Below are 112,107 nucleotides of genomic sequence, written 5' to 3'. Positions count from 1 at the left end.
CGAACACAGAAGTTAAGCCCTAGAACGCCGGAAGTAGTTGGGGGTTGCCCCCTGTGAGATATGGAAGTCGCTTAGCTGTTATCCGCCATAGCTCAGTTGGTAGTAGCGCATGACTGTTAATCATGATGTCGTAGGTTCGAGTCCTACTGGCGGAGTCAAATAAAAAAGAACACCAATGGTGTTCTTTTTTGTCTCTAGTTTGAATCTCCTAACATTTTCATAAGAAAGTCTGTTATTTCTTGCGGGCTTTCTTTTTTTCCATGAGCAATCCAAGTTTGGCATACACCAAATAGTGCATTTGTTAGATAGACACTACTATACTCTAACTCAATCTCGTTTAAATTTAATTGCATAAATCGTTTCTGGAGATCAGTACTGAGCAGAATGTGCAGTTTATTTCTCAGGAAATTTTGTATTTCTTTTGTACCATTTTCAGATAGAAGAGCAGCTAGTAGCGGTTCAGATTCTAAGTATTCAAATACTTCTAGGATAGCATCTCTTTTATGATTTGCGTGTTTTTGGAAAATGTACTCAAAAGTATGAAATAGCTTACTTTGGTAGTGTTCAATCATATCATACTTATCTTTATAGTGGGTATAAAAGCTAGAACGACTAATTCCGGCTTTTTCTGCTAGTTTAACAGTGCTAATTTGATCAAATGGCTGTTCAGTTAATAATTGAACCATGGCGTTCTCAATAGTACGTTTGGTTTTTAAGCGTTTGTTGCTCTCTTTCATATTTCCTCCTTATGAACAAAAATAGACAATGTGTCCAAATATAATTATTTTGACTTGTAAATCAGATTTTTTAATGTATAATCTATTATATCAAAATTTTAGACAATATGTGTAAAAAAGGAGACAATATGTTTAAAGAATGGAAAGCAATTTTTAAAAAACCAACCTTTATCATTGTAATGATAGGGATTTCTCTTATTCCTGCTTTATACAACATCATATTTTTATCATCTATGTGGGATCCATATGGGCAATTATCTGAGTTGCCTGTAGCGGTTGTTAATAATGATAAGGAAGCTTCTTACAATGGAACTACAATGACCATTGGAGAAGACATGGTGTCCAATTTAAAGGAAAATAAATCATTAGATTTTCATTTTGTCAATGAAGAAGAAGGTCAGAAAGGTCTAGAAGACGGTGCTTACTATATGGTAGTAACTTTGCCAAGTGACTTATCTGAAAAAGCAGCTTCTGTTCTAACAGACCACCCGGAACAAATGACCATTAACTATCAAACTTCTAGTGGGCATAGCTTCATCGCAAGTAAGATGAGTGACTCTGCCATGACACAGTTAAAACAGACTGTTTCTGCTAATGTAACCGAAACCTATATGAAAGCTTTATTTCAAAAGATGGGTGATTTAAAATCCGGTTTAACCAAAGCTGCAGATGGAAGTGAACAATTAGCCAACGGAGCTGGTCAATTGGCTGTAGGAAGTCAAACATTGTCTTCAAATCTTAATACTTTAGCTAACTCAAGTTTAACTTTTTCTGATGGAAGTGAACAATTTACAAGAGGGTTGACAACATATGTCACTGGAGTAAAGCAACTAAATAGTGGCTTAGGAACATTTAATGATGGTTTACAGAACTATACAAGTGCGGTTTCACAGGTTGACACAGGACTTAATCAATTATCTTCCAAGACTCCAGAATTAGTTGCAGGTGTCAACCAGTTAAATACAGGGATGAAGTCATATGCAGGAGGAGTTTCGCAACTGAATACAGGTCTCAATCAATTTTCAGTTGGTGTCAATGCTTACACAAGCGGTGTTGGCAAGCTATCTATTGGGGCAAATCAATTATCTAGTCAATCAGATACATTGAGAGATGGTATTACCCAATTAAATAAAGGGATTAAAGAAATTTCTACTCAATTGAATACTTCATCTCAACAAAAAGAGGAAATCACTCAATTAGCAACTAGTTTAGATGAATTGAATAAAGCACTTCAAACTGTAACTATTTCAGATAATACTGAACTTAAAAATACAATATCTAATGACTTAACAACTATAACTACTCTTGCTCAAACTATTGTGACTAATAGTCAAACAGAGCAAGAAAAAATTCTTACTAATCTTCAAGCAACAGCAACTTATCAATCTCTTACTGATACTCAGAAACAAGAACTGACTGCAGCTGTTTCAAATAATTCTAATTCTACGATAGAGTCAGCAAAAGCAATTTTAACGACGGTAGGAGATTTAAAAGAAAATTTGGGAAGTATAAACCAACCAGTCTCTAATCTTTCTACTTTACAGACTAAAGCAAATCAACTTTTACCTATAGCGTCTAGTTCCTTGACATCTATGTCAAGTGGATTTACACAGTTGCAAAATGCTGTAGATAATCAGTTAGTTCCTGGAAGTCAATCAATTGAAAATGGAGTTAATGCGTATACTAAAGGATTGGATACTATTTCTTTAGGTGTAAATCAACTAAGTGAAAAAAATACAACTTTAACAACAAGTTTGGATCAATTGGTTTCTGGATCAAGTAAGTTGACAGAAAACTCTTCAAAATTGACAACTGGTTTGGATACTCTAGCTGGTAAAACACCAGAATTAGTAACAGGTATTGAAAAACTATCATCTGGTTCTAGCCAATTAAATAGTAAGAGTTCAGACTTAATTGCAGGACTTGATAAAATACAGCTTGGTTCAAGTCAATTAACAGATAAATCAAGTCAATTGCTTTCAGCTAACTCTCAGTTAGGAAATGGAGCAGCAAAAATTGCAGATGGTGCTGGAAAATTAGCTGAAGGTGGAGCAACTTTAACTGCTGGTATTGAAAGTTTACAAGTAGGAACTACTGATCTAGGACAAGGCTTAAGAAGTGCTAGCAATCAACTAAAATCAGCATCAACAGAGTCTAATAATGCAGAAATATTATCTGAGCCTTTGAGTCTTTCAAAAAAAGATAATGATCAAGTTCCTGTAAATGGGATTGCTATGGCTCCTTATATGATATCAGTCGCTCTCTTTGTCGCTGCATTATCAACAAATATGATTTTTGCTAAATTACCTTCAGGTCGTCATCCTGAAACTCGCTGGGCTTGGTTCAAATCTCGCTTTGAGATAAATGGAGTTATAGCTGTTTTAGCCGCTGTCTTAGTCTATGGAGGAGTTCATCTTATTGGATTAACAGCAAATCATGAAATGAGGACTTTACTCTTAATCATCATCGCAAGTCTGACCTTTATGTCTATGGTAACCGCATTAACGACATGGAATAGTCGCTTAGGTGCTTTCTTCTCTCTTATTTTATTATTATTACAATTAGCATCAAGTGCAGGAACTTATCCACTTGCTCTGACAAATAGTTTCTTTAAGGCTGTCAATCCTTGGTTGCCAATGAGTTATTCAGTTTCAGGTTTGAGACAAACAATTTCAATGACAGGGAATATTCATCATCAGGTAATTTTCCTTCTTGTAACTTTAATTCTATTCATAGGATTAGGTATGCTTGCTTATCAACCTAAAAAACTGGAAGAAGATTAAAAAAAAATCGACCAATTTGGTCGATTTTTTGTGAGTATGAATCATGTTAAGAATTTATCAATCTAATAATAGAATGTTTCACGTGAAACAATGAATATGTTGAATAGAATCAGATTGACAGAACTATCAACTAAAAATTCATAAGAAATAAAAAAACTCAGTTGGGCTCCCAACTGAGTTTTTTAAAGTTATACTTAATCTTTCCAAAGTTCTTTTACTTTTGCTTGTACTTCAGCATTTTCTAAGAATTCATCATAGGTTTCATCAATACGATCGATGACGCCGTTTTTAGATAAGACAATAATGTGGTTAGCCAAAGTTTGGATGAATTCATGGTCGTGACTGGCGAAGATGATAGATTCTTTGAAATTTTTCAATCCATCGTTCAAACTTGAAATAGATTCCAAATCTAAGTGATTAGTAGGATCGTCAAGTACAAGAACGTTTGATTTCAAAAGCATGAGTTTCGAAAGCATCACGCGCACTTTTTCTCCCCCTGACAAGACGTTTACAGGCTTGTTAACCTCGTCTCCAGAAAAGAGCATGCGACCAAGGAAACCACGTAGGAAGGTATTGTCATCTTCTTCTTTACTTGCAAATTGACGCAGCCAGTCAAGGATTGATTCACTGCCAGCAAAATAAGCTGAATTATCTTTTGGTAAGTAAGAGCGACTAGTTGTAACTCCCCATTTGACAGTTCCCTCATATTCAATTTCACCCATGATTGCACGAATCAAGGCAGTTGTTTGGATGTCATTTTGTCCAATAAGAGCTGTCTTGTCACCTGGACGCAAGATGAAGCTGATGTTGTCAAGAATAGTTTCACCATCAATCTTTACAGATAAGTTTTCTACTGTCAAGAGGTCGTTCCCAATTTCTCGTTCAGCTTTAAAGCTGATGAATGGGTATTTACGACTAGAAGGGACAATTTCCTCAAGTTCAATCTTGTCAAGCATTTTTTTACGTGAAGTTGCTTGTCTTGATTTTGAAGCATTGGCAGAGAAACGAGCAACGAATTCTTGCAATTGTTTAATTTTTTCTTCTGCTTTAGCATTACGGTCTGCTAGCAATTTAGCAGCAAGTTCAGAAGACTCTTTCCAGAAGTCGTAGTTTCCGACATAGAGTTTGATTTTTCCAAAGTCAAGGTCGGCCATGTGAGTACATACTTTATTCAAGAAGTGACGGTCGTGGGATACGACAATGACAGTATTATCAAAGTCGATTAGGAAATCCTCTAGCCAAGTGATGGATTGAATATCCAGACCATTGGTTGGCTCGTCCAAAAGAAGGACATCTGGTTTACCGAAGAGGGCTTTAGCAAGGAGAACCTTTACTTTGTCGCCATTTGCTAGTTCACTCATATTTTGGTAATGAAGTTCTTCTGGAATATTCAAATTTTGTAAGAGTTGTGAAGCTTCACTCTCAGCTTCCCAACCACCTAGTTCAGCGAATTCTCCTTCAAGTTCAGCTGCGCGAACACCATCTTCTTCTGAAAAATCTTCTTTCATATAAATGGCGTCTTTTTCTTTCATGATGTTGTATAGTTTTTCATTACCCATGATAACAACATCAATAGCACGCTCATCTTCGTAGTCAAAGTGATTTTGACGAAGTACTGAAAGACGTTCGTCTGGTCCAAGAGAGATATGCCCAGTTGTCGGTTCAATATCCCCAGCTAAGATTTTTAAAAAGGTTGATTTTCCAGCACCGTTGGCACCAATCAAACCATAGGTATTTCCTTCTGTAAATTTGATGTTTACATCATCAAAAAGTTTACGATCACTAAAACGTAGTGAAACATCAGATACTGTTAGCAAAGTTTTTCTCCTATTATATGTAATACTCTAATTCTACTAGAAAATCACTAAATATTCAAATTTTTATTTGTCAATTCTTTGTAAAGAAAGTTTACAAATGATTTACAGTTGAAAGGGGTAACAAGTCTATTGTTTGAATAAAAAAATTATCTGTCTTTTTATTAAAAAAATGCTATAATTGAAAGGACCATATCAAAGGAGAATCAAATGAATAAACCCATTATTTTAACAGGAGATCGTCCAACGGGGAAATTACATATTGGGCACTACGTTGGAAGCTTAAAAAATCGTGTCTTACTACAGGAAGAAAATAAATATGACATGTTTGTCTTTTTAGCTGATCAACAAGCCTTAACTGACCATGCAAAAGATCCTCAAACAATAGTAGAGTCTATTGGGAATGTCGCTTTGGACTATCTTGCAGTGGGGTTAGATCCTAATAAATCAACGATTTTCATCCAAAGTCAAATACCAGAATTGGCAGAACTTTCCATGTATTACATGAATTTGGTTTCTTTGGCCCGTTTGGAACGAAACCCAACCGTCAAAACAGAAATTGCTCAGAAAGGATTTGGGGAAAGTATTCCAACTGGATTTTTGGTTTATCCAGTTGCGCAAGCCGCTGACATTACAGCATTTAAAGCTAACTTGGTTCCAGTAGGGAATGACCAAAAGCCGATGATTGAACAAACACGTGAAATTGTTCGTTCTTTTAACCATGCCTACAATTGTGATGTTTTAGTGGAGCCAGAAGGAATTTATCCTGAGCATGAAGGTGCAGGACGTTTGCCAGGTTTAGATGGTAATGCCAAAATGTCGAAATCACTTAATAATGGTATTTACCTAGCTGACGATGCGGATACTTTACGCAAAAAAGTGATGAGTATGTATACTGATCCAGATCATATTCGTGTTGAAGATCCAGGTAAGATTGAAGGTAATATGGTTTTCCATTACTTAGATGTTTTTGGTCGCCCAGAGGATGCACAAGAAATTGCTGAAATGAAAGAGCATTACCAACGTGGAGGTCTTGGTGATGTTAAGACCAAGCGTTATCTCCTTGAAATCCTAGAACGTGAACTTGGTCCATTTCGTGAACGTCGTATTGAATTTGCTAAAGATATGGGTGAAGTCTATAACATGCTTCAAAAAGGCAGTGAAAAAGCTCGAGAAGTTGCTGGTCAAACACTCTCTGAGGTCAAAACAGCAATGGGTCTAAATTACTTTCATTAATAGATAAAAGGTGAGCTATAAAACTATCTCTTTCTTAAAATTAGAGGGATAGTTTTTTTATTTGTTCTCTTATAAATTTAATTGACAAATTTTCATAGAATGGTATGATAGATACAATACAAAAATCGTTAAGCTCAATAAAGAAAGAAATGAGGAAACTTCAATGTCTAATTGGGACACTAAATTTTTAAAAAAAGGTTTTACCTTTGATGATGTATTACTTATTCCAGCAGAGAGTCATGTGTTGCCTAATGATGCGGATTTAACAACAAAATTAGCAGATAATTTGACTTTAAATATCCCAATTATTACAGCTGCAATGGATACTGTAACAGAAAGCCAAATGGCAATTGCAATCGCGCGTGCAGGTGGGCTTGGAGTTATCCATAAAAACATGTCTATTGAGCAACAAGCTGACGAAGTTCGCAAGGTAAAACGTTCTGAGAATGGTGTTATTATCGATCCATTCTTCTTGACTCCAGAACATACAATCGCTGAAGCAGATGAGCTAATGGGTCGCTATCGTATCAGTGGTGTGCCTGTAGTTGAAACTCTTGAAAACCGCAAGTTAATTGGTATTTTGACTAACCGAGACCTTCGTTTTATTTCCGACTATAACCAACCAATTTCAAAACACATGACTAGTGAAAACCTAGTTACTGCTCCGGTTGGTACAGATTTAAAAACTGCTGAGAGTATTCTTCAAGAACACCGTATTGAAAAACTACCTCTAGTTGACGAAGAGGGTCGTCTTTCTGGTTTAATCACCATTAAAGATATTGAAAAAGTGATTGAGTTCCCAAATGCGGCAAAAGATGAATTCGGTCGTCTTCTAGTTGCTGGTGCGGTAGGAGTTACTTCTGACACATTTGAACGTGCAGAAGCCCTCTTTGAAGCAGGAGCTGATGCTATTGTTATCGATACTGCCCATGGTCACTCAGCGGGTGTACTTCGTAAAATCGCTGAAATTCGTGCTCATTTCCCAGACCGTACACTGATTGCTGGGAACATCGCTACTGCTGAAGGTGCGCGTGCTCTTTATGATGCAGGTGTTGACGTTGTTAAAGTCGGTATTGGGCCAGGTTCAATCTGTACAACTCGTGTTATTGCTGGTGTAGGAGTTCCCCAGGTAACAGCAATTTACGATGCAGCAGCAGTTGCGCGTGAATATGGTAAAACAATTATCGCTGATGGTGGAATCAAATATTCTGGAGATATTGTAAAAGCTCTTGCTGCTGGAGGAAACGCAGTGATGCTCGGATCAATGTTTGCAGGAACAGATGAAGCTCCAGGTGAAACTGAAATCTTCCAAGGGCGGAAGTTCAAGACATATCGCGGTATGGGTTCAATCGCTGCTATGAAGAAGGGTTCAAGCGACCGTTACTTCCAAGGTTCTGTCAATGAAGCAAACAAACTGGTTCCAGAAGGAATCGAAGGTCGTGTTGCTTATAAAGGTGCAGCGGCTGACATCGTCTTCCAAATGATTGGTGGTATTCGTTCTGGTATGGGTTACTGTGGTGCTGCGAATCTTAAAGAATTGCATGATAATGCTCAGTTTATCGAAATGTCTGGTGCAGGTCTAAAAGAAAGTCATCCGCATGATGTGCAAATTACTAACGAAGCACCAAATTACTCAATGTAATTAAAAAAAGCTCCTGTTTAACAGGAGCTTTTTTGTTTTAACATGCATGTAAAGTTTAGTTTACAGATAGTTGACCATCATTTACTGTAAAGACGCTTAGGTTATCAGGCAAGTTTTGAAGGTGGTCTAAACTTGTAGTTGTTATAAAGGTTTGAATGTTATGAGAGATAGTCTCTAATAATTTAAGTTGACGATTATTGTCAAGTTCACTCATAACATCGTCAAGTAAAAGAATGGGAGATTCCTTGGTAATGCTTTCCATCAACTCGATTTCAGCTAGTTTGACAGACAGAACTAGGCTACGATGCTGTCCTTGACTGCCAAAACTTGCTTCTATACCGTTGATTAAGAAAACCATATCATCTCGATGAGGACCAACTCCTGTGTTCTTTTTAAATAAATCTCTAGGTTTACTCTTTTGAAGTGCTATATAAAAAGAATCAGCTAAATGTTCTTTGTCAACAAAGTTTACAGAAGGTTGATAGCGTATTGACAGTTCTTCTAATTGGTCTGAAATGTCAAAATGTTTCTTTTGACCAAAGAAATCCATTTTCTGGATAAAATCAGCCCTGTGAATCATTACACGACATCCATATTCTACAAGTTGATCATCAAGAACGGATAAAAATGTTTCATCAATATTTTGTGTAGTTTTTAGATAGGTATTTCTCTGTTTAAGAATATGGTTATAGCTTGACAAGTCTGACAAGTAAATCGGTTTGATCTGTCCCAACTCCATGTCAATGAATTTACGTCGAATGGCTGGCGCACCTTTGACAAGTTGTAAATCTTCTGGAGCAAATAAGACAACATTCATATGTCCAATATAATCAGAAAGACGAGCTTGTTTTAAATGATTCACTTTAGTAATCCGACCTTTTTGTGTTAAGTCGATTTCAAGTGGTATAGTTGCTGTTTTCTTCTGCAACAGACCGGAAACTTGTAGTTGTTCTTCTTCAAACTGAATTAAATTTTTGTCTGTCTTTGTTCGATGACTTCTTGTTAAGGCTAAAAAGTAAATACTTTCAAGAAGATTCGTTTTCCCTTGGGCGTTTCGGCCAACAAATACATTTAATTTTGGATTAAAATCAACTTTGATATTATGATAGTTACGAAACTGTTTAATGGATAAGTTTTTCAACCACATGATTATCTACCTGGAAAACGTGGTGCAGATTTTGTATTTGTTGGTTGAGCTTTTTTTGTAGATTTTTTTTGAACTTTCTTATTCATTTCCTTTACAAGCTTAGCTACACGTTCTTTCTCAAGTTTTTCTAGATGAAACTCCTCTAGTTCTTCTGGGGTTGGTTGAACTAGAACAATCTGGGTTTTTAAATCAGGGATTTCAATAGAATCCCCGATTCTAATTTTCTTGCCTCGACGATTTTCTAATTCTCCATTAAAATAAACAAGGTGGTCAGATAAAAAAGATTTAATAGCACCGCCACTTTGTATGATTCCAAGATCTTTCAAAAGAGATTGGAGAGTAATAAATTCTTCAAATAATTTGTATTCCATAGTTCACCTCAATCTTTGGTATTATACCATAATTTGCTTAAAATAGTGGAGAAGAAACCCGTTGAATGAAAACGATTTTAATTTCAAAAGAGTCAAAGAGAACAAGAAAAATTTTCATTTTCATGGTATAATAGAACTCTATGTAAAAGGAGGTAAAAGATGGAGTTATTCCCTGGAATTGCAGTGCATTTTATCCAATCTAAAAAGTTTAAGACAAATAAAATAACCATGCGTTTCACAGCTCCATTATCTCTGGATTTAATTTCTGGTCGCATGCTAAGTGCCAGTATGCTTGAAACTTCTAATAAAGGCTATCCAACTGCTCAGGTTCTTAGAAAACATCTGGCAGCATTGTATGGAGCAGATTTGTCAACTCATGCTTATAGAAGGGGGCAAAGTCACTTAGTAGACGTGAGTTTGACTTATGTTCGAGATGAATTTTTAAGTAAGAAAAACGTATTAACAGCTCAGATTTTAGAATTATTGTATCAAGTCATATTTAATCCATTGTCAAATGAAGATGAATTTGAGAACAATGCCTTTGAAATTGAAAAAAAACAATTGTTGGCGAGACTAGAATCAGAATTAGAGGATCCTTTCTTCTTTGCCCATAAAGAATTGGATCAGTTGTTTTTCCAAGAAGAATCCATGCAGTTAGTTCCTAGAGATTTAATTGCCAGAATTTCTGAAGAGACTTCTAAATCTTGCTATTTAAGTTTTCAAAAAATGCTGAAAGAAGATAGAATTGATTTATTCTTTTTAGGTGATTTTAATGAAATTGAAGTCTTCGAAAACTTGAAGAAGTTTGACTTGACAGGTCGTAAAGAAACTGTAAACATTCAATATCAGCAAAGTTATTCAAATGTTCTTAGAGAAGGAATTGCTAGGAAAAACCTAGGTCAGTCTATTCTAGAAATGGGTTATCATAGCACAATTGGTTATGGAGATGACCAAAAGATGGCCTTGCTTCTTGTGAATGGTTTGCTTGGAGCTTTCCCGCACTCTAGATTGTTTACCCAAGTTAGGGAAAAGGAAGGGTTGGCCTACACTGTTTCTAGTCACTTAGATCTCTTTAGTGGATTTTTAAGATTGTTTGCTGGGATAAATCGTCAAAATCGAAACAAGGTAAGAAAATTGATGAATGATCAATTGTTAGCTATCAAAAATGGTAGATTTACAGATTCTGAAGTTAATCAAACTAAGAAAATGATTCGTAGGACGATGTTGTTGAGTCAGGATAATCAAGATTCGATTATAGATAGAGAATACTTAAGCCTCTTTTTTGGTAAATCGGTTTTAGACCTGGATACTTTGATAGAGAGACTAGAGCAAGTTGACAAGGATGAAATCTGTAGGGCAGCATCTAGTTTGAAATTGCAGGCTATCTATTTTATGGAAGGAGCAGAATGACTAGAGTTACTTTTCAAGAGAAATATTATCCTGCTGTAAAGGAAACTCTTTATCAAGCGAAATTAGAAAACGGACTGACAGTTTCTTTGCTTCCTAAAAATGATTTTAACGAAGTTTATGGTGTAGTAACTGTCTATGTTGGTTCAGTTGACACTGAGTTTACAGCTAGAGATAGTAAAAAGAAAACATATCCTAAGGGGATTGCTCATTTTTTAGAACATAAACTTTTTGAAAGAGAAAATTCTGAAGATATCATGGCTGCATTTACCAAATTAGGTGCAGATAGTAACGCCTTTACAAGCTTTACAAATACAAGTTATCTTTTTTCAACCTCTGACAATGTCGCTGAGTGTTTGGACTTGCTTGACGAGCTTGTTACTAGCTTTAACATTACTGAAGAATCTGTTGAACGAGAAAAGGATATTATTCAACAAGAACGCGAAATGTATCAGGATGACCCTGATTCTTGCTTGTTCTTTAAAACACTTGCAAATCTATATCCAGAAACTCCACTAGCTTCAGATATTGTTGGGACTGAAGATTCGATAGAAGATATTAGTTTAGAGGATCTACGGGACAATTTTGATGAATTTTACACTCCTGTCAATAGCCAAATTTTCCTCGTTGGAAATTTTGATTTAGAGTGGATACAGAATTATTTCTCGCAAAAGGATGTTGGAGGTTGTATAGTTCAAAATCCAAAAGAACCAATCGCTTTACACCCTGTAAAGAAGGTTGAGAGTATTCGTATGGATGTTGCATCACCTAAATTAGCAATAGGGGTTCGAACGAATTCTGATATGGGTCATCAGGACTGCTATCGATATAGCGTTCTATTAAGAGCGTTATTTACGATGATGTTTGGTTGGACTTCTAAAAGATTTCAGAGTTTGTATGAAACTGGGAAATTAGATTCTTCATTATCTTTAGAAGTTGAAATCAATCGACGTTTTAACTTTTTGATGCTGACAATGGACACAAAGGAACCTGTTGCTATTTCGCATCAATTCCGAAAGGCAATTCAGAGCTTTGTTACTGATGCAGATATTTCGGAAGAACATCTTGATTTAATCAAAAGTGAAATTTATGGAGAATTTATCCATAGTATGAACTCTTTAGAATTTATTGCGACCCAATATCAGTCACATTCTGACGAAACAACCCTGTTTGATTTACCAAAGATTATACAGGAAATGACCTTGGATGATGTTCTTGAGGTAGGACATCATTTTATCGACAATAGTGAAATGGTTGAATTTACAATTTTTCCACTATAGCCATCGAAATATAAAATAAACTAGAAAGAAGGCATGGTAAGTATGAGAAAAAAAACAATTGGTGAAGTGTTACGTTTAGCAAGAATCAATCAAGGTTTGAGTTTAGAGGAATTGCAGCGCAAGACAGACATTCAACTGAATCTGCTTGAGGCTTTAGAATCAGATGATTTCGACCAATTACCAAGCCCTTTTTATACACGTTCTTTTTTGAGGAAGTATGCTTGGGCAGTTGAGTTGGATGAAAACCTTGTTTTAGACGCATATGATTCAGGGAGTATGATTACCTATGAGGAAGTTGATGTTGATGAGATAGAACTATCAGGTCGTAGACGTTCTAATCGTAAGAAACGTTCCTTGCTCCCTCTGTTTTACTTTATTCTCTTCTCCTTATCAATTATAATTTTTGTTTCTTATTATGTTTGGAATTACATTCAAACACAACCGACAGCAACAACTTCAGCCAACTATAATGTTGTGACTACGACAACAAGTGCAACAAGTAGTGAAACAACAACTAGCAATCAAACCACTAGCCCATCAAGTTCGAGCGACACATCAACTGTGACGGTTTCTGGCCAGGGAGATGTTATATCGGTAGAATATAAAACTGATAAAGATACTGCCGAACTTCAACTGTCTGTGACGGATGCAACAAGCTGGATTAGTGTTTCAGATACTGAATTGGCTGGAGGAACTACTCTTGAGCCTAATAATAAGATGGCCAAAACAACAGTTTCTAAAGGCTCTCCAGTAACTATCACATTAGGCGTTGTCAAAGGCGTGAAAATCAAAATCGATAATCATGAAATTGATACTTCGAAATTAACTGGTCAAACTGGCTGGATTACATTGAAATTAAGTTCAAATTAAGGAAGGATAACATGAAAAAAGAGAATATTCCTAACATACTTACGCTTGGTAGAATTTTATTTATTCCGATTTTTGTTCTCCTTCTATCATTTGGACAGTCTCCTGTGTTACATAAAATAGCAGCAATTATTTTTGCCATTGCCAGTATCACTGACTATCTAGATGGCTATTTAGCTAGAAAATGGCAAGTAGTTAGCAATTTTGGGAAATTCGCAGATCCAATGGCAGATAAGTTGTTAGTTATGTCGGCCTTTATCATGCTAGTAGGTCTAAATATGGCTCCTGCTTGGGTAGTAGCTGTAATCATTTGCCGAGAACTTGCAGTTACTGGGTTGCGCTTGCTTTTAGTTGAAACGGGTGGAACCGTTCTGGCTGCTGCTATGCCTGGAAAAATCAAGACATTCAGTCAGATGTTTGCGATTATCTTCTTGTTATTTCATTGGAATTTAATCGGTCAGATAACTCTTTATATCGCTTTGTTCTTTACAGTTTATTCTGGTTATGATTACTTCAAGGGAAGCGCGTATTTGTTTAAAGGAACCTTTCGCTAAATATGGAATCGATTATTGGAATTAAGAATCTGTCATTTCAATATCAGACAGATCAAGAACACTATGATGTTCATAACATTTCGTTTCACGTGAAACGTGGAGAATGGTTGTCTATCGTTGGTCATAATGGTAGTGGAAAATCAACAACTGTTCGCTTGATTGACGGTTTGCTAGAAGCGGAATCTGGAGAAATTTGGATAGACGGTGATTGCCTAACTCCGGAAAACGTCTGGGAAAAAAGACGTAAGATTGGTATGGTATTTCAAAATCCTGATAACCAATTCGTGGGGGCAACCGTAGAAGATGACGTTGCTTTTGGACTAGAAAACCAAGGGATTCCACTTGAAGAGATGGAGGTTCGAGTTACTGAAGCTTTATCATTGGTTGGCATGGCAGAATTTTCTAAAAAGGAACCATCTCGTTTATCAGGCGGTCAAAAACAAAGGGTGGCTATCGCAGGAGTTGTCGCTCTGCGACCAGACATTTTAATTTTGGATGAGGCTACAAGCATGTTGGATCCAGAGGGGCGTCTAGAGTTGATTAAGATCGTCCAAAAGATTCGCCAAGATCACCATATGACAGTCATATCCATTACACATGACTTAGATGAGGTTGCTATGAGCGACCGTGTTTTGGTGATGAAAAAAGGAGAGGTCGAGTCAACAAGCACTCCTAGAGAATTATTCTCTAGGTCAGATTTAGATCAAATTGGTTTAGATCAACCCTTTGTCAACCAATTAAAAGAATCGCTACGTACTAGTGGCTTGAAATTACCAGAGCACTACCTGACCGAAGAGGAGCTCGAGGAGGCTTTATGGGAATTATTCTAGACAATGTGAGTTATACGTATCAGGAAGGAACACCCTTTGCCTCAGCTGCCTTGTCCGATGTTAATTTGTCAATAGAGGATGGATCTTATACAGCAATTATTGGGCATACAGGAAGCGGGAAATCTACAATTCTTCAACTTTTGAATGGTTTGTTGGTTCCCACAAAGGGAAGTGTTCGTATCTTTGATACATTAATTACATCAACATCCGTCAATAAGCAAATTCGTCAAATTCGCAAACAAGTGGGCTTAGTCTTTCAGTTTGCAGAAAATCAAATCTTTGAGGAGACTGTCTTAAAAGATGTGGCTTTTGGACCTCAAAATTTTGGAGTCTCTGTAGAAGAGGCAGAAGCTATTGCGCGTGAAAAACTAGCTTTAGTAGGAATTGATGAGTCACTCTTTGGACGTAGTCCCTTTGAGCTTTCAGGCGGACAAATGAGAAGGGTTGCGATTGCTGGTATTTTGGCGATGGAGCCTAGCATTTTGGTCTTAGATGAGCCAACAGCTGGTTTGGATCCAATTGGTCGAAAAGAGTTAATGGCCTTGTTTAAAAAACTTCATCAGGATGGTATCACGATTGTTTTAGTGACCCATCTGATGGATGACGTGGCCGAATTTGCTGACCAAGTTTATGTGATGGAAAAAGGAAAGTTGGTCAAGAGTGGGAAGCCAAGTCTTGTTTTTCAAAATGTCGAATTCATGGAAAAAATCCAATTAGGTGTTCCAAAAATCACAAGATTTGCTCAAAGGCTAGCTGAACGAGGAGTTTCTTTTAAACAATTGCCGATAACGATAGAGGAGTTTAAGGAGTTCATCAATGGATAACATGATTTTAGGTCGTTACATACCAGGAAATTCGATTGTTCATCGTTTGGATCCTCGTAGTAAGTTAGTGGCAATGATTTTATTGATTATGATCGTTTTTTGGGCCAATAATCCAATAACTAATGTAATCCTTTTCGTTGTAACAGGTATATTTGTAGCCTTATCTGAGGTTCCCTTATCCTTTTTCATAAAAGGTTTGCGATCTATGTTTTTTCTGATTGCTTTTACAACTCTTTTTCAACTTTTCTTTATCTCTGGTGGAGATGTCTTGTTCGAGATGGGGTTTATTAAAATCACGAGTCATGGCATTGAGCAGGCGGGAATTATTTTTTGCCGCTTTGTGTTGATTATCTTTTTCTCAACTTTGCTTACCTTGACAACCATGCCATTAAGCTTGGCTACAGCAGTTGAGTCCTTGCTTGGACCCTTGAAAAGATTTAAGGTTCCTGTTCATGAAATCGGGCTCATGTTGTCTATGAGTTTACGTTTTGTACCAACCTTAATGGATGATACGATTCGAATTATGAACGCTCAAAAGGCGCGTGGTGTTGATTTTGGAGAAGGAAATATAATCCAAAAAGTTAAGGCTATGATTCCTATTTTGATTCCATTATTCGCTACGAGTTTGAAACGAGCAGATTCTCTTGCTACAGCCATGGAGGCTAGAGGATATCAAGGTGGGAACGGACGCAGTCAGTACCGGCAGTTGAATTGGATGAATAAAGATAGTGTGGCCTTACTCCTGGTATGTGTGTTGGGTTTGATTCTATTTTTGTTGAAATCCTAAAGTGAAGTATAGAATGAGATAGGGTAGAGGTATGAACCGTTTTAAAAAATCAAAATATATCATTGTTCTATTTGTCGTTATACTAGTAGTTTCTGTTTTTTTAGTGACGACACAGTCAAGTACAGTTGTGACAAAAGCTGGAGATGGCATTTCTCTGATAGACAGAATTGTGCAAAAACCATTTCAATGGTTAGAATCTACAAAGTCAGATTTAGGAAATTTGACGAGAGCTTATAATGAGAATGAAACTCTCAAAAAAGAATTCTATCAAATGGAAAAGGAAAAGAATGAAGCAGATCGCTTAAAAGAAGAAAATGAACAACTGCGTCAATTACTAGATATGAAGTCAAAATCAAATGCGACTAAGCTAATTGCTGCGGATGTTATCATGAGAACTCCGGCGACTTGGAAACAAGAGTTAACAGTTAATGTTGGTTCGCAACAAGGTGTAACAACTAGTATGCTTGTTGTTTCTGGTGGAGGATTGGTTGGAAGCGTTGAAAACGTAGAAGACAACTCAACTGTGGTCAATTTATTAACAAACGCTGAGAATACAGAGAAGATTTCTGTTAAAATCCAGCATGGTTCTAGTAGCATTTATGGTATCATTATTGGTTATGATAAGGAAAAAGAACTACTGAAAATTAGTCAGCTAAATAATAGTGGAGATATTAGTCAAGGTGATAAAGTAGTAACTGGAGGTTTGGGGAACTTCAATGCTACAGACATTCCTGTAGGAGAAGTCGTATCTGTGACCCCTACTAATGATTATCTGGCAAGAGAAGTTATGGTCAAAATGCATGCTGATCCAATGAATCTTAAAGTCGTAGAGTTAGTGGGGAATCCATCATGAGACTTTTTAAGCAAATAGGTATGTTTTTGCTCTTGCCCGTAATCATTTTAATAGATAGCCATTTAGGACAATTTGTAAATAGCTTTTTCCCACATTTTCAAATTATAAGCCACTTCATCTTCATCTTCTTATTATTCGAGACAATCGAAGTATCAGAATATCTGTTTTTGGCCTATTGCTTGGTTCTAGGACTTATATACGATATCTATTTCTTCCATCTGATAGGGATAGCCAGTCTTCTTTTTGTGATTATTGGAGCAATCGTATATAAAAGCAACTCAGTTATTTTGTCAAATAGATGGACTCGATTGCTAGCAGTTTTAATGATGACTTTTATATTTGAATTTGGTAGCTTTATCCTAGCACATGTGGTAGGATTGACTGCAGAAAATCTACCTGTTTTTATAGTTTATAGTCTGGGTCCTACTATGATATTGAATTTTATATGGATGTTAGTTTTCCAATATATTTTTGAAAAAATATATCTATAAGAAAGAAACAAAACTGTAATAAAGGCGTAATATTTATTAGGCCTTTTTTTGATATACTAGTATTGTCTTTTTAAAGAAGGAGTATTTACACTATGAAGAAAAAAATTCTAGCATCACTCTTATTAAGTACAGTATTGGTTTCACAAGGAACTGTGCTTTCAAGTGTCCAAGCCAATACAACAAATGAAAAAATTGCTGCTCAAGATAGCAAAATTAGTGAATTGACAACACAACAAAAGGAAGCTCAAAAACAAGTTGATGAGATTCAAACTAAAGTAACAGCTATTCAAACGGAACAAGAAAAGTTGCAAGCTGAGAATGAAAAACTTCAAGAAGAGTCTAAAAAACTTGAAGGTGAAATCACAGAGCTTTCAAAAAACATCGTAGCTCGAAATGAATCGCTTGAAAACCAAGCTCGAAGTGCACAAACTAACGGAACTGCTACAAGCTACATTAATACAATTATTAACTCTAACTCAATCACAGAAGCTATTTCTCGTGTAGCAGCTATGAGTGAAATTGTTTCAGCAAACAATAAAATGTTGCAACAACAAAAAGAAGATAAAAAAGCTATCTCTGAAAAACAAGTTGCAAACAATAATGCAATCAACACAGTTATTGCCAATCAACAAACACTTGCTGATGACGCTCAAGCCTTGACAACAAAACAGGCAGAATTGAAAGCCGCTGAGTTGAATCTTGCAGCAGAAAAAGCTACCGCAGAAAGTGACAAAGCTACTTTGTTAGAGCAAAAAGCAGCAGCTGAAGCAGAAGCTAAGGCTGCAGCTGAAGCAGAAGCAGCATACAAAGCGAAACAAACAAGTCAACAACAAACAGTTGCTGCTTCAGCAAATACAACCTTTGCAGCACAAGTACAAGCAACTTCAAGCTCATCATCAGACGATGATTCAAGCTACACACCTGCAGTAACTACTGTAAGTCAGCGCCCAACCTATAGTTCAAATGCATCAAGTTATCCTGTAGGTCAATGTACATGGGGTGCAAAAACTTTAGCACCATGGGCTGGCGATTACTGGGGAAATGGTGGCCAATGGGCTGCAAGTGCAGCGGCTGCAGGTTTCCGTACAGGTTCTACACCACAAGTTGGTGCAATTGCTTCATGGGATGATGGAGGATATGGTCACGTAGCAGTTGTTACGGCTGTTGAATCATCAACTCGTATTCAAGTTTCTGAATGTAACTATGATGGTAGTGGAACTCAACCAATTGGAAATTATCGTGGATGGTTTAATCCGACAGCATCAAGAGGTACTGTAAGATACATTTATCCAAACTAATATACTGATTATTACTAAATTTAGGGTGAGGTTTTATAAATCTCACCCTTTGTATAGTGCTGAAAAATAAATTTCATTATATAATTACTTGAACTTATTTTATATTCTTTTCTTATAATTATTTAGTTAAAGTTAGATGAAATTTTGAGATTTAGTACGAGTGTAGCACGTTAATAAAAAAGGTTTCTAAAGGGAGTCGGTGTTGGAGTTATGTTTACGTATAAAATAAATGTTGATGTGAAAGAGTGGGATTTGTTTTTAGGAAATCATCCTCAAGGAAATTTATTGCAGAGTAGTGATTGGTCCAAGATAAAGGATACTTGGGGAAATGAGAGAGTTGGCTTTTATAAAGAGGATCAACTAGTTGGAGTAGCGAATATCTTAATTCAGCCACTACCATTAGGACTTTCTATGTTCTATATTCCACGAGGTCCAGTAATTGACTATGAAGATAAAGAACTTCTGAAATTTGTACTTTTGACGTTGAAAAAACTTGCTAAAAAAAGCCATGCAATAATGGTTAAATTTGATCCAAGTTTATTTATCAGTAGAGGTCTTATTGGGCAAGAAACTATTCAAAACTCTAAAACTTTTGAAATTATTGAAGAACTGAAAAAAAATAAAGTTTATTGGACAGGCTTAACAAAGGATATGGCAGAAAATATACAACCACGTTTTCAAGCCAATATTCATAAAGAAAACTTCTCACTAGATCAATTATCCAAGTCTACTAAGCAGGCTATCCGAACTGCAAGAAATAAAGGATTGGAAGTAAAATTCGGTGGACTCGACTTATTAGATGAATTTTCATTTTTAATGAAGAAAACAGAGTCTCGTAAGAACATTAGTTTACGAGGCAAAGATTATTATCAAAAGTTACTGAACACTTATCCTGATCACTCCTTTATCACACTGAGCTATTTAGATTTACCTAATAGATTGAAAGAAGTTGAGAATCAACTCGAAAAGAATCTAAAAACAGCACAGAAATTTACAGATAAAACGAAAGAAGGCAAAGTAAAAGAGAATCAGCAAGAGAGAAAACGATTAGAGGAAGAGGTTTCTTTTCTTAAGAACCATATTGATATAGGGGACAGTATCGTCCCATTGTCTGGAACTTTGACCATCGAATTTGGAAAAACCTCAGAAAACTTATATGCTGGAATGAATGAAGAGTTTAGACACTATCAACCTGCTATTCCTACATGGTTTGAGACAGCTCAACATTCATTTGAACGTGGGGCAGAGACTCATAATATGGGTGGAATTGAAAACAACTTAGAAGGCGGGTTATTTAATTTTAAATCTAAATTTAATCCCACAATTGAGGAGTTTGCTGGTGAGTTTAACTATCCAACTAGCTCATTGTATTTCTTGTTTAATATCGCCTATAAAATCCGCAAGAAACTTCGAAGTAGATAGGATGAACTAATTATTTTGCTACTACATTAAATTTTTAAAAATTAGCTATTAGAACATCTCAGCAGTATATGTTGAGATGTTTTAAATTTAGAGTGCTTACGAGTAATTTAATAAGGAGAAAATAACAAAATCACTTGAAATAAAGCTCCAATTATGATAAAATGAAACTTGTCGTGTGAACGATAATACTCATTCTTGATGAATTGTGAAACTGTTGCCTTTGGGTTGTTTTGCAAGTTGAAATCAAGAAGAGGAAAAAACAAAAAAGGAGAAATACTCATGGCAGTAATTTCAATGAAACAACTTCTTGAGGCTGGTGTACACTTTGGTCACCAAACTCGTCGCTGGAACCCTAAGATGGCTAAGTACATCTTCACTGAGCGTAACGGAATACACGTTATCGACTTGCAACAAACTGTAAAATACGCTGACCAAGCATATGACTTTATGCGTGATGCAGCAGCTAACGATGCAGTTGTATTGTTTGTTGGTACTAAGAAACAAGCTGCTGACGCTGTTAAAGAAGAAGCAGAACGTTCAGGTCAATACTACATCAACCACCGTTGGTTGGGTGGTACCCTTACTAACTGGGGAACAATCCAAAAACGTATCGCTCGTTTGAAAGAAATCAAACGCATGGAAGAAGAAGGAATCTTCGACGTTCTTCCTAAGAAAGAAGTTGCACTTCTTAACAAACAACGCGCTCGTCTTGAAAAATTCTTGGGTGGTATCGAAGACATGCCTCGCATCCCAGATGTAATGTACGTAGTTGACCCACATAAAGAGCAAATCGCAGTTAAAGAAGCTAAAAAATTGGGTATCCCAGTTGTAGCGATGGTTGACACAAACACTGATCCAGATGATATCGATGTAATCATCCCAGCTAACGATGACGCTATCCGCGCAGTTAAGTTGATCACAGCTAAATTGGCAGACGCTATCATCGAAGGTCGCCAAGGTGAAGATGCTGTAGCAGCAGTTGAAGCAGAATTTGCAGCTTCAGAAGCTCAAGCAGACTCAATCGAAGAAATCGTTGAAGTTGTAGAAGGCGACAACGCTTAATTCAAATAAGTAATCATTACCTAGGAGGGCGGGGCTTAGCCCGGCTCTCCTATTTTTAAAAAATATAGGAGAATCAAAATGGCAGAAATTACAGCTAAACTTGTTAAAGAGTTGCGTGAAAAATCTGGTGCTGGTGTCATGGACGCTAAGAAAGCATTGGTCGAAGTTGAAGGTGATATCGAAAAAGCGATTGAATTGCTTCGCGAAAAAGGTATGGCTAAGGCAGCTAAAAAAGCTGACCGTGTTGCTGCTGAAGGTTTGACTGGTGTTTATGTGAACGGTAACGTTGCAGCAGTAGTTGAAGTAAATGCTGAAACAGACTTCGTTGCGAAAAACGCTCAATTCGTTGAATTGGTAAATGCAACTGCGAAAGTCATCGCTGAAGGTAAACCAGCTAACAACGAAGAAGCTCTTGCTTTGACAATGCCTTCAGGTGAAACTCTTGAAGCAGCATACGTATCTGCAACTGCTACAATCGGAGAAAAAATCTCATTCCGTCGTTTTGCTCTGCTTGAAAAAACAGACGCACAACACTTCGGTGCCTACCAACACAATGGTGGACGTATCGGTGTTATCTCTGTTATTGAAGGTGGAGATGAAGCACTTGCTAAACAAATCTCAATGCATATTGCTGCGATGAAACCAACAGTTCTTTCATACAAAGAATTGGATGAGCAATTTGTTAAAGATGAGTTGGCTCAATTGAACCACGTAATCGACCAAGATAACGAAAGCCGTGCAATGGTTAACAAACCAGCACTTCCACACTTGAAGTATGGATCAAAAGCACAATTGACTGATGAAGTTATCGCTCAAGCTGAAGCTGACATTAAAGCAGAGTTGGCTGCAGAAGGTAAACCAGAAAAAATCTGGGATAAAATCATTCCAGGTAAAATGGATCGCTTCATGCTTGACAACACTAAAGTTGACCAAGCTTACACACTTCTTGCACAAGTCTACATCATGGATGACAGCAAGACAGTTGAAGCATTCCTTGAATCAGTTAACGCTTCAGTAGTTGAGTTCGCTCGCTTTGAAGTTGGTGAAGGTATTGAGAAAGCTGCAAATGACTTTGAAGCTGAAGTTGCAGCTACAATGGCAGCAGCTTTGAATAACTAATAATAAAAAGAGGAAGCAGCTTTGCTTCCTTTTTCATATAGAAAAATTTTATAAAAAAAATTAAAAAGCCCTTGTTAAAGGGCTTTGTGTATTTAGGAGACTAGACTTCGAACTCATAGAGCGCTGTAGATAGGTAACGTTCTCCGTTATCTGGTGCAAGTGCAAGGACTTTTTTACCTGCCCCAAGTTTTTTAGCAACTTCGATTGCTGCATAGATAGCTGCGGCAGAAGAAATACCTACCAAGAAGCCTTCTTTTCCACCAATTTCGCGACCAAGTGCAAGAGCATTGTCTGATGTCACGCGAACGATACCATTATAAGCTTCTGTATCCAGTGTTTCTGGGATGAATCCTGCAGAGATACCTTGAATTTTGTGAGGTCCTGGTTTTTCACCTGATAAGATTGCTGACTCGTCTGCCTCAACTGCAAAAATTTGTATGTCTGAATTAGCCGATTTAAGAGCGTGAGAGACACCAGAAATAGTTCCTCCAGTACCAACACCTGCAACAAAGGCATCTAGACCATCAGCTCCGAAATCAGCTAGAATTTCAGCTCCTGTTGTTCTTTCGTGAACTTCTGGGTTAGCTTGGTTATTAAACTGTAATGGTAGGAAACCATCGCGTTCAGCAGCAATTTCTTGCGCTTTAGCAATCGCACCTTTCATACCTTCGCTACCAGGAGTAAGGACTAGTTCAGCACCATAAGCTTGGATGATCTTGCGGCGTTCAACACTCATTGTTTCAGGCATAACGATGACAACTTTATAACCTTTAGCAGCGCCAACCCATGAAAGACCGATACCAGTGTTCCCGCTTGTTGCTTCTACAATAGTAGAGCCTGGTTTTAGTTTACCCTCTTGTTCTGCTTTTTCAATCATACTAAGAGCGATGCGGTCTTTAACGGATGAACCTGGGTTAAAAGCTTCTAGTTTTACGTAAACGTCTGCTGCACCTTCTGGTACAATGTTATTCAATTTAACAATCGGTGTTTTTCCGATAAGTTCTGTGATATTGTTATAAATAGCCATGTTAGCACCTCTTTATATAAGATGCTTCTAGTATAACGCTATCTTAAACTTTTGTAAAATATAGAAATCCTATCGAAGTGATAGGATTTTTTTATATCAATAATCAAAACTGTTAATTCTCAGACGGTTTTGTTCGCTAAAATTTCCAGCGACTCCATTGCTTCATTTCCGAAAACTATATTTTTTTTCCTGTTTAAGCTAAGTCAACAGGAACTTCAACTTCTCGTAAACCTTGGTCTATTAAGGTGACTTTCCCATTGAAAAATTCGATAAGGGCTGCTTTGATACCTTCTTTATCCTCTTTATCAACAAAGATCATCGTTTCAACTTGATCTGTAAAGTTGCTTTCAAGTTCTATAAGATGATGTTCTTTAAGAAAGTTCCCATATTCTTGATATTGAGCATAGGTCATGTGAATCTGAATGCCTGCTTGTTCTTTAATTTCAACAATTCCAATTTCTTTGACAGCTAAGGCAACACTACCTGCATAAGCGCGAATAAGACCTCCTGATCCCAGTTTGATACCACCAAAATATCTGGTAACAACTACACAGACATTGGTTAAATTGTGATTTTCTAGAACTCCTAGCATAGGTACACCAGCAGTTCCACTTGGCTCCCCATCATCACTGGTTCGCTTGATTTCACTGCGCTCACCGATAATAAAAGCAGAGCAGTTGTGGGTAGCCTTATAGTGTTCCTTTTTGATAGCAGTGATAAAGGCACGAGCTTCTTCTTCACTATAGACACGTTTTGCATGACAAATAAATCGTGATTTTTTGATTTCTTCTTGGACTTGTCCGTCCTCTTTTATCGTTCTAAATTCCATATTTTTATTGTACTAAAAAATAGTCTAAAGTTCTAGATTTTACGAATAAAGAAGTATGAAAATAAATCCAAACTATTTAGGCCGACTTTTTACAGAACAAGAATTAAGCCCTGAAGAACGACAACTGGCGGAGAAGCTGCCAAGCATGAGAAAAGAGAAGGGGAAACTCTTCTGTCAACGATGTGATAGTATGATTCAAGATGAATGGTCTCTACCTATTAATGCTCATTACTGCCGAGAATGTTTGTTGATGAAGCGAGTTAGGAGTGATCAGGCCTTATATTATTTCCCTCAAGAAGATTTTCCTAAACAAGATGTTCTTAAATGGAAGGGACAATTGACTCCATTTCAAGAGAAAGTATCAGAAGGATTACTTCAGGCAGTAGAGAACCAGCAACCGACTTTAGTTCATGCAGTGACTGGCGCTGGGAAGACAGAGATGATTTATAAAGTTGTTGCGAAAGTTATTAATGATGGTGGCGCAGTTTGTCTAGCAAGTCCACGGATAGATGTTTGTTTGGAATTGTATAAGCGATTGCAGAATGACTTTGCTTGCGAAATAGCTTTACTGCATGGTGAGTCTGAACCATACTTTCGGACACCACTAGTTGTTGCAACAACTCATCAATTATTAAAGTTTTACCACGCTTTTGATTTACTAATAGTAGATGAAGTAGATGCTTTTCCTTATGTTGACAACAAGATGCTTTACAAAGCTGTAAAGAATTGTGTAAAGGAAAATGGACTCAGAATTTTTCTCACTGCAACTTCTACAGATGAGTTGGATAAGAAGGTTCGCTTAGGGGAGCTAAAACGACTAAGCCTGCCAAGGCGATTCCATGGAAATCCTTTAATTATTCCAAAACCCGTTTGGCTATCTGATCTGGATAAATGTTTGGATAAGTTTCGCCTACCACCAGAGCTAAGAAGATATGTTGAAAATCAGAGAAGAACTGGCTACCCCTTACTAATATTTGCATCAGAAATTACAAAGGGAGAGAAGTTGAAGGAAATCTTACAAGAAAAATTTCCAAATGAGAAAATTGGTTTCGTATCCTCAGTTACTGAAGATAGATTAGAGCAAGTTCAAGCTTTTAGGGATAGGGAATTGACCATATTGATAAGCACAACAATATTGGAGCGCGGAGTTACCTTCCCTTGTGTTGATGTCTGTGTCGTAGAAGCAAACCATCGTCTTTTTACAAAATCAAGCCTCATTCAAATTGGAGGACGTGTAGGTCGCAGCATGGATAGACCTACAGGAGATCTAATTTTCTTTCATAATGGATTAAATCGTTCGATTAAGAATGCTATAAAGGAAATTAAATTGATGAACAAGGAGGCAGGGCTATGATTTGTTTACTATGTGCCCAACATTTGAAGAAAAATCTAACCTTTGGAGAGCTTCTTTTTTTGAAAAAGGAGGAGAGCACACTTTGTTTAGCTTGTTACTCAAGTTTTGAAATGATTGAGGAAGAACATTGCCCAAATTGTTATAAAAAAGGAGTGTCAAGTTCGTGTCAAGACTGTCAACTTTGGTGTAAAGAAGGGATTGAAGTAAGCCATGAAGCGATTTTTAGTTATAATCAAGCCATGAAAGACTTCTTTAATCGTTACAAATTTGATGGCGATTATATTCTCCGAAAAGTTTTTGCTATGATTTTAAAAGAGAATTTAAAAAAATACAAGGATTATCATTTTGTTTTAATACCATTAAGCCCTGAGAGGTATGCAAAAAGAGGTTTTAATCAGGTTGTAGGCCTAATAGAAGCGGCAGGACTTTCCCATCTGGATGTATTAGGGAAAAGAGAAGAGAAAGCCAGTTCTTCTAAAAATCGTTCAGAGCGTTTGGCCACAGAACTTCCGTTTTTTATTAAAGAAGACAGTAGGATTCCAAAGAAAATTCTATTGATTGATGATATTTATACGACAGGAGCGACTATTAACCGTGTCAAGAGTATGTTAGAGAATGCAGGAGCAAAAGATGTTAAAACATTTTCCCTCGTAAGATGAGGAAAAAGATTGCAATAATTTTTTGAAAGCGTTATAATAAATATAGAAAAACAAATATGTTTAGAAAGAAGGTACTTATATGATTAAATATAGTATCCGTGGTGAAAACCTAGAAGTAACAGAAGCAATTCGTGATTATGTAGTTTCTAAACTCGAAAAGATCGAAAAATACTTCCAAGCAGATCAAGAACTAGATGCACGTGTAAATTTGAAAGTGTATCGTGAAAAGACTGCTAAGGTAGAAGTAACAATTCCACTTGGATCTATTACTCTTCGTGCAGAAGACGTTTCTCAAGATATGTATGGATCTATTGATTTGGTGACAGATAAGATTGAACGTCAAATCCGTAAAAATAAAACTAAAATTGAACGTAAGAACAGAAATAAAGTTTCTACTAGCCAACTATTTACAGATGCCTTAGTAGAAGAGACAGATGCTGCTCAACCTAAAGTTGTTCGTTCAAAACAAATTGATTTAAAACCAATGGACCTTGAAGAAGCACTTCTTCAGATGGACTTATTGGGCCATGATTTCTTCATTTATATCGATGTTGAAGATGAAACTACAAATGTTATTTATCGACGCGAAGATGGAGATATTGGTCTTCTTGAAGTGAAAGAATCTTAATACTTAATATGCTTAGATTAAAAAGGTGGTTTACACTAGTGTAAACCACCTTTTGTGTTCATGAATACTACATGAACATAAGTGCTTTCCTTCTTTAAAGGTCGCTTTTTCAGTGCAAATATGGTATAATATTGCGCAAGAGGTTTGTAATGAAAAAAAATGAAATGAATCCCTTTTTTATATTCTTATTTGTTGGGATTTCCTTTATAATCATGACTGTATTGGTTATTTTTCTTCAAAATAACCTAGTCACAATAGCATGCTTATTTTTATTAATGGTGGCATTTCTTTTGATATTTTATTTTCAGAAGAAATCTTATCAAAAAACAGAAATTGAACAAATCCAGTACGTAAACCATCAAGCGGAAGATAGTTTGAGTTCGCTCTTAGAACAGATGCCGGTTGGAGTTGTCAAACTAAACATGGAAAGTAGTGAGATTGAGTGGTTCAATCCCTATGCAGAGTTAATGCTGACAACGGAAGATGGAGAAATTGACCATTCTCAAGTTCAAGAAATTATAAAAACAGCCATATCTTCGCCTGGAATTTATGCCAATGTGGGAGAAAAACGTTATGCAGTGCATCTAGATAAAAACTCGGGTGTGCTCTACTTTTTTGACGTTTCTGGAGAATACGAAGCCACAGTGGAATTGGTTACGAGCCGCCCTGTTATTGGTGTTATTTCGGTAGATAATTATGATGATTTAGAGAATGAAACATCTGAATCAGACATCAGCCATATTAATAGTTTTGTTGCGAATTATGTCGCAGAGTTTACTGGAAAACATCAGATGTTTTCTCGTAGAGTGACCATGGATCGTTTTTACTTGTTTACCGACTATACGGTATTGGAGCAATTGATGCAGGATAAATTTTCTGTAATAGATACCTTCCGTGAAGAAGCCAAACAGAGAGAACTACCATTGACAATGAGTATGGGCTTATCATACGGCGATGGTGATCACGAGGGCATTGGTAAAGTTGCTTTATCGAATCTCAATCTTGCAGAAGTTCGTGGTGGAGACCAAGTTGTTGTCAAAGAAAATGACGAAACGAAGAATCCAATTTATTTTGGTGGTGGGACGGCGGCTTCTATTAAACGAACAAGAACACGTACTAGAGCTATGATGACGGCAATCTCTGAGAAATTGAAGAGTGTTGATCATGTTTTCGTTGTTGGTCATAAAAACTTAGACATGGATGCTTTGGGCTCTGCGGTCGGAATGCAATTGTTCTCGAGTAATGTCTTGGATGAAAGTTATGTAGTCTATGACGCTGAACAAATGTCTCCTGATATTCATCGCGCAATTCAATTTTTAGAGAATGAGGGAGTAACAAAACTCCTTACTCTAAATCAGGCTATGGAAATAGTCACTAATCGTTCTTTGCTTATAATGGTGGACCACTCTAAGACAGCCTTGACCTTGTCAAAAGAGTTTTATGATTTATTCACGCAAACGATTGTTATTGACCATCATAGACGAGATCAAGATTTCCCAGATAATGCAGTGATTACCTATATCGAGAGTGGCGCAAGTAGCGCAAGTGAACTTGTGACAGAGTTGATTCAATTCCAGAATTCTAAGAAAGCACGCTTAAGTCGTATCCAAGCTAGTGTTCTTATGGGCGGTATGATGCTGGATACTAAGAATTTCACCTCTCGTGTAACTAGCCGAACCTTTGACGTGGCAAGTTATCTAAGAACACGTGGTAGTGATAGTATTGTAATTCAAGAACTTGCGGCGACTGACTTTGAAGAGTATCGATTGGTTAATGAGCTAATCTTGCAAGGACAGGCCGTACAACCTTCTATTCTTGTAGCTCAGGCCAAGGATGCTAAGGAGTATGATATTGTAGTGATTAGTAAAGCAGCTGATACTATGTTAGCTATGTCAGGTATTGAAGCTAGTTTTGTCATTGCAAAAAACCGCCAAGGGGATATTTCTATTTCTGCGCGAAGTCGCAGTAAGATTAATGTGCAACGGATTATGGAAGAATTGGGTGGCGGAGGGCACTTCAACTTGGCAGCTGCTCGACTTACAGATATGAGTCTGCAAGAAGCCGGTGATAAACTAAAAACCGTTATTTCTAATGAAATTAGAGAAAAGGAGACAGAAGAATGAAAGTAATCTTTTTAGCAGATGTAAAAGGAAAAGGGAAAAAAGGCGAAATCAAGGAAGTGCCAACAGGTTATGCGCAAAACTTTTTGATTAAGAAAAACCTTGCTAAAGAAGCGACTTCACAAGCAATTGGTGAGTTGCGCGGGAAGCAAAAATCTGAAGAAAAAGCACATGCTCAACTTCTTGCAGAAGCACAAGAAATTAAGGCGAAACTTGAAGCAGAAGAAACAATTGTTGAGTTTGTTGAAAAAGTTGGTCCAGATGGAAGAACTTTTGGTTCAATTACTAGCAAGAAAATTGCTGAAGAACTCCAAAAACAATTTGGAATTAAAATTGATAAACGTCATATTCAAGTTCAATCTCCAATTCGAGCAGTTGGCTTGATTGATGTTCCGGTAAAAATTTATCAGGATGTAACTAGCGTCATCAATCTTCGTGTAAAAGAAGGCTAAGCTAGATTTGAGTAATGATTTTGTAAAAGGAAGGAAAGTCTGATGGCAGAAGTAGAAGAACTACGAGTTCAACCCCAGGATATTTTGGCAGAACAATCGGTATTGGGAGCTATATTTATCGATGAGAGTAAACTCGTATTTGTTCGAGAATATATTGACTCTCGAGACTTCTTTAAGTATGCTCACCGTTTGATTTTTCAGGCCATGGTTGATTTGTCAGATCGAGGCGAAGCCATTGATGCAACGACTGTTCGTACGATATTAGATGATCAAGGTGATTTGCAAAATATTGGTGGCTTGTCCTACCTTGTTGAGATTATCAACTCTGTACCAACCTCTGCAAATGCTGAATACTATGCAAAAATTGTAGCAGAGAAAGCCACGCTTCGTCGTTTGATTGCTAAGTTGACAGAGTCTGTAAACCAAGCTTACGAAGCCTCTAGTCCAGCAGATGAAATCATTGCTAGAGCAGAAAAAGGTTTGATCGATGTCAGTGAGAATGCAAATCGTAGTGGTTTTAGAAACATTCGTGACATTTTAAATCTTAATTTTGGGAATCTTGAAGTTCGATCACAACAAACGTCGGATATTACGGGGATTGCTACTGGTTATCAAGATTTGGATCATATGACAACTGGTTTGCACGAGGAGGAGTTAATCATTCTTGCTGCTCGTCCTGCGGTTGGTAAGACTGCTTTTGCCTTGAATATTGCTCAAAATATTGGAACCAAGCTAGACAAGACCGTTGCAATTTTCTCACTCGAGATGGGTGCTGAGAGTCTGGTCGATCGTATGTTGGCTGCCGAAGGACTAGTAGAGTCTCACTCTATCCGTACAGGGCAATTGACTGAGGAAGAGTGGCGCAAATATACGATTGCTCAAGGCAATCTTGCAAAAGCAAGTATCTATATTGACGATACCCCTGGAATTCGAATTACGGAGATTCGTTCACGCGCCAGAAAATTGTCTCAGGAAACAGGCAATCTTGGATTGATCTTGATTGACTACCTGCAGCTAATTACAGGGACTGGTCGTGAAAATCGTCAACAAGAGGTTTCAGAGATTTCACGTCAGTTGAAAATTCTGGCCAAGGAATTGAAGGTTCCCGTTATCGCGCTAAGTCAGTTGTCACGTAGTGTTGAACAACGTCAAGATAAAAGACCGGTGCTATCAGATATTCGTGAGTCGGGATCTATCGAGCAGGATGCGGATATCGTAGCCTTTCTTTATCGTGATGACTATTACGAGCGTGGTGGGGAAGAAGAGGAAGGTCTTCCTAATAACAAGGTAGAAGTGATTATCGAGAAAAACCGTAGCGGTGCACGTGGAACGGTAGAATTGATTTTCCAAAAAGAATATAACAAATTCTCAAGCATTTCGAAGAGAGAGGAACAAAGATGACAGATGCATTTACAGATGTAGCCAAGATGAAAAAAATCAAGGAAGAAATCAAGGCGCATGAAGGACAAGTAGTGGAAATGACCTTAGAAAATGGTCGTAAACGCCAAAAGAATCGCTTAGGAAGACTCATTGAAGTTTATCCATCGCTCTTTATCGTTGAATTTGGAAATGTTGAAGGGGACAAACAGGCCAATGTCTATGTTGAATCCTTCACCTATTCAGATATTTTAACGGAAAAGAATTTGATTCACTATTTGGATTAAGGTTGAAAGTGAGAGTATTCTCACTTTTTTCTTTTTCTTTCGAATGATATAAATGAGGTTAACCTCAAAAATTTATCTATTCGAAGGAGAATGAATGACATATAGTAAAAAGGAAACTTTTCTAAAGAGAACGACGGTGGGTACAGCATCATTATTGCTAGCAGGTGCTTTTTTGTTTGGTGGAGGAACTGTTCATGCCAATCAGGTAAACAATGGCTCACTGGCGCGTGGAGATGATTATCCCTATTATTATAAAAATGGAAATCAAAATATTGATAAATGGCGCCTATACTCAAGACAGTGCACATCTTTTGCAGCTTTTCGATTAAGTAGTGTTAATGGATTTGAACTACCAGCTGCTTATGGGCATGCGAAAGAATGGGGCTATCGAGCTCAAAAAGAAGGATATCGTGTAGATCAGAGACCAGCGATTGGGGCTATTGCTTGGAGCACGAGGGGAACGCATGGTCATGTAGCTTGGGTTTCTAACGTGATTGGAGACATGATTGAAATCGAGGAGTACAATTACGACTATACAGAAACGTATCATCGTAGGACAGTAAAAGCAAGTTCTATGACTGGATTCATTCATTTTAAAGATGTAGGGAATGCTAGTGTAGGAAATTATCAATCTGTACTAGCCTCTAGTGGAACACATTATTTTACAGAAAAAGCAGCTATTATGAATCAGCCATCATTGACATCTACTATCATCGACTACTACGAACCTGGAATGAGTGTTCATTATGATCAAACTCTTGAAAAGGATGGTTATAGATGGATTAGTTATATGTCACGAAGTGGGAATAGACGTTATATCCCGTTAATTAAAACGGCAACCTCTAAGAATGGATGGGAAAAACAGGGGACAATCTGGTACTACTATGAAAATGACAAAGTGGCTCTTGGTTGGAAAAAAATAGACGGAAGTTGGTACTATTTCCAAACAAGTGGTGCCATGAGAACAGGATGGCTAAAAGACGGATCTAAGTGGTACTACTTGAAATCATCTGGGGAAATGCAGACAGGATGGTTGAAGGATAAGGGCATTTGGTATTATCTCGAAAGCTCAGGTGCAATGAAGGCTAGTCAGTGGTTCCAGGTTTCAGGGAAATATTATTACGTGAACGCATCTGGAGAATTGGCAGTAGATACGACTATCGATGGTTTCCAAGTTGATAGCAATGGTGCGCGAGTTGAAAAAAATCCCAATAAGCCTTGACCGATAATCTAACTCTTAGCAATGGTATTTTTCCCTGCTTTCCTTTATAATGGGTGTATGGACAAGAAAAAATTATTATTGATTGATGGTTCTTCAGTTGCTTTCAGAGCATTTTTTGCACTTTACCAGCAACTGGATCGTTTTAAAAATGACAATGGACTACATACCAATGCAATCTATGGATTTCATCTGATGCTAAATCACCTGTTGGAACGTGTCCAACCGAGTCATATCTTGGTTGCTTTTGATGCAGGAAAGACAACTTTCCGTACAGAGATGTATGCTGATTATAAGGGCGGTCGCGCTAAGACTCCAGATGAGTTTCGTGAGCAATTCCCCTTCATTCGTGAGTTGCTAGACCATCTTGGGATTCGCCACTATGAATTAGCCCAGTATGAGGCTGATGATATCATTGGTACCTTGGGACGCTTGGCTGAAAAGGAATCTTTTGATGTAACGATTGTCAGCGGAGACAAGGACTTGATTCAGTTGACGGATGAGCATACCGTGGTTGAGATTTCTAAGAAAGGTGTTGCTGAGTTTGAGGCTTTTACTCCAGAATACCTCATGGAAAAGATGGGAATCACACCAGCTCAGTTTATCGATCTTAAGGCTCTCATGGGTGATAAGTCTGACAATATCCCTGGGGTAACCAAGATTGGTGAAAAGACTGGTATCAAACTCTTGTTAGAACATGGCTCGCTTGAAGGTATTTATGAAAATATTGACAGCATGAAGGCTTCAAAGATGAAGGAAAATCTTATCAATGACAAGGAACAAGCCTTTCTGTCTAAAACACTAGCTACCATCGACACGAAAGCGCCAATCGAGATAGGCCTGGATGATTTGGTCTATAGTGGGCCAAATGTGGAAAACCTTGGGAAATTCTACGATGAGATGGGCTTTAAGCAGCTCAAGCAAGCCTTGAATGCTTCTCAGGCTAACCAAGCTGAGACTTTGAATTTCACTATGGTAGATAAAGTGAGTCAAGATATGCTGAGTGCCGACTCTATCTTTCTCTTTGAACTTTTTGGTGAAAATTACCATACAGATGACTTGGTTGGTTTGGCCTGGTCATGCGGAGACAAACTCTATGCTACAGATAAGCTGGAACTTCTGCAGGATCCGATTCTTAAGGATTTTCTAGAAAAAACATCTCTGAAAGTGTATGACTTTAAGAAAGCTAAAGTTCTCTTAAATCGCTTTGGTTTGGACTTGCAGGCTCCTGCTTTTGACAGTCGCTTGGCCAAATACCTTCTCTCTACTGTAGAGAATAATGAAATTTCAACCATTGCTAGTCTCTACGGCCAAACTTATTTGGTTGATGATGAAACCTTCTATGGTAAGGGTGTCAAGAAAGCTATCCCTGAGAGAGAAACCTTCTTGGAGCACTTGGCTCGTAAGGTTGCTGTGCTGGTTGAGACAGAGCCTGTATTGCTTGAAAAATTAAGTGAAAACGGACAATTAGACCTTCTCTATGACATGGAGCAACCTCTGGCCCTTGTTCTTGCTAAGATGGAAATCGCTGGGATCAAGGTAAAAAAAGAAACTCTACTCGAGATGCAAGCTGAAAATGAGCTTGTCATTGAAAAGCTAACTCAAGAGATTTATGAATTGGCTGGTGAGGAGTTCAACATCAACTCGCCTAAGCAGTTGGGCGAACTACTTTTTGAAAAGCTAGGTCTCCCTATAGAATACACCAAGAAAACCAAGACAGGTTACTCAACAGCAGTGGATGTGCTAGAACGCTTAGCTCCTATTGCCCCAATCGTCAAGAAAATTTTAGATTATCGTCAGATTGCTAAGATTCAATCGACTTATGTGATTGGTTTGCAGGATTGGATTTTAGCGGATGGCAAGATTCACACGCGCTATGTGCAGGATTTGACTCAGACAGGGCGTCTGTCTAGTGTGGATCCAAACTTGCAAAATATTCCTGTTCGCTTGGAACAAGGTCGCCTCATTCGTAAGGCTTTCGTTCCAGAGTGGGAGGATAGTGTCCTTCTCAGCTCTGACTACTCACAGATTGAATTGCGAGTTTTGGCGCATATCTCTAAAGATGAGCACTTAATCAAGGCTTTCCAAGAGGGAGCTGATATCCATACCTCGACAGCCATGCGTGTCTTTGGAATTGAGCGTCCCGAGGATGTGACTCCAAACGACCGTCGTAATGCCAAGGCTGTCAATTTTGGAGTGGTTTACGGAATTTCAGACTTTGGTTTATCCAATAACCTAGGTATCAGCCGTAAAGAGGCTAAAGCATATATCGACACTTACTTTGAACGCTTCCCTGGTATCAAAAATTACATGGATGAAGTCGTTCGTGAGGCGCGTGATAAGGGTTATGTGGAGACTCTCTTCAAACGTCGTCGTGAGTTGCCAGATATCAATTCGCGTAACTTTAACATTCGTGGTTTTGCAGAGCGTACAGCTATCAACTCACCGATTCAAGGATCGGCTGCAGATATTCTCAAAATCGCTATGATTCAGCTAGATAAAGCCTTGGTGGCAGGTGGTTATCAAACTAAGATGCTGTTACAAGTACACGATGAAATTGTTCTTGAAGTGCCTAAGTCAGAATTAGCTGCCATTAAAAAAATCGTCAAACAAACCATGGAAGAAGCCATTCAACTCAGTGTGCCCCTGATTGCTGATGAAAATGAAGGCGTAACTTGGTACGAAGCTAAGTAGAAATAGCCTATCAGACAAAAAAGAAATCCCCTTGAACATTATGGTTCAAAGGGGATTTTTCTTTCAGGAAAAGACAAAAGTGAAACTATCTAGATAATAGTAGGATTTATTTGATTTGTTTCTTTTGTTGTTTTTTTGCAAGGATTGGTAGAATAACACCTAAACCAATCAGAATAATTGGGGTCAAGATGTTTGTAAGAAGAGAGAATTGCCAAGCAGTTGGATTTTCAGTATAGCTAATTTTTGGAACCATACCTAGGATACAAGCAAAGGCAGTGAAGAGGAAGCACCAAGTACCAATCACAAAGCCAAGTTTAGGATTGTTAACAAACTTGTATTCGGCATTTTTGTATGTTTTCCAAGCGCGATTGAGCATCATATAGGCAAGGAATACCCAGAGATAACGCATTGGCATTACGATAGAATTGAGGTTGGTCATCCATTTTACAAGTCCGTCAATTTCTTGGATACCAAAAATTGGAAGGATGATGATAAGGCTAACGAGGACGCCTGTAAGGAGGTAGCCGTTAATGAGGACACCTTTTTCAGTACGTTTACGAAGCCAGCTTGGGATGTAGTTTTCGTCAGCGTTATTGAGTAGGATTTGTAATGGTGCGTCAATAGAGAAGGCAAGCGCAGCGATTTGTCCGATCATATTTGTAAGAGCGTAAATCACAACGAAAAGATTTCCAACTCCCCAAGAATTTCCTAATATTTGGAAGGCTTGATAAGCACCATTACGCATAAGGTCTTCAGGGATGTTATTACCATCAAACAGCATTCCCATGGCAACTGAACCAAGGATAGCAGAGAGTCCTACCATGATGGCCATGACAATCATACCTTTTGGAAATTCTTTTGCAGGATTACGAGTTTGATTCACATAAGGGGAAATTTTTTCACAACCACCAACGGCAAAGACCAGTAGTGAGATGGTTGTAAAATAAGAAAAATCAAAGTTTGGAATGTAGGTGCTCAGTTGATCCATGTGTGGTGTCGCAAACTGGATGTCTGGTTTGATGAAAGGCAGACCGACAGCCAAAAGCACAAAGAGTAAAGACATAATCAACATGGCACTTCCTGCCAAGCTACCGATGACTTTCAGTGTTGTCAATCCTTTTGTAGAAAGGTAGAGGAAAAGTCCAAAGATTAGCAAGCAGAGAATAACAATCCAGTGGAAGTCGATTTGTTTTAGAAATTGTCCGTTACCCTGCAAGGCCCATCCAAGCGGAATCAGGATTCCTTGAGGTTTTTGTGCAAGATAAGGGATATGCACAACCCAGTAGGTCCAAGCGGCAAAGTAGGCGAGGCGTTTGGTTGATGTTTTTTCAACCCAGTCGCTAACACCGCTTCCGCTTTCCTTGAAGGTAGAACCTAGTTGTCCGACGATGAGTGAATATGGGATAAAGTAGAGTGCGAGGATTAAAACCCAAGATACGACTACTGAAATCCCCTGTTGAGAATAGTTGTTGACGACGTTTCCTAGCCCCCAAACCATGTTGAAAGCAATCAGAGAAACCATCAGCCAATTAAGTTGGTGTTGATCTTTTTTCATAATGTCTCCTTTTCTGATAAATTCAGTATATCATGATTTTTTGAAAGCGCCTAACAAACTTTGAAATTTACTATAAAAAGTAAAAGCTAGCTAACAGATAGGGAATAGGGCTTGTTGGTTTAGAAAAAGATTATCCACATCCTGTGGATAACTCAAGGTGTCAACAACAACTGTCTCTTTCTAGTTTTGATGTGAGAAGTGGAGATAAAATTGATAGAATGGAAAATAATGAAGTCTTTGTAAACCTTGGTATAACAAGATTTACAGACTGTGTTCGGTTGTAAATCCTATAGACTTGGATTGGAAAACATTTTGGAAAAACTTGAAACTATTTTCCAAAGAAAAGTTGAAAGTTATTCACAGCTTGTGGAAAACTTTATATGGATAAGAAAACCCCTTTGCGCCTGACAAAGGGGTTGAGTTATTACTGCTTTGGTAACCAGCCGAGATTAAATTCAAGAGTCTTGGCATTGAGCAGTTCCTGATGGCTGATGCTTTGTTTTTCTTTCCCGTCCAGTAGACAGTTTTGGACAAAGTGGAAGTGTTCATGATTCTGTTGAGTACGAATATCAAGCCATTTATCTTCTTGGGCTAGATAGACACGAAGGTGGTCAAAGTACGGAATTCCAAGGTCATAACTTGCTTTTCCTGGGCAAGTTGGGTAAAGTCCGAGAGCAGACCACACATACCAAGCCGATAGACTGCCATTATCCTCATCTCCTGGATAAGCATCCCAGCCAGCTCGAAAGGCCTTTTGACGGAGAGTCTTGATCAAAAGACTGGTATATTGGGGAACATTACTATAGCGGAAAAGATAAGGGATGTGGAAACTTGGTTGGTTTGAAATGGCTAGTTGACCAAATGGCGCTGTTGCCATCTCACTCATCTCATGGATTTCATAGCCATAGCCCGTCGTTTCAAAGAGTGGGAGACTTTGACAAGCTTTCAAAAGATAGTTGCTAAAAGCTTCTTTTCCACCCATTAGTTGGCTAAGTCCAGAAATGTCATGCAAGACACCCAGACTGGCTTGAACGGCTGAACACTCAGCGTAGTCACGGCCCCAACTATAAGGAGAAAAGTCAGGACGGAAGTTTCCATCTACATCACGCGCCCTCATATAGCCTGTCTCAGGGTCAAATAGATTTTGATAATTCTTAGAATAGTGGGCATAGGTTTGGGCTAGCTCTTCTTGCCCTAATTTTGCTGCACAAGTAGAGATACAAAAGTCACTGTATGCATAGTCTAGTGTGTGACTGACACTTTCATGATAATCTGTGGATAAGTAGCCGATTTCTTGGTATTGAGAAAGGCCATGGCGTCCGTTGATGGCTTTTGGATCTGACTTGGTCGCAGTTTCGATCATGGCTTTGAGAAATTCTTCTTCAAGCTCAGGCGCCATGTCTTTGCAAGCACTATCTGCTAGTACACCATCAATCAAAGTACCAGGCATCATTCCTCTTTCGTCAGGAGCTAGCCACTTAGGCAGATATCCTGTGTCGTGATAGCTATTGAGGAAGCCCTCAAGAAACTGACGATAGTGCTCTGGAATAATCAAGGCAAAGAGTGGGAATGAAGTGCGGAATGTGTCCCAGAAGCCATTGTTGGTAAAGAGCAGACCTGGTTTGCTAGTTCCTGAAGCCAGGTCCATATGGATGTTTTCACCTTGCTCATTTACCTCATAAAAGGTTTGCGGGAAGAGGAAAAGCCTGTAGAGGCAGTGGTCAAAAAATGTTCGTTCTACTGAGCCGGTTTCTACGACATCAAAACGGCCTAGAAGGTCTTCCCAACTTGCTTTAGCCTCTGATTTCGTTTCTTCAAAGTCTTTTCTAGGCAGATTAAAGAGGGCCTGTTCTTTAGAAATAAAAGAAGTAGCTAGTTGAACCAGAGCTTCTGCTCCAGCCAAGTCGATACACCAGTTTTGCCCCACTTGATTGATAGATAGAATATCCGTAGAGAATACGAGAGCAGTAAACATGACGAGGGGACTTTTGTTGGTTTCGGTTAATCCGCTTTGACCAAGGCTGACAGTACGCTCATCTATTTGCTCTAATGATAAATCATCAGCTGCATGCAGATAGAGTGAGATCTTCTTGCCTTGTATCTGTCTTAGTTGAATAGAAGCCCCATAGCAAGTCGGTGTGAGTTGAGTTTCAATCTGGTAACGTTCAGAAAAAATTCTGAGATAATGGGGATTGAAAATGGCACGCTCCAAGTTATAGGAAGACTGACGATAGAAGAGCGTATCACCGCTGATTTTTCCTGTAACTGGAGTCAGTAGTAACCAAGAATAATCACCAATCCAAGGGCTAGGCTGATGGGTTAATCGAATACCCTGAAATATGGGAAGATGGGGATCAAAAAACCAAGATCCTTCCTGATCACTAGTTTGTGGAACAAAGTAATTCATCCCAAAAGGCACTCCAGTGTAGGGTAGGGTGTTGCCTCGTGAAAATGCATGTTTACTAGCTGTTCCAAAACGCGTATCAATGGTTTCAAGTATAGGTTTCATAGAATATCCTTTAGTCGTTTTCTACATTATATCAGAAAATTTAGCCTTTAGAAAAGGAGTTTTAAATATAACAATTTTGTAGAAAAATGACTATCATTTGTGTATATATTTTCTGGGCTAAAAGCTATATACTGAAAATGAAAATTTGTTTGAAAGAGGCAAAATAGTTTATGGTTTATTCAAAAGAAATTGTTAGAGAGTGGCTAGATGAGGTAGCGGAGCGTGCTAAAGATCATCCGGAATGGGTGGATGTCTTTGAACGTTGCTACACAGACACTTTAGACAATACAGTTGAAATCTTAGAAGACGGCTCGACCTTTGTGCTAACCGGGGATATTCCAGCTATGTGGCTCCGTGATTCAACTGCTCAGCTTAGACCATACTTTCATGTGGCAAAAAGAGATTCTCGTTTGCGCCAGACCATTGCTGGTTTGGTTAAACGCCAGATGACTTTGATTCTCAAGGATCCCTATGCCAACTCTTTCAATATTGAGGAGAACTGGAAGGGTCATCACGAGACAGACCATACAGACCTCAATGGCTGGATTTGGGAACGTAAGTATGAAGTGGATTCGCTTTGCTATCCCTTGCAATTGGCTTATCTTCTTTGGAAGGAAACTGGTGAGACTAGCCAGTTTGATGAAACTTTTGTTACGGCGACTAAGGAGATTCTCCATCTCTGGACGGTGGAACAAGACCACAAGAACTCACCATACCGTTTCGTTCGTGATACTGATCGTAAGGAAGATACCTTGGTAAATGATGGTTTTGGTCCTGATTTTGCCGTGACAGGGATGACATGGTCAGCCTTTCGTCCGAGTGATGACTGCTGTCAGTATAGCTACTTGATTCCATCAAATATGTTTGCAGTGGTTGTTTTGGGTTATGTCCAGGAAATCTTTGCTACATTGAATCTAGCTGATAGTGAAGGCATCATTGCTGATGCCAAACGTCTGCAAGCTGAAATTCAAGAAGGAATCGAAAATTACGCCTACACGACTAACAGCAAGGGCGAGAAGATCTATGCCTTTGAAGTAGACGGTTTAGGAAATGCTAGCATCATGGACGACCCTAACGTACCAAGTTTGTTAGCTGCTCCATATCTTGGTTACTGTGATGTCAATGACGAAGTGTATCAAGCAACTCGTCGCACCATTCTCAGCCCTGAAAATCCTTACTTCTACCAAGGAGAATACGCTAGCGGTCTCGGAAGCTCTCATACCTTCTATCGTTATATCTGGCCGATTTCCCTATCAATTCAAGGCTTAACAGCTACAGATAAAGCTGAGAAAAAATACTTGCTAGACCAACTAGTTGCATGTGATGGCGGAACAGGGGTTATGCACGAAAGCTTCCACGTAGATGATCCGACTCTCTACTCTCGTGAATGGTTCTCATGGGCCAACATGATGTTCTGCGAATTGGTCTTGGATTACCTAGATATTCGCTAATGAGCCTTAGCTCAATAGGTTCTTGCAAAGAATCACAAATATATTTTTAAATTTAAGTTAGAATGAGGTTTTACTCATGGAAAATGTTGTTGTACATATCATCTCTCACAGTCACTGGGATCGTGAGTGGTATCTACCTTTTGAAAGTCACCGCATGCAATTGGTGGAACTTTTTGATGATCTTTTTGATCTTTTCGAAAATGATCCTGAGTTCAAGAGCTTCCATCTAGATGGACAAACCATTGTCCTCGATGACTATTTAGAAATTCGCCCTGAAAACCGTGACAAGGTGCAGCGTTATATCGATGAAGGCAAATTGAAGATTGGGCCTTTCTATATCTTGCAGGATGATTACTTGATTTCCAGTGAAGCTAACGTCCGCAATACCTTGATTGGACAAGCGGAATGTGCCAAATGGGGCAAATCTACCCAAATTGGTTACTTCCCAGACACCTTTGGAAATATGGGGCAGGCTCCTCAAATCCTTCAAAAATCAGGTATTCACGTAGCAGCCTTTGGTCGCGGTGTCAAGCCAATCGGATTTGACAATCAAGTCCTTGAAGATGAACAGTTTACCTCTCAATTTTCTGAGATGTACTGGCAAGGGGCTGATGGTAGCCGTGTACTCGGTATTCTTTTTGCTAACTGGTACAGTAACGGGAATGAAATTCCAGTGGATAAAGACGAGGCTTTGACTTTCTGGAAGCAAAAATTAGCAGACGTCCGTGATTATGCATCGACCAACCAATGGTTGATGATGAACGGCTGTGACCACCAGCCTGTTCAGAGAAATCTGAGCGAAGCCATTCGCGTGGCAAACGAACTCTTCCCTGACGTGACCTTTATTCATAGCTCATTTGACGAATATGTCCAAGCACTGGAAAGTGCTCTTCCTGAACAATTATCAACGGTCACAGGTGAGTTGACCAGTCAGGAAACGGATGGTTGGTATACTCTTGCTAACACATCTTCTTCCCGTATTTACCTCAAACAAGCCTTCCAAGAAAACAGCAACTTGTTAGAGCAGGTCGTGGAACCATTAACCATTATCACTGGTGGACATAACCACAAGGATCAATTGACCTATGCTTGGAAAGTACTTCTGCAAAATGCACCGCACGATAGTATCTGTGGCTGTAGTATTGACGAAGTTCACCGTGAAATGGAAACTCGTTTTGCAAAGGTTAATCAAGTCGGGAATTTTGTTAAGAGTAATCTTCTTAACGAATGGAAGGATAAATTAGCTACTCAAAATGCGCAAAGTGATCACCTCTTTACCGTTGTCAACACAGCTTTACATGACAAGGTTGATACAGTCAGTGTTGTAGTGGATGTTGTGACTTGTGATTTTAAAGAATTACATCCGACTGAAGGTTACAAGAAGATGGCAGCCGTGACCTTGGCAGATTACCATGTTGAAGATTTGGATGGCCATGTCCTTGAAGCTAAGATTGAAGACTTGGGAGCAAGTTTTGGCTATACTTTGCCTAAAGATAAATTCCGCCAACCATATATTGCACGCCAAGTGCGCGTGACAATCCCAGTCCACCTTGCACCGCTTTCTTGGGCAAGCTTCCAATTGGTCGAAGGTCAAGTAGATTACCGTGATGGTATTTACCAAAATGGAGTCATTGATACCCCATTCGTAACAGTGAGTGTAGATGAAGGAATCACAGTCTATGACAAGACTACAAACGAAGCCTACGAAGATTTCATCCAATTCGAGGATCGTGGAGATATTGGTAACGAGTACATTTACTTCCAACCCAAAGGAACTGATCCAATCTATGCTCAATTGAAGGGATACGATGTCCTAGAAAACAATGCTCGCTATGCTAAGGTATTGCTCAAACATGACTTGACTATTCCAGTTAGCGCAGATGAAAAATTGGATGCAGAACAAAGAGGTATCATCGAGTTCATGAAACGAGATGCAGGTCGTTCAGAAGAGTTGACAACCATTCCTCTTGAAACAGAAATGACTGTCTTTGTGGACAATCCACAGATTCGCTTCAAGACTCGCTTTACTAATACAGCCAAAGACCACCGCATTCGTCTCTTGGTGAAAACTCATAACACTCGTCCAAGCAATGATTCTGAAAGCATCTATGAAGTTGTGACAAGACCAAATAAACCAGCAGCTTCTTGGGAAAATCCTGAAAATCCACAACACCAACAAGCCTTTGTCAGCTTGTATGATGATGTAAAAGGAGTGACAGTATCCAATAAAGGATTGCACGAGTATGAAATTCTTGGAGATGACACCATGGCTGTAACCCTTCTCCGTGCTTCAGGCGAACTCGGTGACTGGGGTTACTTCCCAACGCCGGAAGCTCAGTGCTTGCGTGATATCGAAGTTGAATTTGCAGTAGAATGTCACCAAGCAGGGGAACGCTTCTCAGCTTTCCGTCGTGCCAAAGCCTTCCAGGTGCCATTTACAGCTCTTCAAGTTGCAAAACAAGAGGGTAGCGTTGCAGCAACGGGTAGCCTCTTTAACCATCCGGCACTGAACTTGCCACAAGTCTGCCCAACAGCCTTTAAGGTGGCTGAGAATGAAGAAGGTTATGTCCTTCGTTACTACAACATGAGTCAAGAAAATATCCGTGTGTCTGAAAAACAACAAACTATTCTTGACTTGCTGGAACGCCCATACCCAGTCCATTCAGGACTATTGGCACCACAGGAAATTCGTACAGAACTCATTCAAAAAGAAGAAATTTAATTTCAAAAAGTAAACATAAAAAGAAAGGAGGAGCGAAAAAGTAAGAACCAACTGCTGATTCGCTCCTTTTTGCAGGTGAAAGCAATGACCATTGCAACGATTGATATCGGAGGGACTGGCATTAAGTTTGCTAGTCTAACTCCTGATGGAAAGATTTTAGATAAGACCAGCACCCCAACTCCAGAAACTCTAGAAGATTTGTTGGCTTGGTTGGACCAACGCTTGTCAGAACAGGACTATCGTGGGATTGCTATGAGTGTGCCAGGTGCAGTTAACCAAGAAACAGGAGTGATTGAGGGAATTAGCGCCATTCCTTACATCCATGGTTTTTCTTGGTATGAGGCCCTTGCTCATCACAAACTACCTGTTCATTTAGAAAATGATGCCAACTGTGTTGGACTCAGTGAACTGTTAGCTCACCCTGAGATTGAAAATGCAGCCTGTGTCGTGATTGGTACAGGGATTGGTGGCGCCATGATTATCAATGGAAAACTTCACCGAGGTCGTCATGGTTTGGGTGGAGAGTTTGGCTATATGACAACTATCGAGCCTGCAGAAAAACTCAACAACTGGTCATTACTAGCTTCTACGGGAAACATGGTTCGTTATGTGATTGAGAAATCAGGTCAGTCTGACTGGGATGGCCGTAAGATTTACCAAGAGGCGGCAGCCGGCAATGCCCTTTGCCAAGAAGCTATTGAACGCATGAATCGTAACCTAGCTCAAGGCCTGCTCAATATCCAGTACCTGATTGATCCAGATGTGATTAGCCTAGGTGGCTCTATCAGTCAGAACCCTGATTTTATCAAAGGGGTGCAAAAAGCAGTAGACACTTTTGTCGAAACCTATGAAGAATATACAATTGCTCCAGTGATTCAAGCTTGCACCTATCACGCAGATGCTAATCTCTACGGTGCCCTTGTCAACTGGTTACAGGAGGAAAACCAATGGTAAGTTTTACAGGACTTAGTCCCAAACAAGCCCAATCTATCGAAGTATTAAAAAATCACATTTCTCTACCAGATGTAGAGGTGGGAGTCTCTCAGTCTGACCAAGCTTCTATCTCTATCAAGGGTGAGAATGGGCAGTATCAACTGACCTACAGCAAACCTCATCAACTCTACCGTGCCTTGTCTGTCCTCGCAACAGCTTTAGCAGAAGGGGACAAGGTAGAGATTGAAGAGCAGGCGGCCTATGAAGATTTAGCCTATATGGCGGACTGTTCGCGAAATGCAGTACTCAATGTCGCATCCGCTAAGCAAATGATTGAACTTCTAGCTCTGATGGGTTACTCAACCTTTGAGCTCTATATGGAAGACACCTATCAGATTGAGGGGCAACCTTACTTTGGTTATTTCCGTGGAGCGTATTCAGCTGAAGAGTTACAGGAAATTGAAGCATACGCCCAGCAGTTTGACATGACCTTTGTCCCATGTATCCAGACCTTAGCTCACTTATCTGCCTTTGTCAAATGGGGTGTCAAAGAAGTTCAGCAACTTCGTGATGTAGAAGACATTCTTCTCATCGGTGAAGAAAAAGTCTACGACCTGATTGACGGTATGTTTGCGACGTTATCTAAACTACAAACTCGCAAGGTCAATATCGGAATGGACGAAGCTCACCTAGTTGGTTTGGGACGTTACCTTATCCTGAACGGTGTGGTTGATCGTAGTCTCCTCATGTGCCAACACTTGGAGCGCGTGCTGGATATTGCAGACAAATACGGTTTCCACTGCCAGATGTGGAGCGATATGTTCTTCAAACTCATGTCAGCAGACGGCCAGTACGACCGTGATGTGGAAATTCCAGAGGAAACACGAGTTTATCTAGACCGTCTCAAAGACCGTGTGACCTTGGTTTACTGGGATTATTATCAGGATAGCGAAGAAAAATACAATCGTAACTTCAGTAACCACCATAAGATTAGCCAGGATATCGCCTTTGCTGGTGGTGCTTGGAAGTGGATTGGTTTTACACCACACAATCATTTCAGTCGTCTTATCGCTCTTGAAGCAAATAAAGCCTGCCGTGACAACCAGATCAAGGAAGTCATTGTGACTGGCTGGGGGGACAATGGTGGGGAAACAGCCCAGTTCTCTATCTTTCCAAGCTTGCAAATCTGGGCAGAACTTAGCTATCGTAATGATTTAGAGCGTCTATCAGCTCACTTCAAGACCAACACAGGCTTATCGGTTGAGGACTTTATGCAACTTGATCTTGCCAACCTCTTGCCAGACCTACCAGATAATCTCAGTGGTATCAACCCTAATCGCTATGTCTTTTATCAGGATGTTCTTTGCCCAATCCTTGACAAGCACATGACTCCTGAGCAGGACAAACCACACTTTACCCAAGCAGCTGAGACTCTTGTTGCTATTAAAGAAAAAGCAGGAAACTATGCTTATCTCTTTGAAACTCAGGCTCAGTTGAACCAGATTTTAAGCAGTAAAGTGGATGTGGGCCGACGCATTCGTCAAGCCTATCAAAAAGGTGATAAAGAGAGCTTGCAACAAATCGCTAGAGGAGAATTGCCAAAACTCAGAAGCCAGATTGAAATCTTCCATGCTCTCTTTAGTCAACAATGGTTGAAAGAAAACAAGGTCTTTGGCTTGGATACAGTGGACATCCGTATGGGTGGCCTATTGCAACGAATCAAGCGAGCAGAAAGTCGCATTGAAAACTACCTAGCAGGCGAAATCTCTCGTATCGACGAACTAGAAGTAGACATCTTGCCATTCAACGATTTCTACGGGGATAAGGACTTCGCAGCAACGACAGCCAACCAGTGGCATACTATTGCGACAGCTTCGACCATTTATACAACCTAGGAAATTCTATTCCAGAAGAAAGTTTCTCGTGAAACCTCTCCTCATATAAAAAGTTCTCCACATAAAATAATTTGTGGAGTTTTTTCTATAATTTGTAGTTTAAACTGTCCTAAAAATAAGAGTATACTATTTTTGTAAACGTTATCAAGTCTAAAAAATGTGAGATTATGAAGTTTTAGAAAATAAAAAGGGAGGAAATTATGAAGAAGTTTTCAAAAACTTTAAGAGATAATTGGATTTTTCTCTTAATGGTTCTACCAGGAACAATTTGGTTGATTTTATTCTTCTACATTCCAGTTTTTGGGAATGTGGTTGCCTTCAAAGACTACCATATGACTGGTGAAGGATTCGTCCACAGTATTATAAATAGTAAATGGGTTGGACTAGATAACTTTAAATTCTTGTTTAGTTCAAAAGATGCCTTTGTCATCACTCGAAACACTGTACTTTACAACCTTGGATTTATCTTTATCGGTTTAATTGTATCAGTTGGTATTGCCATTATCCTTAGTGAACTTCGCTCTAAGCAAATGGTTAAAATCTACCAAACATCTATGTTGTTCCCTTACTTCCTATCTTGGGTTATCATCAGTTTCTTTACAGATGCTTTCCTAAACATCGATAAAGGGCTTATCAACCACACCTTAGAAGCTCTTGGAATGAAGGGTATTAACTTCTACGCTGATGTAAGCATCTGGCCTTACCTCCTCCTCTTCCTGGGTATCTGGAAAGGCTTTGGATATAGTAGTGTGATGTACTACGCAACGATCATGGGTATTGACCCAACTTACTACGAAGCAGCGACAGTGGATGGTGCCAGCAAATGGCAACGTATCCGTAACGTAACCATCCCTCAGTTGACACCGCTTGTGACAGTATTGACTATCCTTGCAGTCGGAAATATCTTCCGTGCAGACTTCGGTCTTTTCTACCAAATCCCTCACAACGCTGGTCAGCTCTATAGTGTAACAAACGTATTGGACGTTTATGTCTTTAACGGATTGACTCAGACAGCAGATATCGGTATGGCATCAGCAGCCGGTCTCTATCAGTCAGTCGTCGGTTTGATTCTCGTTATCCTATCAAACTTACTTGCAAGACGTGTTGATCCTAACTCAGCACTATTCTAGAAAGGAGGAGCATATGGCAAAAAAAATTCAAAAAGAAAAAATTGATAATGTTGGCATACACTCCTTCAGCAAAAAGGCAGATATCTTCTTTAGTATCATATCTGGTTTGCTGGCCTTCTCTTGTATCTTGCCTTTCATCTTTGTAATCATTATCTCAATTACAGACGAAAAAAGTATTGTTCAATATGGATATAGTTTCTTCCCATCGAAGTTTGGTGTAGATGGATTCCAGTTCTTGGCTCAATTTAAAGACAAAATTTTGCAAGCACTCTTTATCTCAACCTTTGTGACAGTTGTCGGTACCTTGACAAACGTATTCATCACAACAACATACGCTTATGCCATCTCACGTTCAACATTTAAGTATCGCAAATTCTTTACAATCTTTGCTCTTCTTAGTATGTTGTTCAATGCTGGTTTGGTACCAGGCTATATCGTGGTAACTCAGCTACTTCACTTGGGTGATACTATTTGGGCCTTGATTGTTCCGATGCTTCTATCACCATTCAACATCATGTTGATGCGGTCTTTCTTCAAGAAAACCATTCCAGAAGCAATCCTCGAATCAGCTCGTATCGATGGTGCTAGCGAGGCGCGGATCTTCTTCCAAATCTGTTTACCACTCTCTCTTCCAGGGATTGCGACTATCACACTTTTGACAGCACTTGGATTCTGGAACGATTGGTTCAATGCCCTTCTTTACATCAAGAGTGACAACTTGTATCCATTGCAATATTTGCTCATGCAAATTCAAAACAACATGGATTACATTGCTAAGTCAGTTGGGATGTCAGGACAACTTGCAGTTGCCCTACCAAAAGAAACAGGTCGTATGGCCATGGTCGTAGTTGCGACTGTTCCAATTGCGATTCTCTATCCATTCTTCCAACGCTACTTTGTAAAAGGTTTAACTATCGGTGGTGTTAAAGAATAAGAGGCACTGAGAAACAAGCTTTCTCTACCCTATCTAACTTTTCTTTGTTGAAAAGTAGATCACTAAAATTGTTTTAAATTTAAAAATAAAAAAAGGAGTTTTTATCATGAAAAACTGGAAAAAATATGCTTTTGCATCTGCTAGCCTTGTAGCTTTAGCTGCTAGCCTCGCTGCTTGTGGAAACCTTAAAGGTAACAACCAAAAAGCTGCTGACTCAGCTTCAGGTGACAAAACTGTTATCAAAATGTACCAAATCGGTGACAAACCAGATAACTTGGATGAATTGCTAGAAAATGCAAACAAAATCATCGGAGAAAAAGTTGGTGCTAAATTAGATATCCAATACCTTGGATGGGGTGACTACAGCAAGAAAATGTCAGTTATCACTTCATCAGGTGAAAACTATGATATCGCATTTGCAGATAACTACGTTGTAAACGCTCAAAAAGGTGCTTATGCTGACTTGACAGAATTGTACAAGAAAGAAGGAGCTGAACTTTACAAAGCGCTTGACCCAGCTTACATCAAAGGTAACACTGTAAACGGTAAAATCTATGCAGTTCCAGTTGCAGCCAACGTTGCATCTTCACAAAACTTTGCTTTCAACGGCCCACTTCTTGAAAAATATGGAATCGATATCTCAGGTGTAACTTCATACGAAACACTTGAACCAGTATTGAAACAAATCAAAGAAAAAGCTCCAGACGTAATGCCATTTGCTGTTGGTAAAAACTTTATCCCATCAGAAAACTTTGACTACCCAGTTGCAAATGGTCTTCCATTCGTTATTGACCTCGAAGGTGACACTACTAAGATCGTAAACCGTTACGAAGTTCCTCGTTTCGTAGAACACTTGAAGACTCTTCACAAATTCTATGAAGAAGGATACATTCCAAAAGACGTAGCAACTAGCGAAACTTCATATGACCTTACTCAAGATACTTGGTTTGTTCGTGAAGAAACAGTAGGACCAGCTGACTACGGTAGCAGCTTGCTTTCTCGTGTTGCTAACAGAGACATCCAAATCAAACCATTTACTAACTTCATCAAGAAAAACCAAACAACTCAAGTTGCAAACTTTGTAATCTCAAACAACTCTAAGAACAAAGAAAAAGCAATGGAAGTGTTGAATCTCTTGAACACTAACCCAGAACTCTTGAACGGACTTGTTTATGGACCAGAAGGCAAGAACTGGGAAAAAGTTCCAGGTAAAGAAAACCGTGTTAAAGTCCTTGATGGATACAAAGGAAACACTCACATGTCAGGATGGAACACTGGTAACAACTGGATCCTTTACATTAACGAAAACGTTACAGATGAACAAATTGCACAATCTAAGAAAGACTTGGAAACTGCAAAAGAATCTCCAGCGCTTGGATTCATCTTTAACACTGACAACGTGAAATCTGAAATCTCAGCTATCACTAACACTATGCAACAATTCGATACAGCTATCAACACTGGTACTGTAGACCCAGAAAAAGCTATTCCAGAATTGATGGAAAAACTTAAATCTGAAGGTGCTTACCAAAAAGTATTGGATGAAATGCAAAAACAATACGACGAATTCTTGAAAAACAAAAAATCTTAAGAACAATTGATTTCGTGTATTCATTCCTAAAAGATGCAATCACTGCCTTGTCTGGAGTTTTCCAGACGGGGTGGTGATTCTTTTTAGAGTAAATACATATAATTATATGTATTTGAAAACCAGGCATTTGCCTTATAAGTAGTGTTGGTAATAGCTACATGAAAAAATACAATCTACTCCTAAAAATCAGTGCAATCTTATCCCACTTACTTATTTTTTGTATATGGACTTTTTCAGCCAACACTTATAATCCAAAACTATTGGCAATTTCTTCTCAAATTGGCAATTTTTTCTGGATTTGAAATCTTATCAGTCTTGTCTTTATTGGCATCATGATTAGTATTTTATTAAAGACAGGCCATGGATATCTTTTTGTTAACTTTTCTTCATCGAATATTTAATTAAAACAAGATCTGAAAATGAGTCTTGTTTTTTATTTTTCGGTCAAATAAATTGCATTCGCTTTCTTGGGAGAGTATACTGGTATAGTTGAATGAAAAATTCTGATAATTTAATCTTAGAAAAGAGAAGCAAATGTCAAAAGATATTCGAGTTTTACTTTACTATAAATATGTTCCCATCGAAAACGCGGAACAATTTGCTGCAGACCACTTGGCTTTCTGTAAGTCTATTGGCCTCAAGGGACGTATCCTAGTGGCTGACGAAGGGATCAACGGAACCGTTTCTGGTGACTACGAAACAACGCAAAAATACATGGACTACGTTCACAGCCTTCCAGGTATGGAAGACCTCTGGTTCAAGATTGACGAAGAAAGTGAGCAAGCCTTCAAGAAGATGTTTGTTCGCTACAAAAAGGAAATCGTTCACCTTGGTTTAGAGGATGATAACTTTGATAACGACATCAATCCTCTTGAAACAACAGGTGCTTACTTGTCTCCAAAAGAATTTAAAGAAGCCCTTCTTGACGAAGATACAGTAGTCCTTGATACTCGTAATGACTATGAGTATGAACTTGGACACTTCCGTGGGGCTATCCGTCCAGACATTCGTAACTTCCGTGAGTTACCACAATGGGTTCGTGATAACAAGGAAAAATTCATGGATAAACGTGTCGTTGTTTACTGTACAGGTGGAGTCCGCTGTGAGAAATTCTCAGGTTGGATGGTACGTGAAGGCTATAAAGATGTCGGTCAATTGCATGGAGGAATTGCGACTTACGGGAAAGATCCAGAAGTTCAAGGGGAACTTTGGGATGGGAAAATGTATGTCTTTGACGAACGTATTGCAGTCGATGTTAACCATGTCAATCCAACCATTGTAGGGAAAGATTGGTTTGATGGAACACCATGTGAACGCTATGTCAACTGTGGAAATCCATTCTGTAACCGCCGTATCTTGGCATCAGAAGACAACGAAGACAAATATCTCCGTGGTTGCTCGCACGAGTGCCGTGTTCACCCACGTAATCGTTATGTTTTAGAACATGAATTGACACAAGATCAAGTCATCGAGCGTCTAGCAGCAATTGGTGAGAGCCTAGACCATTCTGAAGTTGTATAATAAACATTAACAGTCCTAAAGGGCTGTTTTTCTATGCTTTTGACTAAAAAATCTTAAATTTGTTTCTGCATCTTTCAGGAAAATGGTGTATACTATATGTAAACGATTTCAAAGGAGACCATTATGGTGAAGACATTTTTTATTCCAAATAAACAAAGTATTTTAGGACAACAGGAGATTCTTACAGCTAAATCAATTTTAGGCTTAGTAGAAGGCCTAGAGTCACATAGTTATGATGCTGTCTACCTCCGTCAACCTCTCAATCGCCTTGAGTATATCGAGTGTGGTATCGTAGGTAAGTCTCAATTTCTCTTTAAAGTTCGATATCTAGATGCTCAAAAAGGCTATCAAGTCATCATTCCTGACTTGATTACAAGAGCTGACTGGGAGATTGTAGAAGGGCTCTTGCGGGCTTTGTCTAGCAAGGTTGGTGAAGCAGTTGAAGGCTTGGCAGACTTTGATTTGGAAAACTATTTCCAAGAAACGGTTGAGAACTATCTAGCTGATAAGGCTGCTCGTTTAGGTTTCTGTCAGGGTATTCTATCAACTATTTACTTTGATAAGAATGATTTGGAAAGTTTCTTGGAAGAAGATGGCTTGGCACTTTTTGAAGAGCTAGTTAAGAGGGTTCAAGGGTCAGATGCTTTTCCTTCCAGCGCTAAATTTTATCCAGATGGTGAAGGTAAGATTCATGGGGTCTATCACCTAGCTCAGGGAGTAAAAACCATTTTGCCAAAAGAACCGGTGATTCCTGCTCCTTACGTTGAGCAATTGGTAGGCAAGGAACTTGTTTGGGAGATTGATTTGGTAAAAATCTCTGGAGATGGTTCAAAACCAGAAGACTATGAAGCAGTAGCTAGAGTGGATTATCAAGCGTTTTTAGGAGCTTTGCCAAAAGAACTTTATCAGAACTTGGATGCCAACCAAATAGTGGTAGGACCAATCTTAGGGGAAGATTTTGAGAACTTAGTAAAAGGTAACTAGAGGCATAAATGAAAGATATTGGTTTTAAATAATGTGAAAAGGCAGATCGTTTGATCTGCTTTTTGTGTACACAAAAAAATCCTGTCACTCTGACAGGATTTTATCTTACATAAAAGCAAGGATTCGAAGATAGTCAAAAACAAGAGCCATTTCTGCTAGGAAAAAGAGAAATAGAACACCACCGTTGACTAGGAAAGCTAAGAGAAGGCGATAGAAGGGATCAGTTTGACTATCCTTGCTAGGTCTTGAAATGATGTAGAGATTGGCCAAGAGAGTCAGACCAATGCTAATCAAGCAAAGCAGTACTGCAAATCGTAGACCATTAAAAAGAGCGAAGAAACTAGCAATACCTGTCAAGAAAATTGGGATAGCCAAGAGTCTGCTATGTGCTTGAAAGGCTCTTTCTAATGTCCAATCACTGTCCTGGTCGACAAAACGTTTGACTACAAATCCACCCATGAGAATTGAAAAGAAGAAGAGACTTGTCGCTACTAGGATGGAGAAGACCGAGAAGAGATTGAGAGACGGGAGTTGTTCCATGAAGTGAGCATCGATGCTTGCCATACGACCATAGTAGCCTTGTTTGGCGTGATAAACTATAAAGAGAAAACTTGTAGCAGAAAAGATAGTTAGTAGCGCAAAGGCATTATAACTATGTTTTTTATCTGAATCAATACTTGCTGTTGGCTCTTTGAGAGCACCTTGTAACCAGACCCAAAAATCAGCCAATTCTTCTTTGAAGATCGCAGTTTTTGTAGGGACAGGATCTGGGACAAATGGACTTTCCAAAGATTTGCTAGGCTGAGGTGCTTCCTTAACTGGTTTTTCTGCTTGGTCTGTCTTTGTTGCCAGTTCTTCTTGTTCTTCAGTCTCTACAGGTTCTTCTGACTTGTCTGTATTTGCTACAATTTCTTCGTGTTCGCCATTCTCTACTTTTTCTAGGTCAGCTTCTTGTTCTTCAGGATTGACTTGAAGGCTTTCTTCAACCACCGGCAACTCTTCTTTTTCTTTTAACTCTTCTTGGGGAATGACTGGGTCAGATGGGTTATCTTTTTTCTCATTGTTGGCTGTTTTCTCGAAATCAGCACTTTCGAACCATTCTTGAGTCATAATAGACCTCCTTTTTTTGATTAATTTTTGAGTAGTAACTACTAGTTGTCTTTATTCATGATTTCTATAAGAAAGCAAGCGATCTTATTATGGGAAATAGATACTTTGATTCGATTTTGCGACGAGGAGATCTTGCGTATCTTTTTTTTCTGTTTTGTAAGGGTTCGCTAATGCTTCACCTTTACTACCTCCCGTAGGTATGTCACGTCTGTCTCGATGCCAACGATAGATATCACCATGTTCAGCAGAAAACTCAACATTGATTCGGTCAAGTTCCTTTTGGGATAACTCGAGTGAGATATCTTTTCTTGCCTCAAATTCCACTCTACCATGCACTTGGATATCGTCTGCAGTGATATGTGCATGGTCTGCTTGGATACGACTATCTGTTAGACTTGTTTCAAATACATTGACAATTCCAGTTGTGGTCAGTTGGCTATTTTTAATCTCGCTATTAGTGATACGAAGAAGATAACCATTTGACAGAATCTTGGCATTGCTGACTTTTGCATTGGCAATTGAAAGGATATGATGGTTTACCTGGGCAGTTAGGTTTTTTAACTCTCTTCCTCTTGGTAATGAGAGAACAACTTCATCATTGCGGCTAGAAATTCCGCTTGCGATAAAGAGGATACCTTCGATACTAGAACCTATAGAGCGACGTGTAGTTGATTTGGTATCAGTTATTTCAAGACTTTTCTCTTTGATAGAGTGTTGAAGATTTTCTTTTTCAGAGATGGTTGGATGATACTGGATGTGAATCTTGTCATCGCTTGATTCAGTGATAACGAGCGAATGTTCTTTCAGAGAGATGTTTAGATTTTCAATATCTTGGTCAAAAACAAGCTCTTCCATTCGACTTTCAAATACTGGATTTTGAGACATTGCAAGGAGGCTTCTGACACCATCTGTTTGGATGCCGATGATCATCATTGAAAAACCGATGATACTGGTAACAACACCAAAGATAAGAAATCCTTTTGTCCATTTACGCATGTCTTTCACCTCTCTTTCCTCTATTAAGAATCCATTGGATGAGTCGAAGGACCAGTAATCCAAAGAAACGTGTTACGTAAGAAGTGGCTACTAAGACTAGAGACGAAGCTCCAATCGCCAGTAAACCACCACCAAAAATCAGCACAAAGGCAGATGTAGATTCAACCAGAACGTAGAAGCTTTCAAATAGGAGAACAGCTCCGAGAACTATTCCAGCTACTGATACAGCAAAGAAGGCTATAAGTATACTGACAGCAGCGATAAAAATCCCGATGATAGCCATGAGAAGACCAATTCCGACCGGAATTCCGATAGGAGCTGCAAGAAGGGCCAGTAGAGCAATCCATAAAATCTGTCGGTTGTTCTTAGCGGACTTTTCCTCATTGATTTTTTTATCAAGAAGTGTAGTCAGGACATCATGGGCAGCTTCTTTAGGACTACCCAGACTAGCCATTAGGTCTTCCTCTCCTTCTGGGCCAGCATCATCAAAGAGTTCTTTGAAGTAGTCCATGGCTTCGATGCGATCAGATTGAGGCAGCTTCATCAGATAGGCTTCAAGCTGATTCAAATATTCAGTTCTTGTCATGGCGAACGCTCCCTTCTATGATGCCGTTGATAGTGTCAGTGTAGAGTGTCCACTCTTCTCTGAGTACAAATAGTTGTTCCTCTCCAATTTCTGTTAAGGAATAGTATTTCCGCATCCGACCTTGGTATTCGCGAGAGTATGTAGTCAGATAGCGGTTGGTTTCCAGTTTTTTCAAGATGGGGTAGAGGGTAGATTCCTTGATTTTGGCAATGAGTTTAATTGTTTGACTAATTTCATAACCATAGGAATCCCCTTGTTCTAGGATGGCCAAGATGAGAAATTCAATCAAGGCCGCTGATGTCGGAAAATACATGAGGCACCTCCTTTTTAGTATATAAAAATTTTATATATAATTATTCTACACATACATCATACATCTAAATGTAAGCCCTGTCAAGCAATATGTATAAAATTTTTACATATAAAAAACCTTCTAGTGAAAACTAGAAGATTAGAGGATTTTATCTGCTCGATCCACCATAAAGAGGGCGACCGTCATAATGATATCAATAACTAGAAGAGCCAGTACAGCTGGGATCCACGAATGGAAAAAGTTAAAACTATAACCAAAGAGAGTTGGACCGACAGCTGCCAAAATGTAGCCGCCGGTCTGGGCAAGTCCAGACAATTGGGCCGTCTTTTCAGGCGAGCTAGTTTTGATGGAGAAGCAAACCATGAGATAAGGGAAAAGAGCGCTACAGGCAGTACCAATCAAGAGATGCGCTACTAACCAGTAGAGGAAACTCTTGTTCGGGTATAAGAGCATGGCAATTCCAAGCAATCCAGCGATAGAGATGACTGTCAGCATGATTTGACGGTGACGATTGGACAAACGAGTCGTTAAACTTGGAATAGTCATCGAGAAGGGGATACTAGTCAGAGAAAAGATAGAAGCTAAAAGACCGGCATCTGTGTGAGATAAGCCAGCACTGATTGCCATGGTAGGTAACCAGGTCATACTGGTATAGAAGAGTAAGGACTGAAGTCCACCGAATACAATAATAGCCCAAACTTCCTTGTTTTTTAAGATATTCTCTTTCTTTTGTTTTTTCTCACTTCCTTTTAGAAAATGATTGTGACGATGATTGGGGAGCCAGGCAACTAAAGTTAGTAGGCAGGCCAAGGATAAACAGAGAATCAAGCCTTTCCAAGAGCTTGCTTGAGTAATGGGTACAGAGAGATAGGAGGCAAGAGCCGTTGTAATCCCCATAGAGGTCACATAGATGGTTGTCAGAAAGCCAATCTTTTGTGGGTGATTGGCCTGAATGGCGCTAGGAAGGAGCACGTTAAAGATCGCAATACTTACTCCGATAAGTAAAGTCCCTAGATAGAGTAGAGGAAGATTAAAGATACGAATCACTGAACCGATGGTCAATACGATAAGACTATAGGTGAAAAGGTGCTCGAGTCCAATTTTTTGAGCCAAACGGGTCGCAAAAGAGGAGAAGAGGGCAAACATCAAGAGAGGGAGACTGGTCAAAACACCAAGTGAACTAACTTCCACGCCTAAACCTTGGGCAATATCTCCCAAAACAGTTGGTAAAGCTGTGAAAGGAGCTCTTAAGACCGCTCCGATTAAGATAATTCCTAGAATAAAAAAGAGTGATCGTTTTTTCATGTAAACCTCAATAAGCTGATTTTGATAACAGCTTATTTTAATTTTTTTTCCTAAAGATGTCAAGTTGACCTGGCGTGATTCGCTACGTAGCCGATAGAAATCATAGTAAAGAAGGACAATATATTTACTAGTTTTTTTCTGGGATTCAAATAAAAATAGGAAAGTCTGAAAAATTGTGATAAAATAGTGAAAGAAAATATTTAGGAGACTGTAAGTGATTCAACAAATCGATAATTTAATCGTCTCTATTGTGATTAGTGCTTATAATGAAGAAAAATATTTACCGGGCTTAATTGAAGATTTAAAAAGACAGACATATAATAAAGAAGATATTGAAATTCTATTTATTAATGCAATGTCCACAGATAAGACAACCGATATTATTCAGCGATTTATCTCTGAGGATACTGAATTTAGGTCAATTAGATTGTATGATAACCCTAAAAAGAATCAAGCAAGTGGCTTTAATTTAGGGATTAAGAATTCTAACGGAGACCTTATTTTGAAGATTGATGCGCACTCCAAAGTCACAGAGAATTTTGTGAGGAATAATGTTGGGCTAATCAATCAGGGAGAATATATCTGTGGTGGCCCTAGACCGACGGTTGTTGAAGGCGAAGGGAAATGGTCAGAAGCTTTACATATCGTTGAAGAAAATATGTTTGGAAGTAGCATCGCAGATTATCGAAACAGCTCTCAAGACAGATATGTTTCTTCAATTTTTCATGGTATGTACCGTCGAGAAGTTTTTGAGAAAGCTGGTCTAGTCGATGAACAGCTTGGAAGAACAGAAGACAATGAACTTCATTATCGTATCAGAAATCACGGATATAAGATAAGATTTAATCCTAACGTTTTATCTTATCAATATATTCGACCCACATTTAAAAAGATGCTCCACCAAAAGTATTCAAATGGTCTATGGATTGGATTGACAACTCATGTTAAACCAAAATGTCTATCTATTTTTCATTATGTTCCCTTTGCTTTTGTGTTAAGTATTATTGTCAGTACTATATTACTACCTTTTTCTCCATTGTTTTTAATGTTTCTAGTAGCAGTTTATAGCCTATTTGTAATTTCATTGACTATACTTACCTTATTGAAACATAAAAATGTAGCATTGCTCTTAATGCCATTTATGCTGTTTTCAATCCATTTTGCCTACGGCATAGGTACAGTAGTTGGATTGATTAAAGGTTTTAAATGGAGAAAAAGTTATAAATCTGAAATTCAGTATTTAAATTAAGACTCCTTATCTCATGCTCAATTAAACATTTTCTCTGTGTAGGAGGATACCATTCACATGAATAAAAAAATAACAGATTACGTAATTGATCTGGTTGAAGTATTAAATAAACAACAGAAACAAATATTTTGGGGATTTTTTGATATTGCCAGTATGGTCTTATCAATTATTGTTTCCTATATTCTATTTTATGGCTTGATTAATCCAGCCCCGGTAGACTATGTCATTTATACAGGTCTAACCTTCCTTTTCTACCAGCTTATGATTGGATTTTGGGGGCTGAATGCTAGTATTAGTAGATATAGCAAAATCACAGATTTTATGAAGATTTTCTTCGGAGTAACTATCAGTAGTATCTTATCTTATGTGATCTGCTATGCTTTCTTGCCACTCTTTTCTGTCCGCTTTATCGTACTCTTTATCCTATTAACTACCTTCTTGATTCTCCTTCCTCGTATCACCTGGCAGTTGATTTACTCAAGACGTAGAAAGGGAAATGGCGAAGGAGAACACCGTCGTACCTTCTTGATTGGTGCCGGTGATGGTGGCGCGCTCTTTATGGACAGTTACCAACATCCTACCAGTGACCTTGAACTGGTTGGGATTTTGGATAATGATGAAAAGAAAAAAGGACAAAAGCTTGGGAAAATCCCAGTTTTGGGTTCTTATGATGATCTACCAGAATTGGCTAAACGCTACAGAGTTGAAAAAGTTATCGTTGCGATTCCGTCTCTAGATCCATCTGAATATGAACGAATCCTGCAAATGTGTAACGGTATCGGTGTAAAATGCTTCAAAATGCCGATGATTGAGTCAGTTGTGCAAGGTATCCAGCCTCAAGCAGGAGGTTTCCAGAAAATTGATATCACGGACCTGTTGGGACGTAAAGAGATTCAGCTTGATGAATCACGTCTGGGTTCTGAAATCACTGGCAAAACCATCTTGGTGACCGGTGCCGGAGGATCAATCGGTTCAGAAATCTGCCGTCAAGTTAGTCGATTCAATCCTGAACGTGTCATTTTGCTCGGTCATGGAGAAAACTCTATTTATCTGATTTACCATGAATTGATTCGCAAGTTCCAGGAAATTGATTTTGTTCCTGTCATTGCTGATATTCAAGATTATAATCGTTTGCTTCAAGTTTTTGAACAGTACGAACCAGCGATTGTTTACCATGCTGCAGCCCATAAACATGTTCCGATGATGGAGCGCAATCCAAAAGAAGCCTTTAAGAATAACATCCTTGGAACTTATAATGTTGCTAAGGCAGTTGACGCTGCTCGAGTTCCAAAAATGGTCATGATTTCGACAGATAAGGCCGTTAATCCACCAAACGTAATGGGAGCAACTAAACGTGTGGCTGAGTTAATTGTTACAGGATTTAATCAACGTAGCCAATCAACCTATTGTGCGGTGCGTTTCGGTAACGTACTCGGTAGCCGTGGTAGTGTGATTCCTGTCTTTGAACGTCAGATTGCAGAGGGTGGACCTGTAACGGTGACAGACTTCCGAATGACTCGTTACTTTATGACCATTCCAGAAGCTAGTCGTTTGGTGATTCATGCGGGCGCTTATGCCAAGGATGGAGAAGTCTTTATCCTTGATATGGGGAAACCTGTGCGCATTTACGATTTGGCTAAGAAAATGGTTCTACTTAGTGGGCATACTGAAAATGAAATTCCAATCGTAGAAGTAGGTATTCGCCCAGGTGAAAAACTATACGAAGAGTTGCTTGTATCAACTGAACTAGTTGACAATCAAGTAATGGACAAAATCTTTGTCGGTAAGGTAAATGTGATGCCTCTTGAGATGATCAATCAGAAGATTGAAGAGTTCCGTACCTTGCAAGGTTCTGAATTGAAGAGAGCAATCATAGCTTTTGCTAATGAAACAACACACGTTGACTAAATATAAATGAGATATTATCTGTAACTTCTGTTTATGAGAAAGAGCGGATAGTATCTTTTTTTTCTAGATTTCGAGAGACTTTCAGAGTTTTTTGAACAAACTTGTTATTATTGAACAGATATGGTAAACTATAGTAAATAAAAAATTAGGGAGTAACTTATGATTAACGCTTATAAGAATTTTTTTAAAGGATATGTAGATTTTGCAGGTCGTTCAACACGTTCCGACTATTGGTGGGTTTGCCTTGGGAATTTTATTCTTTATATTCCTTTCTTCTTAACATACGGAAATGCTCTGGCTAACTCGCGAAACGAGGGTGCTCTTATAACTTTGGGCTTTATCGCTATTATTTATTTTATTTTTGGCCTAGCACTTTTCTTGCCGTCACTTGCTTTGATGGTACGTCGCCTTCGTGATGCTGGTTTCCACTGGGCATTGATCTTTATTTTATTCGTTCCACTGGGTAGTATTGTTCTTCTAGTACTTTTTGCTATGCCAACAAAGGAAACACTATAAGTTCAACTGTCTGAGGAAAGATACAAGAACGAAGAAAATTCAATCTTGAATCGGGCTTCTTGAGTCTTGTTGGACAATTTACCAATACTCCCAAGTCTCTAGTTGGATTTGGGAGTGTTCTATAATTGTAAACTCGAGTATCTACTAGTAAAATAAAAATTGGGAGTATCTCATGATTAACGCGTATAAGAATTTTTTTAAGAATTATGCAGAGTTCACTGGACGTTCAACGCGCTCAGATTACTGGTGGGTTTGGTTAGGAAACTTTATCCTTTCTATTCCTTTCTGGATTATCTATTTCTACACTGTATTTCTTAGTGCCGTGATGGCTTCAGTAGACGATTCAGTGAGCGAAGCTACTTTTATGGTTTTGGGTTTAGTTGTCATTATTTATGCAATTTTCTACCTAGCAATCTTGGTACCGACTTTAGCTTTATCAGTTCGCCGTTTGCGTGATGCCGGATTCCACTGGGCCTTTATCTTCCTTCGCTTCGTCCCTATGGGAGGGATTGCCCTTTTGATTTTACATGCTATGCCGACAAAAGAAACTGAAGTGGTAAACTATAGTGAACCTCAGGCAGTTAATGTCGAAGAAGGCATCGAAGATACACCGTTCGAAGAATCAGATAAGAACTAAAAGATTTCGGTTTTACGGTTGAATCTTGTCTAGTAGTTCTCATGCCTTGTTTAAGATCTAATACGGAGTATCCTATGATTAACGCTTATAAAAATTTCTTTAAAGGGTTTTTAGATTTCACAGGCCGTTCAACGCGTCCGGATTTTTGGTGGGTTTGGATAATGAACAGTGTTTTATCCATTCCTCTTTATATTACCTATTTTCAGGCTGTCTTCACTGAAGAAGAAGTAGCAGACCCTATCGCAAGTGTGGGAATTCTGAGTTTTTATATCATTTTTTATTTAGTGATATTCATACCGAGTATCGCTCTAAGAGTTCGTCGTTTACGTGACGCAGGCTTTCACTGGGCCTTCATTTTTCTCGCTTTCGCTCCAATGGGAGGATTTATTCTTTTAGTCCTGCTGGCAATGCCAACCAAGGAAGTAACTAACTAATAAATGACAGATCAAAGCAAGCACAAATTTAAAAACACTCCAATTTAATTGGAGTGTTTTTTGTTTAGGATTTCAATTATAGTTGACGTAAAATGTCTGCTGGCTGATGTACGACCCAGTCAGGTTGATAGGTCAGTAGCTCTTCCTCTTCACCAAATCCCCAAGTAACAGCTAGTTTTTTAATGCCAGTTTCTTGGGCGCCAATCATATCAAACTTAGTATCTCCGATAAGGACCACTTTTTCTGGGTCCAATTTATGAGTTGCCAAAGCTTGACGAATGACATCTGCCTTACGCACTGCTTGAGGACTTGAACCATAGATGCCGTCAAAGAAATGATCGATTTCAAAATTAGCTGTCATATGGACTGCTGTCGGAGTATTTTTTGTTGTCGTGATATAGAGAGGATATTGTTGAGCTAGTTCAGTGAGTAGTTCCTTGATTTGTGGAAAGAGCTGGGCTTCGTAAACTCCTTTTTCCTTATAATAGGAGCGATAAAGCTGGATAGCTGACTCAATCTGCTCAGTTGGTAAGCAACTAGCGAAACTAGTTTCCAATGGTGGCCCCATAAAACCACGGATGGTTTTTGCGTCTGGACTAGGGACTCCCAGTTGTTCAAAAGTATAGGTGAAGCCATTGTGAATGCCGATAGAGCTGTCCACAAGGGTTCCATCTAGATCAAAAAAGATGGCTGATAAGGATGACATTGATTCTCCTAGTAATCTTGAAATTATTCGCCGAAGATTTCTTTTTGAAGGCGACGACCTGTCGGTGTGGCAGCGAGACCACCTTCGGCAGTTTCACGAAAGGCAGTTGGGAGGCTAGAGCCTACTTGGTACATGGCATCAATGACTTCGTCAACTGGGATTTTTGATTCAATACCAGCTAAAGCCATATCAGCTGCGATGAAGGCGAAGCTTGCTCCCATGGCATTACGCTTAACACATGGGACTTCAACCAAACCTGCAACGGGATCGCAGATAAGACCCAGCATGTTTTTGATAACGAAGGCAATAGCCTGGCTCGCTTGATAAGGAGTTCCACCTGCAGCTAGAGTTAGGGCAGCAGCGCTCATGGCAGAGGCAGATCCAACTTCGGCTTGACAGCCTCCTTCAGCTCCCGAGATAGAAGCGTTATTAGCAATGACGAGCCCAAAAGCACCAGCAGCAAAGAGAAAATCTAGTTGTTGTTCATGCGTTAAATCTAACTTTTGAATAGCAGATGTGAGAACTGCAGGAAGACAGCCTGCGCTACCTGCGGTTGGTGTCGCACACACAAGGCCCATCTTGGCATTGTGCTCATTAACAGCAATGGCGTTACGGGCGGCAGACAAGACAGTGAAGTCTGATAAGGTCTTTCCTTTTTTGATGTAGTGGTCGAGCTTAGCTGCATCACCACCAGTCAAACCGCTACGAGATTTCTTTTCGCTGAGACCAAGCTCGACGGAAGCTTTCATGACTTCGAGGTTACGTTCCATGAGGAGAAGAACTTCCTCACGCTCACGACCAGTTAGCTCATACTCAGTCCTAATCATGAGCTCAGCAACATTTCCTTGGAAGTCAAGTTCGGCTAGTTCGACTAATTCTTTGATAGAGTAAAACATATTTTCTCCTATTGAAAGAAATTGACATTGTGCAAATGAGGAATTTTACGAATCTCTTCGATAGATTCTTCGCAGTTACGACTATCAACTTCGATAATCATGATGGCTTTCTCGCCAGCTTTTTCTCGAGTTACATTCATTTGGGCGATGTTGATGCCGAAGCGTGACAAGGCCTCTGTTACGTGAGCAATCATACCAGGGACATCCTGATGAACGATGATGATGGTAGGGGTGTTCATGTTGAGAGATACGGCAAAACCATTTAATTCTGTCACCTGGATATTTCCACCGCCGATTGAAATCCCTGTTACACTGATAGTCTTATGATCGTTCTTAACAGTGATTTTCGTAGTATTTGGGTGGGGAGCATTACTGTCCTTTTGGATGGTCCACACGATTTTAATGCCACGCTTATGGGCAATTTCTAAACTATTTGGAATTTCAGGATCATCCGTATCCATTCCCAAAATACCAGCTACAAGGGCAAGGTCTGTCCCGTGTCCACGATAGGTTTTTGCAAAAGAGTTAAAAAGCTGGAATTCAACCTCAGTTGGAGTATCATCAAAGATAGATGAAACGATTTTACCGATACGAACAGCTCCTGCCGTGTGACTACTAGATGGCCCAATCATGACTGGTCCAATGATATCAAAGACAGATTGAAAACGAAGTGATTGCATCTGTTTCCCCTTAAAAAGATTCTTACTTCTATTATAGCAAAGATTAGATGTAAGTGCTTAATTACTTTCTGAAATATATAAAAAGATTAAAAAGCTTTTATAACAAGGGTTTTGTAACAAAAAGTGGCTTTTTTAAGTAAATAAATCACAGTTTTGTAACATTTCTACACAAATTCGTTAACAAATAGTAACATTAGAAAGGTATCATGGTAGTATAAGAAAAAAGGAGAACTTTTTTAAATGAAATTAAACACTAAGACTAAACTTGCAGGATTTGCAGTTGTACTTGCTTTCCTTGCACCATCACTTACTTTTGCACAAGAAACAAAAACTTATACAGTTAAACCTGGAGATACTCTTTCAGAAATTGCTGAGACATACAACACAACAGTTGAAAAATTAGCTAAATTGAACAACATTAAAAATGTTGACCTTATCTTTATTGACCAAGTATTGGTTATCGATGGGGCAGCTCCAGTTGCTGAAACTACAACAACAGAAGCACCTGTAGCACCTGTAGCAGAAGTTGAAGAAACTCCAGCAGTTGCTGAAACTGTTGTAGAAGAAACTACATATGAAGAAACTTACGAAGCTCCAGCTTCAGCACCTGCAGCAGCAGAAAGCTACTCAGCTCCAGCTGCAACTGTAAGCGGATCTGAAGCAGAAGCGAAAGAATGGATCGCTCAAAAAGAATCAGGAGGTAGCTACACAGCTACAAACGGACGTTATATCGGACGTTACCAATTGACAGATTCTTACTTGAACGGCGACTACTCAGCTGAAAACCAAGAACGTGTAGCAGACGCTTATGTTTCAGGACGTTACGGTTCATGGACAGCTGCTAAGAACTTCTGGCTTAACAACGGTTGGTATTAAGAAGATATAAAAAAGGAAGTCTCAATGACTTTCTTTTTTTGTTTACAAAAATATCAACTTCTCGCTCTAGATCTGTTAGTAAGTGCTCATCTTTTACTAGCTTAGCTAAGGAGAGTCCATTTTGTATCAACTGAGCATCATTAGTACAAATGCCTATACGAATATAGGAAAACGCAAGTGTGTCGTACTGTCTGCTTATTTTTGCTTCCTCCAAGAGAGTGTAGCAAAGCTGTTTGCAAAGTAACTTATCACCATTGTAAAGATAAAGAGTTGAGAGATTCAGCAGCAACATCATATTTTGTCATTTTCATTATATCTAAGCATGTCTACTAGTCCAATAATTGGACTAGTGATTGGACATACTGAAATAAATCCAATAAATTCTATTATTATAGCTCTTAGTACGATATGGGCATTAATTTTGATATTATCAAGGGTGTATAGAAAATATTTTTATAGAGACGAAGATGACTAAAGTTTTTATCAATAATTGGCTCCATAATATCTATAGGGAATCTACCTACTACAAATATCATAGAGCCCTAAAAAAGAGCCGTTTAAGGCTCTTTTTGTGTGTTTACATTTGATGAGAGATCATTATAAACATTGGTGTTGAGGGCTTACAAGTTTATGGTATTTCGCCATCTAGATTATTAGTTAGACGAACTGGTTGTATCGTCATTAGACTCTGATTGAGAACCTGAAGAATCAGCTGTTTGGCCTACTGTATTAGCACCATTATCTCCTCCACTGCTAGCACTACCGGTTGAGTATTGGTCCGTTGCAGATGTTTGGGAGTTATTAATGCTTCCATATGATTCAGTGTAGGTTGGAGTGTAGTTGCTATCTTCTGAATTGTAGGTGTCTACTCCCTGAACGTTACTAGTCGTTTCAGTCTGGTTAGACTTTTGTTCTTCTTTTTTGGTCAAGGTTTCAACTTGTTTTTGGAATTTAGAGATGAGTTCTTGAATTGGTTTTGTCTTTTCTTCAAGAGCAACTTGGTCGCTGGCAGAATTAATGTTTTTAATGATGTCTATTATTTTTTGCAAGGAAGTGATGGCTGTCTCAAGTGTTTGTTTATCTTGAAACTGGCTATCAGAATCCTTTATATCTAATTTCAAAGCTTTTTCACTATAATGATTTGTGACTTTATCGGCAGTAGAAGCGAGAAAGTCTGCTAATGTCTTTTTGCCTTCATCAGTAGTTGGTTTTAATTCTTGAATTTTTTTCCAATCTTCTATAATGGTTTCAGAATCAATATTAAAGTCTTTAATGGCGTTTTTTACTTGTTCGACATCTTGTTGATTTTTTTGTTGTTTGATGAGAGCAACATTCCCTCTCTCTGCTTGGATTTTTTCTTGATGGAGGACTAAGCCTGTCAAAAGTCCAATACCTGCAATAAGTGTAATAATAAAAATAGTATTTTTTGATTTTAGAATATCTTTGTAGTTGTTCACATTTGTTCTACGCACATGGATGATGGTGTATATATGAAATCATGTGCGCATTCCTCCTTATTAAAGTATATCATTTTTAGTTGATTTTAAAAATAAGTTTTTAAAGAGAATAGAGATTTAGGAATGGATTGATTTTTTTGTATCCTATCTTCATGTATTTATAAAAGAGGCGGCTAGGTTTATCAGCCTCTTCCTTGTCTTCTCCAACCAAGCATGTTATAATGAAAACTGCTCAAACGACCTTCAATCGTTAAGCAAACACGACCTTCAATCGTGAATAAACGAATAGATGGGAGAACTACCATGAGTGATAACTCTAAAACACGTGTTGTCGTGGGGATGAGTGGTGGTGTTGATTCGTCGGTGACGGCTCTCTTGCTCAAGGAGCAGGGCTACGACGTGATCGGTATCTTCATGAAGAACTGGGATGACACAGATGAAAACGGCGTCTGTACGGCGACCGAAGATTATAAAGATGTGGCTGCAGTGGCAGACCAGATTGGCATTCCTTACTACTCTGTCAATTTTGAAAAAGAGTACTGGGACCGCGTTTTTGAGTATTTCCTAGCGGAATACCGTGCAGGACGCACGCCAAATCCAGATGTGATGTGTAACAAGGAGATCAAGTTCAAGGCCTTTTTGGACTATGCCATGACCTTGGGTGCAGACTATGTGGCAACTGGGCACTATGCCCGTGTGTCGCGTGATGAGGATGGCATTGTTCACATGCTTCGTGGCGTGGACAATGGCAAGGATCAGACCTACTTCCTCAGCCAACTTTCACAAGAACAACTCCAAAAGACTATGTTCCCTTTGGGACATTTGGAAAAACCTGAAGTTCGCAGACTAGCAGAAGAAGCAGGCCTTGCGACTGCTAAGAAGAAAGACTCGACAGGGATTTGCTTTATCGGAGAAAAGAACTTTAAAGAATTTCTCAGCAACTACTTACCAGCTCAGCCTGGTCGAATGATGACTGTGGATGGTCGCGATATGGGTGAGCATGCTGGTCTGATGTACTATACGATCGGTCAGCGTGGCGGACTCGGTATCGGTGGACAACACGGCGGTGACAATGCTCCTTGGTTCGTTGTCGGAAAAGACCTAAGTCAGAACATTCTCTATGTAGGCCAAGGATTCTACCATGATTCCCTGATGTCAACTAGCTTAGAAGCCAGTCAGGTCCACTTTACTCGTGATATGCCAGAGGAATTTACGCTCGAATGCACGGCTAAATTCCGCTACCGTCAGCCTGACTCCAAGGTGACTGTTCATGTCAAAGGAGACAAGGCAGAAGTTATTTTTGTGGAACCACAACGCGCCATCACACCAGGACAGGCAGTTGTCTTTTACGACGGTGAAGAGTGTCTCGGTGGTGGTTTGATTGACAATGCCTACCGTGATGGCAAGGTTTGTCAGTACATATAGATTGACAAATGTTCTCAATTTGCTACAATAATAAAAGCAATAGAAATGATGGTCAAAGCTCATGGATGTTGCAGGCTTTTTTGTCCTGCACTTCTTACGAGTTTTGACTGTTTTTGTGTCGTTTAAGGGAAAGGACAAGAATGACTCAGCAAGACTTTCGGACAAAAGTGGGGAATACGGTTTTTGGCGTTCGGGCGACAGCTTTGATTCTTCAAAACCGCAAGCTCCTAGTCACCAAAGATAAGGGCAAGTATTACACTATTGGCGGTGCGATCCAAGTAAATGAAAGCACGGAAGACGCGGTAGTCCGCGAAGTGAGGGAAGAACTGGGTGTTAAAGCTCAAGCTGGGCCACTAGCTTTCGTGGTTGAAAATCGTTTTGAACAGGACGGTGTTTCCTATCACAACATCGAGTTTCATTTTCTAGTAGACTTACTTGAGGATGCCCCATTGACCATGCAGGAAGATGATAAAAGGCAGCCCTGTGAGTGGATTGATTTGGATAAACTCCAGAATATCCAGCTGGTTCCAACCTTTTTAAAAACAGCCCTACCAGATTGGGACGGGCAACTAAGACACATTCACCTTGAAGAATAGGAGAGAAAATGACTTATAATTTTACGGAAGAATACGATATTATTGTAATCGGTGCGGGACATGCGGGGGTCGAAGCTTCCCTAGCTGCGAGCCGTATGGGCTGCAAGGTCTTGCTTGCGACTATCAACATTGAAATGTTGGCTTTCATGCCATGTAATCCGTCTATTGGTGGTTCTGCCAAGGGGATTGTCGTGCGTGAGGTAGATGCCCTTGGTGGCGAAATGGCTAAGACCATTGACAAGACTTACATCCAGATGAAGATGCTCAACACTGGGAAGGGACCAGCTGTCCGTGCCCTTCGTGCGCAGGCTGATAAGGAACTTTACTCTAAGGAAATGCGCAAGACGGTTGAAAATCAAGAAAATCTAACCCTTCGTCAAACTATGATTGATGAGATTTTGGTGGAAGAAGGCAAGGTTGTCGGTGTTCGTACAGCTACCCATCAGGAATATGCTGCCAAGGCTGTTATCGTGACCACAGGGACAGCCCTCCGTGGGGAAATCATCATCGGAGATCTCAAGTACTCATCAGGGCCAAACCACAGCCTAGCTTCTATAAACCTTGCTGACAATCTCAAGGAACTTGGACTTGAAATCGGTCGTTTCAAGACAGGAACGCCTCCACGTGTCAAGGCTTCCTCTATCAACTATGATGTGACAGAGATTCAGCCAGGAGATGAAACACCAAATCACTTCTCTTACACTTCACGCGATGAAGATTATGTTAAAGACCAAGTTCCATGCTGGTTAACCTACACCAATGGTACCAGTCATGAGATTATCCAAAACAACCTCCATCGTGCGCCTATGTTTACAGGTGTGGTTAAGGGAGTGGGACCTCGTTACTGTCCGTCGATTGAGGACAAGATTGTGCGTTTTGCAGACAAGGAACGTCACCAGCTTTTCCTTGAACCAGAAGGACGAAACACAGAAGAAGTTTATGTGCAAGGTCTCTCAACCAGTCTTCCTGAGGATGTCCAACGTGATTTGGTTCATTCCATCAAAGGTTTGGAAAATGCAGAGATGATGCGAACTGGTTATGCTATCGAGTACGACATGGTCTTGCCTCATCAGTTGCGTGCAACGCTTGAAACCAAGAAAATCTCAGGACTTTTCACTGCTGGCCAGACAAATGGAACGTCTGGATATGAAGAAGCTGCTGGTCAAGGGATTATCGCGGGTATCAACGCAGCGCTGAAAATCCAAGGTAAGCCTGAGTTAATTTTGAAGCGCAGTGACGGCTATATCGGGGTTATGATTGATGACTTGGTGACCAAGGGAACCATTGAACCTTACCGTCTCTTGACCAGTCGTGCAGAATACCGACTCATCCTCCGTCATGACAATGCTGATATGCGTTTGACTGAGATGGGGCGCGAGATTGGGCTTGTTGACGATGAACGTTGGGCTCGTTTTGAAATCAAGAAAAATCAATTTGAAAATGAAATGAAGCGTTTAGATAGCATCAAACTCAAGCCAGTCAAGGAAACAAACGCTAAGGTTGAAGCAATGGGCTTCAAACCATTGACTGATGCAGTCACTGCCAAGGAGTTTCTCCGTCGTCCAGAAGTCTCTTACCAAGACGTGGTGGCCTTTATTGGACCTGCTGCCGAAGAATTGGATGACAAGATTATCGAATTGATTGAAACAGAAATCAAGTACGAAGGTTACATCTCAAAAGCTATGGATCAGGTTGCCAAGATGAAACGCATGGAAGAAAAACGTATTCCGGCCAACATCGATTGGGATGATATTGACTCTATCGCGACAGAAGCCCGTCAGAAGTTTAAACTCATCAATCCAGAAACCATCGGCCAAGCCAGCCGTATTTCTGGAGTAAACCCAGCAGATATTTCTATTTTGATGGTGTATCTGGAAGGTAAAAATCGAAGCATTTCAAAAAATTTAGAAAAAAAAGTTGATTAAAAACAAAATGCTGAATCCTCTATTGAGGAATTCAGTTTTTTAGTTTTTTCTTCATTTTTCGAATTAAGAGAAAAGGAGAAATGACTATGCTAACAGTAGAAGAAAAAAATTTTTTAGACCGCTATAAAAGAGTTTCATATCATCGTTTTTATGAGATTGAACGCTTTGTTGCCTTGTCTGAAAAGTTGAGCGAACGTCCGCCAAAGGCTGACAAGAACTAGACTTTTTGATATACTAGAACAAATTAAAATATAGGAGAGAGCGAATGAACGTATATGGCAGATTAGAAGACGAACCAACTCCAACTTGGATGGGAAGTCAGGATGCTCCAGTAGAAAATGAGGAGCAACTCGAGGTTGAAACTCGTCAGCCTGCCCGCTTACCATTTTTGAATATCCTCATTTTGAGTACTCTAGTGGTCCTTGTGTCCGTAATTTTACCCTTCTTCTTAGGGTTAATAAGTCCGGAACAGTCTCAGGATTTTTATATTGGATGGGCTATGCATCAGAGCGGAGATGTCTACACAGATTATTTTGGAACTAGTGGTCTCCTCTATTACTTTTTACAGTATGTAACCAAGGGCAGTATTTTGTTTGCCGCCTTTAATTGGTTGGCTTTAGTAGGTGCCGGATTCTTTCTTTTCCGTTCTGCTTTCAATCTGACTGGACAAGATAAGCAATCGCAACAAGTATTGACAGTCTTTTATGTCCTGGCTAGTGCTCTTAGTTTTGGTGGAGGCTATGCAACTATTCTTGCACTCCCATTCTTGTTTTATGCCTTAAGTTTAGTAACATCTTATTTGGCAGAACCAAGCCTTGACAAAGGATTTATCCGTATTGGAGCTAGCTTAGCTCTAGCATTTTTCTTTGCACCTTTGGTTACAACTTTGTACGCCTTTGTCTTGTTTTTTGCTGTAACAGCTTTTAATATTGGTCGCAAAAATTTGGCTCATGGTGTCTACCAATTTTTTGCAGCGGGCCTTGGTTTTTCAATTCTCTTTTATCCAATCGGATATTATACGGCTTATAAAGGTAGCTTTGGAAATGCGATTAGTCAAATCCTTTATCCATTAGATAGTTTAAACTTTACGTCTAACTCGGGATTACTCGACAATATCCTCTTTTATGGATTGTTAGCAATTGCTCTTGGAGCATTGACGTTTGCATTGACAGGTCTCTTCCAATCTAAACCGTTGAAACAGTCAGTCTTATCAATCTCTGCTTCAATAGCTGTCATTTTAGTATTAATTTTAGAGATTTTTTCTACAGATCTTATCCATGGTAGTCGTATGATTGAGTTCCTTCCTTTCTTATCGCTTCTTTTGCTGACACGAATTCCTACAGAGAAACCAGAAGGAGCGAATCGCCGTAGACGATCTAGAGAAGAAACTTCGGTATGGGGAGCCTTTGTAAAAGGAAATGTCTATCTACCAATTTTAGCTCTTGCTTACCTATTCTTAGCACCTGTAGTATCACGATATTTACTTCATGCAGAACTATATCAAGAACGTACAGCCATCGAAACTAAGGTCAAAGGGGAAACTCAAGCTACAGATCGTATCTATGTTTGGGATAATCTGACAAGTAGCTATAAGGCTAGTGAACGTTTAGCTGCGAGTCAGTTGCTTTCACCTAGATTGCATACAGGACTTGATGCAAATCGTACCAAACTTGTTAATGATCTGAGAGATAATCAACCAAAGATCATTGTAGTGAATACAAAAACAAGTCTATGGACAGAAGTTGAGCAACTTTTAGCTGAAAATTATCAAGCGGTTCAAAGTGAATTCAAAGATCTTAAACTCTATAAATTAAAATAAAAACTATCAATATCTTGTGTAATTTTAAAAAAAATTTATTTTTTAACACAAGATATTGATTTTTATTTTTTTAGTGATATAATACTTTTTAGAATCAATATTATATTTAAGAAAAGGGTATGGATATGATTGTATTGGAAGAGAAGGCTGTCCCTGATCCGACTTTATTCGTCGAAAAGCGTGACGGCAGACGTGTAATTTTTGATGTAGACAAGATTGACAAAGCGCTTCATAAGGCTGCTGAAAAGGTTATGGATGTAACCCCTTTGGTTGAAAAACGACTTAGTACCCTAGTTGAACGTATCGTCGAAGAGATTCATAGCCGTTTCCCACAAGGTGTAAAAATCTATGAAATCCAAAATATCGTAGAACACGAATTGTTGGAAGCTAAAGAATACGCCTTGGCCGAGGAGTATATCACCTATCGGACTCAAAGGGATTTTGAGCGCTCAAAAGCGACAGATATCAACTTTAGTATTCATAAACTTCTTAACAAAGATCAGGCGGTTGTCAATGAAAATGCCAATAAGGATAGTGATGTTTTTAATACCCAGCGTGATTTGACGGCTGGGATTGTTGGGAAATCCATCGGACTTCAAATGCTTCCTAAACATGTGGCTAATGCCCATCAAAAAGGGGATATCCACTATCATGATTTGGACTATAGTCCTTATACTCCAATGACCAACTGCTGTTTGATTGATTTCAAGGGCATGTTGGAAAATGGTTTTAAGATTGGAAATGCTGAGGTAGAGAGTCCCAAGTCTATCCAAACTGCGACAGCACAGATTTCACAAATCATCGCAAACGTTGCTTCTAGCCAGTACGGGGGCTGTTCAGCAGACCGTATTGATGAAGTTTTGGCTCCTTATGCAGAGAAAAATTACCAAAAGCACCTCAAGGATGCGGAGGAATGGGTTCTGCCTGACAAACGCCAAGAATATGCCTGGAAGAAAACCCAAAAAGACATCTACGATGCCATGCAATCTCTAGAGTACGAGATTAATACCCTCTTTACATCAAATGGGCAAACGCCATTTACCTCTCTTGGTTTCGGTCTAGGAACCAGTCGTTTTGAACGTGAAATTCAAAAGGCAATTCTGAATATTCGTATCAAGGGGCTGGGTTCAGAACATCGTACAGCCATCTTCCCTAAACTCATCTTTACTCTTAAAAGAGGTCTTAACTTAGAGGAAGGTTCACCTAACTACGATATTAAGCAGTTGGCTCTCGAGTGTGCAACTAAGCGTATGTATCCAGATGTCTTGTCTTATGATAAGATTGTCGAGTTGACTGGTTCTTTCAAAGTTCCGATGGGATGCCGTTCATTCCTTCAAGGATGGAAGGATGAAAATGGAGTAGAAGTTAATTCGGGCCGTATGAACCTAGGAGTCGTGACGGTCAATCTTCCTCGTATCGCCCTTGAATCCGAAGGCGACCTGAACAAGTTCTGGGAAATCTTTAACGAGCGCATGAATATCGCGGAAGATGCTTTGGTTTACCGTGTGGACAGAACCAAGGAAGCCACTCCAGCTAATGCACCAATTCTTTATCAATATGGAGCTTTCGGACGTCGTCTTGGAAAAGAAGAAAGTGTTGATCAACTCTTTAAGAATCGTCGTGCAACTATTTCTCTGGGCTATATTGGCTTGTACGAGGTGGCGACAGTCTTCTTTGGTAATCATTGGGAAAATAATCCAGAAGCCAAAGAGTTCACCCTTGATATTATTCGCGATATGAAACGTCGAGTAGAAGAATGGTCTGACCAATATGGTTACCATTTCTCTATCTATTCAACACCGTCTGAAAGTTTGACAGATCGTTTCTGTCGCTTGGATACGGAGAAATTCGGCTCTATTCCGGATATTACAGATAAAGAATACTACACAAATTCCTTCCATTATGATGTCCGCAAAAATCCAACACCTTTTGAAAAATTGGACTTTGAGAAAGTCTACCCAGAAGCGGGTGCATCTGGTGGCTTTATCCACTACTGCGAGTATCCTGTTCTCCAACAAAATCCAAAGGCCTTGGAAGCTGTGTGGGATTATGCTTACGACCGTGTAGGTTATCTAGGAACCAATACTCCGATTGACCGTTGCTACAAGTGTGATTTTGAAGGAGATTTTGAACCGACAGAGAGAGGATTTGCTTGTCCTAACTGTGGGAATAACGATCCTAAAACAGTAGATGTGGTTAAACGGACCTGTGGCTATCTTGGGAACCCACAAGCGCGTCCGATGGTTAATGGACGCCACAAGGAAATTGCTGCGCGTGTCAAACACATGAACGGTTCTACTATCAAAACAGCAGGACATGAAGTAAGAAATTAGAAAGAGATAGTATGGGAAAATATCAATTAGATGATAAAGGCAAGGCCTTGGTTCAACGATTCCACGAAAAACATTCAAAGGGTGGAGTCAATAAAAAAGACAGGGTAGCTAGCCTTAGAGAACAGTTTTTAAACAAAAATAAGAAAAAGTGAGAGTCCGCTCTCGCTTTTCTCTTAATTGGAGGTAAAAATGATACTACGCAGACCAAGATTAGCAGATAAAGAAACAGTTTTAGAGATGATGGCAGAGTTTGAAAAGAGCCAATCAGCCCACGATGGCGGCTTTTGGGATACTGAGAATTTTGTTTACGAAGAGTGGTTGGAGACAAATATGCATAAAGAAATGGGAATAAATTTGCCTGAAAATCGTGTTCCTTCTATTCAATTTGTATCATTTGATGCTGTAGGTCGAGCTCTAGGATTTTTGAATCTGCGATTGAGACTGAATGAGGGGTTGCTGAATTATGCTGGTCACATTGGTTATTCCATCCGACCGTCTGAAAGAGGCAAGGGCTACGCCAAAGAGTCCCTCCGACAAGGTCTGCAAGTTGCTAAGGGAAAGAATATCAAACAAGCGTTAGTGACTTGTAGCACGGAAAATCCTGCCAGTCGAGCTGTTATTTTAGCTAACGGTGGTGTTTATGAGGATGTTCGAAACGGGACGGAGCGCTATTGGATAGACTTGGAGTAGAAGAATGACATGGAATACACCAAAACCAGGCGAGTGGAAAAGTGAAGAACTGAGTCAAGGTCGAATCATTGATTACAAGGCTTTTAACTTTGTCGATGGTGAAGGAGTGCGCAATTCCCTTTACGTAGCAGGCTGTATGTTTCACTGTGAGGGCTGTTACAACGTAGCAACCTGGTCCTTTAATGCAGGGATTCCGTACACGCCAGAATTGGAAGAACAAATCATGGCAGACTTAGCCCAACCCTATGTTCAAGGCTTGACTTTATTAGGAGGAGAACCCTTCCTAAATACAGGAATCCTCTTGCCTCTCGTGAAACGTATACGGAAAGAATTGCCAGAAAAAGATATCTGGTCTTGGACTGGATACACATGGGAAGAAATGATGTTGGAAACACCTGATAAACTGGAACTCTTGTCGCTGATTGATATCCTGGTCGATGGACGCTATGATAAAAGTAAGCGCAATCTCATGCTTCAATTCCGTGGCTCTTCCAATCAACGAATTATCGATGTACAAAAATCTCTGCAAAGTGGAAAAGTAGTTATTTGGGACAAGCTTAATGATGGGAAAGAAAGCTATGAACAGGTGAAGAGAGAATGAAGAAAAAAGACTTAATAGAAAGACTAGTATCAGAAATAGAGTCTGGAAAAGTAAAAACGCTGGGGATCTACGGCCATGGGGCTTCAGGGAAATCAACCTTCGCTCAGGAATTGTATCAAGCCCTAGATTCTACTACAGTAAATTTGCTAGAAACAGATCCCTATATCACCTCAGAACGTCACCTGGTAGTACCAAAGCAATCACCTGATCAAAAGGTGACAGCCTGTCTGCCAGTGGCGCATGAACTGGCAAGTTTGCAGAGAGACATTCTAGCCTTGCAAGCGGGTATGGATGTCTTGACAATCGAAGAACCTTGGAAGGCTAGTGAGGTCTTATCGGGATCAAAACCAATTCTGATAGTCGAAGGGATGTCTGTGGGTTTTCTACCAAAGGAACTCTTTGACAAAACTATCTGTTTCTACACGAATGAAGAGACAGAATTAAAGAGGCGTCTAGCTCGAGATACGACTGTGAGAAATGGCGATGCATCCTTTATATTGGCTAGTCAGCAAATGAGACGAGAACAGTATCTGCAATACTATAAAGAAACCGAGTCAAAAGCGGATATCTTGATAAATCAATCAAATGATAAATTTTAGATCAAAACGAATATTATATAGAAGAAAAAATATAAATTTGCTCTTCATTTATGCTTTTTTGAGATAAGGAGCGATAAGAAAACAGTTTCATTCGAAAAATTAAAAAAATCCTGTCAAATCCCTTGCAATCGCAGGGGCTTTGTGTTATTCTATTATGGTGCTGTAAATTACAGCCTTAGCTTTGATGCAAGAGGTTGCGACACGCTCGGTTGCATTGCCACGCAACACGCGTCGGTTTTCTTGTGGAGCTAGCCTATTATCTTAAATAGACGAAAAGGAGAAAAAGATGGCAAACAAAAAAATCCGTATCCGTTTGAAAGCTTACGAACACCGTACGCTTGATACAGCGGCTGCAAAAATCGTAGAATCAGCTACTCGTACAGGTGCACAAGTTGCGGGTCCAATCCCACTTCCAACTGAGCGTAGCCTCTACACAATCATTCGTGCGACTCACAAATATAAAGATTCTCGCGAACAATTCGAAATGCGTACACACAAACGTTTGATCGACATCATCAACCCAACTCAAAAAACAGTTGACGCTTTGATGAAATTGGATCTTCCAAGTGGTGTAAACGTAGAAATCAAACTTTAATTTAAAGCTTGATACCTTGAGCATAAAAAACGCTCGTTAAAAACTTTTTGAATAAAAAATATAGAAAAGGAACTATTTTCTCATGACAAAAGGAATCTTAGGGAAAAAAGTGGGAATGACTCAAATCTTCACTGAAGCTGGCGAATTAATCCCTGTAACAGTTATCGAAGCAACTCCAAACGTTGTTCTTCAAGTTAAAACTGTTGAAACAGATGGTTACAACGCTATCCAAGTTGGTTTCGATGACAAACGCGAAGTATTGAGCAACAAACCTGCTAAAGGACATGTAGCAAAAGCTAACACGGCTCCTAAGCGCTTCATTCGTGAATTCAAAAACGTTGAAGGCTTGGAAGTTGGTGCTGAAATCACAGTTGAAACTTTCGCAGCTGGAGACATTGTTGATGTAACTGGTACATCTAAAGGTAAAGGTTTCCAAGGTGTTATCAAACGCCACGGACAATCACGTGGACCTATGGCTCACGGTTCTCGTTACCACCGTCGTCCAGGTTCTATGGGACCTGTTGCACCTAACCGCGTATTCAAAGGTAAAAACCTTGCAGGACGTATGGGTGGCGACCGCGTAACAATTCAAAACCTTGAAGTTGTACAAGTTGTTCCAGAAAAGAACGTTATCCTTATCAAAGGTAACGTACCAGGTGCTAAGAAATCTCTTATCACTATCAAGTCAGCAGTTAAAGCTGGTAAATAATAAGGAAAGGGGAATACAGTCAAAATGGCAAATGTAACATTATTCGACCAAACTGGTAAACAAGCGGGCGAAGTTGTTCTTAACGATGCAATTTTTGGTATCGAACCAAACCAATCTGTTGTGTTTGATGTGATCATCAGCCAACGTGCTAGCCTTCGTCAAGGGACTCACGCAGTTAAAAACCGCTCAGCTGTTTCAGGTGGCGGACGCAAACCATGGCGTCAAAAAGGAACTGGACGTGCTCGTCAAGGTTCTATCCGCTCTCCACAATGGCGTGGTGGTGGAATCGTCTTCGGACCAACTCCACGTAGCTATGCGTACAAACTTCCTCAAAAAGTTCGTCGCCTTGCGCTTAAATCTGTTTACTCAGAAAAAGTTGCTGAAAACAAATTTGTAGCCGTTGATTCTCTTGAATTTACAGCTCCAAAAACTGCTGAATTTGCAAAAGTTCTTGCAGCTTTGAGCATCGATTCTAAAGTCCTTGTTATTCTTGAAGAAGGAAACGAATTCGCAGCTCTCTCAGCTCGTAACCTTCCAAACGTGAAAGTTGCGACTGCTACAACTGCAAGTGTTCTTGACATCGCAAATAGTGACAAACTTCTTGTTACTCAAGCAGCTATCTCTAAAATCGAGGAGGTTCTTGCATAATGAATTTGTATGATGTTATCAAAAAACCTGTAATCACTGAAAGCTCAATGGCTCAACTTGAAGCAGGGAAATATGTATTTGAAGTTGACACTCGCGCACACAAACTTTTGATCAAGCAAGCTGTTGAAGCTGCTTTCGAAGGTGTTAAAGTTGCAAATGTTAACACAAACAACGTAAAACCTAAAGCTAAACGTGTTGGACGTTACACTGGTTTTACCAACAAAACTAAAAAAGCTATCATCACTCTTACAGCTGATTCAAAAGCAATCGAGTTGTTTGCTGCTGAAGCTGAATAATCTAAGGAGGAAATATCGTGGGAATTCGTGTTTATAAACCAACAACAAACGGTCGCCGTAATATGACTTCTTTGGATTTCGCTGAAATCACAACAAGCACACCAGAAAAAACTTTGCTTGTTGCTTTGAAGAACAAGGCTGGTCGTAACAACAACGGTCGTATCACTGTTCGTCACCAAGGTGGTGGACACAAACGTTTCTACCGTTTGGTTGACTTCAAACGTAACAAAGACAACGTTGAAGCAGTTGTTAAAACTATCGAGTACGATCCAAACCGTTCTGCAAACATCGCTCTTGTACACTACACTGACGGTGTGAAAGCTTACATCATCGCTCCAAAAGGTCTTGAAGTTGGTCAACGTATCGTTTCAGGTCCTGAAGCAGATATCAAAGTCGGGAACGCACTTCCGCTTGCTAACATCCCAGTTGGTACTTTGATCCACAACATCGAATTGAAACCAGGTCGTGGTGGAGAATTAGTACGTGCTGCTGGAGCTTCTGCTCAAGTATTGGGTCAAGAAGGTAAATACGTTCTTGTTCGTCTTCAATCAGGTGAAGTTCGTATGATTCTTGGAACTTGTCGTGCAACAGTTGGTGTTGTCGGAAACGAACAACATGGACTTGTAAACCTTGGTAAAGCAGGACGTAGCCGTTGGAAAGGTATCCGCCCAACAGTTCGTGGTTCTGTAATGAACCCTAACGATCACCCACACGGTGGTGGTGAAGGTAAAGCACCAGTTGGTCGTAAAGCACCATCAACTCCATGGGGCAAACCTGCTCTTGGTCTTAAAACTCGTAACAAGAAAGCGAAATCTGACAAACTTATCGTTCGTCGTCGCAACGAGAAATAATTTTAAACTAGTCGCTTAAGCAACTAGGAAATTCCGCCAGCTCGGTAGCGCTCGTTGAGAGCGCAAGCCGCTGTGGTACTATATTTAAAGGAGAAAATATAAAAATGGGACGCAGTCTTAAAAAAGGACCTTTCGTCGATGAGCATTTGATGAAAAAAGTTGAAGCTCAAGCTAACGACGAAAAGAAAAAAGTTATCAAAACTTGGTCACGTCGTTCAACGATCTTCCCAAGTTTCATTGGTTACACTATCGCAGTTTATGATGGACGTAAACACGTACCTGTTTACATCCAAGAAGACATGGTAGGTCACAAGCTTGGTGAATTTGCACCAACTCGTACTTACAAAGGTCACGCCGCAGACGACAAGAAGACACGTAGAAAATAAGGAGAACATAAATGGCAGAAATTACTTCAGCTAAAGCAATGGCTCGCACAGTACGTGTTTCACCTCGTAAATCACGTCTTGTTCTTGACAACATCCGTGGTAAAAGCGTAGCCGATGCAATCGCAATTTTGACATTCACTCCAAACAAAGCTGCTGAAATCATCTTGAAAGTTTTGAACTCAGCTGTAGCTAACGCTGAAAACAACTTTGGTTTGGATAAAGCTAACTTGGTAGTATCTGAAGCATTCGCAAACGAAGGACCAACTATGAAACGTTTCCGTCCACGTGCGAAAGGTTCAGCTTCACCAATCAACAAACGTACAGCTCACATCACTGTAGCTGTTGCAGAAAAATAAGGAGGTAAAATCGTGGGTCAAAAAGTACATCCAATTGGTATGCGTGTCGGCATCATCCGTGATTGGGATGCCAAATGGTATGCTGAAAAAGAATACGCGGATTACCTTCATGAAGATCTTGCAATCCGTAAATTCGTTCAAAAAGAACTTGCTGACGCAGCAGTTTCAACTATTGAAATTGAACGCGCAGTAAACAAAGTTAACGTTTCGCTTCACACTGCTAAACCAGGCATGGTTATCGGTAAAGGTGGTGCTAACGTTGATGCACTCCGTGCAAAACTTAACAAATTGACTGGTAAACAAGTACACATCAACATCATCGAAATCAAACAACCTGATTTGGATGCTCACCTTGTTGGTGAAGGAATTGCTCGTCAATTGGAGCAACGTGTTGCTTTCCGTCGTGCACAAAAACAAGCAATCCAACGTGCAATGCGTGCTGGAGCTAAAGGAATTAAAACTCAAGTATCAGGTCGTTTGAACGGTGCAGATATCGCCCGTGCTGAAGGATACTCTGAAGGAACTGTTCCACTTCACACACTTCGTGCAGATATCGATTACGCTTGGGAAGAAGCAGACACTACATACGGTAAACTTGGTGTTAAAGTATGGATCTACCGTGGTGAAGTTCTTCCAGCTCGTAAAAACACTAAAGGAGGTAAATAACCAATGTTAGTACCTAAACGTGTTAAACACCGTCGTGAATTCCGTGGTAAAATGCGCGGTGAAGCTAAAGGTGGGAAAGAAGTAGCATTCGGTGAATACGGTCTTCAAGCTACAACTAGCCACTGGATCACTAACCGCCAAATCGAAGCTGCTCGTATCGCCATGACTCGTTACATGAAACGTGGTGGTAAAGTTTGGATTAAAATCTTCCCACACAAATCTTACACAGCTAAAGCTATCGGGGTTCGTATGGGATCTGGTAAAGGGGCACCTGAAGGTTGGGTAGCACCAGTTAAACGTGGTAAAGTAATGTTTGAAGTTGCTGGTGTATCTGAAGAAGTTGCTCGCGAAGCGCTTCGTCTTGCAAGCCACAAATTGCCAGTTAAATGTAAATTCGTAAAACGTGAAGCAGAATAAGGAGAAGGCATGAAACTTAATGAAGTAAAAGAATTTGTTAAAGAACTTCGTGGTCTTTCTCAAGAAGAACTCGCGAAGCGCGAAAACGAATTGAAAAAAGAATTGTTCGAACTTCGTTTCCAAGCTGCTACTGGTCAATTAGAACAAACAGCTCGCTTGAAAGAAGTTAAAAAACAAATCGCTCGTATCAAAACAGTTCAATCTGAAGCGAAATAATAGACTAGGGAAGGAGAAATTTCAATGGAACGCAATAATCGTAAAGTTCTTGTTGGACGTGTTGTATCTGACAAAATGGACAAGACAATCACAGTTGTAGTTGAAACAAAACGTAACCACCCAGTCTATGGTAAACGTATTAACTACTCTAAAAAATACAAAGCACATGATGAAAACAATGTTGCCAAAGAAGGCGATATCGTACGTATCATGGAAACTCGTCCGCTTTCAGCTACAAAACGCTTCCGTCTTGTAGAAGTTGTTGAAGAAGCGGTCATCATCTAATCAAACCTGAAAGGAGAAAACTGAAATGATTCAAACAGAAACTCGTTTGAAAGTCGCAGACAACAGCGGTGCACGCGAAATCTTGACTATCAAAGTTCTTGGTGGTTCTAAACGTAAGTTTGCGAACATCGGTGATGTTATTGTGGCATCTGTAAAACAAGCTACTCCTGGTGGTGCGGTTAAAAAAGGTGACGTTGTTAAAGCAGTTATCGTTCGTACTAAATCAGGTGCTCGTCGTGCTGATGGTTCATACATCAAATTTGACGAAAACGCAGCAGTTATCATCCGTGACGACAAAACTCCTCGCGGAACACGTATCTTTGGCCCAGTTGCACGTGAATTGCGTGAAGGTGGCTTCATGAAGATCGTGTCACTTGCTCCAGAAGTACTTTAATCAATAAAAACAAACACAGTCCCCTGGCCTAGCCAGGGTGCCCGTTGGGCGTAAGAATAAAAGGAGAAAAAAATGTTTGTAAAAAAAGGCGACAAAGTTCGCGTAATCGCTGGTAAAGATAAGGGAACAGAAGCTGTTGTCCTTACTGCCCTTCCAAAAGTAAACAAAGTTATCGTTGAAGGTGTTAACATCGTTAAGAAACACCAACGTCCAACTAACGAACTTCCTCAAGGTGGTATCATCGAGAAGGAAGCAGCTATCCACGTATCAAACGTTCAAGTTTTGGATAAAAATGGTGTAGCTGGTCGTGTTGGTTACAAATTTGTAGACGGTAAAAAAGTTCGCTACAACAAAAAATCAGGCGAAGTGCTTGATTAATCACGAAGGAAAGGAGAAGTATAATGGCAAATCGTTTAAAAGAAAAATATCTTAATGAAGTAGTTCCTGCTTTGACAGAACAATTCAACTACTCATCAGTGATGGCTGTGCCTAAAGTAGATAAGATCGTTTTGAACATGGGTGTTGGTGAAGCTGTATCAAACGCTAAAAGCCTTGAAAAAGCTGCTGAAGAATTGGCGCTTATCTCAGGTCAAAAACCACTTATCACTAAAGCTAAAAAATCAATCGCCGGCTTCCGTCTTCGTGAAGGTGTTGCGATTGGTGCAAAAGTTACCCTTCGTGGTGAACGTATGTACGAATTCTTGGATAAATTGGTTTCAGTTTCACTTCCACGTGTGCGTGACTTCCACGGTGTTCCAACAAAATCATTTGACGGACGCGGGAACTACACACTTGGTGTGAAAGAGCAATTGATTTTCCCAGAAATCAACTTTGATGACGTTGACAAAACTCGTGGTCTTGACATCGTTATCGTTACTACTGCTAACACTGACGAAGAGTCACGTGCATTGCTTACAGGCCTTGGAATGCCTTTTGCAAAATAATATAGGAGGTATAACTAATGGCTAAAAAATCTATGATTGCTAAGAACAAACGCCCAGCGAAGTTCTCTACTCAAGCATACACTCGCTGTGAACGTTGTGGACGTCCACACTCAGTTTACCGCAAGTTTAAACTTTGCCGTGTTTGCTTCCGTGAATTGGCATATAAAGGTCAAATCCCTGGTGTAACAAAAGCATCTTGGTAATATCGTGATACAAAGAGCGTAACAACCCCAGCAAAAATAGGAGATTTGGTGCAGGAGCGATGCTCCAAGACAAATCTATCTTTTTTGCCAAGGTTGTAGCTCGTGTTCAAATGAGATTATCTTGTTTGACTGTGTCAATACTATCTGAGCCCAGCTCAATCATTAACTAGCAAGTGCAACTTGCAAACTACTAGTAAGAGGAGAAAATAAAATGGTTATGACTGACCCAATCGCAGACTTCCTAACTCGTATTCGTAACGCTAACCAAGCAAAACACGAAGTACTTGAAGTACCTGCATCAAACATCAAAAAAGGGATTGCTGAAATCCTTAAACGCGAAGGTTTTGTTAAGAACGTAGAAATCATCGAAGATGACAAACAAGGCATCATCCGTGTGTTCCTTAAATATGGAGCAAACGGTGAACGAGTTATCAATAACTTGAAACGCGTTTCTAAACCAGGACTTCGTGTCTACAAAAAACGTGAAGATCTTCCAAAAGTACTTAACGGTCTTGGAATTGCTATCCTTTCAACTTCTGAAGGTTTGCTTACTGATAAAGAAGCTCGCCAAAAGAACGTTGGTGGGGAAGTTATCGCTTACGTTTGGTAATATTTAGCTCCCAATTTCGTTGTGACTCTTCGTTATCGTCTCTTGCCTAACCCAAAGTTATGCCTACGAGGCAATGCCTCGATTCACTTAGAAATTGAGACCTAAACATTAACTTTTAAATCAAAAAGATTTAAACCCCGTGAAAACTGGCCTTTATGGCCTGACAATTTAACAGGAGAATAAAACATGTCACGTATTGGTAATAAAGTTATCGTGTTGCCTGCTGGTGTTGAACTCACTAACAATGACAACGTTGTAACTGTAAAAGGACCTAAAGGAGAACTTACTCGTGAGTTCTCAAAAGATATTGAAATCCGTGTGGAAGGTACTGAAGTAACTCTTCACCGTCCAAACGATTCAAAAGAAATGAAAACTATCCACGGAACTACTCGTGCACTTTTGAACAACATGGTTATTGGTGTTTCAGAAGGATTCAAGAAAGAACTTGAAATGCGTGGGGTTGGTTACCGTGCTCAACTTCAAGGAAACAAACTTGTTTTGGCTGTTGGTAAATCACATCCAGATGAAGTTGAAGCTCCAGCAGGAATTACTTTTGAACTTCCAAACCCAACGACTATCGTTATCAGCGGAATTTCAAAAGAAAAAGTTGGTCAGACAGCTGCTTACGTACGTAGCCTTCGTTCACCAGAACCATACAAAGGTAAAGGTATCCGTTACGTTGGCGAATATGTTCGTCTTAAAGAAGGTAAAACTGGTAAATAATGTTGAGTGGTTGATTTTCAACCACCAACCTCATTACCAACTTTGTGCATAGCACACGATTTAAAATTAAAGAGGTGAAAACTGTGATTTCTAAACCAGATAAAAACAAACTCCGCCAAAAACGCCACCGTCGCGTTCGCGGAAAACTCTCTGGAACTGCTGATCGCCCACGTTTGAACGTATTCCGTTCTAATACAGGCATCTACGCTCAAGTGATTGATGACGTAGCGGGTGTAACGCTCGCAAGTGCTTCAACTCTTGACAAAGAAGTTTCAAAAGGAACTAAAACTGAACAAGCCGTTGCTGTCGGTAAACTCGTTGCAGAACGTGCAAGTGCTAAAGGTATTTCAGAAGTGGTGTTCGACCGCGGTGGATATCTATATCACGGACGTGTGAAAGCTTTGGCTGATGCAGCTCGTGAAAACGGATTGAAATTCTAATAGGAGGACACTAGAAAATGGCATTTAAAGACAATGCAGTAGAACTTGAAGAACGCGTAGTTGCTGTTAACCGTGTTACAAAAGTTGTTAAAGGTGGACGTCGTCTTCGTTTCGCAGCTCTTGTAGTTGTTGGTGACCGCAATGGTCGTGTAGGATTTGGTACTGGTAAAGCTCAAGAAGTTCCAGAAGCAATCCGCAAAGCAGTAGAAGATGCTAAGAAAAACTTGATCGAAGTTCCTATGGTAGGAACAACAATCCCACATGAAGTTCTTTCAGAATTCGGTGGAGCTAAAGTATTGTTGAAACCAGCTGTAGAAGGTTCTGGAGTTGCCGCAGGTGGTGCAGTTCGTGCCGTTGTGGAATTGGCAGGTGTGGCAGATATTACATCTAAATCACTTGGTTCTAACACTCCAATCAACATTGTTCGCGCAACTGTTGAAGGTTTGAAACAATTGAAACGCGCTGAAGAAGTTGCTGCTCTTCGTGGTATTTCAGTTTCTGATTTGGTATAAGAAAGGGGATAAAATGGCTCAAATTAAAATTACTTTGACTAAGTCTCCAATCGGACGTATTCCATCACAACGTAAAACTGTTGTAGCACTTGGACTTGGCAAATTGAACAGCTCTGTTATTAAAGAAGATAACGCTGCAATTCGTGGTATGATCACTGCAGTATCTCACTTGGTAACAGTTGAAGAAGTAAACTAATAAAATTTTAGGGGATGTGCAGTAGACCATCCCCTAAAACTAGATATAGTCATCTTAGATGACACAGTATAGGCGAGTTGATAGGGGAGACAACCTTTTCTCTCTTATCGGCGCTAGCATTTTACAAAAGAGGAGAAAATATATAATGAAACTTCATGAATTGAAACCTGCAGAAGGTTCTCGTAAAACTCGTAACCGTGTTGGTCGTGGTACTTCATCAGGTAACGGTAAAACATCTGGTCGCGGTCAAAAAGGTCAAAAAGCTCGTAGCGGTGGCGGAGTACGCCTTGGTTTTGAAGGTGGACAAACTCCATTGTTCCGTCGTCTTCCAAAACGTGGATTTACTAACATCAACGCTAAAGAATATGCAATTGTTAACCTTGACCAATTGAACATCTTTGAAGATGGTGCAGAAGTAACTCCAGTTGTTCTTATCGAAGCAGGAATTGTTAAAGCTGAAAAATCAGGTATCAAGATTCTTGGTAACGGTGAGTTGACTAAGAAGTTGACTGTTAAAGCTGCTAAATTCTCTAAATCAGCTGAAGAAGCTATCACTGCTAAAGGTGGTTCAGTTGAAGTCATCTAAGTGAGGTGACCTATGTTTTTAAAATTATTGAGAGAAGCACTCAAAGTTAAACAGGTTCGATCAAAGATTTTATTCACAATTTTTATCGTGTTTGTTTTTCGTATTGGTACTAGTATCACTGTACCGTGGGTAAATGCAAATAGCTTGAACGCTTTGAGTGGTCTATCCTTCTTGAATATGTTGAGCTTGGTGTCAGGGAATGCCATGAAAAACTTTTCAGTTTTTGCTCTTGGAGTCAGCCCCTACATTACAGCCTCAATCGTCGTCCAACTCTTGCAAATGGATTTGTTACCGAAGTTTGTGGAGTGGGGCAAACAAGGGGAAGTTGGTCGTAGAAAGTTAAACCAAGCGACTCGATACATTGCACTAGTGCTTGCATTTGTTCAATCAGTTGGGATTACTGCTGGTTTTAATGCTCTGTCTGGAGCTAAACTTTTGACTGTTCCACTTACACCACAGGTCTTTCTTGTGATTGGAGGAATCTTAACAGCAGGAAGCATGATTGTAACCTGGTTGGGAGAGCAAATCACAGATAAGGGATATGGTAATGGTGTTTCAATGATTATCTTTGCAGGGATTGTTGCTTCAATTCCTGACATGATTAAGGGCATTTATGTAGATTACTTTGTCAATGTACCAAGTAGTCGATTGACATCGTCTCTCATTTTTGTCGCTATTTTAATCATCGCTGTTTTGTTGATTGTTTACTTTACAACTTACGTTGAACAAGCTAAATATAAGATTCCAATTCAGTATACAAAGGTAGCTCAAGGAGCGCCATCAAGTTCCTATCTTCCATTGAAGATTAACCCTGCTGGGGTTATTCCTGTTATCTTTGCTAGTTCCATTACAGCAGCACCAGCTGCAATCTTACAATTTGTGAGTGCGTCTGGTCTTAATTGGGAGTGGGTTAAAACAGCTCAAGAGTTGGTTTCTACTTCAACTCCAACAGGTGTTGCGTTGTATGCTCTGTTGATTATTCTCTTTACATTCTTCTATACATTTGTACAGATCAATCCAGAGAAAGCAGCAGAAAATTTACAAAAGAGTGGAGCTTATATCCATGGTGTCCGTCCTGGTAAAGGGACAGAAGAATATATGTCAAAACTTCTTCGTCGTCTCGCAACAGTCGGATCAATCTTCCTAGGTGTGATTTCTATCCTACCTATTGTAGCTAAAGATTTATTTGGTCTTTCAGAAGTTGTCGCTTTTGGGGGAACAAGTTTGCTAATCATTATCTCTACAGGTATCGAAGGAATTAAACAATTGGAAGGTTATCTATTGAAACGTAAGTATGTTGGTTTCTTAGATACAACAGAATAATTGTAATAGAAAATAAAATTCACTATTGCTCAGAGAGTGGAGTGTAAAAATCAAAGACATTGTCAGATTTTTATCTCCTCTCTTCTATTTTGTTTTTAAATAGGAGTTGAAATGAATTTTTGCTTCTATTTAAATACAAAAAAGGAGTTTGAATCATGAATCTTTTGATTATGGGTTTACCTGGTGCAGGTAAAGGGACACAAGCAGCGAAAATTGTTGAACAGTTTCACGTTGCCCACATCTCAACAGGTGACATGTTCCGTGCAGCAATGGCTAACCAAACTGAAATGGGTGTGCTAGCTAAGTCTTATATCGATAAAGGTGAATTAGTTCCAGATGAAGTTACAAATGGAATTGTTAAAGAACGTCTTTCTCAAGATGATATTAAAGAAACTGGTTTCTTGTTGGATGGATACCCACGTACAATTGAGCAAGCTCATGCCTTAGATAAAACATTGGCTGAACTTGGAATTAAACTTGAAGGTGTTATCAACATCGAAGTAGATCCATCTTGCCTACTTGAACGTTTGAGTGGTCGTATCATTCACCGTGAAACTGGCGAAACTTTCCATAAAGTATTCAACCCACCAGTTGATTACAAAGAGGAAGATTACTACCAACGTGAAGATGATAAACCTGAGACAGTAAAACGTCGTTTGGATGTCAATATTGCTCAAGGTGAACCAATCATTGCTTACTATCGTGCTAAAGGTCTAGTACATGATATCGAAGGCAACCAAGATATCAATGATGTCTTTAAGGATATCGAAAAGGTATTGACAAATTTGAAATAAAAGCGTTTTTCAGGCTTGCAAAATGTCTTGACAAATGTTATACTGAGTTAGTCTGACTTATAATTGTTGTCTCTGTGTCTAGAGGCATCAAATCGAAATTTAGGGAGGTACTTTTGCGTGGCAAAAGACGATGTGATTGAGGTTGAAGGCAAAGTAGTCGATACGATGCCGAATGCAATGTTTACGGTTGAACTTGAAAATGGACATCAGATTTTAGCAACAGTTTCTGGTAAAATTCGTAAAAACTATATTCGTATTTTAGCGGGAGATCGTGTTACTGTTGAAATGAGTCCATATGACTTGACACGTGGACGTATCACTTACCGCTTTAAATAATCGAAAAACTTGGAGGGATAAGAAATGAAAGTAAGACCATCGGTCAAACCAATTTGCGAATACTGTAAAGTAATTCGTCGTAATGGTCGTGTTATGGTAATTTGCCCAGCAAATCCAAAACACAAACAACGTCAAGGATAAGATAGAAAGGAGAAAACATGGCTCGTATTGCTGGAGTTGATATTCCAAATGACAAACGCGTAGTTATCTCATTGACTTATGTCTATGGTATCGGACTTGCAACATCTCAAAAGATTTTGGCAGCTGCTGGAGTTTCAGAAGATATTCGTGTTCGTGACCTTACATCAGATCAAGAAGATGCTATCCGTCGTGAAGTGGATGCAATTAAAGTTGAAGGTGACCTTCGTCGTGAAGTGAACTTGAACATCAAACGTTTGATGGAAATCGGTTCATACCGTGGTATCCGTCACCGTCGTGGACTTCCTGTCCGTGGACAAAACACTAAAAACAACGCTCGCACTCGTAAAGGTAAAGCTGTTGCGATTGCTGGTAAGAAAAAATAATATAGGAGGTAAAAGTCTTGGCTAAACCAACACGTAAACGTCGTGTGAAAAAGAATATCGAATCTGGTATTGCTCATATTCACGCTACATTTAATAACACTATTGTTATGATTACTGATGTGCATGGTAATGCAATCGCTTGGTCATCAGCTGGTGCTCTTGGTTTCAAAGGTTCTCGTAAATCTACACCATTTGCTGCTCAAATGGCTTCAGAAGCTGCTGCTAAATCTGCACAAGAACACGGTCTTAAATCAGTTGAAGTTACTGTAAAAGGTCCAGGTTCTGGTCGTGAGTCAGCTATTCGTGCTCTTGCTGCCGCTGGTCTTGAAGTAACAGCAATTCGTGATGTGACTCCAGTGCCACACAATGGTGCTCGTCCTCCAAAACGTCGCCGTGTATAATCATTACCTTTACACTGCTTTTCGTTTAAGAGGGAGTAACTAAATGATCGAGTTTGAAAAACCAAATATAACAAAAATTGATGAAAATAAAGATTATGGCAAGTTTGTAATCGAACCACTAGAACGTGGATACGGTACAACACTTGGTAACTCTCTTCGTCGTGTACTTCTTGCTTCTCTTCCAGGAGCAGCTGTTACATCTATCGATATCGATGGAGTATTACATGAATTTGATACAATTCCTGGTGTTCGCGAAGACGTGATGCAAATCATTTTGAACATTAAAGGTATTGCAGTTAAATCATATGTAAAAGACGAAAAGACTATTGAACTTGATGTTGAAGGTCCTGCTGAAGTGACAGCCGGAGATATTTTAACTGATAGTGATATTGAAATCGTAAATCCAGATCATTATCTTTTCACAATCGGAGAAGGTGCTTCATTCAAAGCGACTATGACTGTAAACAGTGGTCGTGGATATGTACCTGCAGATGAAAACAAGAAAGATAATGCACCAGTTGGAACACTTGCTGTAGATTCTATTTATACACCAGTTACAAAAGTTAACTATCAAGTTGAACCTGCTCGTGTAGGAAGCAATGATGGTTTCGACAAATTAACCCTTGAAATCTTGACAAATGGAACTATTATTCCAGAAGATGCTTTAGGGCTTTCAGCACGCATTTTGACAGAACATCTTGATTTGTTTACAAATCTTACAGAGATTGCTAAATCTGCAGAAGTGATGAAAGAAGCTGATACTGAATCGGACGACCGTATTTTGGAACGTACGATTGAGGAACTTGACTTATCTGTACGCTCATATAACTGTTTGAAACGTGCTGGTATCAATACTGTGCATGATTTGACAGAAAAATCTGAAGCAGAGATGATGAAAGTAAGAAATCTTGGACGCAAGAGTTTGGAAGAAGTGAAACTCAAACTCATTGATTTGGGTCTTGGATTAAAAGATAAATAAAGGAGGAATACATGGCTTACCGTAAACTAGGACGCACTAGCTCACAACGTAAAGCAATGCTTCGCGATTTGACAACTGACCTTTTGATCAACGAATCAATCGTGACAACTGAAGCTCGTGCTAAAGAAATCCGTAAAACTGTTGAAAAAATGATTACTCTAGGTAAACGTGGTGATTTGCATGCACGTCGTCAAGCTGCTGCTTTCGTACGTAATGAAATCGCATCTGAAAACTATGATGAAGCAACTGACAAGTACACTTCTACTACAGCACTTCAAAAATTGTTCTCAGAAATCGCACCTCGTTACGCAGACCGTAACGGTGGATACACTCGTATCCTTAAAACTGAACCACGTCGTGGTGATGCAGCGCCAATGGCAATCATCGAATTAGTATAAAATCATCAATTTTGTTGAGTGTTATGATGATGGAGCCTTGTGCTCTTAGTCTAGCTCTGGTCTACCGCTAGGACTTTTGTCCTAGCGGGAACACTCATCATAAGATGGTCGGGTAGACGCTTGTTTACGAAATTGTTTTTCTTTTAAGAACAATTTCGTAAGCAGGCGTTTTTTAGTTTTTTTGAAGTAAATGTGCTATACTGAGAAAAAAGAAAAATATAGATATGGTTATTTTTCTATGATTTCAAAGATGGAGGACCAATATGAAAGCTATTATAACTGTTGTTGGAAAAGATAAGGGTGGTATTGTTGCAGGTGTTGCGACTAAGATTGCTGAATTAGGATTAAATATTGATGATATTTCACAAACTGTCTTGGATGAGTTCTTCACCATGATGGCTGTAGTATCCAGTGATGAAAAACAAGATTTTACTCAACTAAGAAATGAGTTTGAAGCCTTTGGACAGATATTAAATGTCAAAATCAATATTCAGAGCGCGGCTATTTTCGATGCTATGTACAATATCTAGGAGGTGCTTATGGATATTAGACAAGTTACCGAAACTATTTCAATGATTGAAGAGCAGAATTTTGATATTCGTACCATTACCATGGGAATTTCTCTTCTTGATTGTATTGATCCGGATATTGATAGAGCTGCAGATAAAATTTATGATAAGATAACTAGCAAGGCCGCAAATTTAGTTGCTGTCGGGGATGAAATTGCAGCTGAACTTGGGATTCCAATCGTTAACAAACGCGTATCGGTAACGCCTATTTCTTTGATTGGAGCAGCAACAGATGCGTCAGATTATGTAGTGTTAGCAAAAGCTTTGGATAGAGCTGCTAAAAAAATAGGTGTTGATTTTATTGGGGGATTTTCTGCCTTGGTACAAAAAGGTTACCAAAAAGGTGATGAAATTCTCATAAATTCTATCCCTCGTGCTTTGGCTGAAACGGATAAGGTCTGCTCCTCTGTCAATATCGGTTCAACCAAGTCAGGAATTAACATGACTGCTGTAGCTGATATGGGTCGAATTATCAAGGAGACAGCTGAGCTTTCAGATATGGGTGCTGCAAAACTTGTCGTTTTTGCCAATGCAGTTGAAGACAATCCTTTTATGGCCGGAGCCTTTCATGGTGTTGGTGAAGCTGATGTTATTATCAATGTAGGTGTTTCGGGGCCCGGTGTTGTCAAACGTGCTTTAGAAAAAGTTCGCGGTCAAAGCTTTGATGTAGTTGCTGAAACTGTTAAAAAGACAGCCTTCAAGATTACTCGGATTGGTCAATTAGTTGGCCAGATGGCTAGTGAAAGACTAGGTGTTGATTTTGGGATTGTTGATTTGAGTTTAGCACCTACTCCTGCAGTGGGGGATTCAGTAGCTCGGGTCCTGGAAGAAATGGGACTGGAAACAGTTGGGACTCATGGGACGACTGCAGCTTTAGCTCTTTTAAATGACCAAGTAAAAAAAGGCGGAGTAATGGCTTGCAACCAAGTCGGTGGTCTGTCAGGTGCTTTCATCCCAGTTTCAGAAGATGAGGGTATGATAGCAGCAGTGCAAAATGGTTCCCTAAATCTTGAGAAATTAGAAGCCATGACTGCTATCTGTTCAGTTGGATTGGATATGATTGCCATTCCAGCTGATACCCCGGCAGAAACGATTGCGGCTATGATTGCGGATGAGGCAGCAATTGGTGTTATTAATATGAAAACCACAGCTGTCCGTATCATTCCAAAGGGTAAAGAAGGCGATATGATTGAGTTTGGTGGCTTGTTAGGAACTGCCCCAGTTATGAAAGTCAATGGAGCTTCTTCGGCTGATTTCATCGCTCGTGGAGGACAGATTCCAGCTCCAATTCATAGTTTTAAAAATTAATAAAAAAATAAAATGATTTAAGTTCAATTTAAGGATAGGTGTGTATACTCTAATCATTAAATAAAGACCTCCTAACTTTATTTAATAGAAATCCTAAACTTTTTCATAATAATCTCCTACAAAAGTCGCTCGTAAGAGTGGCTTTTGTTTTGTATTCTCTAATAAAACTAGTAAAATTTCATTGATTCTGGTCAAATTTTTTAAGAATGGCTACTTTTTTCGAAGTCAAACCAGCCTAAAACCTTGCCATGATTGGCTTTTTGAAAAATTATGGTATAATAGTAGTAGTTTTATTAGATGGAGTAGAATTTTTGAGAAAAAGCTTTCGTGTAAAAAAAGAGAAAGATTTCGACGCCATATTTAAAAAGGGAGCAAGTGTAGCTAATCGAAAATTTGTTATTTATCGATTAGAAAACAATGAAACACATTTTCGAGTAGGTTTATCAGTCAGTAAAAAATTAGGAAATGCTGTGACAAGAAACCAAATCAAGAGAAGAATCCGGCATGTTCTCATTCAAAATAGTAATCAACTTGTTGATAATGTCGATTTTGTTGTGATTGCTCGAAAAGGCGTTGAACTATTAGAATATGCAGAAATTGAAAAAAACTTACTTCATGTTTTGAGATTAGCAAAGATTTACCAGGAAGGAAATAAGAGTGAAGAAGAAATTACAATTGACTAGTTTGTTAGGTTTATCCTTGTTGGTAATGACTGCTTGTGCAACTAGTGAAGTATCTGCAGATTCTGCAGATTTTTGGAGTAAACTTGTCTATTTTTTTGCTGAAACTATTCGATTTTTGTCATTTGATGTCAGCATTGGTTTAGGGATTATTCTGTTCACAGTCTTGATTAGAACAATACTGTTACCAGTCTTTCAAACACAAATGGTGGCTTCCAGAAAAATGCAAGAGGCGCAACCTCTTATCAAAGAATTGCGCGAACGTTATCCAGGTCGCGACATGGAAAGTCGTACTAAGCTAGATCAGGAAACACGTAAATTATTTAAAGAATTAGGCATTAAGCAATCCGCATCCTTCTGGCCACTTTTGATTCAAATGCCAATTCTATTGGCTCTTTTCCAAGCTTTATCAAACGTAGATTTTTTGAAGACAGGCCACTTTTTATGGTTCAATCTAGGTGGAGCTGATACCACTTTCGTACTACCTATTTTAGCTGCCCTATTCACCTTCCTCAGTAGCTGGCTTTCAAATAAAGCTTTGCCTGAGAAAAATGGTGCAATGACAGGTATGATGTATGGGATGCCTGTTATAATCTTCTTTTTTGCAATATCTGCTCCAAGTGGTGTCGCTCTTTACTGGGCGGTTTCAAATGCTTATCAAGTATTGCAAACTTACCTTTTGAACAACCCCTTCAAAATCATTGCAGAGCGTGAAGCAGATGTGCAAGCTAAGAAGGATTTAGAAGTTAAGAAAAGAAAAGCTCAAAAGAAAGCACAGAAAAAGAAAAAGTAAGGAGAAATCTGATAATGGTATTATTTACAGGTTCAACAGTTGAAGAAGCAATCCAAAAGGGATTGAATGAATTAAATATTCCGAGAATGAAAGCTCATATCAAAGTTGTTTCGAGAGAAAAAAAGGGATTTTTTGGACTTTTTGGTACAAAACCAGCTCAAGTTGATATCGAAGCAATCAGTGAAACAACTGTTGTAAAAGCAAATCAGCAGGCGATCAAAGGTGTTCCAAAAGAAATTAATGATCAAAATGATCCAGTTAAAACAGTCAGTGAAGCAACCGTTGATTTGGGACATGTAGTTGCTGCTATCAAGAAAATTGAAGAAGAAGGCCAAGAAATTTCTGAAGAAGTCAAGGCTGAAATTCTTAAGAATGATAAAGAAGCCAGCACGATTTTAGAAGAAACAGGCCATATTGAAGTTTTAAAAGAATTGCAACCTGAAGAAACTCAAGATGAAGTTGAGCCTGAAAAAGGCAGCGACTTAGAAAATCTTGGTTTGAAAGTCGAGCCAACATACGACACCGAAAAGGTTGTTGAAGAAGTAACCAATTATGTTCAAGCAATCATCGATGATATGGATGTTGAGGGAACTATTTCTAGCACCTCTAACCGTCGCTCTATCAACATGCAAATTGATACAAATGAGCCAGGCCGTATCATTGGTTACCATGGTAAGGTTTTGAAATCCCTTCAACTTTTGGCACAAAATTACCTCTACAATCGTTATTCAAAAACTTTCTACATTACTATCAACGTGAATGATTATGTAGAACATCGTGCAGAAGTGTTACAGAGTTATGCTCAAAAATTAGCTACACGTGTCTTGGAAGAAGGCCGTAGTCAGATGACAGATCCAATGTCAAGCAGCGAGCGCAAAATTATCCATCGTATCATCTCACGAATGGAAGGTGTTACTAGCTACTCTGAAGGTGACGAACCAAATCGTTACGTTGTAGTTGACACAGAATAAAAAATGAAAAATCAGGGGAAACCTGATTTTTTTCTAACTAAAGAAGGAATAAAATGAAAGAAATCAAGGACTATCTTGCTTATCAAGGGGAACAGTACCGGAATCCTGAAAAAGCAGGAGCTGAAAAGGATAAAATGCTAGACCTGCGTCAAAAAGGGCAGGAAGCGCGAAAGGCATTTACTCACCTAGCGGAATGTTTTCAAGCTAGGCATTCCGATTGGAATTTACACTCAACCAGTCAATGGATGAATCAAGCGCAGAGATTACGACCACATTTCTGGGTTTATTTACAGAGAGAGGGGCATGTAACAGAGCCCATGATGGCTCTTCGTTTGTATGGAAATCAGAATAATTGGGGAATCTCTATAGAAGTCAGCTTTGTAGAGAGAAAGAAAGATGAGACTACCTTGTCAAAACAGGCTAAAATATTGGATATCCCAGTGGTTGATGGAATCTATTATTGGGTTCAGAAAAACGATGAAAGCTATAGAGTACCAGCTACTGAGGAGAATAGACAACTTTTAAGACAACAATTATCCAATCAGGAGATTCGTAAGGTTTTAGTAAAAGTTGATATTCCAGTAGCCGATGAAGATACTATAGATAAGCTTTTAGACCAACTTGATAGAGGTTTTGAAAGACTATCACCTTACTATCAAGTGACTAGAGATTAGTATAATCGGCTGAGTCATTTTATAGTAAATTGTTTTATTGCTATTCTATCTGTTTTTTCATATAATAGTAGAATAGGATATGTGATAAACTTATCACCTTAAATAGAAAGGAAATTCTATGTCAAATCTATCTGTTAATGCTATTCGTTTCTTGGGTATTGACGCTATTAATAAAGCGAATTCAGGTCACCCAGGGGTGGTAATGGGTGCAGCACCGATGGCTTACAGCCTTTTCACTAAAGAACTTCGTATCAATCCAGCTCAACCAAACTGGATCAACCGCGACCGTTTTATTCTTTCAGCGGGTCACGGATCAATGCTTCTCTATGCCCTTCTTCACCTTTCTGGATTTGAAGATGTGAGCATGGATGAAGTGAAGAGCTTCCGTCAATGGGGGTCTAAAACTCCAGGTCACCCAGAATTTGGTCATACAGCAGGGGTTGATGCAACAACAGGTCCTCTAGGACAAGGGATTGCGACTGCGACAGGTTTTGCACAAGCAGAACGTTTCCTTGCAGCAAAGTATAACCGCAAAGATTATAACATTTTTGATCACTACACATATGTTATCTGTGGAGATGGTGACTTGATGGAAGGTGTATCAAGTGAAGCTGCTTCTTATGCAGGTTTGCAGAAATTTGACAAATTGGTTGTTCTCTATGATTCAAATGATATCAACTTGGACGGTGAGACAAAAGATTCATTCACAGAGAGTGTTCGCGATCGTTACAATGCCTACGGTTGGCATACAGCCTTGGTAGAAGATGGGACAGACTTAGAAGCTATTCAAGCAGCTATTGAAGAGGCTAAGGCTTCAGGGAAACCGTCTTTGATTGAAGTAAAAACTGTTATTGGTTATGGTTCCCCAAACAAACAAGGAACTAATGCCGTACACGGTGCTCCTCTTGGTGCAGACGAAACTGCTGCAACTCGTCAAGCCCTTGGTTGGGACTACGAACCATTTGAAATCCCAGCAGAAGTTTATGCTGATTTCAAAGAAAATGTTGCGGACCGAGGTGCATCAGCATATGAAGCATGGACAAAACTAGTTGCAGATTATAAAGAAGCTTACCCAGAGCTTGCTGCAGAAGTGGAAGCAATCATCGATGGACGCGATCCAGTTGAATTGACTCCAGAAGACTTCCCAGCTTTAGAAAATGGCTTCTCTCAAGCAACTCGTAACTCAAGTCAGGATGCTTTAAATGTAGTGGCTGCTAAATTGCCAACCTTCCTTGGTGGATCAGCTGACCTTGCTCATTCAAATATGACTTACATCAAAACTAATGGACTTCAGGACGATGCAAATCGCTTGAACCGTAATATCCAATTTGGTGTTCGTGAATTTGCAATGGGTACAGTTTTGAACGGAATGGCTCTTCACGGTGGACTTCGAGTTTACGGTGGAACTTTCTTCGTATTCTCAGACTACCTTAAAGCGGCAGTTCGTTTGTCAGCTCTACAAGGCCTTCCTGTGACCTATGTCTTTACTCACGATTCAATCGCAGTTGGTGAAGATGGACCAACTCATGAACCAATTGAGCACTTGGCAGGACTCCGTGCGATTCCAAACCTTAATGTTTTCCGTCCAGCAGATGCGCGTGAAACTCAAGCAGCTTGGTATCAAGCAGTGAAGAGTGAAAAAACACCAACTGCCCTTGTCTTGACTCGTCAAAACTTGACTGTTGAGGAAGGAACAGACTTTGATAAGGTTGCGAAAGGTGCTTATGTTGTCTATGAAAATGCTACAGACTTTGACACGATTTTGATTGCAACAGGTTCAGAAGTGAATCTAGCTGTTGCAGCTGCTAAAGAATTGGCAAGTCAAGGTGGAAAAGTTCGCGTAGTCAGCATGCCATCTACGGATGTCTTTGATGCACAAGATGCCGCATACAAAGAAAAAATCCTACCAAATGCGGTTCGTCGACGTGTGGCTGTTGAAATGGGAGCGACTCAAAACTGGTATAAATACGTTGGTCTTGATGGAGCAGTTCTCGGTATTGATACCTTTGGAGCATCTGCCCCAGCTTCAAAAGTGTTGGCAGAGTATGGATTTACAGTTGAAAACTTAGTAGAACTTGTAAACAACTTGAAATAAGAAAAATCAGAGCTTTGCTCTGGTTTTTTATTGACCTAAAACTAAGGTGCAATCTTGTAAAAAATAGTGAAATTTGATATAGTAGTTTTATCTGAATTACAAAGGAGAAAATACAATGAATGCAAATTTAACATTTGTGATTATGCTTGTAGGAATGTTTGCCTTGATGTTCTTTATGCAACGTTCTCAAAAGAAACAAGCTGAAAAACGCATGGAGAGTCTCAATAAACTTCAAAAAGGCTATGAAGTCATTACTATCGGTGGTTTATACGGTACAGTTGATGAAGTTGATACCGAAAACAGAACGATCGTACTTGATGTAGACGGAGTTTACTTGACTTTTGAACTTGGAGCTATCAAATCTGTCTTGCCACTTAAAGAGGCTGTTACATCAGAAGGTACAGTTGTCGATGGTGAAAGCGCGATTGAAGAATAAAACGGGGTGGATCTCATACCCCTTTTTCTATGAAGATGGGGAACAATAATGAAGAAAGTTGTTTTTGTATGTCTTGGTAATATTTGCCGTAGTCCTATGGCAGAATTTGTTATGAAATCTTTAACCGATGATTATGAGATTGAAAGTAGAGCAACTTCTTCTTGGGAACATGGAAATCCAATTCACAAAGGAACCCAGAAAATTTTTAAAGCTCACGAGATTCCTTATGATTCATCAAAAACATCACAGCAAATTTCTAAGGATGATTTTGAATATTTTGATTATGTCATTGGGATGGACGAGTCCAATCTTCTAGATTTGACTCGAATGTGTCCACAAGACCAACAACACAAGCTAGAGGCATTTGCTTCTGAGGGTGTTCCTGATCCATGGTATACAGGTGATTTTGATGAAACTTACGATCGAGTTTTAACTGGTTGCCAGGCTTGGCTAACACGTTTAGAAAATGAGGCAAAAAATGGATAATTTAAAGAAATTCTATGATAAGTACAGTGTCTATATAACGCGTCCTCGTTTGGAAATTGCAACAGTAGTAGTCATAGCTCTTTGTGCTATATTTGTATTTGTAGGGAATATGCCTAAGCAAGGAGTTTTAAAACTGGATGGCGATTCACTTGTATATGATGGAAGTATTGTTCGTGGAAAGATGAATGGCAAAGGCACAATGACCTTCTCAAATGGCGACACTTATACTGGTGAATTTAAAAATGGAGCATTTAACGGTAAAGGAACCTACCAAGCTAAAGAGGGCTGGGTTTATGAAGGTGACTTTGTTAATGGGCAAGCTGAAGGTAAAGGAAAACTGACTACTGAGCAAGATGTTGTCTATGAGGGTGAATTTAAACAAGGTCTCTTTCAACAAGCGCAATAACCTCCTCTTAGAGGGGGTATTATACCACATCTGTAGAAAACGCTTACATGTAAGTTAAGTTGCTTTCAAATGCCTTTTTACAATGGAGTTTGTGAAAAATAAAAATTTTATTAATTTTTTCACAAAGTATAAGCGTAAAAGCATATGTGTAGGCATGTGCAACAATGTTTTCACAAGTAAATAAAAAAAGTTTGTGAATTTTTTATGAAACTGTTTACAAATCTTGAAAAAAGAGTTATAATAAGATTGTGAAAAAATTAACAAAGGACTTACAATCCTTGAAAGCTATGGAGGAAAATATGGCTGATAAAAAAACTGTAACACCAGAGGAAAAGAAACTCGCTGCTGAAAAGCATGTTGATGGTTTGGTGCAAAAAGCTTTGGTTGCCCTTGGAGAAATGCGTAAACTTGACCAAGATCAAGTCGATTATATCGTAGCAAAAGCTTCAGTTGCAGCACTTGATGCTCACGGAGAATTGGCTTTGCATGCCTTTGAAGAAACAGGACGTGGAGTATTTGAAGATAAAGCGACTAAGAACTTGTTTGCTTGTGAGCACGTGGTAAATAACATGCGCCACACTAAAACAGTTGGTGTTATTGAAGAAGACGATGTGACAGGATTGACTCTTATTGCTGAACCGGTTGGTGTTGTTTGTGGTATCACTCCAACAACAAACCCTACTTCAACAGCAATCTTTAAAGCTTTGATTTCATTGAAGACTCGTAATCCTATTGTCTTTGCGTTCCACCCGTCAGCTCAAGAATCATCAGCTCACGCTGCTCAAATCGTGCGTGATGCAGCGATTAAAGCAGGAGCTCCTGAAAACTGTGTACAGTGGATTACTGAACCATCTATGGAAGCAACTAGCGCATTGATGAACCACGAAGGTATTGCAACAATCCTTGCAACAGGTGGGAATGCCATGGTTAAAGCTGCATACTCATGTGGTAAACCAGCTCTTGGGGTAGGTGCCGGAAACGTTCCAGCTTATGTTGAAAAATCAGCCAACATTCGCCAAGCTGCTCACGATATCGTAATGTCTAAATCATTTGATAATGGTATGGTCTGTGCATCTGAACAAGCGGTTATTATTGATAAAGAAATTTATGATGAATTTGTAGCAGAGTTCAAATCTTACCACACTTACTTTGTAAACAAAAAAGAAAAAGCTCTTCTTGAAGAGTTCTGCTTCGGCGTGAAAGCAAACAGCAAAAACTGTGCTGGTGCAAAATTGAACGCTGACATCGTTGGTAAACCAGCAACTTGGATCGCAGAACAAGCAGGATTTACTGTTCCAGAAGGAACAAACATTCTTGCTGCAGAATGTAAAGAAGTTGGCGAAAACGAGCCGTTGACTCGTGAAAAATTATCACCAGTTATCGCAGTTTTGAAATCTGAAAGCCGCGAAGACGGTATTGCAAAAGCTCGTCAAATGGTTGAATTTAACGGTCTTGGACACTCAGCTGCCATCCATACTGCTGATGAAGAACTGACTAAAGAATTTGGTAAAGCTGTTAAAGCTATTCGTGTTATCTGTAACTCACCTTCTACTTTCGGTGGTATCGGGGATGTTTATAATGCCTTCTTGCCATCATTAACACTCGGATGTGGTTCTTACGGACGTAACTCAGTTGGGGATAACGTTAGCGCCATTAACCTCTTGAATATCAAAAAAGTCGGAAGACGGAGAAATAACATGCAATGGATGAAACTTCCTTCAAAAACATACTTTGAACGTGATTCAATTCAATACCTTCAAAAATGTCGTGACGTTGAGCGTGTCATGATCGTTACTGACCACGCTATGGTAGAGCTTGGCTTCCTTGATCGTATCATCGAGCAACTTGACCTTCGTCGCAATAAGGTTGTTTACCAAATCTTTGCAGATGTAGAACCAGATCCAGATATCACTACAGTTGAACGTGGTACTGAGATTATGCGTTCCTTCAAACCAGATACAATCATCGCTCTTGGTGGTGGATCACCAATGGATGCTGCTAAAGTAATGTGGCTCTTCTACGAACAACCAGAAGTGGACTTCCGTGATCTTGTACAAAAATTCATGGATATCCGTAAACGTGCCTTCAAATTCCCATTACTTGGTAAGAAGACTAAATTCATCGCTATCCCAACTACATCTGGTACAGGATCTGAAGTAACTCCATTTGCCGTTATCTCTGATAAAGCAAACAACCGTAAATACCCAATCGCTGACTACTCATTGACACCAACCGTGGCAATCGTAGACCCTGCCTTGGTATTGACAGTTCCTGGATTTGTTGCTGCTGATACTGGTATGGACGTATTGACTCACGCAACTGAAGCTTACGTATCACAAATGGCTAGCGACTACACTGACGGACTTGCTCTTCAAGCCATCAAACTTGTATTCGAAAACCTCGAAAGCTCAGTTAAGAATGCAGACTTCCACTCACGTGAGAAAATGCATAATGCTTCAACAATCGCTGGTATGGCTTTTGCGAATGCCTTCCTCGGTATTTCTCACTCAATGGCTCATAAGATTGGTGCGCAATTCCACACAATCCACGGCCGTACAAATGCTATCTTGCTTCCATACGTCATCCGCTACAACGGTACACGTCCAGCTAAGACAGCAACATGGCCTAAGTACAACTACTACCGTGCAGATGAAAAATATCAAGATATCGCACGCATGCTTGGACTCCCAGCTTCTACACCAGAAGAAGGGGTTGCATCTTATGCTAAAGCTGTTTACGAACTCGGTGAGCGCGTAGGTATCGAAATGAACTTCAAAGCACAAGGTGTTGACGAGAAAGAATGGAAAGAACATTCACGTGAATTGGCCTTCCTTGCTTATGAAGATCAATGTTCACCTGCAAACCCACGTCTTCCAATGGTTGATCATATGCAAGAAATCATCGAAGATGCTTACTATGGATACAAAGAAAGACCAGGACGTCTTAAATAATTGATTATCAGTCAGAGGCAGGAGTAATCCTGTCTCTTTTTTATAGTTTTTCAAAATAGAAGAGGTTAAAAGTTTAACAAAAAAGTTTTGTAAATAACTATAAAGATGTATGTTGATAGACTTTTGACAAAGGGAATCTATATAAAATTGTGTATCTAGAAAATAGAAAACTGAAGTGAAAATCAACGTCAGCGCTTGCAATAAAACTAAAATAGTTATATAATAGGTTTGTTGAAAGGTGATTTGTAGTGATTCAAGTTACTCTTTTCACAATAAAATTTTCATGATTTTCATAAGGAGGAAATCACTAATGGTAGTTAAAGTTGGTATTAACGGTTTCGGTCGTATCGGTCGTCTTGCTTTCCGTCGTATCCAAAATGTAGAAGGTGTTGAAGTTACTCGCATCAACGACCTTACAGATCCAGTTATGCTTGCACACTTGTTGAAATATGACACAACTCAAGGTCGTTTCGACGGTACTGTGGAAGTTAAAGAAGGTGGATTCGAAGTTAACGGTAAATTCGTTAAAGTTTCTGCTGAACGTGATCCAGAACAAATCGACTGGGCTAACGACGGTGTAGAAATCGTTCTTGAAGCAACTGGCTTCTTTGCTACTAAAGCAGCTGCTGAAAAACACTTGCATGCTGGTGGTGCTAAGAAAGTTGTTATCACTGCTCCTGGTGGATCAGATGTTAAGACAGTCGTATTTAACACTAACCACGATATTCTTGATGGTACTGAAACAGTTATCTCAGGTGCTTCATGTACTACAAACTGCTTGGCTCCAATGGCTAAAGCTCTTCAAGATAACTTCGGTGTTGTAGAAGGATTGATGACTACTATCCACGCTTACACTGGTGACCAAATGATCCTTGACGGTCCACACCGTAAAGGTGACCTTCGTCGTGCACGCGCTGGTGCTGCTAACATCGTTCCTAACTCAACTGGTGCTGCTAAAGCAATCGGTTTGGTTATCCCTGAATTGAACGGTAAATTGGACGGAGCTGCACAACGCGTTCCTACTCCAACTGGATCAGTAACTGAATTGGTAGTTGTTCTTGAAAAGAACGTTACTGTTGATGAAGTAAATGCAGCTATGAAAGCTGTTGCTAACGAATCATACGGTTACACTGAAGATCCAATCGTTTCTTCAGACGTTGTAGGTATGTCATACGGTTCATTGTTTGACGCAACTCAAACTAAAGTTCTTGACGTTGACGGTAAACAATTGGTTAAAGTTGTATCATGGTACGACAACGAAATGTCTTACACTGCACAACTTGTACGTACTCTTGAATACTTCGCAAAAATTGCTAAATAATTTCTGAGTCAAAAAAGCAAGACCAATAGGTCTTGCTTTTTGTATCTAACAAAATGGATGATTTTATCATCCATTTTGTTTTAATTCTCTTTCAAATGTATCTGAGAGAGTGGTAAAGCTTAATTTATTTAAAGTCAGAGGGTGGATAAAGGATAGTTTAAATGCGTGAAGCATCAGCCTCTTGTTTTTTGAGTGTGGGTTGTAGAGAGGGTCCCCGAGGATTGGATGTCCGTGGTGAGATAGGTGGACTCGGATTTGATGAGTACGTCCTGTTTTTAATCTACACCGAACGAGACTGGTTTTGTTTTGAAATTGTTTTAACCGAGTTACATGAGTTTCGGCGTATTGACCATTTTTTTGATCCACAATTCTTTTTCTACGATCGTGGCGATTGCGACCGATTTTATCTCGGAAGATCAAGTCCTTAGCCTCTAATCTTCCATCAACCAGAGCCCAGTATTCTCGAGAAATCTCTTTCTTTTCTAATAAGCGATTAAGGATAGGAAGAATGAATGGATTCTTAGCAAACAGTACGAGACCACTTGTTTCCATATCTAGTCTATGGACAACATAGCAGGTTTGGCCGACATAGGCGCTGACATGATTGAGAAGAGCTATCTCGTCTGGCTGATTTCCATGTGTCTTCATACCCTCAGGTTTATTGACGATAATTAAATGTTGGTCTTGATAGACTTCTTCGACAAGTTTGGGATTTCCCCAGAGAATTTTTTTTGTAGGATAATCCTCCTCATCGAAGATCAACTGACATTCATCCCCAGCTTTGACCGTTTGATGCCAGTGGACTTCTTCTTGATTAATGAGGATGTGTTTTTTGATTCTCAAAAAGTGCCTTATTTTTCTAGGTATTAACAGCTGTTCTTCTAGAAAATGTTTGACAGTCATTTCGGGTAGAGAGTTGGGGATCGTAAAGGTAAATTTCATACTGATATTGTAACAAAAATCAATTTATTTGGACAGGGGAACTAGCAAAATTCTTGTCTTCCTATGGGGAAGATGATAAAATATACGCATGAAATTAGATACCTTATTTGAAAAATTTCTTTCTTTATTTAAAAAAGAAGAATCTGAAATTGAAGAAACAGAGACTAACGAAGTTGAACATGAAGGTAACGAGTCTAGTAATTTACGCCGTTCAAGAGCTGGGCGAAAGAAATCTGGGGCAGTTGGTCCTATTCGAAAATTCTGGCGCCGTTATCATTTGACAAAAATCTTTCTGATTATAGGACTAAGTGCCAGCCTTTTTGTTGGGGTCTATCTATTTGCGCTAGCAAAATCGACGAATGTTACAGACTTACAAAATGCTTTAAAAACACGTACTCTGATTTTTGACAGAGAAGAAAAAGAAGCAGGCGCCCTGTCAGGTCAAAAAGGCACCTATGTCGAACTTTCGGATATTAGTGAAGATTTGCAGAATGCTGTTATTGCGACAGAAGATAGAAGTTTCTATAAAAATAGTGGAATTAACTATGGACGCTTTTTCCTGGCCATTCTTACAGCAGGTCGCTCGGGTGGTGGTTCTACGATTACTCAGCAGTTGGCAAAGAATGCCTATCTTTCTCAAGATCAGACTGTTCAAAGAAAAGCCAAAGAATTCTTCTTAGCTCTAGAATTAACCAAAAAATATAGCAAGAAGGAAATCCTAACCATGTACTTGAACAATGCCTATTTCGGAAATGGGGTTTGGGGTGTTGAAGATGCAAGTAAAAAATACTTTGGGGTTTCAGCTTCTCAACTGACGCTTGATGAAGCTGCGACTTTAGCAGGAATGCTGAAAGGACCGGAATTATACAACCCTTTGAATTCTATTGAAGATTCTACTAACCGTAGAGACACCGTCTTACAAAACATGGTCGCTGCTGGCTATATTGATAAGGACAAAGAAGCGGAAGCTTCGGGTGTTGATATGGCATCTCAACTGCAGGATGCTTATAAAGGTAAAGTTTCAGACTACCGATATCCATCCTATTTTGATGCTGTTGTTAATGAAGCAATTGAAAAGTATAATTTAACTGAAGAAGAAATTGTGAACAACGGCTATCGTATATATACGGAATTAGATCAGAATTACCAGGCTAATATGCAAGTCATTTATGAAAACACAGCTCTCTTTCCAACCGCAGAAGATGGAACTCATGCTGAGTCTGGCAGTGTTGCTCTAGAACCAAAAACAGGAGGAGTTCGAGGAGTTGTTGGTCGTGTAGCAGGAGATGATAAAGCGGGCTTCCGAAATTTCAACTACGCAACTCAATCAAAAAGAAGTCCAGGTTCAACTATTAAGCCCTTAGTTGTCTATACCCCAGCAGTCGAAGCTGGTTGGGCTCTAAATAAAGAGTTGGATAATCATACTATGGAGTATGGTGATTACAAGGTCGATAACTACGCAGGAATCAAAACATCTCCTGAAGTTCCAATGTACCAAGCTTTAGCTGAGTCCCTAAACCTCCCTGCCGTAGCAACAGTTAAACAACTTGGCATCGACAAGGCTTTTGAATCAGGTGAAAGATTTGGACTTGACTTAACGAATGTGGATCGTGTGTTGGGTGTTGCCCTGGGTGGTGGTGTGGAAACTAGTCCACTACAAATGGCACAAGCTTATGCAGCATTTGCAAATGAAGGTTTGATGCCTGAAGCGCATTTTATTACACGTATTGAAAATGCAAGTGGTCAAGTCATTGCTACACATAAGAATTCTCAAAAACGTGTGATAGACAAGTCTGTAGCTGATAAAATGACTAGCATGATGTTAGGAACCTTCACAAATGGTACAGGAATAAGTTCTTCGCCTGATGGTTATGTTATGGCCGGAAAAACTGGAACGACAGAGACTGCTTTTAACCCAGAATATACGAGTGACCAATGGGTTGTTGGGTATACACCTGATGTAGTCATTAGTCACTGGCTTGGTTTCCCAACTACCGATGAAAACCATTATCTAGCAGGTTCGACATCAAATGGCGCCGCTCATATTTTTAGAAGTATGGCAGAAACAATTCTTCCTTATACGCCAGGAAGTACCTTTACTGTTGAGAATGCTTATGAACTAAACGGTATAGCTCCTAGAAATTCTCAAAATCAAGCAACCGACAATGGTGGTGTGCAATCAAGTGATTCTATAACTGATATCCGAGATCGAGCCCAGAATCTTATTGATGAAGCAGAAAAAGCTATTTCAGATGCAAAAATTAAAGAAAAGGCAAAAACTGTCTGGGATACAATTGTAGATTTGTTCCAATAAATTTTTAAAAGACAAGAGCAAAACTCTTGTCTTTTTTATATCCTAAAAAGCCTCAAAAATAATCTAAAAGAAATGTTAAAATATCCCAAGTATAAGTTTAGACAAGTATACAAGCAAAATAAAAAAGAAAGAGTTCTGTAAAACTTAGCTCTGATATACTGGATAAAGAAAAGGAGGGTAATGATGTTAGAAAAATATTACCATGAAGTAAAAGCCATCGTGCATAAGTGCCGAAAAGAGTACTATCTACATCTATGGGAAAAAGAAGATTGGGATCAAGAGGGAATGATTTGCCTTAACGAATTATTAGAAAACTACCCGGAATTCACCGAAAAAAGAGATAAACAATTCTACACCTATTTCAAAACAAAATTCCGAAACCGAATTTTAGACGCAGTTCGAAAACAAGAAAGTTATAAAAGAAGATTAGATCGGCAAGCATATGAAGAGGTCGGAGAAATTAGCCACCGATTAGGAGAAGGAGGTCTTCTGTTAGATGAGTCATATGCTTTACAAGAAGTACTTAAAGGATATAAAGCAGGATTAGGAAAAGAAAAATTGGAACTTTATGAGAGATTGATTGCTGATGAGAGATTTAAAGGAAGAAAAGCGATGTTAAAAGAGCTGAGACATGTGCTAAAAGATTTTTCGCCAAAAAGATAAAAAAAGTAGTCAAACTAGTTGACAAGTAGGAAAAAGTGTATATAATAGAAAGAGTTGAAAAGCTCAGGGTTCGTTGGTCAAGGGGTTAAGACACCGCCTTTTCACGGCGGTAACACGGGTTCGAATCCCGTACGGACTATGGGTGTATTGCGGTTGATGGGAACAGGTTATAAAAAAAGTTAAAAAAACCTGTTGACAGAGAAAAATGACTGTGATATACTAATATAGTTGTCGCAAGCGCGACAAAGACCTTTGAAAACTGAACAAGACGAACCAATGTGCAGGGCACTATAACGGAAGTTATAGTACTGAACAATGAAAAAACAATAAATCTGTCAGTGACAGAAATGAGTGAGAACTCAAACTTTTAATGAGAGTTTGATCCTGGCTCAGGACGAACGCTGGCGGCGTGCCTAATACATGCAAGTAGAACGCTGAAGCTTGGTGCTTGCACCGAGCGGATGAGTTGCGAACGGGTGAGTAACGCGTAGGTAACCTGCCTGGTAGCGGGGGATAACTATTGGAAACGATAGCTAATACCGCATAACAGTAGATATCGCATGATGACTGCTTAAAAGGTGCAACTGCACCACTACCAGATGGACCTGCGTTGTATTAGCTAGTTGGTGAGGTAACGGCTCACCAAGGCAACGATACATAGCCGACCTGAGAGGGTGATCGGCCACACTGGGACTGAGACACGGCCCAGACTCCTACGGGAGGCAGCAGTAGGGAATCTTCGGCAATGGACGGAAGTCTGACCGAGCAACGCCGCGTGAGTGAAGAAGGTTTTCGGATCGTAAAGCTCTGTTGTAAGAGAAGAACGAGTGTGAGAGTGGAAAGTTCACACTGTGACGGTATCTTACCAGAAAGGGACGGCTAACTACGTGCCAGCAGCCGCGGTAATACGTAGGTCCCGAGCGTTGTCCGGATTTATTGGGCGTAAAGCGAGCGCAGGCGGTTAGATAAGTCTGAAGTTAAAGGCTGTGGCTTAACCATAGTACGCTTTGGAAACTGTTTAACTTGAGTGCAAGAGGGGAGAGTGGAATTCCATGTGTAGCGGTGAAATGCGTAGATATATGGAGGAACACCGGTGGCGAAAGCGGCTCTCTGGCTTGTAACTGACGCTGAGGCTCGAAAGCGTGGGGAGCAAACAGGATTAGATACCCTGGTAGTCCACGCCGTAAACGATGAGTGCTAGGTGTTAGACCCTTTCCGGGGTTTAGTGCCGTAGCTAACGCATTAAGCACTCCGCCTGGGGAGTACGACCGCAAGGTTGAAACTCAAAGGAATTGACGGGGGCCCGCACAAGCGGTGGAGCATGTGGTTTAATTCGAAGCAACGCGAAGAACCTTACCAGGTCTTGACATCCCTCTGACCGCTCTAGAGATAGAGCTTTCCTTCGGGACAGAGGTGACAGGTGGTGCATGGTTGTCGTCAGCTCGTGTCGTGAGATGTTGGGTTAAGTCCCGCAACGAGCGCAACCCCTATTGTTAGTTGCCATCATTTAGTTGGGCACTCTAGCGAGACTGCCGGTAATAAACCGGAGGAAGGTGGGGATGACGTCAAATCATCATGCCCCTTATGACCTGGGCTACACACGTGCTACAATGGCTGGTACAACGAGTCGCAAGTCGGTGACGGCAAGCTAATCTCTTAAAGCCAGTCTCAGTTCGGATTGTAGGCTGCAACTCGCCTACATGAAGTCGGAATCGCTAGTAATCGCGGATCAGCACGCCGCGGTGAATACGTTCCCGGGCCTTGTACACACCGCCCGTCACACCACGAGAGTTTGTAACACCCGAAGTCGGTGAGGTAACCATTTGGAGCCAGCCGCCTAAGGTGGGATAGATGATTGGGGTGAAGTCGTAACAAGGTAGCCGTATCGGAAGGTGCGGCTGGATCACCTCCTTTCTAAGGATAAGGAATGCACATTGGTCTTGTTTAGTCTTGAGAGGTCTTGTGGGGCCTTAGCTCAGCTGGGAGAGCGCCTGCTTTGCACGCAGGAGGTCAGCGGTTCGATCCCGCTAGGCTCCATTGGTGAGAGATCACCAAGTCATGCACATTGAAAATTGAATATCTATATCAAATAGTAACAAGAAAATAAACCGAAAACGCTGTAGTATTAATAAGAGTTTATGACTGAAAGGTCAGAAAAATAAGGTTAAGTTAATAAGGGCGCACGGTGGATGCCTTGGCACTAGGAGCCGAAGAAGGACGTGACAAACGACGATATGCCTTGGGTAGCTGTAAGTAAGCGATGATCCAGGGATTTCCGAATGGGGGAACCCAACAGGTACTACCTGTTACCCATATCTGTTAAGGATATGAGGAGGAAGACGCAGTGAACTGAAACATCTAAGTAGCTGCAGGAAGAGAAAGCAAAAGCGATTGCCTGAGTAGCGGCGAGCGAAACGGCAGGAGGGCAAACCGAAGAGTTTACTCTTCGGGGTTGTAGGACTGCAATGTGGACTCAAAGATTATAGAAGAATGATATGGGAAGATCAGCCAAAGAGAGTGAGAGCCTCGTATTTTAAATAGTCTTTGTACCTAGCAGTATCCTGAGTACGGCGGGACACGTGAAATCCCGTCGGAATCTGGGAGGACCATCTCCCAACCCTAAATACTCCCTAGTGACCGATAGTGAACCAGTACCGTGAGGGAAAGGTGAAAAGCACCCCGGGAGGGGAGTGAAATAGAACCTGAAACCGTGTGCCTACAACAAGTTCGAGCCCGTTAATGGGTGAGAGCGTGCCTTTTGTAGAATGAACCGGCGAGTTACGATATGATGCGAGGTTAAGTTGAAGAGACGGAGCCGTAGGGAAACCGAGTCTGAATAGGGCGCCTTAGTATTATGTCGTAGACCCGAAACCATGTGACCTACCCATGAGCAGGTTGAAGGTGCGGTAAGACGCACTGGAGGACCGAACCAGGGCACGTTGAAAAGTGCTTGGATGACTTGTGGGTAGCGGAGAAATTCCAAACGAACTTGGAGATAGCTGGTTCTCTCCGAAATAGCTTTAGGGCTAGCGTCGACATCAAGATTCTTGGAGGTAGAGCACTGTTTGGGTGAGGGGTCCATCCCGGATTACCAATCTCAGATAAACTCCGAATGCCAATGAATTATGGTCGGCAGTCAGACTGCGAGTGCTAAGATCCGTAGTCGAAAGGGAAACAGCCCAGACCACCAGCTAAGGTCCCAAAATAATTGTTAAGTGGAAAAGGATGTGGGGTTGCACAGACAACTAGGATGTTAGCTTAGAAGCAGCTATTCATTCAAAGAGTGCGTAATAGCTCACTAGTCGAGTGACCCTGCGCCGAAAATGTACCGGGGCTAAAACAATTTACCGAAGCTGTGGATACCTTTATAGGTATGGTAGGAGAGCGTTCTATGTGTGGAGAAGGTGTACCGTGAGGAGCGCTGGAACGCATAGAAGTGAGAATGCCGGTATGAGTAGCGAAAGACAGGTGAGAATCCTGTCCACCGTAAGACTAAGGTTTCCAGGGGAAGGCTCGTCCGCCCTGGGTTAGTCGGGACCTAAGGAGAGACCGAAAGGTGTATCCGATGGACAACAGGTTGATATTCCTGTACTAGAGTATGTAGTGATGGAGGGACGCAGTAGGCTAACTAAAGCAGACGATTGGAAGTGTCTGTCTAAGCAGTGAGGTGTGAATTGAGTTAAATGCTTAATTCTATAACATTGAGCTGTGATGGGGAGCGAAGTTTAGTAGCGAAGTTAGTGACGTCACACTGCCAAGAAAAGCTTCTAGCGTTTAAACATACTCTACCCGTACCGCAAACCGACACAGGTAGTCGAGGCGAGTAGCCTCAGGTGAGCGAGAGAACTCTCGTTAAGGAACTCGGCAAAATGACCCCGTAACTTCGGGAGAAGGGGTGCTGACTTTACGTCAGCCGCAGTGAATAGGCCCAAGCAACTGTTTATCAAAAACACAGCTCTCTGCTAAATCGTAAGATGATGTATAGGGGGTGACGCCTGCCCGGTGCTGGAAGGTTAAGAGGAGTGCTTAGCGCAAGCGAAGGTATGAATTGAAGCCCCAGTAAACGGCGGCCGTAACTATAACGGTCCTAAGGTAGCGAAATTCCTTGTCGGGTAAGTTCCGACCCGCACGAAAGGCGTAATGATTTGGGCACTGTCTCAACGAGAGACTCGGTGAAATTTTAGTACCTGTGAAGATGCAGGTTACCCGCGACAGGACGGAAAGACCCCATGGAGCTTTACTGCAGTTTGATATTGAGTGTCTGTACCACATGTACAGGATAGGTAGGAGTCTATGAGATCGGGACGCCAGTTTCGAAGGAGACGATGTTGGGATACTACCCTTGTGTTATGGCCACTCTAACCCGGATAGGTGATCCCTATCGGAGACAGTGTCTGACGGGCAGTTTGACTGGGGCGGTCGCCTCCTAAAAGGTAACGGAGGCGCCCAAAGGTTCCCTCAGAATGGTTGGAAATCATTCGTAGAGTGTAAAGGTATAAGGGAGCTTGACTGCGAGAGCAACAACTCGAGCAGGGACGAAAGTCGGGCTTAGTGATCCGGTGGTTCCGTATGGAAGGGCCATCGCTCAACGGATAAAAGCTACCCTGGGGATAACAGGCTTATCTCCCCCAAGAGTTCACATCGACGGGGAGGTTTGG

The 112,107-nt window shown here is 39.8% G+C and carries 112 protein-coding genes, 3 tRNA genes, 2 rRNA genes and 1 pseudogene; 100 read left to right on the top strand and 18 right to left on the bottom strand.

The window, feature by feature from the left end; genetic code table 11:
* The first annotated feature begins 81 nt into the window (after positions 1–81).
* A tRNA-Asn gene (locus I1J71_RS02185) sits at positions 82–155 on the top strand.
* Positions 156–194: 39 nt separating this feature from the next.
* Here the strand turns inward: I1J71_RS02185 and I1J71_RS02180 are convergent.
* Complete coding sequence (locus I1J71_RS02180; protein ID WP_195183554.1) at positions 195–737, bottom strand: TetR/AcrR family transcriptional regulator; 543 nt, start codon at positions 735–737, stop codon at positions 195–197.
* A 128-nt stretch (positions 738–865) separates the two neighbouring features.
* Between I1J71_RS02180 and I1J71_RS02175 the strand changes: the two genes are divergently transcribed.
* Entirely contained in the window at positions 866–3,520 is a 2,655-nt protein-coding gene (locus tag I1J71_RS02175; RefSeq protein WP_195183553.1) for a YhgE/Pip domain-containing protein, read from the top strand.
* Between the two features lie 194 nt (positions 3,521–3,714).
* Here the strand turns inward: I1J71_RS02175 and I1J71_RS02170 are convergent, their stop codons facing one another.
* Complete coding sequence (locus I1J71_RS02170; protein WP_195183552.1) at positions 3,715–5,337, bottom strand: ATP-binding cassette domain-containing protein; 1,623 nt, start codon at positions 5,335–5,337, stop codon at positions 3,715–3,717.
* Between the two features lie 207 nt (positions 5,338–5,544).
* Between I1J71_RS02170 and trpS the strand changes: the two genes are divergently transcribed.
* A complete protein-coding gene (gene trpS, locus I1J71_RS02165) occupies positions 5,545–6,570 on the top strand; it encodes a tryptophan--tRNA ligase (protein WP_195183551.1) in 1,026 nt (341 codons plus the stop codon).
* Between the two features lie 163 nt (positions 6,571–6,733).
* Complete coding sequence (gene guaB / locus I1J71_RS02160; RefSeq protein WP_006154819.1) at positions 6,734–8,212, top strand: IMP dehydrogenase; 1,479 nt, start codon at positions 6,734–6,736, stop codon at positions 8,210–8,212.
* A gap of 55 nt (positions 8,213–8,267) precedes the next feature.
* Here the strand turns inward: guaB and recF are convergent, their stop codons facing one another.
* Positions 8,268–9,359: a DNA replication/repair protein RecF gene (recF, locus tag I1J71_RS02155; protein WP_195183550.1), complete on the bottom strand. Its 1,092-nt coding sequence runs from the start codon at positions 9,357–9,359 to the stop codon at positions 8,268–8,270.
* Between the two features lie 2 nt (positions 9,360–9,361).
* Entirely contained in the window at positions 9,362–9,730 is a 369-nt protein-coding gene (gene yaaA / locus I1J71_RS02150) for a S4 domain-containing protein YaaA (RefSeq protein ID WP_195183549.1), read from the bottom strand.
* Positions 9,731–9,889: 159 nt separating this feature from the next.
* Between yaaA and yfmF the strand changes: the two genes are divergently transcribed.
* The 13 genes from yfmF to tsf all read left to right on the top strand — a co-directional run bounded on the left by yfmF (position 9,890) and on the right by tsf (position 22,524).
* Positions 9,890–11,140, top strand: coding sequence for an EF-P 5-aminopentanol modification-associated protein YfmF (yfmF, locus tag I1J71_RS02145; protein ID WP_195183548.1), 1,251 nt, complete (start codon positions 9,890–9,892; stop codon positions 11,138–11,140).
* Positions 11,137–12,417 (top strand): EF-P 5-aminopentanol modification-associated protein YfmH, encoded by a 1,281-nt coding sequence (yfmH, locus tag I1J71_RS02140; protein ID WP_195183547.1) that lies wholly within the window; start codon positions 11,137–11,139, stop codon positions 12,415–12,417. The genes yfmF and yfmH overlap by 4 nt, the downstream gene beginning before the upstream one ends.
* Before the next feature lie 42 nt (positions 12,418–12,459).
* Positions 12,460–13,287, top strand: a complete 828-nt coding sequence (gene rodZ / locus I1J71_RS02135) for a cytoskeleton protein RodZ (protein WP_016466522.1) — start codon at positions 12,460–12,462, stop codon at positions 13,285–13,287.
* Between the two features lie 11 nt (positions 13,288–13,298).
* Positions 13,299–13,838 (top strand): CDP-diacylglycerol--glycerol-3-phosphate 3-phosphatidyltransferase, encoded by a 540-nt coding sequence (gene pgsA, locus I1J71_RS02130; protein ID WP_016466521.1) that lies wholly within the window; start codon positions 13,299–13,301, stop codon positions 13,836–13,838.
* A gap of 2 nt (positions 13,839–13,840) precedes the next feature.
* Positions 13,841–14,668 (top strand): energy-coupling factor ABC transporter ATP-binding protein, encoded by an 828-nt coding sequence (locus I1J71_RS02125; protein WP_195183546.1) that lies wholly within the window; start codon positions 13,841–13,843, stop codon positions 14,666–14,668.
* Positions 14,653–15,492 (top strand): energy-coupling factor transporter ATPase, encoded by an 840-nt coding sequence (locus I1J71_RS02120; RefSeq protein ID WP_195183545.1) that lies wholly within the window; start codon positions 14,653–14,655, stop codon positions 15,490–15,492. Before I1J71_RS02125 ends, I1J71_RS02120 begins: the two co-directional genes overlap by 16 nt.
* Positions 15,485–16,279: an energy-coupling factor transporter transmembrane component T family protein gene (locus I1J71_RS02115; RefSeq protein ID WP_006149079.1), complete on the top strand. Its 795-nt coding sequence runs from the start codon at positions 15,485–15,487 to the stop codon at positions 16,277–16,279. The genes I1J71_RS02120 and I1J71_RS02115 overlap by 8 nt, the downstream gene beginning before the upstream one ends.
* 31 nt (positions 16,280–16,310) lie before the next feature.
* Positions 16,311–17,132, top strand: coding sequence for a rod shape-determining protein MreC (gene mreC / locus I1J71_RS02110; RefSeq protein ID WP_049494455.1), 822 nt, complete (start codon positions 16,311–16,313; stop codon positions 17,130–17,132).
* Entirely contained in the window at positions 17,129–17,623 is a 495-nt protein-coding gene (gene mreD, locus I1J71_RS02105; RefSeq protein ID WP_049494454.1) for a rod shape-determining protein MreD, read from the top strand. Before mreC ends, mreD begins: the two co-directional genes overlap by 4 nt.
* 92 nt (positions 17,624–17,715) lie before the next feature.
* A complete protein-coding gene (gene pcsB / locus I1J71_RS02100; RefSeq protein ID WP_195183544.1) occupies positions 17,716–18,921 on the top strand; it encodes a peptidoglycan hydrolase PcsB in 1,206 nt (401 codons plus the stop codon).
* A 210-nt stretch (positions 18,922–19,131) separates the two neighbouring features.
* Positions 19,132–20,343 carry an aminoacyltransferase gene (locus I1J71_RS02095; protein WP_195183543.1) on the top strand — a complete coding sequence of 404 codons (1,212 nt, stop codon included), beginning with the start codon at positions 19,132–19,134 and terminating at the stop codon, positions 20,341–20,343.
* A gap of 279 nt (positions 20,344–20,622) precedes the next feature.
* Positions 20,623–21,405, top strand: coding sequence for a 30S ribosomal protein S2 (gene rpsB / locus I1J71_RS02090; protein ID WP_004250981.1), 783 nt, complete (start codon positions 20,623–20,625; stop codon positions 21,403–21,405).
* Positions 21,406–21,483: 78 nt separating this feature from the next.
* On the top strand, positions 21,484–22,524 hold the full coding sequence (tsf, locus tag I1J71_RS02085; protein ID WP_195183542.1) for a translation elongation factor Ts: 1,041 nt from the start codon (positions 21,484–21,486) through the stop codon (positions 22,522–22,524).
* A 100-nt stretch (positions 22,525–22,624) separates the two neighbouring features.
* Here tsf and cysK read toward each other — a convergent pair whose 3' ends face one another.
* Both cysK and I1J71_RS02075 read right to left on the bottom strand, forming a co-directional pair.
* On the bottom strand, positions 22,625–23,551 hold the full coding sequence (gene cysK, locus I1J71_RS02080) for a cysteine synthase A (protein ID WP_195183541.1): 927 nt from the start codon (positions 23,549–23,551) through the stop codon (positions 22,625–22,627).
* Between the two features lie 193 nt (positions 23,552–23,744).
* Complete coding sequence (locus tag I1J71_RS02075; protein WP_195183540.1) at positions 23,745–24,380, bottom strand: YigZ family protein; 636 nt, start codon at positions 24,378–24,380, stop codon at positions 23,745–23,747.
* Positions 24,381–24,435: 55 nt separating this feature from the next.
* Here I1J71_RS02075 and I1J71_RS02070 point away from each other — a divergent pair, with 55 nt between their 5' ends.
* The 9 genes from I1J71_RS02070 (at position 24,436) to polA (ending at position 35,170) form a co-directional block, all read left to right on the top strand.
* Positions 24,436–25,734 carry a DEAD/DEAH box helicase gene (locus I1J71_RS02070; protein ID WP_195183539.1) on the top strand — a complete coding sequence of 433 codons (1,299 nt, stop codon included), beginning with the start codon at positions 24,436–24,438 and terminating at the stop codon, positions 25,732–25,734.
* Positions 25,731–26,393: a ComF family protein gene (locus tag I1J71_RS02065; RefSeq protein WP_195183538.1), complete on the top strand. Its 663-nt coding sequence runs from the start codon at positions 25,731–25,733 to the stop codon at positions 26,391–26,393. The genes I1J71_RS02070 and I1J71_RS02065 overlap by 4 nt, the downstream gene beginning before the upstream one ends.
* 79 nt (positions 26,394–26,472) lie before the next feature.
* On the top strand, positions 26,473–27,021 hold the full coding sequence (gene hpf, locus I1J71_RS02060; RefSeq protein WP_006153348.1) for a ribosome hibernation-promoting factor, HPF/YfiA family: 549 nt from the start codon (positions 26,473–26,475) through the stop codon (positions 27,019–27,021).
* A gap of 212 nt (positions 27,022–27,233) precedes the next feature.
* On the top strand, positions 27,234–29,144 hold the full coding sequence (locus I1J71_RS02055) for a DHH family phosphoesterase (RefSeq protein ID WP_416385343.1): 1,911 nt from the start codon (positions 27,234–27,236) through the stop codon (positions 29,142–29,144).
* A complete protein-coding gene (gene rplI / locus I1J71_RS02050) occupies positions 29,141–29,593 on the top strand; it encodes a 50S ribosomal protein L9 (protein ID WP_004250991.1) in 453 nt (150 codons plus the stop codon). The genes I1J71_RS02055 and rplI overlap by 4 nt, the downstream gene beginning before the upstream one ends.
* A 42-nt stretch (positions 29,594–29,635) precedes the next feature.
* The gene (dnaB, locus tag I1J71_RS02045; RefSeq protein ID WP_006153396.1) at positions 29,636–30,994 is read left to right on the top strand and encodes a replicative DNA helicase; all 1,359 of its coding nucleotides are present in this window, start codon (positions 29,636–29,638) and stop codon (positions 30,992–30,994) included.
* The gene (locus I1J71_RS02040; protein ID WP_006154753.1) at positions 30,991–31,257 is read left to right on the top strand and encodes a Veg family protein; all 267 of its coding nucleotides are present in this window, start codon (positions 30,991–30,993) and stop codon (positions 31,255–31,257) included. Before dnaB ends, I1J71_RS02040 begins: the two co-directional genes overlap by 4 nt.
* 94 nt (positions 31,258–31,351) lie before the next feature.
* Positions 31,352–32,479, top strand: coding sequence for an N-acetylmuramoyl-L-alanine amidase family protein (locus tag I1J71_RS02035; RefSeq protein WP_195183536.1), 1,128 nt, complete (start codon positions 31,352–31,354; stop codon positions 32,477–32,479).
* 57 nt (positions 32,480–32,536) lie between these two features.
* Entirely contained in the window at positions 32,537–35,170 is a 2,634-nt protein-coding gene (gene polA / locus I1J71_RS02030) for a DNA polymerase I (protein WP_195183535.1), read from the top strand.
* 106 nt (positions 35,171–35,276) lie between these two features.
* Here polA and I1J71_RS02025 read toward each other — a convergent pair whose 3' ends face one another.
* Positions 35,277–36,725, bottom strand: coding sequence for an APC family permease (locus I1J71_RS02025; protein WP_195183534.1), 1,449 nt, complete (start codon positions 36,723–36,725; stop codon positions 35,277–35,279).
* 424 nt (positions 36,726–37,149) lie between these two features.
* Positions 37,150–39,234, bottom strand: a complete 2,085-nt coding sequence (locus tag I1J71_RS02020; RefSeq protein WP_195183533.1) for a GH92 family glycosyl hydrolase — start codon at positions 39,232–39,234, stop codon at positions 37,150–37,152.
* A 170-nt stretch (positions 39,235–39,404) separates the two neighbouring features.
* On the opposite strand from I1J71_RS02020, the gene I1J71_RS02015 reads away from it, so the two are divergent.
* The 10 genes and pseudogenes from I1J71_RS02015 to I1J71_RS01970 all read left to right on the top strand — a co-directional run bounded on the left by I1J71_RS02015 (position 39,405) and on the right by I1J71_RS01970 (position 52,395).
* Positions 39,405–40,685 (top strand): glycoside hydrolase family 125 protein, encoded by a 1,281-nt coding sequence (locus I1J71_RS02015; RefSeq protein WP_195183532.1) that lies wholly within the window; start codon positions 39,405–39,407, stop codon positions 40,683–40,685.
* Positions 40,686–40,761: 76 nt separating this feature from the next.
* On the top strand, positions 40,762–43,407 hold the full coding sequence (locus I1J71_RS02010; RefSeq protein WP_195183531.1) for an alpha-mannosidase: 2,646 nt from the start codon (positions 40,762–40,764) through the stop codon (positions 43,405–43,407).
* 84 nt (positions 43,408–43,491) lie between these two features.
* Entirely contained in the window at positions 43,492–44,361 is an 870-nt protein-coding gene (locus I1J71_RS02005; RefSeq protein ID WP_195183530.1) for an ROK family protein, read from the top strand.
* On the top strand, positions 44,355–46,235 hold the full coding sequence (locus I1J71_RS02000; protein ID WP_195183529.1) for a beta-N-acetylhexosaminidase: 1,881 nt from the start codon (positions 44,355–44,357) through the stop codon (positions 46,233–46,235). The genes I1J71_RS02005 and I1J71_RS02000 overlap by 7 nt, the downstream gene beginning before the upstream one ends.
* A gap of 200 nt (positions 46,236–46,435) precedes the next feature.
* A complete protein-coding gene (locus I1J71_RS01995; protein ID WP_195183528.1) occupies positions 46,436–47,365 on the top strand; it encodes an ABC transporter permease in 930 nt (309 codons plus the stop codon).
* Positions 47,366–47,378: 13 nt separating this feature from the next.
* A complete protein-coding gene (locus I1J71_RS01990; protein WP_195183527.1) occupies positions 47,379–48,299 on the top strand; it encodes a carbohydrate ABC transporter permease in 921 nt (306 codons plus the stop codon).
* Between the two features lie 106 nt (positions 48,300–48,405).
* Positions 48,406–49,890: an ABC transporter substrate-binding protein gene (locus I1J71_RS01985; RefSeq protein ID WP_195183526.1), complete on the top strand. Its 1,485-nt coding sequence runs from the start codon at positions 48,406–48,408 to the stop codon at positions 49,888–49,890.
* A 158-nt stretch (positions 49,891–50,048) separates the two neighbouring features.
* Positions 50,049–50,264 (top strand): annotated as a pseudogene (locus I1J71_RS01980) (CPBP family intramembrane glutamate endopeptidase); the annotation flags it as partial.
* A gap of 160 nt (positions 50,265–50,424) precedes the next feature.
* Complete coding sequence (locus I1J71_RS01975; protein WP_195183525.1) at positions 50,425–51,411, top strand: rhodanese-related sulfurtransferase; 987 nt, start codon at positions 50,425–50,427, stop codon at positions 51,409–51,411.
* Between the two features lie 123 nt (positions 51,412–51,534).
* Positions 51,535–52,395 (top strand): DUF4299 family protein, encoded by an 861-nt coding sequence (locus I1J71_RS01970; protein ID WP_195183524.1) that lies wholly within the window; start codon positions 51,535–51,537, stop codon positions 52,393–52,395.
* 105 nt (positions 52,396–52,500) lie between these two features.
* On the opposite strand, the gene I1J71_RS01965 is transcribed toward I1J71_RS01970, so the two are convergent.
* The 5 genes from I1J71_RS01965 to I1J71_RS01945 form a co-directional block, all read right to left on the bottom strand.
* Entirely contained in the window at positions 52,501–53,505 is a 1,005-nt protein-coding gene (locus I1J71_RS01965; protein ID WP_195183523.1) for a DUF6574 domain-containing protein, read from the bottom strand.
* Positions 53,506–53,592: 87 nt separating this feature from the next.
* Positions 53,593–54,501, bottom strand: coding sequence for a DUF4097 family beta strand repeat-containing protein (locus I1J71_RS01960; protein WP_195183522.1), 909 nt, complete (start codon positions 54,499–54,501; stop codon positions 53,593–53,595).
* Positions 54,494–55,087, bottom strand: a complete 594-nt coding sequence (locus I1J71_RS01955) for a DUF1700 domain-containing protein (protein WP_195183521.1) — start codon at positions 55,085–55,087, stop codon at positions 54,494–54,496. Before I1J71_RS01955 ends, I1J71_RS01960 begins: the two co-directional genes overlap by 8 nt.
* Positions 55,074–55,400 carry a PadR family transcriptional regulator gene (locus tag I1J71_RS01950; RefSeq protein ID WP_006154805.1) on the bottom strand — a complete coding sequence of 109 codons (327 nt, stop codon included), beginning with the start codon at positions 55,398–55,400 and terminating at the stop codon, positions 55,074–55,076. Before I1J71_RS01950 ends, I1J71_RS01955 begins: the two co-directional genes overlap by 14 nt.
* Before the next feature lie 138 nt (positions 55,401–55,538).
* On the bottom strand, positions 55,539–56,705 hold the full coding sequence (locus tag I1J71_RS01945; RefSeq protein WP_195183520.1) for a CynX/NimT family MFS transporter: 1,167 nt from the start codon (positions 56,703–56,705) through the stop codon (positions 55,539–55,541).
* 214 nt (positions 56,706–56,919) lie between these two features.
* On the opposite strand from I1J71_RS01945, the gene I1J71_RS01940 reads away from it, so the two are divergent.
* From I1J71_RS01940 to I1J71_RS01920, 5 genes are all read left to right on the top strand, one after another.
* Entirely contained in the window at positions 56,920–57,954 is a 1,035-nt protein-coding gene (locus tag I1J71_RS01940) for a glycosyltransferase family 2 protein (protein WP_195183519.1), read from the top strand.
* A 57-nt stretch (positions 57,955–58,011) separates the two neighbouring features.
* Positions 58,012–59,862, top strand: coding sequence for a polysaccharide biosynthesis protein (locus tag I1J71_RS01935; protein WP_195183518.1), 1,851 nt, complete (start codon positions 58,012–58,014; stop codon positions 59,860–59,862).
* 159 nt (positions 59,863–60,021) lie between these two features.
* Positions 60,022–60,378 carry a DUF805 domain-containing protein gene (locus tag I1J71_RS01930; protein ID WP_049494425.1) on the top strand — a complete coding sequence of 119 codons (357 nt, stop codon included), beginning with the start codon at positions 60,022–60,024 and terminating at the stop codon, positions 60,376–60,378.
* Between the two features lie 172 nt (positions 60,379–60,550).
* The gene (locus tag I1J71_RS01925) at positions 60,551–61,015 is read left to right on the top strand and encodes a DUF805 domain-containing protein (protein WP_195183517.1); all 465 of its coding nucleotides are present in this window, start codon (positions 60,551–60,553) and stop codon (positions 61,013–61,015) included.
* Positions 61,016–61,089: 74 nt separating this feature from the next.
* Complete coding sequence (locus I1J71_RS01920) at positions 61,090–61,449, top strand: DUF805 domain-containing protein (RefSeq protein WP_195183516.1); 360 nt, start codon at positions 61,090–61,092, stop codon at positions 61,447–61,449.
* 76 nt (positions 61,450–61,525) lie between these two features.
* On the opposite strand, the gene I1J71_RS01915 is transcribed toward I1J71_RS01920, so the two are convergent.
* The 3 genes from I1J71_RS01915 to sdaAB are packed head-to-tail and all read right to left on the bottom strand — an operon-like array spanning position 61,526 to position 63,731.
* Positions 61,526–62,155 carry an HAD family hydrolase gene (locus tag I1J71_RS01915; protein ID WP_195183515.1) on the bottom strand — a complete coding sequence of 210 codons (630 nt, stop codon included), beginning with the start codon at positions 62,153–62,155 and terminating at the stop codon, positions 61,526–61,528.
* A 23-nt stretch (positions 62,156–62,178) separates the two neighbouring features.
* A complete protein-coding gene (sdaAA, locus tag I1J71_RS01910) occupies positions 62,179–63,051 on the bottom strand; it encodes an L-serine ammonia-lyase, iron-sulfur-dependent, subunit alpha (protein WP_195183514.1) in 873 nt (290 codons plus the stop codon).
* An 8-nt stretch (positions 63,052–63,059) separates the two neighbouring features.
* Entirely contained in the window at positions 63,060–63,731 is a 672-nt protein-coding gene (gene sdaAB, locus I1J71_RS01905; protein WP_195183513.1) for an L-serine ammonia-lyase, iron-sulfur-dependent subunit beta, read from the bottom strand.
* Positions 63,732–63,971: 240 nt separating this feature from the next.
* On the opposite strand from sdaAB, the gene I1J71_RS01900 reads away from it, so the two are divergent.
* Together I1J71_RS01900 and I1J71_RS08705 are read left to right on the top strand one after the other, a co-directional pair.
* The gene (locus I1J71_RS01900) at positions 63,972–64,607 is read left to right on the top strand and encodes a LysM peptidoglycan-binding domain-containing protein (RefSeq protein WP_195183512.1); all 636 of its coding nucleotides are present in this window, start codon (positions 63,972–63,974) and stop codon (positions 64,605–64,607) included.
* A gap of 277 nt (positions 64,608–64,884) precedes the next feature.
* Positions 64,885–65,082, top strand: a complete 198-nt coding sequence (locus I1J71_RS08705) for a hypothetical protein (RefSeq protein ID WP_416385342.1) — start codon at positions 64,885–64,887, stop codon at positions 65,080–65,082.
* A 178-nt stretch (positions 65,083–65,260) separates the two neighbouring features.
* Here the strand turns inward: I1J71_RS08705 and I1J71_RS01895 are convergent, their stop codons facing one another.
* Positions 65,261–66,064, bottom strand: a complete 804-nt coding sequence (locus I1J71_RS01895; protein ID WP_195183511.1) for a hypothetical protein — start codon at positions 66,062–66,064, stop codon at positions 65,261–65,263.
* A gap of 303 nt (positions 66,065–66,367) precedes the next feature.
* Between I1J71_RS01895 and mnmA the strand changes: the two genes are divergently transcribed.
* From mnmA to gap, 51 genes are all read left to right on the top strand, one after another.
* Positions 66,368–67,489, top strand: a complete 1,122-nt coding sequence (mnmA, locus tag I1J71_RS01890) for a tRNA 2-thiouridine(34) synthase MnmA (RefSeq protein ID WP_195183510.1) — start codon at positions 66,368–66,370, stop codon at positions 67,487–67,489.
* 140 nt (positions 67,490–67,629) lie between these two features.
* Entirely contained in the window at positions 67,630–68,085 is a 456-nt protein-coding gene (locus I1J71_RS01885) for an NUDIX hydrolase (protein ID WP_195183509.1), read from the top strand.
* An 8-nt stretch (positions 68,086–68,093) separates the two neighbouring features.
* A complete protein-coding gene (mnmG, locus tag I1J71_RS01880) occupies positions 68,094–70,010 on the top strand; it encodes a tRNA uridine-5-carboxymethylaminomethyl(34) synthesis enzyme MnmG (RefSeq protein ID WP_195183508.1) in 1,917 nt (638 codons plus the stop codon).
* Between the two features lie 86 nt (positions 70,011–70,096).
* Positions 70,097–70,231 (top strand): hypothetical protein, encoded by a 135-nt coding sequence (locus tag I1J71_RS08670; protein ID WP_006149026.1) that lies wholly within the window; start codon positions 70,097–70,099, stop codon positions 70,229–70,231.
* Positions 70,232–70,275: 44 nt separating this feature from the next.
* Complete coding sequence (locus tag I1J71_RS01875) at positions 70,276–71,829, top strand: damage-inducible protein CinA (protein ID WP_195183507.1); 1,554 nt, start codon at positions 70,276–70,278, stop codon at positions 71,827–71,829.
* A gap of 125 nt (positions 71,830–71,954) precedes the next feature.
* A complete protein-coding gene (gene nrdD, locus I1J71_RS01870) occupies positions 71,955–74,162 on the top strand; it encodes an anaerobic ribonucleoside-triphosphate reductase (RefSeq protein WP_195183556.1) in 2,208 nt (735 codons plus the stop codon).
* Between the two features lie 11 nt (positions 74,163–74,173).
* Positions 74,174–74,314, top strand: coding sequence for a hypothetical protein (locus tag I1J71_RS01865; RefSeq protein WP_000521611.1), 141 nt, complete (start codon positions 74,174–74,176; stop codon positions 74,312–74,314).
* A 37-nt stretch (positions 74,315–74,351) separates the two neighbouring features.
* Positions 74,352–74,852, top strand: a complete 501-nt coding sequence (locus tag I1J71_RS01860; RefSeq protein WP_195183506.1) for a GNAT family N-acetyltransferase — start codon at positions 74,352–74,354, stop codon at positions 74,850–74,852.
* Positions 74,853–74,856: 4 nt separating this feature from the next.
* On the top strand, positions 74,857–75,453 hold the full coding sequence (nrdG, locus tag I1J71_RS01855; protein WP_045613165.1) for an anaerobic ribonucleoside-triphosphate reductase activating protein: 597 nt from the start codon (positions 74,857–74,859) through the stop codon (positions 75,451–75,453).
* Positions 75,450–76,052 carry a uridine kinase family protein gene (locus I1J71_RS01850; protein WP_195183505.1) on the top strand — a complete coding sequence of 201 codons (603 nt, stop codon included), beginning with the start codon at positions 75,450–75,452 and terminating at the stop codon, positions 76,050–76,052. The genes nrdG and I1J71_RS01850 overlap by 4 nt, the downstream gene beginning before the upstream one ends.
* A gap of 286 nt (positions 76,053–76,338) precedes the next feature.
* Positions 76,339–76,647: a 30S ribosomal protein S10 gene (rpsJ, locus tag I1J71_RS01845; protein WP_003009585.1), complete on the top strand. Its 309-nt coding sequence runs from the start codon at positions 76,339–76,341 to the stop codon at positions 76,645–76,647.
* Between the two features lie 82 nt (positions 76,648–76,729).
* Positions 76,730–77,356, top strand: coding sequence for a 50S ribosomal protein L3 (gene rplC, locus I1J71_RS01840; RefSeq protein WP_004251088.1), 627 nt, complete (start codon positions 76,730–76,732; stop codon positions 77,354–77,356).
* Positions 77,357–77,380: 24 nt separating this feature from the next.
* Positions 77,381–78,004, top strand: a complete 624-nt coding sequence (gene rplD / locus I1J71_RS01835; protein ID WP_000024549.1) for a 50S ribosomal protein L4 — start codon at positions 77,381–77,383, stop codon at positions 78,002–78,004.
* Positions 78,004–78,300 carry a 50S ribosomal protein L23 gene (locus I1J71_RS01830; RefSeq protein ID WP_195183504.1) on the top strand — a complete coding sequence of 99 codons (297 nt, stop codon included), beginning with the start codon at positions 78,004–78,006 and terminating at the stop codon, positions 78,298–78,300. Before rplD ends, I1J71_RS01830 begins: the two co-directional genes overlap by 1 nt.
* Before the next feature lie 17 nt (positions 78,301–78,317).
* Entirely contained in the window at positions 78,318–79,151 is an 834-nt protein-coding gene (gene rplB / locus I1J71_RS01825) for a 50S ribosomal protein L2 (protein ID WP_006144707.1), read from the top strand.
* A gap of 104 nt (positions 79,152–79,255) precedes the next feature.
* Positions 79,256–79,537, top strand: coding sequence for a 30S ribosomal protein S19 (rpsS, locus tag I1J71_RS01820; protein ID WP_000533766.1), 282 nt, complete (start codon positions 79,256–79,258; stop codon positions 79,535–79,537).
* A gap of 11 nt (positions 79,538–79,548) precedes the next feature.
* A complete protein-coding gene (gene rplV / locus I1J71_RS01815; RefSeq protein WP_000818137.1) occupies positions 79,549–79,893 on the top strand; it encodes a 50S ribosomal protein L22 in 345 nt (114 codons plus the stop codon).
* Between the two features lie 12 nt (positions 79,894–79,905).
* Positions 79,906–80,559 carry a 30S ribosomal protein S3 gene (rpsC, locus tag I1J71_RS01810; protein WP_000529936.1) on the top strand — a complete coding sequence of 218 codons (654 nt, stop codon included), beginning with the start codon at positions 79,906–79,908 and terminating at the stop codon, positions 80,557–80,559.
* 3 nt (positions 80,560–80,562) lie between these two features.
* Positions 80,563–80,976, top strand: a complete 414-nt coding sequence (rplP, locus tag I1J71_RS01805; RefSeq protein ID WP_002928793.1) for a 50S ribosomal protein L16 — start codon at positions 80,563–80,565, stop codon at positions 80,974–80,976.
* Between the two features lie 9 nt (positions 80,977–80,985).
* Positions 80,986–81,192 (top strand): 50S ribosomal protein L29, encoded by a 207-nt coding sequence (gene rpmC / locus I1J71_RS01800; RefSeq protein ID WP_000772918.1) that lies wholly within the window; start codon positions 80,986–80,988, stop codon positions 81,190–81,192.
* 24 nt (positions 81,193–81,216) lie between these two features.
* Entirely contained in the window at positions 81,217–81,477 is a 261-nt protein-coding gene (rpsQ, locus tag I1J71_RS01795) for a 30S ribosomal protein S17 (protein WP_000440801.1), read from the top strand.
* A 25-nt stretch (positions 81,478–81,502) separates the two neighbouring features.
* On the top strand, positions 81,503–81,871 hold the full coding sequence (gene rplN, locus I1J71_RS01790; protein WP_000616547.1) for a 50S ribosomal protein L14: 369 nt from the start codon (positions 81,503–81,505) through the stop codon (positions 81,869–81,871).
* 72 nt (positions 81,872–81,943) lie between these two features.
* Complete coding sequence (gene rplX / locus I1J71_RS01785) at positions 81,944–82,249, top strand: 50S ribosomal protein L24 (RefSeq protein WP_000497691.1); 306 nt, start codon at positions 81,944–81,946, stop codon at positions 82,247–82,249.
* Between the two features lie 23 nt (positions 82,250–82,272).
* Entirely contained in the window at positions 82,273–82,815 is a 543-nt protein-coding gene (gene rplE / locus I1J71_RS01780) for a 50S ribosomal protein L5 (RefSeq protein ID WP_000013542.1), read from the top strand.
* A gap of 17 nt (positions 82,816–82,832) precedes the next feature.
* A complete protein-coding gene (locus I1J71_RS01775; RefSeq protein ID WP_001085699.1) occupies positions 82,833–83,018 on the top strand; it encodes a type Z 30S ribosomal protein S14 in 186 nt (61 codons plus the stop codon).
* A 211-nt stretch (positions 83,019–83,229) separates the two neighbouring features.
* Entirely contained in the window at positions 83,230–83,628 is a 399-nt protein-coding gene (gene rpsH / locus I1J71_RS01770; protein WP_195183503.1) for a 30S ribosomal protein S8, read from the top strand.
* 186 nt (positions 83,629–83,814) lie between these two features.
* Entirely contained in the window at positions 83,815–84,351 is a 537-nt protein-coding gene (rplF, locus tag I1J71_RS01765) for a 50S ribosomal protein L6 (RefSeq protein WP_004251096.1), read from the top strand.
* Between the two features lie 83 nt (positions 84,352–84,434).
* A complete protein-coding gene (gene rplR, locus I1J71_RS01760; protein ID WP_004251098.1) occupies positions 84,435–84,791 on the top strand; it encodes a 50S ribosomal protein L18 in 357 nt (118 codons plus the stop codon).
* Between the two features lie 17 nt (positions 84,792–84,808).
* Positions 84,809–85,303, top strand: coding sequence for a 30S ribosomal protein S5 (rpsE, locus tag I1J71_RS01755; protein WP_195183502.1), 495 nt, complete (start codon positions 84,809–84,811; stop codon positions 85,301–85,303).
* Positions 85,304–85,316: 13 nt separating this feature from the next.
* Positions 85,317–85,499, top strand: a complete 183-nt coding sequence (gene rpmD, locus I1J71_RS01750) for a 50S ribosomal protein L30 (protein WP_000057241.1) — start codon at positions 85,317–85,319, stop codon at positions 85,497–85,499.
* A 145-nt stretch (positions 85,500–85,644) separates the two neighbouring features.
* Positions 85,645–86,085 (top strand): 50S ribosomal protein L15, encoded by a 441-nt coding sequence (gene rplO / locus I1J71_RS01745; RefSeq protein ID WP_195183501.1) that lies wholly within the window; start codon positions 85,645–85,647, stop codon positions 86,083–86,085.
* A gap of 12 nt (positions 86,086–86,097) precedes the next feature.
* The gene (gene secY, locus I1J71_RS01740; protein WP_195183500.1) at positions 86,098–87,408 is read left to right on the top strand and encodes a preprotein translocase subunit SecY; all 1,311 of its coding nucleotides are present in this window, start codon (positions 86,098–86,100) and stop codon (positions 87,406–87,408) included.
* A gap of 155 nt (positions 87,409–87,563) precedes the next feature.
* Positions 87,564–88,202, top strand: coding sequence for an adenylate kinase (locus I1J71_RS01735; protein WP_006154787.1), 639 nt, complete (start codon positions 87,564–87,566; stop codon positions 88,200–88,202).
* Between the two features lie 117 nt (positions 88,203–88,319).
* Positions 88,320–88,538 (top strand): translation initiation factor IF-1, encoded by a 219-nt coding sequence (gene infA / locus I1J71_RS01730; RefSeq protein WP_001029883.1) that lies wholly within the window; start codon positions 88,320–88,322, stop codon positions 88,536–88,538.
* A gap of 24 nt (positions 88,539–88,562) precedes the next feature.
* Positions 88,563–88,679: a 50S ribosomal protein L36 gene (gene rpmJ, locus I1J71_RS01725; RefSeq protein ID WP_001808836.1), complete on the top strand. Its 117-nt coding sequence runs from the start codon at positions 88,563–88,565 to the stop codon at positions 88,677–88,679.
* A 17-nt stretch (positions 88,680–88,696) separates the two neighbouring features.
* Positions 88,697–89,062, top strand: a complete 366-nt coding sequence (rpsM, locus tag I1J71_RS01720; protein ID WP_004251117.1) for a 30S ribosomal protein S13 — start codon at positions 88,697–88,699, stop codon at positions 89,060–89,062.
* Between the two features lie 17 nt (positions 89,063–89,079).
* Positions 89,080–89,463, top strand: coding sequence for a 30S ribosomal protein S11 (rpsK, locus tag I1J71_RS01715; protein ID WP_001118385.1), 384 nt, complete (start codon positions 89,080–89,082; stop codon positions 89,461–89,463).
* A 43-nt stretch (positions 89,464–89,506) separates the two neighbouring features.
* Positions 89,507–90,442: a DNA-directed RNA polymerase subunit alpha gene (locus tag I1J71_RS01710; RefSeq protein WP_006151057.1), complete on the top strand. Its 936-nt coding sequence runs from the start codon at positions 89,507–89,509 to the stop codon at positions 90,440–90,442.
* 11 nt (positions 90,443–90,453) lie between these two features.
* The gene (gene rplQ / locus I1J71_RS01705; RefSeq protein ID WP_004251124.1) at positions 90,454–90,840 is read left to right on the top strand and encodes a 50S ribosomal protein L17; all 387 of its coding nucleotides are present in this window, start codon (positions 90,454–90,456) and stop codon (positions 90,838–90,840) included.
* A 263-nt stretch (positions 90,841–91,103) separates the two neighbouring features.
* The gene (locus I1J71_RS01700) at positions 91,104–91,370 is read left to right on the top strand and encodes an ACT domain-containing protein (protein WP_195183499.1); all 267 of its coding nucleotides are present in this window, start codon (positions 91,104–91,106) and stop codon (positions 91,368–91,370) included.
* A gap of 9 nt (positions 91,371–91,379) precedes the next feature.
* Positions 91,380–92,717, top strand: coding sequence for a PFL family protein (locus tag I1J71_RS01695; RefSeq protein ID WP_195183498.1), 1,338 nt, complete (start codon positions 91,380–91,382; stop codon positions 92,715–92,717).
* Positions 92,718–93,028: 311 nt separating this feature from the next.
* Positions 93,029–93,400 (top strand): ribonuclease P protein component, encoded by a 372-nt coding sequence (rnpA, locus tag I1J71_RS01690; protein WP_025169334.1) that lies wholly within the window; start codon positions 93,029–93,031, stop codon positions 93,398–93,400.
* A complete protein-coding gene (locus I1J71_RS01685; protein ID WP_195183497.1) occupies positions 93,375–94,190 on the top strand; it encodes a YidC/Oxa1 family membrane protein insertase in 816 nt (271 codons plus the stop codon). Before rnpA ends, I1J71_RS01685 begins: the two co-directional genes overlap by 26 nt.
* Before the next feature lie 14 nt (positions 94,191–94,204).
* A complete protein-coding gene (gene jag, locus I1J71_RS01680; protein ID WP_074324785.1) occupies positions 94,205–95,161 on the top strand; it encodes an RNA-binding cell elongation regulator Jag/EloR in 957 nt (318 codons plus the stop codon).
* Between the two features lie 53 nt (positions 95,162–95,214).
* The gene (locus I1J71_RS01675; RefSeq protein ID WP_195183496.1) at positions 95,215–95,835 is read left to right on the top strand and encodes a ribonuclease P; all 621 of its coding nucleotides are present in this window, start codon (positions 95,215–95,217) and stop codon (positions 95,833–95,835) included.
* Between the two features lie 118 nt (positions 95,836–95,953).
* On the top strand, positions 95,954–97,930 hold the full coding sequence (gene tkt, locus I1J71_RS01670) for a transketolase (RefSeq protein ID WP_195183495.1): 1,977 nt from the start codon (positions 95,954–95,956) through the stop codon (positions 97,928–97,930).
* A 115-nt stretch (positions 97,931–98,045) separates the two neighbouring features.
* A complete protein-coding gene (gene yajC, locus I1J71_RS01665; RefSeq protein ID WP_004251136.1) occupies positions 98,046–98,366 on the top strand; it encodes a preprotein translocase subunit YajC in 321 nt (106 codons plus the stop codon).
* Positions 98,367–98,414: 48 nt separating this feature from the next.
* Positions 98,415–98,852, top strand: a complete 438-nt coding sequence (locus tag I1J71_RS01660; RefSeq protein WP_006153398.1) for a low molecular weight protein-tyrosine-phosphatase — start codon at positions 98,415–98,417, stop codon at positions 98,850–98,852.
* Positions 98,845–99,258, top strand: a complete 414-nt coding sequence (locus I1J71_RS01655) for an MORN repeat-containing protein (protein ID WP_195183494.1) — start codon at positions 98,845–98,847, stop codon at positions 99,256–99,258. Before I1J71_RS01660 ends, I1J71_RS01655 begins: the two co-directional genes overlap by 8 nt.
* A gap of 299 nt (positions 99,259–99,557) precedes the next feature.
* Positions 99,558–102,209, top strand: a complete 2,652-nt coding sequence (adhE, locus tag I1J71_RS01650; RefSeq protein WP_195183493.1) for a bifunctional acetaldehyde-CoA/alcohol dehydrogenase — start codon at positions 99,558–99,560, stop codon at positions 102,207–102,209.
* Positions 102,210–102,519: 310 nt separating this feature from the next.
* A complete protein-coding gene (gene gap / locus I1J71_RS01645) occupies positions 102,520–103,530 on the top strand; it encodes a type I glyceraldehyde-3-phosphate dehydrogenase (protein WP_006154814.1) in 1,011 nt (336 codons plus the stop codon).
* A gap of 66 nt (positions 103,531–103,596) precedes the next feature.
* On the opposite strand, the gene I1J71_RS01640 is transcribed toward gap, so the two are convergent.
* Positions 103,597–104,472, bottom strand: a complete 876-nt coding sequence (locus I1J71_RS01640) for an RluA family pseudouridine synthase (protein ID WP_324248675.1) — start codon at positions 104,470–104,472, stop codon at positions 103,597–103,599.
* 88 nt (positions 104,473–104,560) lie between these two features.
* Between I1J71_RS01640 and pbp2a the strand changes: the two genes are divergently transcribed.
* The 6 genes from pbp2a to I1J71_RS01610 form a co-directional block, all read left to right on the top strand.
* Positions 104,561–106,786, top strand: coding sequence for a penicillin-binding protein PBP2A (gene pbp2a / locus I1J71_RS01635; RefSeq protein WP_195183492.1), 2,226 nt, complete (start codon positions 104,561–104,563; stop codon positions 106,784–106,786).
* Between the two features lie 180 nt (positions 106,787–106,966).
* Positions 106,967–107,449, top strand: a complete 483-nt coding sequence (locus tag I1J71_RS01630; protein WP_229026604.1) for a sigma factor — start codon at positions 106,967–106,969, stop codon at positions 107,447–107,449.
* 67 nt (positions 107,450–107,516) lie between these two features.
* A tRNA-Glu gene (locus I1J71_RS01625) sits at positions 107,517–107,588 on the top strand.
* Positions 107,589–107,815: 227 nt separating this feature from the next.
* A 16S ribosomal RNA gene (locus tag I1J71_RS01620) occupies positions 107,816–109,363 on the top strand.
* A 50-nt stretch (positions 109,364–109,413) separates the two neighbouring features.
* Positions 109,414–109,486 (top strand) — tRNA-Ala (locus I1J71_RS01615).
* A 125-nt stretch (positions 109,487–109,611) separates the two neighbouring features.
* Positions 109,612–112,107: ribosomal RNA gene (locus tag I1J71_RS01610) — 23S ribosomal RNA — on the top strand; the annotation flags it as partial.

The organism is Streptococcus infantis (genome assembly GCF_015546995.1).
GTDB lineage: Bacteria > Bacillota > Bacilli > Lactobacillales > Streptococcaceae > Streptococcus > Streptococcus infantis_J.
This window is presented reverse-complemented; position numbering and strand designations above follow the sequence as displayed.

Bases quoted from the DNA above. Each gene is read 5' to 3' on its own strand.
- I1J71_RS01990 (WP_195183527.1), top strand. From the start codon at position 47,379: ATGGCAAAAAAAATTCAAAAAGAAAAAATTGATAATGTTGGCATACAC.
- I1J71_RS02035 (WP_195183536.1), top strand. From the start codon at position 31,352: ATGACATATAGTAAAAAGGAAACTTTTCTAAAGAGAACGACGGTGGGT.
- I1J71_RS02095 (WP_195183543.1), top strand. From the start codon at position 19,132: ATGTTTACGTATAAAATAAATGTTGATGTGAAAGAGTGGGATTTGTTT.
- mreC (WP_049494455.1), top strand. From the start codon at position 16,311: ATGAACCGTTTTAAAAAATCAAAATATATCATTGTTCTATTTGTCGTT.
- tsf (WP_195183542.1), top strand. From the start codon at position 21,484: ATGGCAGAAATTACAGCTAAACTTGTTAAAGAGTTGCGTGAAAAATCT.
- pcsB (WP_195183544.1), top strand. From the start codon at position 17,716: ATGAAGAAAAAAATTCTAGCATCACTCTTATTAAGTACAGTATTGGTT.
- secY (WP_195183500.1), top strand. From the start codon at position 86,098: ATGTTTTTAAAATTATTGAGAGAAGCACTCAAAGTTAAACAGGTTCGA.
- I1J71_RS01830 (WP_195183504.1), top strand. From the start codon at position 78,004: ATGAATTTGTATGATGTTATCAAAAAACCTGTAATCACTGAAAGCTCA.
- I1J71_RS01995 (WP_195183528.1), top strand. From the start codon at position 46,436: ATGAAGAAGTTTTCAAAAACTTTAAGAGATAATTGGATTTTTCTCTTA.
- yfmF (WP_195183548.1), top strand. From the start codon at position 9,890: ATGGAGTTATTCCCTGGAATTGCAGTGCATTTTATCCAATCTAAAAAG.
- rplC (WP_004251088.1), top strand. From the start codon at position 76,730: ATGACAAAAGGAATCTTAGGGAAAAAAGTGGGAATGACTCAAATCTTC.
- I1J71_RS01900 (WP_195183512.1), top strand. From the start codon at position 63,972: ATGAAATTAAACACTAAGACTAAACTTGCAGGATTTGCAGTTGTACTT.
- I1J71_RS02070 (WP_195183539.1), top strand. From the start codon at position 24,436: ATGAAAATAAATCCAAACTATTTAGGCCGACTTTTTACAGAACAAGAA.
- I1J71_RS01960 (WP_195183522.1), bottom strand. From the start codon at position 54,501: ATGCGTAAATGGACAAAAGGATTTCTTATCTTTGGTGTTGTTACCAGT.
- I1J71_RS02120 (WP_195183545.1), top strand. From the start codon at position 14,653: ATGGGAATTATTCTAGACAATGTGAGTTATACGTATCAGGAAGGAACA.
- dnaB (WP_006153396.1), top strand. From the start codon at position 29,636: ATGGCAGAAGTAGAAGAACTACGAGTTCAACCCCAGGATATTTTGGCA.
- sdaAB (WP_195183513.1), bottom strand. From the start codon at position 63,731: ATGCAATCACTTCGTTTTCAATCTGTCTTTGATATCATTGGACCAGTC.
- hpf (WP_006153348.1), top strand. From the start codon at position 26,473: ATGATTAAATATAGTATCCGTGGTGAAAACCTAGAAGTAACAGAAGCA.
- I1J71_RS01945 (WP_195183520.1), bottom strand. From the start codon at position 56,705: ATGAAAAAACGATCACTCTTTTTTATTCTAGGAATTATCTTAATCGGA.
- polA (WP_195183535.1), top strand. From the start codon at position 32,537: ATGGACAAGAAAAAATTATTATTGATTGATGGTTCTTCAGTTGCTTTC.
- I1J71_RS02115 (WP_006149079.1), top strand. From the start codon at position 15,485: ATGGATAACATGATTTTAGGTCGTTACATACCAGGAAATTCGATTGTT.
- I1J71_RS01710 (WP_006151057.1), top strand. From the start codon at position 89,507: ATGATCGAGTTTGAAAAACCAAATATAACAAAAATTGATGAAAATAAA.
- rpmJ (WP_001808836.1), top strand. From the start codon at position 88,563: ATGAAAGTAAGACCATCGGTCAAACCAATTTGCGAATACTGTAAAGTA.
- I1J71_RS02020 (WP_195183533.1), bottom strand. From the start codon at position 39,234: ATGAAACCTATACTTGAAACCATTGATACGCGTTTTGGAACAGCTAGT.
- rplQ (WP_004251124.1), top strand. From the start codon at position 90,454: ATGGCTTACCGTAAACTAGGACGCACTAGCTCACAACGTAAAGCAATG.
- mnmG (WP_195183508.1), top strand. From the start codon at position 68,094: ATGACTTATAATTTTACGGAAGAATACGATATTATTGTAATCGGTGCG.
- I1J71_RS02025 (WP_195183534.1), bottom strand. From the start codon at position 36,725: ATGAAAAAAGATCAACACCAACTTAATTGGCTGATGGTTTCTCTGATT.
- rpmC (WP_000772918.1), top strand. From the start codon at position 80,986: ATGAAACTTAATGAAGTAAAAGAATTTGTTAAAGAACTTCGTGGTCTT.
- gap (WP_006154814.1), top strand. From the start codon at position 102,520: ATGGTAGTTAAAGTTGGTATTAACGGTTTCGGTCGTATCGGTCGTCTT.
- I1J71_RS01865 (WP_000521611.1), top strand. From the start codon at position 74,174: ATGGGAAAATATCAATTAGATGATAAAGGCAAGGCCTTGGTTCAACGA.
- I1J71_RS01660 (WP_006153398.1), top strand. From the start codon at position 98,415: ATGAAGAAAGTTGTTTTTGTATGTCTTGGTAATATTTGCCGTAGTCCT.
- I1J71_RS01935 (WP_195183518.1), top strand. From the start codon at position 58,012: ATGAATAAAAAAATAACAGATTACGTAATTGATCTGGTTGAAGTATTA.
- rplD (WP_000024549.1), top strand. From the start codon at position 77,381: ATGGCAAATGTAACATTATTCGACCAAACTGGTAAACAAGCGGGCGAA.
- rodZ (WP_016466522.1), top strand. From the start codon at position 12,460: ATGAGAAAAAAAACAATTGGTGAAGTGTTACGTTTAGCAAGAATCAAT.
- I1J71_RS01950 (WP_006154805.1), bottom strand. From the start codon at position 55,400: ATGTATTTTCCGACATCAGCGGCCTTGATTGAATTTCTCATCTTGGCC.
- I1J71_RS02055 (WP_416385343.1), top strand. From the start codon at position 27,234: ATGACTGTATTGGTTATTTTTCTTCAAAATAACCTAGTCACAATAGCA.
- trpS (WP_195183551.1), top strand. From the start codon at position 5,545: ATGAATAAACCCATTATTTTAACAGGAGATCGTCCAACGGGGAAATTA.
- yfmH (WP_195183547.1), top strand. From the start codon at position 11,137: ATGACTAGAGTTACTTTTCAAGAGAAATATTATCCTGCTGTAAAGGAA.
- I1J71_RS01640 (WP_324248675.1), bottom strand. From the start codon at position 104,472: ATGAAATTTACCTTTACGATCCCCAACTCTCTACCCGAAATGACTGTC.
- I1J71_RS01775 (WP_001085699.1), top strand. From the start codon at position 82,833: ATGGCTAAAAAATCTATGATTGCTAAGAACAAACGCCCAGCGAAGTTC.
- nrdD (WP_195183556.1), top strand. From the start codon at position 71,955: ATGATTGTATTGGAAGAGAAGGCTGTCCCTGATCCGACTTTATTCGTC.
- rpsH (WP_195183503.1), top strand. From the start codon at position 83,230: ATGGTTATGACTGACCCAATCGCAGACTTCCTAACTCGTATTCGTAAC.
- I1J71_RS01630 (WP_229026604.1), top strand. From the start codon at position 106,967: ATGATGTTAGAAAAATATTACCATGAAGTAAAAGCCATCGTGCATAAG.
- rpsE (WP_195183502.1), top strand. From the start codon at position 84,809: ATGGCATTTAAAGACAATGCAGTAGAACTTGAAGAACGCGTAGTTGCT.
- cysK (WP_195183541.1), bottom strand. From the start codon at position 23,551: ATGGCTATTTATAACAATATCACAGAACTTATCGGAAAAACACCGATT.
- I1J71_RS02125 (WP_195183546.1), top strand. From the start codon at position 13,841: ATGGAATCGATTATTGGAATTAAGAATCTGTCATTTCAATATCAGACA.
- rplF (WP_004251096.1), top strand. From the start codon at position 83,815: ATGTCACGTATTGGTAATAAAGTTATCGTGTTGCCTGCTGGTGTTGAA.
- jag (WP_074324785.1), top strand. From the start codon at position 94,205: ATGGTATTATTTACAGGTTCAACAGTTGAAGAAGCAATCCAAAAGGGA.
- pgsA (WP_016466521.1), top strand. From the start codon at position 13,299: ATGAAAAAAGAGAATATTCCTAACATACTTACGCTTGGTAGAATTTTA.
- pbp2a (WP_195183492.1), top strand. From the start codon at position 104,561: ATGAAATTAGATACCTTATTTGAAAAATTTCTTTCTTTATTTAAAAAA.
- I1J71_RS08670 (WP_006149026.1), top strand. From the start codon at position 70,097: ATGCTAACAGTAGAAGAAAAAAATTTTTTAGACCGCTATAAAAGAGTT.
- I1J71_RS01700 (WP_195183499.1), top strand. From the start codon at position 91,104: ATGAAAGCTATTATAACTGTTGTTGGAAAAGATAAGGGTGGTATTGTT.
- I1J71_RS02075 (WP_195183540.1), bottom strand. From the start codon at position 24,380: ATGGAATTTAGAACGATAAAAGAGGACGGACAAGTCCAAGAAGAAATC.
- rplO (WP_195183501.1), top strand. From the start codon at position 85,645: ATGAAACTTCATGAATTGAAACCTGCAGAAGGTTCTCGTAAAACTCGT.
- rplX (WP_000497691.1), top strand. From the start codon at position 81,944: ATGTTTGTAAAAAAAGGCGACAAAGTTCGCGTAATCGCTGGTAAAGAT.
- sdaAA (WP_195183514.1), bottom strand. From the start codon at position 63,051: ATGTTTTACTCTATCAAAGAATTAGTCGAACTAGCCGAACTTGACTTC.
- I1J71_RS01655 (WP_195183494.1), top strand. From the start codon at position 98,845: ATGGATAATTTAAAGAAATTCTATGATAAGTACAGTGTCTATATAACG.
- I1J71_RS01930 (WP_049494425.1), top strand. From the start codon at position 60,022: ATGATTAACGCTTATAAGAATTTTTTTAAAGGATATGTAGATTTTGCA.
- mnmA (WP_195183510.1), top strand. From the start codon at position 66,368: ATGAGTGATAACTCTAAAACACGTGTTGTCGTGGGGATGAGTGGTGGT.
- I1J71_RS01860 (WP_195183506.1), top strand. From the start codon at position 74,352: ATGATACTACGCAGACCAAGATTAGCAGATAAAGAAACAGTTTTAGAG.
- I1J71_RS01915 (WP_195183515.1), bottom strand. From the start codon at position 62,155: ATGTCATCCTTATCAGCCATCTTTTTTGATCTAGATGGAACCCTTGTG.
- recF (WP_195183550.1), bottom strand. From the start codon at position 9,359: ATGTGGTTGAAAAACTTATCCATTAAACAGTTTCGTAACTATCATAAT.
- rplI (WP_004250991.1), top strand. From the start codon at position 29,141: ATGAAAGTAATCTTTTTAGCAGATGTAAAAGGAAAAGGGAAAAAAGGC.
- rplN (WP_000616547.1), top strand. From the start codon at position 81,503: ATGATTCAAACAGAAACTCGTTTGAAAGTCGCAGACAACAGCGGTGCA.
- I1J71_RS02040 (WP_006154753.1), top strand. From the start codon at position 30,991: ATGACAGATGCATTTACAGATGTAGCCAAGATGAAAAAAATCAAGGAA.
- I1J71_RS01970 (WP_195183524.1), top strand. From the start codon at position 51,535: ATGGTGAAGACATTTTTTATTCCAAATAAACAAAGTATTTTAGGACAA.
- I1J71_RS01920 (WP_195183516.1), top strand. From the start codon at position 61,090: ATGATTAACGCTTATAAAAATTTCTTTAAAGGGTTTTTAGATTTCACA.
- nrdG (WP_045613165.1), top strand. From the start codon at position 74,857: ATGACATGGAATACACCAAAACCAGGCGAGTGGAAAAGTGAAGAACTG.
- rplV (WP_000818137.1), top strand. From the start codon at position 79,549: ATGGCAGAAATTACTTCAGCTAAAGCAATGGCTCGCACAGTACGTGTT.
- rpsS (WP_000533766.1), top strand. From the start codon at position 79,256: ATGGGACGCAGTCTTAAAAAAGGACCTTTCGTCGATGAGCATTTGATG.
- rpsJ (WP_003009585.1), top strand. From the start codon at position 76,339: ATGGCAAACAAAAAAATCCGTATCCGTTTGAAAGCTTACGAACACCGT.
- I1J71_RS01975 (WP_195183525.1), top strand. From the start codon at position 50,425: ATGTCAAAAGATATTCGAGTTTTACTTTACTATAAATATGTTCCCATC.
- rplE (WP_000013542.1), top strand. From the start codon at position 82,273: ATGGCAAATCGTTTAAAAGAAAAATATCTTAATGAAGTAGTTCCTGCT.
- I1J71_RS01735 (WP_006154787.1), top strand. From the start codon at position 87,564: ATGAATCTTTTGATTATGGGTTTACCTGGTGCAGGTAAAGGGACACAA.
- I1J71_RS02000 (WP_195183529.1), top strand. From the start codon at position 44,355: ATGGTAAGTTTTACAGGACTTAGTCCCAAACAAGCCCAATCTATCGAA.
- I1J71_RS02065 (WP_195183538.1), top strand. From the start codon at position 25,731: ATGATTTGTTTACTATGTGCCCAACATTTGAAGAAAAATCTAACCTTT.
- I1J71_RS01955 (WP_195183521.1), bottom strand. From the start codon at position 55,087: ATGACAAGAACTGAATATTTGAATCAGCTTGAAGCCTATCTGATGAAG.
- I1J71_RS02005 (WP_195183530.1), top strand. From the start codon at position 43,492: ATGACCATTGCAACGATTGATATCGGAGGGACTGGCATTAAGTTTGCT.
- I1J71_RS01885 (WP_195183509.1), top strand. From the start codon at position 67,630: ATGACTCAGCAAGACTTTCGGACAAAAGTGGGGAATACGGTTTTTGGC.
- mreD (WP_049494454.1), top strand. From the start codon at position 17,129: ATGAGACTTTTTAAGCAAATAGGTATGTTTTTGCTCTTGCCCGTAATC.
- yajC (WP_004251136.1), top strand. From the start codon at position 98,046: ATGAATGCAAATTTAACATTTGTGATTATGCTTGTAGGAATGTTTGCC.
- I1J71_RS01985 (WP_195183526.1), top strand. From the start codon at position 48,406: ATGAAAAACTGGAAAAAATATGCTTTTGCATCTGCTAGCCTTGTAGCT.
- I1J71_RS01675 (WP_195183496.1), top strand. From the start codon at position 95,215: ATGAAAGAAATCAAGGACTATCTTGCTTATCAAGGGGAACAGTACCGG.
- I1J71_RS02010 (WP_195183531.1), top strand. From the start codon at position 40,762: ATGGAAAATGTTGTTGTACATATCATCTCTCACAGTCACTGGGATCGT.
- rpsQ (WP_000440801.1), top strand. From the start codon at position 81,217: ATGGAACGCAATAATCGTAAAGTTCTTGTTGGACGTGTTGTATCTGAC.
- I1J71_RS02175 (WP_195183553.1), top strand. From the start codon at position 866: ATGTTTAAAGAATGGAAAGCAATTTTTAAAAAACCAACCTTTATCATT.
- tkt (WP_195183495.1), top strand. From the start codon at position 95,954: ATGTCAAATCTATCTGTTAATGCTATTCGTTTCTTGGGTATTGACGCT.
- adhE (WP_195183493.1), top strand. From the start codon at position 99,558: ATGGCTGATAAAAAAACTGTAACACCAGAGGAAAAGAAACTCGCTGCT.
- I1J71_RS02015 (WP_195183532.1), top strand. From the start codon at position 39,405: ATGGTTTATTCAAAAGAAATTGTTAGAGAGTGGCTAGATGAGGTAGCG.
- I1J71_RS01925 (WP_195183517.1), top strand. From the start codon at position 60,551: ATGATTAACGCGTATAAGAATTTTTTTAAGAATTATGCAGAGTTCACT.
- rplP (WP_002928793.1), top strand. From the start codon at position 80,563: ATGTTAGTACCTAAACGTGTTAAACACCGTCGTGAATTCCGTGGTAAA.
- rpsM (WP_004251117.1), top strand. From the start codon at position 88,697: ATGGCTCGTATTGCTGGAGTTGATATTCCAAATGACAAACGCGTAGTT.
- rpsB (WP_004250981.1), top strand. From the start codon at position 20,623: ATGGCAGTAATTTCAATGAAACAACTTCTTGAGGCTGGTGTACACTTT.
- I1J71_RS01875 (WP_195183507.1), top strand. From the start codon at position 70,276: ATGAACGTATATGGCAGATTAGAAGACGAACCAACTCCAACTTGGATG.
- rpmD (WP_000057241.1), top strand. From the start codon at position 85,317: ATGGCTCAAATTAAAATTACTTTGACTAAGTCTCCAATCGGACGTATT.
- I1J71_RS01695 (WP_195183498.1), top strand. From the start codon at position 91,380: ATGGATATTAGACAAGTTACCGAAACTATTTCAATGATTGAAGAGCAG.
- I1J71_RS02180 (WP_195183554.1), bottom strand. From the start codon at position 737: ATGAAAGAGAGCAACAAACGCTTAAAAACCAAACGTACTATTGAGAAC.
- yaaA (WP_195183549.1), bottom strand. From the start codon at position 9,730: ATGGAATACAAATTATTTGAAGAATTTATTACTCTCCAATCTCTTTTG.
- guaB (WP_006154819.1), top strand. From the start codon at position 6,734: ATGTCTAATTGGGACACTAAATTTTTAAAAAAAGGTTTTACCTTTGAT.
- I1J71_RS01965 (WP_195183523.1), bottom strand. From the start codon at position 53,505: ATGACTCAAGAATGGTTCGAAAGTGCTGATTTCGAGAAAACAGCCAAC.
- I1J71_RS01850 (WP_195183505.1), top strand. From the start codon at position 75,450: ATGAAGAAAAAAGACTTAATAGAAAGACTAGTATCAGAAATAGAGTCT.